Below are 103,282 nucleotides of genomic sequence, written 5' to 3'. Positions count from 1 at the left end.
GATGTCTACGAAAGGCTGGCCGGTCCATGTGTGCACCAGTCATAACCGAACCGATGGATGCTCCCGCCTGCCGCTATCTGGCTGGTACGTCCGAGGGCGTCGTAGCCGTAGGTCGTCACCGTACCGTCATTGCGGGTCATCCGGACACGTTGGCCGCTCGGGTTGTACTCGAACGTGCTGAGTCCGGTATCCGGGCTGCGCTGCGCCCACAACTGTCCCAGGCCGTCATGCACGTAGGTCGTCGCGTTCCGGTTGGGATCCACAATCCTGCTCAAGCGGCCGCCCCCGTCGTACTCGAAGCGCGTCCAGTGACCTGCCGCGTCTCGCACGGAGACAACCCGCCCCAGTACGTCATGCGCCAGCGTGGTGGTCCTCCCCAGCGCGTCGGTCATGGTCCGCAGCTTGCCATTGGCGTCGTAGGCATAACGGACAATCTGCCCGTTGTTGCCCCGACGGGCGCGAATCCGCCCCAGTTCGTCATAGTCCGTATGCTCGCGCGCCAGCAACAGCGTGGAAGGGACGGCGGGCCTCGACGGCAGCAATGGTTCCGGCAGTTCGGGGCCGCAATCCAGCCGTCGGGGCCGACAGACAATCGTGATTGCCCGACCTGTCCCCTGTCTGGGCGCGTTGTATTCAATCCCGACGTCGGTACGGACGATATTGCCGGCGGCGTCGTGGACGTGCAGGCGATACTCCCTGGCGTTTCCGCCCAGCGCCCGGTATTCGGGATTCGCGGTGGGCCGGGAAACCTTGATGAGGCGATCGGACGAATCGTACTGATACGTCGTGTCCGTTCCTTCCGGATCCAGCGTCCGGATGAGACGGCCTCGCTGATCGTAGGTATGTTGGCTGATACGAATGATTCCGCCCGTGGTTTGCCTAACCGCAAGTACCCGCCCACGGGCGTCGTAGGTGTACTCGGTGACCTCTCCATTTACGCCGGTGATGCGGCCCGGCTTCCCCAACCCGTTGTGCGCTGCGTAGGTCGTCCGGTGTCCGAGGCTGTTGGCGATGCCGGTCAGGTTCCCGAATTGGTCGAACGTCCGCGTGATCGCATCACCCGCACCTGCCACGGGCCCGTCCTCCACCACCGTGTGCAACATGCGATTGGGGTGGAACGTATAGCCATATCGCGTGACCAGGGTCTGGCCGGCAATGCCATGCCTGGAGAGATTACGGACCGAGATCGACGCTATCAGGCCGTCCGGACGATACACGTAGTCGGTCTGGGATACTCCACTCATCACTACACGCGTGTTCCGGTTGTTGGCGTCCCAGCTGTAGCGGGTCTCCTGTGCCAGTGGTGTTCCCGCACCGACGATCTTGCGGGTCAGGCGCCCTTTCTCGTCGTGGTCGTAGTCGGTGATTCCATCCGCGGAATCGGTGACCAGATCGCGGTTTCCGTATTTGTCGTAGGTAATCTCGCGGTAGGTGCCGGGACAGTGCGCGGAAGGGTGTCCGGTGGCGGATAACAGCTTGCCGTTCCTGAAGAGGTAAGTCGTCTTCTTGCCCAAGGGATTGGTCACCACCGACTTCAGTTGCCCTGCCCCTGGGAAGCTGTACGAGAACGTGTACTTTTCCGCACCATTGGCGTGCATCGAACTGGTGGCGCGGCTGTAGCTGTCATAGGTGAAGTTCGCAAAGCGCTCGCCATTGACCGATTTTCCGGTAAGGCCCGTTCCCGGTTGTTCATAGTGATAGCCGATCACCGTGGCGGGCGTTCCGGGCAACGTCGCGGTGCTCAGGAGCTGGACCTGGGCGGCCTTTCGCTGATAGCCGTAGCGGTACACGTTCCCTGCCGGATCGATGACACTGGTCAGCAGTCCGTTGGACCAGCCGAATCGAACGACGCGGCCGGAGGTGTGTGCCGCGGTGGTCAGCAACCCGCCCACGTAGCCGAAGGTGATGCCGACACCACGCGAGTTCTTCTGGCTGGTGATCTGGCCGATGCTGTTGTACGTCTCGATGCTGTTGTCCGACGCGTGATAGATGTAGCCGCCGCGGCCGTCAGCGCGGATGTACGCGCTTGTTCCGGCCGCATGCCAACCTGCCATTGGCTTGTCGGCGTATGCAAAGCCAAGCATCGTGGCATCGTTCCTGGACAGCGTGATCCGCTTGCCGTCGGCACTCCTGGACAACCGCAGATCAAAGTTGCTCACCCAGTTGTAGCCAAAAAGCCCCTTGTGGGTCCAATAGCGGTTGTAAGAGCGCTGCAGGTACAGCGGCACTTCTCCCGCCGTGGTGAAGTCATAGGCGAATTCGAGCAGGTTGCCATTGGAATAGTCGATCGGATCCCCCGCCAGGGTGACCGCTCCCTTGGCGGCTTCGTCGCAGGGGCCGGGAGGCGCTTTTGCGTCGGCCTCAACAGGCTCTCCGGGCATCTGGGTTTCCGGGAGATCATCGCGCCTGTGGGGACCGGTTTGCCCACGGAACAGACTGTCGTAGATGTACCGATCGTAGATGGCTTCCCAAGCCGGAGGTCGTACCCCGATTACGGTGGTTGTTTCCAGGGTGTTGGGCGTGGGCGCCTCGGACTGGCAGCCGTTCGGTCCCTGTACGCCATTTGGACACCTGCTCCTGTCCGCCATCATGATGGCGCCCGCACCGGCCGACCACAGCGAGGCAAGCAGCAGCATCGACGCAATCCCCACACTTCGTATTGCACGCATTCCCTATCCCTCCATTGGACCTGCCGGGTGAGGCCGTACGCTTCCATGCGACAGGAGCCGGCTCGCAGGCAGGCACCGGGGGCGGGATACGAAAGGCCGAACAGACTTCGCTCGATCACCAGCAGCCCGACGATGGCGTCGCCAAGGGGCGTGAATGAATAGGATTCGTCTGAATCTGCCGCGTGCGGCGGAACGAGGCCCGGCTGTTCTTTCGCAACTTCCGCCATCCGCGGGTCAACCACGGAAAAGCGCGTACTCCTGTTCCCTTGGAAGCCCCGCCCCTCGACGCGTACTATCCGCATCTACTCGGCATGGAGTGACGGGATGATTCGGCGTGGTCTTTTGGCGGTGGTGTTTCTGGCGACGGCATTGCTGGCCGCGTGCAGCGGCGGTCCGGTTCGGCGCGTATCGGAACCGGCGGCCAGCATCCAGCAGTTGACGGTCAAGGCCAACGGCAGTTGGTCGGTGGACCTGCGCCTGCAGAACTACAGCAGCATCCCGATGCGTTTTGATCGGGTCAGCCTGGCGGTGGAAGTGGACGGTCACAACGCCGGCACCCTGGAATCCAGTCCCGCGTTGTCGGTCGGACCGGAGTCCGCGGACGTGGTCACGGTGCCGTTCACGCCCAGCGCGGAAGCCAAGATGGTGCTGGCCGACGCGCTGGCTGGCCGGCGTTCGCTGCCCTACAGCCTGAAGGGAACGGCCAATGCCACGCCGGAGGAGGCCAAGCCGCGCGATTTCCAGATCACCGGTCGCAGCACCCTCAATCCGGTGCCCGGGCTGGACGGCGTCATGCGCTGATCCTCGCCTTCCGGTTTGCAGCAACGGCCCCGCATGGGGCCGTTGTCGTTTCCGGCCCCGCCCCTGGCAGCGGCATGCTGCGGCGCGCCATCCGCCACCGCCATACGCCGTAGTATGCTGAAGGCTTCCGGCCCCCGGGCCGCCGTCCCGACATCCCCCATGAGTGCCTATCGCGCCCCCCTGAATGACATCCGCTTCGCCCTTTACGACGTGCTGGGCGCCGAAGCCCTGTTCGCCCGGCTCGGCTACGCCGACGCCACCCGCGACGTCCTGGACGCGGTGCTGGAGGAAGCTGCCCGCTTTTCGGAAACCGTCCTGGCGCCGCTGAACAGCGTCGGCGACGAGATCGGTTCGACCTACGACCAGGCCACCCAGGCGGTGACCACGCCGCCTGGCTTCAAGGCTGCGTACGAGCAGTTCATCGAGGGCGGCTGGACCGGCCTGACCGCGTCGCCGGACTTCGGTGGCCAGGGCCTTCCGCACGTGATGGGCGTACCGCTCAACGAAATGGTCAATGCCGCCAACCTGGCCTGGGGCAATTTCCCGTTGCTGTCGCACGGCGCGGTCGAGGCGCTCAAGCAGCATGGCGAATCGTGGCAGCAGGAGGTCTTCCTCAAGCCGCTGGTGGAAGGCCGCTGGACCGGCACCATGTGCCTGACCGAACCCCATTGCGGCACTGATCTGGGTCTGCTGAAGACCCGCGCCGAACCCAACGCCGACGGCAGTTACGCGATCACCGGTACCAAGATCTTCATCACCGCCGGCGAACACGATCTAACTGACAACATCGTGCACCTCGTGCTGGCCAAACTGCCCGACGCACCGGCGGGCGCGAAGGGCATCTCGCTGTTCGTGACGCCGAAGTTCAAGGTCGATCGCGACGGCAAGGTTGGCGAGCGCAATGCGCTGCATTGCGGCTCCATCGAGCACAAGATGGGCATCAAGGGTTCGGTCACCTGCGTGATGAACTTCGACGGTGCGCAGGGTTACCTGGTCGGCCAGCCGCACAAGGGCCTGCAGGCGATGTTCACCATGATGAACACCGCGCGCCTGGGCGTCGGCCTGCAGGGCATCGCACTGAGCGAGCGCGCCTACCAGAACGCGCTGCGCTACTCGCGCGAGCGGTTGCAGACGCGCGCACTGAGCGGCCCGAAGTTTCCCGACAAGCCGGCCGATCCGATCATCGTCCATCCCGATGTGCGCCGCATGCTGCTGACGGTGAAGTCGCTGGTGGAGGGCAGCCGGCTGCTTGCGCTGCACGCCGGCACGCTGATCGACGTCGCCAGCCATTCGCCGGATCCGGCAGAGCGCGAACGCGCCGACACGCTGGTGAGTTTCCTGACCCCGATTTCCAAGGCCTGCCAGACCGAGTGGGGCATCGAGAACACCTACCACGCACTGCAGTGCTTCGGCGGCCACGGCTATATCCACGAACACGGCATGGAACAACTTGCGCGCGATGCGCGCATCACCACGCTGTATGAAGGCACCACCGGCATCCAGGCACTGGATCTGATGGGACGCAAGACCGCGTCCACGCAAGCGGCCGGACTGAAGATTTTCCTGGCCGAGATCGAGGCGTTCCTGCGCGAGCACGAAGGCAACGCGGCCATCGCCGAATTCATCGCGCCGCTTCGCGAAAAGACCAGCGAATGGGCCGTGCTGACCCGCGACATCCTGCAGCGCGCCAGCCAGGATCCGGAAGAGATCGGTGCCGCCAGCCATGACTACCTGTTCTATTCCGGCTACGTCACCCTGGCTTACTGGTGGGCGCGCAGCGTGGCGACCGCGGAAGCCTCGTCCCAGTCCGAGGCGTTCAAGCAATCCAAGCGGGAAACGGCGCGGTTCTACTTCGCCCGCATCCTGCCGCGTACCCTCGCCCACGCCGCCGCGATCGGCTCCGGCGCTTCGCCGCTGATGGCGATGGCCGCGGAACGGTTCGGCGAATGAGACTCGACAGCGGCATTCCCACCCGGACCAAGGGTGGGAATGCCCATGCATTCGCGGTGCCGGCGGCGGTTGCCGGTCGATAGCCACCGGCATTGCCAAAGCGGCGCTATCCAAATTGTCATCAATCAGGTATAACCTGATTCCCCATGGAAGCAGACACAGCTCAGCTTCACCTGGTCGACACCGGCAGCGCATCCGGCCCGGCGGTCATTGCTCCGCAATCCCCCTCCCGCTTCACTCCGCGCCTGCTGTCGCTCGACGCGCATGGCCGCGTGCTGGACTGGATCAACTGGCAGGACGCGACCTGCCTGTACGCGCGCGGCGCGGTGGCCTGGACGCTCGGCGAGCCCTGCCTGCGGGTACATGGCGGCACCAGCCGCATGACCGGCGAACAGAGCGTCATCGAGCTGCACCCCATCGTCGCTTCCCGCGGGCATGCCCGTGCACACGCGCTCTCGCCCACGCCGACGCTGACCAATACCGCGTTGTTCGCGCGCGATGCCTATCTGTGCCTGTACTGCGGCCAGGATTTCAGCCGCCAGCATTTGACCCGCGATCACGTGCTGCCGCTGTCCAAGGGCGGGCGCGACACCTGGGAGAACGTGGTCACCGCGTGCTTCCACTGCAACTCGCGCAAGAGCAACCGCACCCCGCAGCAGGCCCACATGCCGTTGCTGGCGGTGCCCTACCGGCCCAGCTGGATCGAGCACCTGATCCTGTCCAACCGCAACATCCTGGCCGACCAGATGGCCTTCCTGAAGGCCCACCTGCCCAAGAAGTCCAAGCTGTCGGCCTGAGCCCGGCCGTTCCGGCCTGCCCGGCCCCTTATGCCCGAAAGCACCCGAACGCCACGGCCGGCAAATGAACAGGTCGTGAGTTTCGCCCGCCCGGGCCGCGTCGCTTCGCCCCGGCTTCACCCGTTCGCTTGCCCCGCCTCACACAAGGGGGGGAAAATAGCGGGCCAGATGAAATCAAGCCCATGATCGATCCCGCCCGCTACCCCCGCCTTTCCCGCATCGAGACCCCCGCCGACCTGCGTCGGTTCGAGGAGTCCGAACTGCCGGCCATCGCCGAGGAGCTGCGCGGCTACCTGATCGAATCGGTTGGCAAGAGCGGCGGCCATTTCGGCGCCGGTCTGGGCGTGATCGAACTCACCGTCGCCCTGCATTATCTGTACGAGACCCCGGTCGACCGCCTGGTCTGGGACGTCGGCCACCAGTGCTATCCGCACAAGATCCTCACCGGCCGCCGCGACCAGATCCACACGGTCAAGCAGAAGGACGGCGTCGCGCCGTTCCCCAAGCGCGAGGAAAGCGAATACGACACGTTCGGGGTCGGCCACTCTTCCACCTCGATCTCCGCCGCCCTGGGCATGGCCGTCGCACTCGCGCAGAAGGGCGACGACCGCAAGGTGGTCGCCGTGATCGGCGACGGCGCGATGACCGCGGGCATGGCCTTCGAAGCGCTCAACCATGCCGGCGGCATGGAACCCGAACCGAACCTGCTGGTCATCCTCAACGACAACCAGATGTCGATTTCGGAGAACGTCGGCGGGCTGACCAAGATGCTGGGACGGCTGAGCAGCAGCCGCACCCTCAACGCACTGCGCGAGGGTGGCAAGAAACTGCTGGGCGACAAGAAGAAGCCGCCGGCGCGCTTCATGCGCCGCTGGGAGGAGCACTGGAAGGGCATGTTCGTGCCATCCACCCTGTTCGAACAGATGGGCTTCCATTACACCGGCCCGATTGACGGCCACGACGTGGAAGCGCTGGTCGGCGCGCTGAAGACGCTCAAGACCCTGAAGGGACCGCAGCTGCTGCACATCCTGACCACCAAGGGCAAGGGCTACGAGTTGGCCGAGGGCGATCAGATCGGATATCACGCGGTCGGCCCGTTCGATCCGGAAAAGGGCCTGGTCAGCAAGAGCGGCGCCAAGAAGCCGACCTATACCGACATCTTCGGCGACTGGCTTTGCGACATGGCCGCGGCCGAACCCAGGCTGCTGGGCATCACGCCCGCGATGCGCGAAGGCTCGGGACTGGTGCGTTTCAGCAAGGAATACCCCGAGCGCTATTTTGACGTCGCCATCGCCGAGCAGCACGCGGTGACGCTCGCCGCCGGCATGGCCTGCGAAGGCGGCAAGCCGGTGGTGGCGATCTACTCCACCTTCCTGCAGCGCGGCTACGACCAGCTGGTGCATGACGTGGCGATCCAGGATCTCGATGTCCTGTTCGCCATCGATCGCGGCGGCGTGGTCGGCCCGGACGGCGCCACCCATGCCGGCAACCTGGACCTGAGCTATCTGCGCTGCGTGCCGAACATGGTGGTGATGGCGCCGGCGGACGAGAACGAATGCCGACGCATGCTCAGCACCGGCTATCACCACGCCGGCCCGGCCGCGGTTCGCTATCCGCGGGGCACCGGTCCCGGCGTGGCCGTGCAGACGGATCTGGACACCCTGCCGATCGGCAAGGCCGAACTGCGCACGCGCGGCAATCGCGTGGCGCTGCTGGCGTTCGGATCCACGGTCGCCGCCGCCGAGCAGGTCGGTCGCGAACTGGGCCTGACCGTGGTCAACATGCGCTTCGTCAAACCACTGGATCGCGCATTGGTATTGGAGCTTGCCACCAGCCACCAGGGTTTCGTCACCGTGGAGGACAACGTGGTGATGGGCGGTGCGGGTTCCGGCGTGGCTGAACTGCTCAATGCCGAGGGCATCGCCCTGCCCGTGCTGCATCTCGGTCTGCCCGACGAATTCCAGCATCACGCCAGCCGCGAGGATCTGCTGGCCGAAGCGGGCATCGACGCGGCAGGCATCCGCGCCTCCGTGCTGCGCCGCTGGCCGCAACTGGCGGCCAGCGCGCCCCTCAGCGCGGCAGGCTGATCCCGGCCAGAAATCGAAACCCCGCGCCTAGGAACACGGTTCACGGCTACCGGGCCACCAACCGGGTCGTGGTTACCCCTGATAACGCATGCTTGCCGGGCTTCCCGGATTAGTGGTCATCCCACCCCCAATAAAGCGGGTAGTGCTCGATACGGCCAAGCCGGGCAACCACGGCCTGTACATCGGCTCGCGCAACCAGCGCTTTCCACTGCGCATGGGACTCGACGTCACCAGGCATGGGGTCATGCTCTTTCAGTTCCTGTATCGACAGCAGGGTTTCGGCGCGGGTATCGAGCGCCTCCAGCTGCGCGATGAGTTCGACAGCCGCCTCGTCCAGCCGCCCCGTGCTCACGAGGCCGTCCAGCAGGAGGTCTTCTCCGTCCGCGCGATGCTTGCGCAGATAGCCGAGTGTCCGCTCGATTCCACGCGTGTCCCGCTTGAGCGTCGCGGCACACAGTTGCACGGACGCCTGCACCATCTTTCCGTAGCCACTCATCTCCCCCACCGGGGCAATCGCGGCAAGCGCGTCATCCGGCCTGCCCAGCGAGCAGTACAGTCCCCCCAGGTTGAGAACCTGGTTGACGTTGGTCTGCCCGCGGTCCGGCGTACGCGCGGCCTCGGCCAATTCGGCGACGGCCTCGTCCCAGCGTCCGAGCGCGCGCAACGCGGTACTGCGTCGGTTCTGCACCCACAGGTACTGGTCGACATCGTCGAATGGCGGCGCATCGACGGGCGCCTCCTTCAGGCGCGCCTTGACCTCACCGCTGAGACGGACCACTTCGTCCCATTGGCCGACGACCAGCAACGCCCCCATCAACTCGCTGAGCGGCTCCAGCCGGCGAGGCTGTTCGGTTGCCAGGCGCCGGAGCCGTTCAACGCGCCGTTGCGCGGCCTGCTCCGGAGACGGCAGACCTTCCAGTTCCGACATCACGCCATCGAAGCGGCGGTCGATGCGCAGCTTGATCAGCGCCATCGCGCCATCGATGCGTTCAATCGGCCCACGTGCCTGCGTTGGTTCTCCGCGCCGCAGGTATTCCTCGGCCAGCTTGAACCAGGTATCACTGGCCCCCAACCCGCGCTGATCCCAGCCAGCCTCGTAAAGAGCCTGCAATAGTCCGAACTTCGCATCGGATCCCGCCGTCGAGGCACGAAGGATCTCGGGCACTATTTCCTCGGGGAAATCGGCCAGTTCGCCGGGACTTTCCACCAATGCCCGGCTCAGATAGAGCGCTGCCTGATCATTCTGTCCATCCTCGATTTCCAGCATCGACAGCATGTACCACGCATAGCCGGTGGGCTTGATCTGGATGCTGCGCAGGAACAATGAGCGCGAGCGCTCGCCTTCGTCCTCGAACGCGGCAGCGGCCGCGGCCATGATCAGCAGGCCGTGGCGCTGCGCGTCGGGCAACGCGTCAAAACGCCTGTCGGCAAGAATGGGCTTGAGTTCCCGGTTCAGGCGGCGGGATTCTGAAAGCTGGAACCGCCCTGCAACGTCCTGGATGCGTTGTTGATAGGGATCATTGACCGTGTGTTGGGCCGGCGAAGCCTTTCGCGTGCTTTCCCAAGCACCGACGGCACCCGTCATCGACAGGCACAGGATCGTGGTGAGTGCCATTCCGGCAAGGCGCATGCGGTCATCCCCAGGACCGTGGACGGACGTCCATTAAACGGGAACCAGATGCGGGTAGCCAGTGCCGAAGCACCGGGTGGCCATTTCGATGGCTATTCCGGTGCCTCGACCTGGTATCCCTGCGCCCGCAACTTCGCCAGTGGCCCATCGCTTCTGAGCAACTCGGCGATCGGCAAGGTCGCGAAAGTGGAAGCGTTGGTCCGCAGCGCATTTTCCGCAGCCTCCAGCCATTGGTCCTGCAGTGCAGCGGCGACATTGGCGACGCCGCGCTTGCGGGCGAACTCGGTTTCGGTCAGAACCTGCGCGCAAGTGCGGTTCTGATCGCCATAGGGCAAGGCGCGAAGCGCGGGAATGTCACCGACCGCCCAGGCATTGGCGCGGGCAGTCATCAAGGGCAGATCGTTTTCCACGCGATCCAGGGTCGCCCTGAAGCAGGCGCTGTCGTCCAGTTGGGTACCCGCAAACTCCTTCAATGCCTGCCTGGGCTGTTCGACCTTGAAGCTGAGCAATGGCGTGGTGACTTTCAGGCCGTGTCGCTTGATGGCCTTGTCCACCACCGGACTGACGATGCCGGACTCGGCCAGTCCCGCCCGCTTGAGCGCGGCTTCGTAGAGCTCCCGTGCCGCAAAGATCGGGCGCCATTTCTCCACGCCCTTGTCCCGCCCCAGGTAGCGCGCCTTCTGGATCAACCAGCGCGCGTGGAGGTCCGGGGGCAATACATCCCGCAAGGTCCGATCGTCGGGATTGCGCCGGGCCTTGAGCATGGAAGGAATGAGCAGTGCACCGCGAATGATGCCGATGTCGGCATCCACCTTGACCCGTGGTGGCTTGATGGCTTCCTGCGACGAGGCAATGACCTGTTCCACATCGCGCGACTGCCAGATCATCTGCTTGGGCAACGGGGATTGCGTACCCAGGATGTACAGCACGTGTCCGTCACGGCTGACCCGCCACAGGCCCGGGCCCGGCTGCGCGCCGCTGACCACGACGGTGTCCATGTCGATGACCGGCCCCGCGGCCGGGGTTTCGGTATCCTTGATGACCGGCCTTTGCGGTTGCTGGGCCAAGGCACCCCACGACCAGCAGGAAACCAGAATCAAGCCTGTGCAAATCGACAATCGCATTCCCTGCACTCACGGAAAGGCGCCAGGTGCGCCGGGCGGCGATTCAGACCACGCGACCAACCGCCGGTTCCCGTGACTCAGGCGACCTTGCCGCCGGCCTCGCGCAGGTGCCGTGCGGTTTCGCTGTCGTGCTCCAGCAGCTGGAAACCCTTCCAGACGAAGCCCGGCGACACCGAGCAATCCATCAGGCTGTAGTCGCCCAGGCTGCGCGCGCTCTGCCAGATGCCGGCCTTCACCACCTGGACCTGCTGTCCGCCGCGCGCGGACGTGTCGAGCTGGGCACGGCTGAGGGTGCGGTTTTCCGGATCGAACATCGACAGCTCCAGCGGGCTGCCTTCGGACCAGTCCCAGATCTCGGTGGCGTCCACCCGGTGCCAGCGGCTGGTGACGCCGGCGACCAGCAGGTACTTGATGGCGGTGAGCGTCGGCCGCTCGATGCCATTGACCTCGGTGCGCTTGGTCGATTCGAAGATGCGACGGTAGTACCCGCCCTCCGGGTGGGGAGCCAGGTCCAGCGACTGGATCAACTCTTCGGCGCGCGGGTGCATGAAGGAATACTAAACATGAGCATGGGGTTCCCCGCAAGGTGGCCCGCAACAGGCCGGCACGAAAAAGCCCGCGCTCGGCGGGCTTTTTCGTCTCTTGCGAGTTGGTCGGGGTAGCCGGATTCGAACCGACGACCACCAGTCCCCCAGACTGGTGCGCTACCAGGCTGCGCTATACCCCGAATCCTGGAAAACGTCCGCCTTGCGGGCGGCCGCTGATTATAGCGGCAACGCGCCCGGCTTTCCTAGGCGCGTCCGCGGAAGGGCTCAGCGGCGAAGCAGCTGCAGGATTTCTTCCAGCTCCATCCGCACCTGGCGGACGATCTGGTTGCTGAGCGCCGATTCCTGCTTGGCGCCTTCGCCTTCCAGCCGCAGGCGCGCGCCGCCGATGGTATAGCCCTGTTCGTACAGCAGGCTGCGGATCTGGCGCACCATCAGCACGTCGTGGCGCTGGTAGTAGCGACGGTTGCCTCGGCGCTTGGCGGGTTCGAGACTGGGGAATTCCGTTTCCCAGTAGCGCAGCACGTGCGGTTTGACGTCGCACAGTTCACTGACCTCACCGATGGTGAAGTAGCGCTTCGCCGGAATCGGCGGTAGCTCGCGATTACTGCCCGGATCCAGCATAGGCTTCCACACGCTCCTTGAGTTTCTGCCCCGGCCGGAACGTCACCACGGTCCGCGCCGAAATGGGAATCTCTTCCCCGGTCTTGGGGTTGCGGCCCGGCCGCTGGTTCTTGCGGCGCAGGTCGAAGTTGCCGAAACCGGACAACTTGACCTGCCGCCCCTGCTCCAGCGCATCGCGCAGCACGTCGAAATAGGCGTCCACGAACTCCTTGGCCTCGCGCTTGTTGAGACCCACTTCGTCGAACAGCCGTTCGGCCATCTCGGCCTTGGTCAGCGCCATTTCTGCCTGTCCCCTATTTCTATTCCCAGTCCTGCCATTGCCTTCACGCCGTTCATCCGCGGATCTTCGCTCCATGGGCCGCCTCGATGGCGGCCACGATGCCTGCGACCACGGTTTCCACGTCGCGGTCGGTCAGAGTGCGTGAGTTGTCCTGCAAAATCAAGCCCATAGCGAGACTCTTTTGACCTGATTCGACGCCCTGCCCGACATAGCGGTCGAACAGCTGGACGTCCCGCAACAGCGGGCCCGCGGCCTCTCGCGCGGTCTGGCGCAGGGCATCCCAGGGCACCTGATCCGCGACGACGAACGCGAGATCCCGGCGGACGGACGGGAACCTGGACAGCTCCGATGCGCGCGCGACCGCGCGTTCAGCCAGCGGCGCGAGATCCACTTCGAAGGCCACCACGTCCGCATCCAGGTCCAGCTGTCGCTGCAGGCGCGGATGCAACTGGCCGATCCAGCCCACGGGCCGCCCGTCGCGGTAGATGTCCGCCGAGCGTCCCGGGTGACCGAACGGCCGGGTGGACGGCCGATATTCCAGCACCGCGCCAGCCGTGGCCGCCAGACTTTCCAGATCACCCTTGAGGTCGTGGAAGTCGACCTTGCGCGCGGGCTTTTCGCCCCACTGTTCGGCGCGTGCGTCGCCGCAGGCCGCGGCGGCGATGCGCAGGGTTTCCAACGGCGCCTTGCCTTCGCCGGAGACGCTGAAGACGTTGCCCAGCTCGAACAGGCGCACGCGCCCGGCCTGGCGCGCCACGTTGCGGCCGAGGGCGGCCACCAGGCCCGGCAGCAACTGCGTCCGCATCACGCCCAGTTCGGCGCTGAGGGGATTGGCCAGCGGCACCGCCCCGTCGGAAACCTGCCAATGCGCCAACCACGATGCATCGACGAAGGCATAGTTGATCGTTTCCAGATATTCGCGCGCGGCCAGCTGGCGGCGCACGGTCGACGGTTCGACCCGGGTTTCGGTCTGCACGGCTACGCGCGTGGCGCCGCCGGGCAGCGTGGTCGGGATGCGCTCGTAGCCATGGATGCGCGCCAGTTCCTCGATCAGGTCCTCCTCGATCGCGATATCGAAGCGACGGCTCGGCGGTACCACCCGCCAGCCTTCGCCATCGCGCGAGACCTGCATGCCCAGCGCCTGCAGGATGCGTTCGATCTCGACATCGGCGATTTCGATGCCCAGCACGCGCGCGACGCGCGCGCGGCGCAGGCCGATGGCCTTCGGCGCCGACAGGTGTTCCGGCAGCACGGTCTCGGTCACCGGCCCTGGCACGCCGCCGGCGACGGCCAGGATCAGCCGGGTCGCGTATTCCACGGCGATGCGCGGCAGTTCCGGATCGACGCCCCGCTCGAAACGGTGGCCAGCGTCGGTGTGCATGCCCAGTCGGCGGCTGCGGCCGATGATGGCGGACGGAATCCAGTGCGCCGCCTCCAGGAACACGTTGCGGGTGGCATCGGTGACGCGGGTGTCGTATCCACCCATGATGCCGCCAAGCGCCACGGCCCGCGCGGCCTTGCCGCCCTGGCTGTCGGAAACGACCAGGAACTCTTCGTCCACCGTCACGGTGCGGCCATCGAGCAACTTGATCTGTTCTCCCGCACGCGCCGGCCGCACGACGACCGTGCCGTCCAGCAGATCCTGATCGAAGGCGTGCATGGGCTGGCCCAGCTCCAGCATCACGTACTGGGTGACATCCACCAGCAGGCTGATCGGACGCACACCGGCACGGCGCAGGCGCTCGGCCATCCAGACCGGCGTGGGCGCGGTGGCGTCGACACCGGATATCACCCGGCCAGCGAAACGCGGCACCCGCTCGCCGGCTTCAAGTTCGACCACCCGCGCCGCATCGTCCCGGGCGGGAACGGGATCGGCATCCAGCGGCTTGACCTGGCTGCCGACCGCGGCGGCCACGTCGTAAGCGATGCCGCGAACGCTGAAGCAATCCGCGCGATTGGGCGTCAACTTGATTTCGATGCTGGCGTCCGGCAGGCCCAGATAATCGCCGATGGGCGTACCGACGGGCGCGTCATCCGGCAGTTCCAGCAGGCCGGAAGCATCGGCGTCGATACCCAGTTCCTTGGCCGAGCAGAGCATGCCGTTGGATTCGACGCCACGCAGTTTGGCGGCCTTGATGGCGATGCCGCCGAGGTTGGCGCCGATCATGGCCAGCGGAGCGACCAGTCCCGGGCGCGCATTCGGCGCACCGCACACGATCTGCAGGAGCGCGCCCTGCCCGGCGTCCACCTGGCAGATCTGCAGGCGATCCGCCTCCGGATGCCGCGCGCATTCGACGATGCGAGCCACCACGACGCCGGCCAGGCCGTCGCCCAGCGCCGTCACTTCCTCGACCTCCAGTCCGATCGCGGTCAGCACCGCCGACAGTTCGTCGCGGGTGGCCTGGGTGGGAACATGGCTGCGCAGCCAGTTTTCGCTGAATTTCATCGTGTCACCGTAGGGTGGGCCTTGGCCCACCGTTGCCATCTGTCCATTGTCGTCGACGTGTGCCGAAGCATCGCCGCATCATCGCTTCCACACCGGTGGGCCAAGGCCCACCCTACGCAAACTGCCGCAGGAACCTGACGTCATTGTCGAAGAACGCGCGCAGGTCGTTGACGCCGTATCGCAGCATCGCGAAACGCTCCACGCCCATGCCGAAGGCAAAGCCGGTATAGCGCTCGGGATCGATGCCGCAGTTGCGCAGCACGTTCGGATGCACCATGCCGCAGCCCAGCACTTCCAGCCAGCGGACACTGCCGTCGGGCTGCTGCCAGGCGATGTCGACCTCCGCGCCCGGTTCCACGAACGGGAAGTAGCTCGGACGGAAGCGCATCTGGAAATCGCGCTCGAAGAATGCACGCACGAACTCGGCCAGGGTCCCCTTCAGATCGGCGAAGGTCGAATGCTCGTCCACCAGCAGGCCTTCCACCTGATGGAACATCGGCGAGTGGGTCTGGTCGCTGTCGCTGCGGTAGACCTTGCCGGCGGCGATCATGCGCAGCGGCGGCTGGTGGCCTGCTTTCAGCAGGTTGTCCATGTAGCGGACCTGCACGCCCGAGGTATGGGTGCGCAACAGGCGACCGTCACCGAAATAGAAGGTGTCGTGCATGGCGCGCGCCGGGTGGTGCGGCGGGAAGTTGAGCGCCTCGAAGTTGTGCCAGTCGTCCTCGATCTCCGGACCGTCGGCCAGCTCATAGCCCAGCCGCCCGAAGATCTCGGCGATGCGTTCCAGCGTCCGGCTGATCGGATGCAGGCCACCGCGGAAACCGTTGCGGCCCGGCAGGCTGACGTCGATGGTTTCGCTGGACAGGCGCGCATCCAGTACCGCGTCTTCCAGTACCGTCCTGCGGGCCGCCAGGGCATCGCCGATGGCGTCGCGGACGCGGTTGATGGCTTCACCGGCACTCTTGCGCTGTTCGGCCGGCAGGGTGCCCAGTTGCTTCAGTTGCGCGGTGACGCTGCCGCTCTTGCCCAGCAGCGCGACACGCAGGTGTTCCAGCGCGTCCGGTGTCTGCGCGGCGGCGATGTCGGCCAGCGCCTGGGTGGACAGGGATTCGATGTCGCTCATGGATCATCCAGATGAGGTTCGGCTTGTCCGTGGCCCGGAATCGAATCCGGGGCCACAAAAAACAATGGGGAAGGACTCGCGCCCTTCCCCACGTGTTCGGCGGTGAACTGCCGGTACTGCGTTTACGGTGGAGATCGCAGCTTAGGCTGCGAGTGCGCCCTTCGCCTTTTCAGCCAGGGCCGCAAAACCCGTCGCATCGTGCACGGCGATATCCGCCAGCACCTTGCGGTCCAGGGTGATGCCAGCCTTCTGCAGGCCGTTCATGAAGCGGCTGTAGCTCAGGCCGTTGATGCGGGCCGCCGCGTTGATGCGGGTGATCCACAGCGAACGGAAGTTGCGCTTCTTCTGCTTGCGGCCGATGTAGGCGTACTGCTGCGCCTTGATGACCGCCTGCTTGGCGACGCGGAAAACCTTGCGACGGGCGTTGTAGTAGCCCTTGGCCAGGTGGAGAACTTTCTTGTGCCGGCGACGCGCCGTCACGCCACGCTTAACTCGTGCCATGGTTCAGTCCTCAGAGGTAGGGAAGCATGCGGTCCAGACGGCTGCTGTCCTCGGCGCGAACAATGTTCGTCGCACGCAGGCCGCGCTTACGCTTGGTCGCTTTCTTGGTGAGGATGTGGCTGCGGTTGGCGTGGCCAGCCTTGTACTTGCCGGAGGCGGTCTTGCGGAAACGCTTGGCCGCCGCCCGGTGGGTCTTGATCTTGGGCATTGCGATGTCCTTGATGGGTTTATGTCACTGACCTGGGCGGCGGCACTTCGTGCCACGCTTTCCATCCATGCCCCAGTCGGCTTGTAAGCCATTGATTCCAAATGGAATAAACAGCGGGTCCTGGGCTGCGAGCAGCCAATCCCGGAGAACCGGGCCGCACATTATGCCGGGACTTGGTTTCCCTTGCAAATCAGCGGGTTCGGCCGCGCCTTCGGCCCCGCCCCGGCGTACAGGAACTCGCCGCCCGGCGACCGGTCCAAGCCGGCCTCGTCCCATGGAGCGGCACGCTTGCAGACCGTATCCCGAACGCCGGGGCCGCGCGCCCTGGCCTGGCTGAAGAAGGAAGCCCTGCCCGTGCTGGCCATGCTCGGCCTGCTCCTTGCCGCCCGCGACACCCTGGCCAACCACTACCGCGTACCCAGCGGGTCGATGCAGCCGACCCTGCAACCGGGCGACCGGGTGGTGGTGGACATGCGCGCCTATGGCCTGCGCCTGCCGTTCACCTCGCACGCCCTGCTGGCCGCGGGTACCCCGCAGCGCGGCGACGTGGCCGTGTTCGACTCCCCGGCGGACGGCACGCGCCTGATCAAGCGCGTGGCGGCGGTGGCCGGCGACCGCGTGGACCTGCGGGACGGCCATCTGAGCATCAACGGCCGCCCGCTGCGGCTCGACGGCGCCATGCCCCGCGAGGATTTCGGCACCCGCGCCGCCCGCCTCGATCTCGATCTTGGCGGCGGCCCCGACATCCACGGCATGGTGGTGCCGGCTGGCAAGCTGCTGGTACTTGGCGATCACCGCGGCAACAGTCTCGATGGCCGCTTCTTCGGCTTCGTCGACGCCGACAAGGTCTATGGCCGCGCGGTGGCGGTGTATTACCGCCGCGATGACGGATTCGGCTGGCAGCGGCTGTAAGCAACGCGCCTCCGCCGCACTCCCGTCACGAAAACGAGAAGAGCGCCTCGCGGCGCTCTTTTCCCCTTCTTCCCGGAGGGGAGAAGGAAACAACGACATGGCCTTCGCGCCCATGGCGCGGAAGGTCACTTCTTCTTGGGAGCGATCATCATCACCATCTGCCGGCCTTCCAGGCGCGGACGCGATTCGATGACGATCTCGTCGCCCAGTTCGGCCTCGATGCGTGCGGCCATTTCGCGACCCAGTTCCTGATGGCTCATCTCACGGCCACGGAAGCGGATGTTGACCTTGACCTTGTCGCCTTCTTCCAGGAAGCGGCGGATGTTGCGCATCTTGATCTGGTAGTCGCCTTCGTCGGTGACCGGCCGGAACTTGAGTTCCTTGATCTCGACCTGCTTCTGCTTCTTCTTGGCCTCGTTCGCCTTCTTCTGCTGCTCGAACTTGAACTTGCCGAAGTCCATGATCTTGCAGACCGGCGGTTCGGCGTTGGGCTGGATCTCGACCAGATCCAGGCCTTCGTCCTCGGCCATCGACAATGCCTCGTCGCGCGTGAGCACGCCGATCATTTCGCCATCGGAACCGATCACGCGCACGCGCGGCACGCGGATTTCGTGGTTCTTGCGGTTTTGCTTGTTGTCAGGGGTGCTGATGTTGCGGTCTCCAGAGAGAATCATGCCGGCCCCAACCGGGGCCGGACCCTTTACGCGCCCTCGCTGCGCAGGCGCTCGGCGAAGTCGGCCACGGACATTGTGCCCAAATCCTCACCTGAACGCGTGCGAACGGCAACGGCGCCATTTTCCTTCTCGCGGTCGCCGACCACGAGCAGGTACGGTACCCGCTGCAGCGTGTGCTCGCGGATCTTAAAGCCGATTTTTTCGTTCCGCAAATCGGCCGTCACCCGGAAGCCTTGATTTGCAAGGGTTTTCCGGACCTCGTCCACATAATCGGCCTGGGCGTCGGTAATGTTCATTACGACGGCCTGCTGGGGGGCCAGCCAGGCCGGGAAGGCCCCGGCATGGTGCTCGATCAGGATGCCGATGAAGCGCTCCATGGACCCCACGATGGCGCGGTGCAGCATGACCGGATGGCGGCGCTGGCTGTTCTCGTCCACGTACTCGGCGCCCAGCCGGCCCGGCATCATGAAATCCACCTGCATCGTGCCCAGCTGCCAGGTCCGTCCGATGGCGTCCTTCAGGTGGTACTCGATCTTGGGGCCATAGAAGGCGCCCTCGCCGGGCAGTTCCTTCCACTCCACCCCGCAATTGCGCAGGGCCGCCCGCAAGGCGTCCTCGGCCTTGTCCCAGGTGGCGTCGTCGCCCAGGCGCTTCTCCGGCCGCAGGGCGATCTTGATCTGGATCTCGTCGAAGCCGAAATGCCGGTAGACCGCCAGCGCCTGCTGGTGGAAGGCGGTCACTTCGGACTCGATCTGCTCTTCCGTGCAGAAGACGTGGCCATCGTCCTGGGTGAAGCCGCGCACGCGCAGGATGCCGTGCAGGGCGCCAGATGGCTCGTTGCGGTGGCAGGAGCCGAACTCGCCATAGCGGATCGGCAGGTCGCGGTAGCTGTGCAGGCCCTGGTTGAACACCTGGACATGGCCCGGGCAGTTCATCGGCTTGACCGCGTACGTGCGCTTCTCCGACTCGGTGAAGAACATGTTTTCCTGGTAGTTGTCCCAGTGGCCGGACTTCTGCCACAGCGACACGTCCAGGATCTGCGGGCAGCGCACTTCGCCGTAGCCGCTGTCGCGGTAGACCTTGCGCATGTACTGCTCGACCACCTGCCAGATGGCCCAGCCCTTCGGGTGCCAGAACACCAGGCCGGGCGCCTCTTCCTGCAGGTGGAACAGGTTCTGCTGCTTGCCGATGCGGCGGTGATCGCGCTTCTCGGCTTCCTCCATCCGGGTGATGTAGGCGTCGAGCTGCTTCTTGTCGGCCCAGGCCGTGCCGTAGATGCGCTGCAGCTGCTCGTTCTTGGCGTCGCCGCGCCAGTAGGCGCCGGAGATGCGGGTGAGCTTGAACGCCTTCAGGAAGCGCGTGTTGGGCACGTGCGGGCCGCGGCACATGTCCACGTACTCCTGATGGTAGTACAGGCCCATCGCCTTCTCTTCCGGCATGTCGTCGATCAGGCGCAGCTTGTAGTCCTCGCCGCGGGACTTGAAGACCTGGATGACGTCCTCGCGCGGCGTCATCTTCTTGATGACGTCGTAGTCCTGCGCGATCAGCTCCTGCATGCGCTGCTCGATCGCGGCCATGTCCTCCGGCGTGAACGGGCGCTCGCTGTAGATGTCGTAGTAGAAACCCTCGGCGATGACCGGGCCGATGACCATCTTCACTTCCGGATACAGCTGCTTGACCGCGTGGCCGACCAGGTGCGCGCAGGAGTGGCGGATGATTTCCAGGCCCTCCTCGTCCTTGGGCGTGATGATGCGCAGGCTGGCATCGTGATCGATGACGTCGCTGGCATCGACCAGGCGGCCGTCGACCGCGCCGGCCAGGGTGGCCTTGGCCAGGCCCGCGCCGATGGACTGGGCCACCTGCATGACGGAAACGGGTTGTTCGAACTGGCGGCTGCTGCCGTCGGGAAGCGTGATCGTGATCATTGGAAGGCCGGGATTCGGGAATGGGGAATCGGGATTCGCAGAAGCGAGCGGGAACTGATACAGCGAATCCCCAATCTCGATTCCCGAATCCCGTGGCCGCTTCGCGGCCAACAAAAAAGCGCCACGAGGGCGCCTACGGGATGCAGTGCCTCGGGCAGTACCGGATTCAGGCGGTGGTAGTGCTCATGTCGCACGCTCGGCCAGCGTTTCCGCGGGCCACCTCGTGATATCGGAATGGCGTACAAAGGAGGACTTCGAACCCACGCTCTGGAAGCGTGGTGGGCGGTACAGGGTTCGAACCTGTGACCCCTACCATGTCAAGGTAGTGCTCTACCGCTGAGCTAACCGCCCGGTCTGCCCTTTGCAGGGGCGCGAATTCTAGCCCGGAAACCGGTGCGCCGACAACCATGTCTTCACGGGGCGCGCGAAACGCCCGCCCCGCTTCGGCGCGGCCCGGTGGCGACGGGGGCAGGCCGGCGGCAGTGCGCGGCTCGCGGGCACAAAACCCCGCTCACCCGGCCAGGCTGGCCTCCTTGAGCTTGCGGATCTCGTCGCGCAGGCGGGCGGCATCCTCGAACTCCAGATCACGGGCGTGCTGGTACATCTGCTGCTCCAGCGTCTTGATCCGGGCCACCGCCTGGGCGGGATCCAGGACGGCGTACTCGCTCCTTTCCTCCGCCACCCTGCGCTTGCCGCGTCCCGATCTGGCCTCGGCGACTTCGGTGCGGGCGCCCTCCAGGATGTCGACGATGGGCTTGGCCACCGATTTGGGGGTGATGCCGTGCTCGACGTTGTATTCCAGCTGCTTTTCCCGGCGGCGACTGGTCTCGTCGATCGCCGCCTGCATGGAGCGGGTCATCTTGTCGGCATACAGGATGGCCTTGCCGCGCAGGTTGCGGGCCGCGCGGCCGATGGTCTGGATCAGCGAACCGGTCGAACGCAGGAAGCCCTCCTTGTCGGCATCCAGGATCGCCACCAGCGACACTTCCGGCATGTCCAGGCCTTCGCGCAGCAGGTTGATGCCGACCAGCACGTCGAACTTGCCCAGGCGCAGGTCGCGGATGATTTCCACCCGCTCCACCGTGTCCACGTCCGAGTGCAGGTAGCGCACCTTCACGCCGTGCTCGCCGAGATACTCGGTCAGGTTCTCGGCCATCCGCTTGGTCAGGGTGGTGACCAGCACGCGATCGCCCCAGGACACCCGCAGGTTGATTTCCGACAGCAGGTCGTCGACCTGGGTGCCGACCGGGCGGATTTCCACCTCGGGGTCGACCAGGCCGGTCGGGCGCACCACCAGTTCGACGATTTCGCCGTTGGACTCGCGCAGCTCGTAGGGCCCCGGGGTGGCCGACACGTAGATGCTGCGCGGCGAGCGCTCTTCCCACTCCTCGAACCGCAGCGGCCGGTTGTCCAGTGCCGACGGCAGGCGGAAACCGAACTCGACCAGGGTCTCCTTGCGCGAGCGATCGCCCTTGTACATGGCGCCGATCTGGGGAATGGTCACGTGCGACTCGTCGATGACCAGCAGTGCATCCGCCGGCAGGTAGTCGAACAGGGTCGGCGGCGGCTCGCCGGGCGCCTTGCCGGTCAGGTGGCGGGAGTAGTTTTCGATGCCCGAGCAGTAGCCGACCTCGGCCATCATCTCCAGGTCGAACTGGGTGCGCTGGGCCAGGCGCTGGGCCTCGACCAGCTTGTTCTGCGCGTACAGCAGCTCCAACCGCTCCTTCAGCTCGATCTTGATGGTGTCGATGGCGGTCAGCACGCGGTCGCGGGTGGTCGCGTAGTGGGTCTTCGGATAGACCGTGTAGCGTTGCAGCTTGCGCAGGGTTTCGCCGGTCAGCGGATCGAACAGGGTCAGGTTCTCCACGTCGCCGTCGAACAATTCGATGCGCAGCGCCTCGCTGTCGCTTTCGGCCGGATGCACGTCGATGACCTCGCCCCGCACCCGGAAGGTGCCGCGCTGCAGTTCGTACTCGTTGCGGGTGTATTGCAGCTCTGTCAGGTGCTTGATCAGCTGGCGCTGGTCCATGTGCTCGCCCAGCGACAGGATCAGGCGCAGCGACAGGTAGTCCTCGGGCGCGCCGAGGCCGTAGATCGCCGAGACCGTGGCCACCACCAGCGCGTCGGGACGGGACAGCAACGCCTTGGTCGCCGACAGCCGCATCTGTTCGATGTGCTCGTTGATCGAACTGTCCTTCTCGATGAAGGTATCCGACGACGGCACGTAGGCTTCGGGCTGGTAGTAGTCGTAGTAGCTGACGAAGTATTCCACCGCGTTGTGCGGGAAGAACGACTTGAACTCGCCATACAACTGCGCCGCCAGGGTCTTGTTCGGCGCCATCACCAGGGTCGGTTTCTGTACCGCCTGGACCACGTTGGCGACGGTGTAGGTCTTGCCGGAACCGGTCACGCCCAGCAGGGTCTGCTTGGCGAGGCCGGATTCGAAATTCTCCACGAGTTTCCGGATGGCCTGCGGTTGATCGCCGGCCGGAGAGTAAGGCGAAACGAGTTGGAAGCGGTCGGTCATGGGGGCGTCCCGAAAGCGATCGCTGAGTATAGCCATCCGACGATGACCGACGCCGGGTAGATTTCCTACCCGGCCTCACGGCGCCGTCCGATGGCACGCGATCCGCGCCTGGACAAACCTGAACAACCCTTGCACGGATGTCAGGAGACCCCATGCGCCGGACGCGCGCCGATATCACCTTCCCAACCGACACGGGCCGTTCGCAGCGAGGGGTGACCCTGCTGGAACTGGCGGCCACCATGGCCATCGCCTGCCTGCTCCTTGGCCTGGGCCTGCCCTCGTACCTGCAGATGACCCAGCAATGGCGCGCCGACGCCACGCGCAACCTGCTGCTGTCGCACTTCGCCAGCGCCCGCCTGACCGCCATCAGTCACCGCAGGATCACCGCCGTCTGTCCTTCGAATGGTCCCGACAGTGGCTGCCGCCAGGACGGCGACTGGAGCCACGGCTGGCTGATGTTCTTCGACCCGGATGGCGACCGCCAGCCCAACCTGCCGGAAGACCTGCTGCGTCACGAGGCTGTGTCGCTTCCGGACGCTTTCAGGATCCGCTCCTCTTCCGGGCGGCCGCAGCTGCGCTACCTGCCGAACGGCATGAGCACGGGCAGCAACCTGACCGTCCGGATCTGCCTGCAGGAACGCCTGATGACGGAAGTCATCGTCAACAACGCGGGCCGCGCGCGCAGCCGCCGCAACGGCGGTGGCGAGACCTGCCCGCCCTGAGCCCGCCAGGCCCCGGAGACTTGCCCCGCTCCCGCGGGCCTGATTACAATAGCGGACCCCGCCCGAATAGCTCAGCCGGTTAGAGCACTTGACTGTTAATCAGGGGGTCGTTGGTTCGAGTCCAACTTCGGGCGCCAGATTCGAAAGCCTCGCAGCGATGCGGGGCTTTTTGTTGGGCCGGCATATGCCGCAATGCGGCGCATCCGCGGAGTCGCCGCCCTATTCCGGCCGTGACCGGCAACCACCTGCCTTGACAACGCGTATTTCCGACGGCGGATACCTGTCCAGCAGATGCGCCGGGCGTATGGGACGCGCGCTGAAGTTGCCGCCGCAATTGGGGCATATCCCGTTCAACACCTCGCGGGCGCACTCCATGCAGAATGTGCATTCGAAGGTGCAGATGACCGCTTCCGGCGATTCCGGCGGCAGCGCTTTTCCGCAGCATTCGCAAAAAGGGCGCAGTTCAAGCATGGCTCGTACCGAGGTCGGGCGCTCCGGGAAATCGTATCCCGCCGCGCACGGATGGATGGTCGCATGTCAACTCCTGTCGGCAAAGCGCGGCGACCACGCCGTGCCCGTGCTTCATCTCCTTGACGCGACGGCGGGCCAGCGGCCCGCGGCGCGTGTCACCAGCAATCCGCCACCGTCCCGGTTCCACTCTCGCCCTTCTCTCCTCTGGAGTTCAGTGTGAGCGTGCCGCATTTGGTATCCGGCTGATCTTCCGTGGGCTGCGCTTGGATGGCATAGCTCGTGGCGTCGAACGCGGCTACCTCGCTAATCGTGTAGAACGGCTGCACTTCCGCATCGCATTGCCCCAAGGCGTCTTCACCATCCACATAACTCATGTTGGTGGTGTAGTAACGCTCCAGGTACTGGGCCCGTTCCTGCAGGCAGGCGGCGCCTGCCGCTCGCCGTGACTTGATGACTTGATCCCGATAACTGGCGTAGGCAATCGTCGCCAGGATGGCGGTGATAGCCAGCACGATCAGCAGTTCGAGCAGGGAGAATCCTCGTTGCTTCATTCCGGTTTCCTCAGGTTCGAACTTGGCTAGTCACGGACAATCTCGCGCCACGAGACCCGTCTGGGTGCGCCCATGTCGGGATCGATCGCGGTATCGTTCAGCGTGCCCTTCGAGCCGCCCACCACCATCAACTTGTCGATCACCGTCGGCAGTGTCGGCATGCCGACGCCCGGATCGAACGATCCCACCGGCAAGCGTGTATTGCCATTCGCGATCTGATCGGAGCTGTTGACGGTACCGTCATTGTTGGCATCGAAGAACGTCTTGCTGGTGCTGGTACCGGTGAACGCATCGATCGCGTTCAGGAAGCCGGAACCGCCGGCGGCGCAGGGGTTGTCATCCTGTGGCGGGATGATGCTGCTGAAGATCAGCACCTTGCCCAGGATCGCGGGTCGACTCACCACGCGCTCGCCCGCGGTGGGCGTGCCCAGGTTGAGGTACCAGCCCTTCGCGGTGTCCACCAGGCCACCATGGGTTTCGAAGCCGCGCACCACGGAGCCATTCATCGTGCCGGTCACCACGATGTCCCGGCTGATCAGGTCGTCACGCCCAATCGGCTCGCTCGAACTGTCGATGAGCGCGTACACGGACTGGGTCGTCGTGTTGTCCACGTCGTCTTCGCTGATGAAGCTGCCGGTGCCGACGAATACCCAGCGCCGTCCCGACTGCGGCTCGCGAGCAAGCGCGAGACCCGTCGTGATCGGCTGGCCGGAAGCGGTGGTGAACATCGGTTGGCCGCTGAAGGCGATCGAAGCGGTCGCACCGGTGAAGTCGAATTTCCACAGATTGCCGCGCATGTCGCCGGCATAAATGTAGTCGACCGTGCCGTCGCCATTTTCGTCCCAGCCACGCGGCGCGGCCATGCCGTTGTCGCCGCTCACGCCGGTATCGATGGTCTGGATAACGGCGCCGGTAGCGATGTTGATCACGAACAGGACCGCATTGCCGCTGGTGCTGTTGATGCCGTTGCCGACCACGATGGCCTTGGTGTGGTTGGCGTCATTCAGCGTGACGATGAGCGGCTCGCCCAGGACGTTGCCCATATGGGTACCGCTGGTGAGTTCCCACTTCACGTCGGTGGCGCGGAAGCGCGCGGGGTCGGTGACGTCCAGCCCGAACAGGCCCTTGCCGCCGCGCCCGAGCGCGCCAACCAGGTAGTTGCGGCCGCCGGTCTGCGCGCGGGTGGATACCACGATCGGGCCATCCACGAAGTACTTGTGCTGGTAGTTCGGGTTGCTCAGCGAAGCCAGGTCGGTGAAGTTCACCCCGGCCGGAACGTAGGCGAACAGCTCCCGTCCTCCCGGAATCGCGTTGTTGCCGCTACCCACGCTGATGGCCGAGAATGCGTGCAGCATGCCGTCGTTGGCGCCCACGAAGATCGTCTCGCTGTCCTTCACGTACATCGGCGACGAGTTGACGATGTCGCCCAGCAACACATCCCGGTTGCGCAGGGTGCCATTGGTGTTCTTGCGCTCGCGCGACGCGTCGCCCTTGATGTAGTTGGCATTGTCCGTGCCATTGACCGGAGCGACCAGGCGCGAACTCTGGTTGAGCAGGGTGACCTGACCGCTGGTCGGGAAGGTCGCCCCCTGGGTCCCGGTCCAGGTGAAGATGCTGCGGGAACTCCACACCGGGAACTGCCGCGAGGCCTCCCAGGCCGGGTTTCGCGCCACGCCCGCCGCGGTGGCGTCATAGGCGGACAACTCGCCGGTCCAGCTGCCCGACATGTACTTGGCCTGGTAGACGCGCGTGTCCGAGACGAACGAGGTACTGTTGGCGGTCACGTTGGATGCCGATCCCTGGCGCTTGGCCATGGTGTTGATGGCATCCTGCAGGCCCTGGACGAAGTTCTGGGTATTGTTGGCCACGATGAAATCGCCACGCCCGTTGACCGCCGCGTGCCAGAGATCGTCGATGCGCTGTGCGCCGCTGTTGCTGATGGGGTCCGGCCAGCGCGTGCTGCCGTTGGTGATTGCATCCAGGGTGGCCTGGGTGGGATTCAGGGTGCCCTTCTGTCCGATGGAGACGCCGAAGGTGACCATGTGCTGCCAGAACGCCGGATCGTCGTCCGAATCGGGGACATCGTTTTCCAGGTCGCGCAGGTCGCGCTTCCAGTAGTACATGGCGATATCGGCCAGGGTGTTGCCCCGGCTGCCGGGCGAGGTCGCGAAATTGTCCCGGTAGGGCGAGGCGACCGCGTAGGTATAGCTCTTGTCGTTGGGACCGGTAACGGTAGGGCCCGCCGTGCCATCCGCATCACCGACGGCATCGAAGCCCGAATCGCTGTTCCAGTAACCGTCGGTGGTCAGGATGGTGAAATTCTGGCGGCAGCTCAGCATGGAACCTTCGACCACCGGTCCCATCGGATCGGGCGCCCCCGTGGCCAGGCCCGAAAAATACTGTCCGGCCCGGTGCAATGCGCGCCGCAATGGCGTATTGCCACCGCCCGTCGCCGTTTGCAGGTAGGTGAACCAGGTTGTCTTGTTGACGCCTTCGAACCGGCCGCCACTGGAATCCACGGGAATGTAATACGGCAGGCCGCTGATGTTGCGGTTGAGCGTATCCAGGCCCACGCGGATGTTGCTTTCAAGCTGCGCGAATGCCTCGCTGGCACCGGCCTTGGCGACCTTCATGCGGGTGCGGTGATAGGAATACCAGGTCGCATAATTGATCTTCTCGGCGGCCGCATCACGCCCCGTGGTCGGGGTCGTAACCATGCAGGCTCGCCAATAAACGCGGTTGGTGCTGTCGTAGCCGCCATTCCGGTTGTTGCCGCAACCCGAATCCGCCACGCCGTTCGCATCGTTGCTACTACCCACGGCGCTGCGGATGATGCGCCCGTCCGTCAGGATCTGGAAACGGTAGTAGTCGCCGAGACCGGTGGCCGTTGTCGCCGTAGCGGGATTCTTCGGCACGAAGAAGGTCTGTACCTGCTCCCCCAGGTCGATGGCATCGGTCAGCGCGCTGGGATTCCAGTAGGCCGAACCGTAGGTGGTGCCGCCGGTGTAGCGGGACCGATTGGCGCCCATCCACGCGTGGTACGTCACCGCAGGGTTGTAGTAGATGCTGTTGTTGATATAGGACTTGTCGGCAAGGTTGTCGCGCAGCCCTATCCGCACACCGTAATCGTCGCGCTGCGGGTCCCAGGGGTCCGCCACGTCATGCGGCATGGCGATGAAATTCATCGAACCGGAGTCGTCCAGGATGAACATCATGTTCGGCGGAGGGTACGGCCGGCCGGACTGCAAAGGCACGTCCGGAACCGTGATCGCCCCGCCTGGCAGCGAAACAAGCGTGGCCGCGCAGGCCAGCAGCATCGGCAACAGGCGGCCACCATGGCTCCCCTTCCTGTTTCCACGCGGTTTGTTGTTGGGGATGTTCATAGGAATGTCCGTCACGGCACGGCGTAGGTGGATTGCAGCAGCACTTCGGCACGATCGTTGGCCTGGCTGCGCGCGGTGATGCGGTAGCGGTACTCGGTGCCCGTGCAGCCGCTGGTCAGCGACACGTCGCCGGTGGTGGTGCAGGTGCCCTTGGGAGGCACGTTGGTGGCCAGCAGCTCGATGATGTACTTCGGCTGCGCGGTCTGGTCGCCCAGTTGTGTCTGCGCTACCGGCGCCGCGGCCCAGACGTCCTCGCTGGTCCACACCGGCGCTGCCTGGGGATCCGGGATGCCGCAGCGTCCGTTGGCGCATCCGGCCGCATATATCTGCTTCTGCGCGGCGATGGCCTCACCTTCGCGCAGGGCGGCTTCGACGGCCTGGAAAGACAGGCTGCGATCGCGCTGGTTGGCGCTCATGCGCTCCTCCAGCAGCGTACCGCGCATGCTCGCCAACGCCAGCAACGTCATCACCAGCAACAGGATGAGCACGACGATCAGGGTGGCGCCGCGCTGGCGTCCGGCACCCGGGCCTCGAGTGGAATGTTGTCGATTCATGGCGCGCGGTTCCTCAATGCCACGGTATGCTCGAGCCGGCGGTTGATCGGGTTGCCATCCGTGCCGACGTTCTCGTTGGTTCGCAGGGTCAGGACGATCTTGACCGCGACCACATTGGGCCAGTCGGGACTGGGATCCGCATCGACATATTCATCGTCCCCCCGCACCAGGTATTCCAGTTGCATGTCGGTGACGCCATCGGCGATTTCCTCGGCCTGGGCCTCGGGCGCGGCCCCGTTGAAGCGCAGCGTGCGGCGATACAGCGATCTTCCCCCGCGCGCATTGTTGCCGACGTACCATTGCATGGCGCGATACACGGCGATGACCGCGTTCTGGTCATACAGGTAGGGGCTGTTGCCCGCACCATTGGTGCAGACCACCGGATAACCCAGGTGCTTGGTGCAGTTACCCGGTGTGCCCGCACCGCTGTTGTGCTGGATCTTGAGGCCGGCCGGGGTCTGGGTGACCTGGACGATCGAGGCCTGGTTGAAATCGCAGATCATGATGACGTCGTTGTTCTGCAGGCCCGTGGTCGCGTTGACCTCGATGTCCGCCGAGGGTTCGGGCATCTTGACCACCACCCGGATGCTGCTATCGACGCTGGCCTTGATTTCAATCGCATCCGTGCCCGCGACGCGCTCTGCGGTGCCACCACCGGTATTCAGTCCCTGGGCCGCGGTTCCGCCGTCGTAACCGATCAGCCCGCCGTTCCAGTTGGACCACCACGACGCCGCCGGGTCGTTCAGCACATTGGCTATGGGCAGGTCGTTGGCGCATGGGTTGCCGCCGGCTTCGCGCACGTCGCGTGCCATCAGCTCGAACGAGGTGCGAAGATTCTCCTGGACGCGTCCCAGGTTGTCGGTCGCGCGATAGGTCTCGCGGTTGCTCATGAAGATGGTGATGGCCGCGCCCGCGACCAGCATGCCCAGCAGCATGGAGATCATCAACTCCACCAGCGAAAGTCCGCGGATGGAAAACCGGCGTTGGGGTTGCACGCGCCTCATAGCCGGGTCCTCGTGGTGACCTGCTGGGTGGTCTCTTCCTGTCCGCGGGCACTGCGCGATTCATCCCATTGCACCGTGATCTCGCAGCTCACGCCACCGCAGTTGATCTGCCCGCAGGTGTTGTCACCGATCGTGGCGTGCAGGGACTCGATCCAGTTATGCAGGTCGGTGGCGGCCAGCGACGCGCCCGCATCGGGGGCATTGCAGGTCATCGCGGTGAGGTTGTATCCCCCAATCCGCGCGATGTCGATGTTGGCCCGCATCGCATCCAGGATGGCGTAGGTCTGGATGATCGCCTGACTGCGCTCGAGCGAACTCTGGCTGTTGCGCAGGGCGGTTGCCTGCATCGCGGCGATGCCAAGCAGGCCGACCCCGAGAATCAACACGGCGATCAGCACTTCCAGCAGGCCCGCGCCGATCTGCTGCGTTCTGGCGGGAAAAGCATGACGCAATCGATTCATGGAAATGCCCATGGTTTCAGGGACAAACGCCGTTGCCATTGTTCGACGAGGTGGAAATGCGGCTGCCGCTTCCCATGTTGATGACGCGACGGTTTTCCGCGGGTTGCGTGGTGGGAATGCAGACGGTGACGATGTCGGCGGAAACCAAGGCGCCCCCCGTGCGGGCAAGACCATCGGCACGGAAGGTGATCGTTCCCTGCCCGCCGCTCAGGCGCAGCGGAGCGGTCGCGGTTCCCGAGCGAAGCACCTCGCCGTCGCTGGCCACCACCACCAGCCAGCGTCCCCAATTGCCGGCATCGTTGGCGCAGGTGGCGCCGTCGGTGGTCCGGCAGACCGAGACGCTGCCATTGCGCCGGATGGCCTCCATGCGCGCCTGCTGGAACGCCGCGATGATCTCGTTGGTCCCGCTGGCCAGCCGGTTGTTGTTGACCACGGCCAGCAGGTACGGCGATGCCACCGCCGCCAGGATGGCCAGCACGGCCGCGGTCACGAGCAGTTCAATCAGGCTGAAACCCGCTTGGCCGGCACCCCTGCCAGCCCATCTCCGGGCCTCACGCTTGCATCCAGATGACATAGGTTGCTTCCCCGGTGAGCAGGCGCACCGTAGACCCGGTGCGCCGCGACCGCCAGTCGGGAGCCGATGGGCGGCGGCGTTGAAGGCATCAACGGGCGGACGCTGCCAATCGCCGGTCCTTCGGGCATCATGCGGCCGGGTCTCCCCTTTTTCGCCGGTCCATGAAGGCAGTCCAGCAGAACGCGCCACTCGATGCCCTCTGGCAGGCCCCCGCCATCATCTGGGTCGTGCTCGCGGGCGAAGGCGTCGCAGCGGTACTGACCCTGGCACCGGGCGGAGGCGTCAGTCCCTGGGTCTATTTCGGGCTCACCTCGCTGGTCGTCCAATGGATCTCGCTGACCACCCTGGGTGCCTTGTATCTGCTGCGGCGCCCCTTGGGCAGGCTGCGTCCGCCCTATGTCGCATATACCGCGCTGTGCCTGCTGGTACTGACCACCTGGCTGTTCTGCGCAGCCACCTGGTTGTTGCTGGGCGATCTATGGTCAAGCCTGAAGGACGACTGGAAGGACATGTTCCTGCGCTTCACCGGCGTGGCCATCACCGTCGGCCTGCTCGGTCTGGCCGCCTTCCAGAATCATTGGCGCGCGCGCCAGATGGCGGTGAAGGCCAAGCAGGCGGAACTCGAGGCGCTGCAGGCGCGGATACGGCCGCACTTCCTGTTCAACACGCTCAACACCGCCACCGCGCTGGTCCATCAACGACCGCAGGATGCCGAACGGATGCTGCTGGATCTGTCGGATCTGTTTCGCGCGGCCCTGGCCGGTCCCCGCGAGATCCCGCTGGCCGAGGAGTTGGCGCTGACCCGGCGCTATCTGGAAATCGAGGGCCTGCGCTTCGGCGAACGCCTGCACGCACGCTGGGACCTGCCCGACACCGTGCCGGAGGTGAGGGTTCCTACCCTGTCCATCCAGCCGCTGGTGGAGAACGCCATCCGCCACGGCATCGAACCCAGTCCGTCCGGCGGCACGCTCGACATCGGCGTGGCGGCATCGGTGCGCGACATCGTCATCACCATCCGCAATCCGATCCCGGAACGGGCGATGCCGACCCGCGGGCACCAGGTCGGCCAGAGCTCGGTACGCGCCCGCATCCATGCGCTGACCCAGGGCCTGGGGCAACTGGAAACCCGCCAGGAAGACGGCCATTACCTGGCCGTCATCACCCTACCGCGCGACGACGGGAATGAAGCCGGGAAAGCGGCGCTTTCCGCCTTCCCGGATGGGCCTGATCAGGTCAGCACCCGGTAGCAGGGCTTGTACTCGCCGGCGATCTTCATGCGCCGCTGCTCGACGAAGGCGCGCAGGAGCGCGTCCAGCGCCTGCATCATGTCGGCGTCGCCATGGATCTCGAACGGACCGAACTCCTCGATCCGGCGCATGCCGTCTTCCTTGACGTTGCCGGCGACGATGCCGGAGAACGCGCGGCGCAGGTCCGCCGCCAGCGCGTGCGCGGGGCGACCATGGTGCAGATCCAGCGCGGCCATCGCTTCGTGGCTGGGCACGAACGGCTGCTGGAAATCGCCCGGGATATCCACCGCCCAGTTGAAGAAGAACGAGTCCTTCTGCTGGATGCGGTACTCGCGCACCTTGCGGATGCCGGCGCCCATCTTCTTCGCCACCGCGACCGGGTCACCGATGATGATTTCGTAGCGCCGGGTCGCTTCTTCCCCCAGGGTCAGGCGAATGAACTGATCGATCTGCTCGAAGTACGGCGCGGCGATGGTCGGTCCGGTCAGGATCAGCGGGAACGGCAGTTCGGCGTTTTCCTCGCGCAGCAGGATGCCCAGCAGATAGAGGATTTCCTCCGCCGTACCGACGCCGCCGGGGAACACGATGATGCCGTGGCCGATGCGCACGAACGCCTCCAGGCGCTTCTCGATGTCCGGCATGATCACCAGGTGGTTGACGATCGGATTCGGCGATTCCGCGGCGATGATGCCCGGCTCGGTGATGCCGATGTAGCGCGTGGTGCGGCGGCGCTGCTTGGCGTGGGCGATGGTGGCGCCCTTCATCGGCCCCTTCATCGCGCCCGGACCGCAGCCGGTGCAGATGTCCAGCCCGCGCAGGCCCAGCTCGTAGCCGACCTGCTTGGTGTACAGGTATTCATCGCGCGAGATCGAGTGGCCGCCCCAGCACACCACCAGGTTCGGGTCGGCCGGGCGCAGGATGCGCGCATTGCGCAGCAGTCCGAACACCGCGTTGGTGATGCCCGAGGAGGTGTCCAGGTCGTCCTTGCAATCCGGCCCCAACTCGATGGCGGTGTAGGCCAGGTCGCGAACCACCGCGAACAGCAGTTCGGCCACGCCCCGGATGATCTCGCCGTCGACGAAGGCCATCGCCGGCGCATTGAACAGATCGATGCGGACGCCACGGTCCTGCTGCAGCACCTGGATGTCGAAATCCGGGTACAGGTCGCGGGCGGCGCGCGGGTCGTCCGACGCGCTGCCGCTGGTCAGGACGGCCAGCGCGCAGCGGCGCAGCAGGTCGTGCATGCCGCCCGCCGAAGCGTCGCGCAGGCGGGCCACTTCGGCCCGGGACAGCACATCCAGCGCCCCGCGGGGGTGGATCTGCGCGTTCTGTACCGGCAACGCCCTCGATGGCGCTTCACTCATATGTTTGTTTCCCGTCGTTTTTTCGTGTCATGACCCGATGACTTTAGCGCAGTCCCGCGCTCAAGGCATTCCCATAAAAAAACGGCCGGGTTGCCCCGGCCGTTTCTGGTGTTCCCTGGCCTTGCGGCTTAGAACTTGTACTTCAGGCCCAACATGACCGACCAGCGCGACACGCCGGTGTTGCCCTTGTCGTTGTTGTTTTCCTGGATCTGCGAGCTGTCGGTGCTGCCGCTGAAGTGGTAGACGTACTTGCCGGTGGCCGGATCGATACCGGCGTAGCTGGCCACGCGGCGGGTCGAGTTGAAACCGTAGTCGTCGATCAGGCCCCACTTCTTGTTCAGCAGGTTGCCGATGTTCATGATGTCCAGCGACAGCTCGGTCTTGTGGCCCTTCATGAAGCCCGGCAGTTCCTGGCTGAAGCGCACGTCAAAGCTGTTGACCCACTTGGCGCGGAACGCATTGGCCGGCGCGATCTGGCCGCGATACTTCTGCAGTTCCGGGTTCTTGCCCAGCCAGTCGAAGAACGCCTGCTCCATCTGGGCGCCGCCGGTGAACAGCACGTCGCCCGGGGCCGCCGGCACGTAGAACAGGTCGTTGAACAGACCGGCGTTGCTGGTGCTGGTGGTCGGGTTACTGTCGCCGTTCAAATCGTTGTAGTAGATGTAGCTGTACGGACGACCGGTGCGGCCTTCGTAGAACAGGCCGATGCGGGTGTCGTAGTCACCGAAGAACTGGTGCTTCCACTCCACGGTACCGGTGATGCGGTCGCGGATGGCATAGCGCGAGTCCCACGCGGTATCGCCATTGACCGCACCGATCAGGGTGCTGCCCCAGTTCGAGGTGTTCTGCGAGCTGGTCAGCGGGCTGACTTCGGTGGCCTTGGTGTAGGTGTAGGCCAGCGACCAGGACCAGTCGTTGAGCATCGGCTTGTTCAGGCCGAAGGTGTACTGGCGGCTCTTGCCCTCGTCGGTATTGCGCAGGAGCATCACGTCGCCGATGCCGGCCGGGCGGTTGGCCTTCGGGTTGACGTTGTTGGTGCCGTACACGATGCCGCGGGTGGCATGGGCATTGGCCGGGTTCAGACCGTTGGCGTCCCAGAAAATCGGGCGACCATCCTGACCGTAGGCGGTCGGGCCCTGGCCGGCGGCGTTGTACATGTCCAGGCGGTCCACCACGATACCGTCATTGACCTTGGTGAACAGCAGCTCGGCCGAGGCGACGATGCCGTACCACGGCAGTTCGTGATCCAGGGCGATGTTCGCCTTCCACACCGACGGCAGCTTCAGGCCGGGCTCGACGATGTCGACGTTGGCGCGCGCGTTGCCGGCCAGGCAGTTGTCGGGGATGTTCGGCGCCGGGCTCGGCGAGAACACCGGGGCCTGGGCGCCGGAGCAGCTGTATTCGACGTAGTTCAGGCCGGTGTTCTGGTAGGTGCCGGCCAGCCACACGTTCGGGGCGGCGCCACCGAACAGGCCCACGCCACCGCGCAGCTGGGTCGGACGGTCGCTGTCGAAGGTGTAGTTGAAGCCGAAGCGCGGCTGCACCAGCTTGTCGTCGACGGTCTGGGTGTTGTCGTAGCCGTAGGTCTGCTCGATCAGCGGGTTGTACAGGCGCTGGTCGCTGAAGTCCGGGATGTCGACGCGCAGGCCGAAGGTCAGGGTCAGGTTGTAGTTGACCGCCCAGGTGTCCTGCGCGAACAGGCCGACGTTCTTCAGGGTGTACTCGGCCGGGATGTCGTTGATGCTGCCGCCCGGACGCGGGGCGCGGATCTGGTAGTTGTTCGGCGTGCCGGCACGGAAGGCATCGATATCGGCGAAGGTGTAGACGCCATTCACCGCGCGGCCGTAGAAGTTCAGGATGTCGTTCTTCGAGTAGTCGAAGCCGAACTTCACGGTGTGGTCACCGATGTACCAGTTGGCCGCACCGAAAGCGGTCGTTTCCTTGGTCTCGATGATGTTGACGTGGCTGTTGATCTCGGTGCCCAGGAACACCGACGACTGGCCGTTGGAGCCAAAACCGCGGACTTCGATCTGCGGCAGGTTCGAGAACGTGCTGCGCACCGCCGAGTAGTCCTTGTAACCGACCTTGAACTCGGTGGAGAAATTCTCGTTCCAATCGCTGAACAGTTCACCGACGTAGCTTTCGAAGGTCTTCGGCAACGCGTACCAGAAGCTGCTCAGCGAAACGCTGTTGTTGTCGATTTCCGGGAAGCGCAGGACGCTCTGCTCCAGCTTGCTGTAGCGCAGGGCGGCGCGATGGCTTTCGTTGATGTTCCAGTCCAGCTTCAGCGCGTACTCTTCGATCTCGGTCTTGTTGGTGCCCGGCAGCGAGAAGCCGCCCGCGCTGATGCCGTGGCCGTTAGCCGCCGAAACGATGTCGGCGATGTCGGCGTCGGTGATGTTGCCGGTGCCGTAAGGGGTGTTGGTCAGGCTGGTGCCCGGCGCGCTGCGCTCGTACTTCTCGTAGTTGGCGAAGAAGAACAGCTTGTCCTTGACGATCGGGCCGCCGAAGGTGGCGCCGTAGGTCATTTCGTCGTCGAAGCCGTTGAACTTGACGCCTTCCAGTTCCTCGCGCACCCAACTCTTGTCGCGGTAGGTGCCGTAGACGGTGCCGTGGAATTCATTGGTACCCGACTTGGTGACCGCGTTGATCACCGCGCCGGTGCCGCCGACGATGGTCACGTCGTAGTTGGCCAGATCGATGTTGATTTCCTCGATGGCGTCCATCGAGACCGGCTGGCGCTCGGTCGGCAGGTTGTTGGATTCCAGGCCGAACGGGTCGGCGACACTGACGCCGTCGATGCGGATGGCGTTGTAGCGGGTGTTCTGGCCGCCGGCGGAGATCGCGCCGTCCGCCTTGCTGACCTGCGAGATGCGCGGATCCAGGCGGATGTAGTCCTGGATGTTGCGGTTCGCCGACGGCAGCGCTTCGATGCTCTCGCGGTTGATGTTGGAACCGGTGCCCATCTTGGTGGCGCTGAACACTTCCGAGCCGCCCGCCACGCCGACCGCGGTGACGGTCTCGAGGGTGGTGGTGGCATCGCCGGTCAGCGCGGCATTGACCGTGTTGACCTGGTTGAGGTTCAGGTAGACGTTGTCTTCGGTCTTGGTACCGGAGCCGGACTTGGTCACGGTGATCTGGTACGGGCCGCCCACGCGCAGGCCGCGGGCGCTGTAACGGCCGCTGGCGTCGGTGGTGACGCGGCTGGTCGTGCCGGATTCGACGTGGGTGATGACCACCTCGGCACCGGTGACGGGCTGGCCATCGGCGCCGGTGACCACGCCGCCGACGCCGGCGGAGGTGCTCTGGGCGAAGACCGGGGCGGCCGCGAGCGCGGCGACGAGGCCAAGGGTGAGCTTGGACATCCGGAGACAACGGGATTGATTCATGGGTATGAGCCTCGGTACGGGAATTGGCGTTGCGAAACTGGCTGGCTGAATGCGGACGCGCAGGCGGCCCACCTCTCGGCGGGTCGTGGGGGGCATTTCTAGGGTTCCCTGAGCCTACGCGGAACGGCCGCGTTGGTTAATAACAGGTTAACACGATAGGACCATTTTGTGACCGCCGCGTGACAAAAATTCCGCGCTGCAGCACTTTTTCCCGGCGCCGGCTCAGATGCTCGGCGGCAGCTTGAGGTAGGTCCCGATGCCGTCCAGGAACATCTGCACGGAAAGGGCCACCAGCAGCATGCCCATCAGGCGTTCGACCGCGGTCAGGACGCGCCGGCCAAGCCATTTGTAGAGCAGTGTGGCGGAGAAAAGGATCGCCGAGGTCGCGCCCCAGGCCAGGATGAGGGCCAGGCTCCAGTCCGCCAGCCGGGCCGGCTCGTTGCTGCCCATCAGCATCACCGCCGCCATGCCGGACGGGCCGGCCACCAGCGGGATGGCCAGCGGCACGATGAAGGGCTCGCCGCCGGGGATTTCCCCCATCAGGCCTTCCGGCCGCGGGAAGATCATGCGGATGCCGATCAGGAACAGCACGATGCCGCCGGCGATCGCCACCGACTCCTGCCGCAGGTGCATCATTTCCAGGAAATACTTGCCGCCCCACAGGAACATCATCAGCACGGCCAGCGCGATCAGCAGTTCGCGGGCCAGCACGACCCGCTGGCGCTGCGGCGTCAGTGGTTTGAGCACGCTCAGGAACACCGGGATGTTGCCCAGCGGGTCCAGGATCAGGAACAACAGCAGTGCGGCCGAAAGGATGGTCATGCCCGGACGGTCCAGACGCGGCCCCGGTGTTCGGCGCCCGCGGATGACAGCAATGTGACACAGGCGGCCCCGTACCGGGCCGGATCACAGGCCTGGCCGTCGCTGTCGTCGGCATAGGCGCGCGAGCGCAGGCCGGTGCTCATCGGCCCGGGCTGCAGGCCCGAGACCCTGACCGGTCCACCGGCCAGTTCGGCCGCCAGCATGTCCACCAGGCCGGCCAACCCATGCTGGGCCACGCCGTAACCGCCCCAGTAGGCCTGCCCCACCCGGGACAGGTCGTCCATGGCGAATACCAGCGCGGCGTCATCGGACTGCTTGAGCAACGGCAGGCAGGCCTGCGACAACCACCACGGCGCGGTCAGGTTGACGTGGAGCGCGCGCGCGAACGCCGCCGGATCCGTGTGCTCCAGCGGGGTCAGGCCACGGAACTCGGCGGCGCAATGCAGCACGCCGTCCAACCTCCCCAGTTCCGCGTACAGGCGGTCGACCAGTTCGGCATAGTCGTCGGGCGAAGCGCCTTCCAGATCCAGCGGATACAAGAGGGGCTCCTGTCCCGCCTGCGCCACCGCGTCGTAGATGCGGTTCAACTTGGGCACCTTGCGTCCCAGCAGCACCAGGGTCGCGCCCGCTTCGGCGCATGCCAGCGCGGCGGCGGCGCCAAGGCCACCATGCGCGCCGCTGATCAGCACCACGCGGTTGTCCAGCGCGCGTACCGCGCGGGTAGGCAGATCGATGAGGCTCACGGACCTGGCCTCACGGCGACAGGGCTTCGGCGACGATGCGCCGCAGTTCGCCGGACTCGTGCAGTTCCAGCGTGATGTCGCAGCCACCGATCAGTTCACCCTGTATGAACAGTTGCGGGAACGTCGGCCAGTTGGAGAAGCGCGGGAGGTTGGCGCGGATTTCCGGCTCCTCCAGCACGTTGATGGTGTACAGCTGTTCGGCGCCGGCATCGCGCAACGCCTGCACGGCGCGGCTGGAAAAGCCGCACATGGGAAATTCCGGCGTGCCCTTCATGAAGAGGACGATCGGATGGCTTTCGACTTCGGCCTGGATGCGTTCCATCACCGGCATGCTGTTTTCTCCTGCTTTTACGGTAACCCAACCGGTGTCGGGTACACTTCCGCCCGTCCCGACGGACCGCGTCCGCCGGGAACGCCATTGTAAGCCCCCGTGCGCCGCCCTGCCGACGCCCCCCTTCCACCGCCTAGCGCAAGGATCCCAGCCATGGCCATCGAACTGCCCCCCCTGCCCTACGACCGTACGGCGCTCGAGCCGCACATTTCCGGCGAAACCATCGACTACCACTACGGCAAGCATCACAAGACCTATGTGGACAACCTCAACAAGCTGATCGAAGGCACCGAGTTCGCCGATCTTTCGCTGGAAGAGATCGTGCGCAAGTCCCAGGGCGGCATGTTCAACAACGCGGCCCAGATCTGGAACCACACCTTCTACTGGAACTGCCTGAAGCCCAATGGCGGCGGCGAGCCGACCGGCAAGCTGGCCGAGCTGATCAACAAGGCGTTCGGCGATTTCGCCAAGTTCAAGGAAGAGTTCACCAAGACCGCCATCGGTACCTTCGGTTCCGGCTGGGGCTGGCTGGTGCAGCGTCCGGACGGTTCGCTGGCGCTGGCCAGCACCTCCAACGCCGCCACCCCGCTGACCGGCGAGGACAAGCCGCTGCTGACCATCGACGTGTGGGAACACGCCTACTACATCGACTACCGCAACGCGCGTCCGAAGTACGTGGAATCGTTCTGGGCGCTGGTGAACTGGGACTTCGTGGCCGGCAACCTGCGCTGAGTCCAGAGTTTCACCGCCGCAAACCAGGGAAGGCCGGGGCATGCCCCGGCCTTCTGCTTTTCACGCAACCCGCCCGCGCTCAGCCGCGCAGGCGTTCGATGACCGGCGCCACCTGCGCCTCGCGGCCCAGCGCGCGGCCGGCACGCTCCAGCGCCTGCGCAAGTTCCGCCACGTCGTCGGCGCGCACGGTGGCGTGCCCGACCTTGCGGCCGGCGCGCGGCAGCTTGCCGTAATCGTGCCAATGTCCGCCGGCTTCGCCCAGCAGTGCCAGCGCATCCGGCATCTGGCCGATCCAGTTGAGCATGCACGCGTGCCCGAGCATGCGCGTATCGCCCAGCGGCAGGCCGAGCACCGCGCGCAGGTGGTTCTGGAACTGCGAGGTTTCCGCGCCCTCGATGGTCCAGTGCCCGGAGTTGTGCACGCGCGGCGCCATCTCGTTGGCGAGCAGTTGGCCGTCGCGGTAGAACAGTTCCAGCGCGAACACGCCCACGTAGTCGGTGCGCTCGGCCAGGCGGCGCGCGTAATCGATCGCGGTCCTGGCGACCGCGTCATCGGCCCGCGCCGGCGCCAGGCTCGCCGACAACACGCCGTCGACGTGCCAGTTCTCGGTCAGCGGCCAGGTGCGGAACTCGCCGTCGCGACCACGCACGGCGACCACGGAGAGCTCGCGCTCGAACGGCACGAAGGCTTCCACTATCAGGCCGACCTTGGCCGCCTGCGCGCCCAGCGCGTCCCATGCCGCGTCGGCATCGGCCAGTGCACGGATGCGGAACTGGCCCTTGCCGTCGTAACCCAGGCGGCGGGTCTTGAGGATGCACGGCGCGCCGACGCTGGCCAGCGCCGCGTCCAGTTCCGCGCGGTTGGATACCGGCGCGAAATCGGGTACCGGGATATCCAGTTCGCGAAACAGCGTCTTCTCCGCCAGGCGATCCTGCGCGGTCGCCAGCGCGCGCGGGTTGGGGAACACCGGCACCCGCGCGGACAGCCATTCGGCACTTTCGGCCGGCACGTTCTCGAAATCGAAGGTGGCGACATCGACCTTGCCGGCGAACTCGGCCAGTGCGGTCTCGTCGCGGTAGTCGCCCACCAGCAGCGGCGCGAACTGGCCGGCGCAGGCGTCGGCCTCGGTGTCCATCACCAGGAAACGCAGGCCCAGGGGAGCGCCGGAAAGGGCGAGCATGCGGGCCAGTTGCCCGCCGCCGAGGATGCCGACCGTGGTCATGCCGGCAGGCGCGGATCGTCGTGCGCCATCACGTCGTCGGTCTGGCGCGCGCGGAACGTCGCCAGCGCGGCGCCGATCGCGGGGTATTCGGGAGACAGCAGGGCTGCGGCGAACAGCGCCGCGTTGGCGGCGCCTGCATTGCCGATCGCGAACGTTGCGACCGGGATGCCGGCCGGCATCTGCACGATCGACAGCAATGAATCCATGCCGTTCAGCGCCTTGGACTGCACCGGCACGCCGAGCACCGGCACCGCCGTCTTGGATGCCAGCATGCCCGGCAGGTGGGCGGCGCCGCCGGCTCCGGCGATGATCGCGCGCAGGCCGCGCGGACCGGCGGTCTCGGCATAGGAGAACAGCACGTCCGGGGTCCGGTGCGCGGACACCACCTTCACCTCGTAGGGCACGCCCAGCGCGTCGAGCTTCTGGGCGGCGTTCTGCATGGTTTCCCAATCCGAACGGGAACCCATCACGATGCCCACGACGGGGCTGTCAACGGTGGCGGTCATGGCCGTCCTCTGTCGCAAAGACGTATTCTACCCTCCTTGCCGAACGACGTTGGACCCATGGACCGCAAACTGCTGGACATCCTCTGCTGCCCCACCACCCGCCAGTCCCTGTCGCTGCTCGACGGTCGTGGGCTGGACGCGGCCAACCGCGCGATCGCGGCGGGCGGGGTGACCCGCGCGGACGGTTCGCCCCAGGCCGAGGCGCTGCGTGAAGCGCTGGTCACCCAGGATCGACGGACGCTCTACCGGGTCGACGACGGCATTCCGGTATTGCTGGCCGAGGAGGCCATCGCCACTTCGCAGTTGGCGGATTTCCCCGCGCGATGAGCGGGTTGCAGCCGCCTCCCGCCGAGGTCGTCGAAGGCGACGTTCGCCGCGCGCTGGCCGAGGACATCGGCGATGGCGACGTCACCGCCGCGCTGCTGCCCGACCGTCCCGACAGCGCCTACCTGCTGTGCAAGGAGGATGGCGTCATCGCCGGACGCCCGTGGTTCGACGCGGCTCATCGGATGCTCGACCCGCAGGTGCGGATCGATTGGCGCGTGGCCGAAGGCGATCGCATCACCGCCGGCACCGTGCTCGCCACCCTGCAGGGCCATTCGCGTGCGCTCGTCACCGCGGAGCGGACCTCGCTGAACTTCCTGCAGACCCTGTCCGGCACCGCCACCGCGACCGCGCGCCATGTGGAGGCGGTGGCGGGAACCCGCGCGAAGATCCTGGATACCCGCAAGACCCTGCCCGGCCTGCGCCTGGCGCAGAAGTACGCGGTGCGCTGCGGGGGCGGACACAATCACCGGATCGGCCTGTACGACGCGGTGATGCTGAAGGAGAACCACATCCGTGCCTACGGCTCGCTCGGTGGCGCCATCCGCGCAGCGAGGGAAGCCCGGCCCGGCCTGCCGTTGATCGTGGAAGTGGAAACGCTGGCGCAACTGGAAGAAGCGCTGCGCGAAGGTTGCGATCGCATCCTGATCGACGATTTCGACGCGCCGACGCGACGGGAAGCCGTACGCATCGCCGCCGGCCGCATTCCGCTGGAGGTTTCCGGCGGCGTGGACATGGGCACGCTGCGCGGCATCGCGGAGGACGGCGTCGACTGCATTTCCATCGGCGGGCTGACCAAGCACGTCCACGCCATCGACCTGTCGCTCAAGCTCGGTCCGCCGCCGGGCGAGCGCGGCTAGTTCCCGCCCGGTTCCGCCATCCCATGCCCAGCCTGATCCTGCTGATGATCGCCGGCGCCGCCGCCTTCGCGTACTGGAACGCCGCGCGCGCGGCCGCCGAGCGCGCCGAAGCGCTCGGCCGCAATGCCTGTTCCGCCGCGGGCGTCATCTGGCTGGACCAGACCGTGCACGCCGCCGGCCTGCGCCTGCGGCGCAACGAGGACGGCCGGCTGGGCTGGGAACGCACGTTCCGCTTCGAGTACTCCTACGACGGCATGGACCGGCATACCGGCCGGCTGGTGCTGCGCGGCGAAACGCTGGTCTCGTTCGTCGGTCCGGCGCGGCCCAGCGTGGTGCCGTTCGAGCACTGAGTCCCGGTCGGGCTCCCTTCCTGTAGGAGCGACGTGAGTCGCGACTGCACCAAGCGTCGCGACTCACGTCGCTCCTACAGTCGTTACCGTGGGATGGCCTCGCCTACTTGACCACCCGCAGGTGCGGACGCTTCGGCGGCGCGGGGGTGTCGTCGTCGCCCGGGCTGTCGGGACCGGCACCGTCATCGCCACCGTCATCGTCCGGTCCGGGTGAATGACCATCGTCGGGCAGGGCCATCCCCTGTCCGGTCTCGCGCGCATAGATCGCCAGCACGGCGGAAATCGGCACCATCACCGGGAAACTCACGCCACCGAAACGCGCCGTGAAGCTGACCGAATGATTGTCGATGTGCAGCTGCACGACCGCGCGCTCGGCGATGTTGAGCACCACCTTGCCTTCCTTCACCGCGCTGGCCGGCACCTGCACGCCCGCCTGGGTCGCGTCGACCAGCAGGTGCGGGGTCATGCCGTTGTCGGCGATCCATTCCACCAGTGCCCGCAACAGGTACGGACGGTGGCTGGTCATGCGGGGGGTTTCATCATTCATCGGTACTGCCTGGTGAAGTCGTCCGCTGCACGGACGTCGGAGCCGGCGGCATACGCCACCGACCTAGGATAAGTCACGACCGTCCCGCGGTTCCATGCCAGCGCCGCGGCAGCGACTTCACTCGCGTCGTCCCGGATTCAGTTCGGGATGTCGCGCAGCTTCTTCTCCGCGTCGGTGAGACTGCGGATGAAGCCGGGGTTGCGGAAGATGCGGTTGCCGTAGTCCTCGATGGCCTTGCCATCCTTGGGCAGCGGGATGTCCAGCGACGGCAGCCGCCAGATGATCGGCGCCATGGCGCAATCGGCCAGGCTCATTTCGGGGTTGAGGAAGAACTTGCTCGCCTTGAACAGCGGCACCGACGCGGTCAGCAGTTCCTTCAGGCGCTTGCGGCCGGCCTCGGCCTGCTGCTTGTTGCCCAGCTGGATGGCCTGCACCTGCGGCACCCAGTCGTGCTCGATGCGCAGCATCGCCAGGCGCAAGCGCGCGCGCGAAAGCGGATCCACCGGCATCAGCGGAGGATGCGGATAGCGTTCGTCCAGGTATTCGCTGACCACCGAGGCGGCGTACAGCACCAGATCCCGTTCCACCAGCGTGGGCACGGAATGGTAGGGATTCAGATCGATGAGATCTTCGGGCGGGTTCTGCGGATCCACCGGCACGAAGTCGTAGCTGACGCCCTTGGCGGCCAGCACCAGCCGTACCCGATGGCACAGCACGTCATCGATGGAGGAAAACAAAGTCAGTGTATTGCGCATACGTGGACTCGCAGCCATCAGGCTCTCCGACGATCGGAATCCGCCGATCGCACCGACGCCGCCAGCCCCTTGCCGGCGGTCGCCACGGTCCCCGAGTGTGCAATCCCTTCAGGAAAATGCCAAGCGGCTACCATGCCACCGGGCATTGCCCCGCCGCCCGGCGTATGCGGCCGGACGGCACCAGGGAGCGCCGGACGTGTCAGTGCACGTCCTTCCAGTACTCCTGCTTGAGCAGATAGGCCAGGAACGACAGCGCCGCCAGGAACAGCACGACCCACACGCCCAGGCTCTGGCGCTTGAGGGCCGCCGGCTCGCCGGCGTACTCGAGGAAGTTGGTCACGTCGCGCGCGACCTGATCGAACTCCTGCGGGCTCAGGCGACCCGGCTGGGTCAGCTTCAGCGATTCGACATGGCGTTCACCGGTCGCCGCATCGGGCTTGCCGTACTCGGCGTGCTGCAGGCCCTGCAGTTCCCAGAACGGGTTCGGCATCGAGGCGTTCGGGAACAACTTGTTGTTCCAGCCCAGCGGACGCGACTCGTCCAGGAAGAACGACTTGAGGTAGGTATAGATCCAGTCGCTGCCGCGGACACGCGAGATGGTGCTCAGATCCGGCGGCATCTTGCCGAACCACTTGCCTGCCGGGTCGTGCGGCATCGATACCTGGATCTGCTCGCCGAACTTGGCGCCGGTGAAGTTGAGGTTGTTCATTACCTCTTCTTCGGTCAGGCCCAGATCCTCGGCCATGCGCGAATAGCGCAGGTACTTGAGCGAATGGCAGCCCGAGCAGTAATTCATGTACAGCTGGGCGCCACGCTGAAGCGAGGCGCGGTCGCTCAGGTCGTTGCCGGCCTGGAGCTTGTCGCCGCCCTCGGCGGCCAGCGCGGAGAACGAGATCAGCAACCCGCTGGCGAATACGGCTAGCCGGGAAGTCAAGGTCTTAGTCATGCGTCGTCACCCGTTCCGGCACCGGCTTGGTCTTGTCGAACTTGGTCCACAGCGGCATGGTCAGGAAGAAAAGGAAGTAGTAAACGGTCAGCACGCGGCCGATGTAGGTCTCGACCATGTCGGTACCCGGGCCGGCGCCGATCTTGCCCAGCCACAGGAAGCTGACGGCGAAAGCCAGCAGCAGGGCCCACGACAGCTTGCCGCGATAGCGGTAGGACTTGACCTTGGCGCGGTCCAGCCACGGCACCAGGAACAGGATCGCGATGGCGCCGAACATCACCAGCACGCCGCTCAGCTTGTGCGGGACCACGCGCAGCATCGCGTAGTACGGGGTGTAGTACCACACCGGCTTGATGTGCTCCGGCGTCACCAGGCGGTTGGCCTCGGTGAAGTTGTCATGTTCCAGGAACCAGCCACCGAAGGCCGGCGCGAAGAAGATGATGAACGCGGCGACCATCACCAGCATGCACACGTAGAACAGGTCCTTGCCGACCGTGTAGTACGGGTGGAACGGGATGCCGTCGGCCGGCGCGGTCGGCGACCAGCGGTTGCCCTTCGGGCCCTTCTTGATTTCCACGCCGTCGGGGTTGTTGGAGCCGACTTCGTGCAGGGCGAAGATGTGCAGCACCACCAGCAGCAACAGCACCAGCGGCAGCGCGATCACGTGCAGGGCGAAGAAGCGGTTGAGGGTGGCGTCGCCGGGCAGGTAGTCGCCCATGATCCACTCGGTCAGGCCGTTGCCGATCACCGGGATGGCACCGAACAGCGAGATGATCACCTTGGCGCCCCAGAACGACATCTGGCCCCACGGCAGCACGTAGCCCATGAAGGCTTCGGCCATCAGCACCAGGTAGATCAGCATGCCCAGGATCCACACCATCTCGCGCGGCTTCTGGTAGCTGCCGTACATCAACCCGCGGAACATGTGCAGGTAGACGACGATGAAGAACAGCGAGGCGCCGGTGCTGTGCATGTACCGGATCAGCCAGCCCCACTCCACGTCGCGCATGATGTACTCGACCGAGGCGAACGCTTCCGCGGCGCTCGGCTTGAAGTGCATCGTCAGGAAGATGCCGGTCAGGATCTGGTTGACCAGCACGATCGAGGACAGGACGCCGAAGATGTACCAGATGTTGAAGTTCTTCGGAGCGTAGTACTCCGACATGTGCTTCCGGTAGAACGGCATGAAACTCGGCGCACGCGCAGTGAACCAATCCATCACGCCATCGGCGGTACGGGTAATGATGTTCGACATGGCTTACGCAGCTCCCTTCGGATCGACGCCGATCACGATCGTCGTGTCGTTCTCGTAGTAGTGCGGCGGCACCACCAGGTTGGTCGGGGCGGGAACGCCCTGGAACACGCGGCCGGCCATGTCGAAACGCGACTTGTGGCAGGGGCAGAAGTAGCCGCCCTTCCAGTCCGGGTCGTACGGCTCGGGACGGATTTCCGCGACCATTTCCGGCGAGCAGCCCAGGTGGGTGCACAGGCCGACCAGCACGGAGATTTCCGGCTTCAGGGAGCGGGTCTCGCCCTTGATGTAGGACGGCTGCTGGTCCGTGTTCTTGGACTCCGGATCCCGCAGGCGGCTGTCCAGGGTCGGCAGCGCGTCCAGGATCGCCTTGGAGCGCTTGACGATCCAGATCGGCTGGCCGCGCCATTCCAGGATCAGGCGTTGCCCTTCCTGCAGGCCGGTGAGGTCGGCGGTCACCGGGGCGCCGGCCAGCTTGGCCCTCGCACTCGGGTTCCACGACTTGATAAACGGTACTGCTGCGAAACCGGCTCCGACCGCACCAACCACAGCCGTGGTCGCAGTCAGAAACCGGCGTCGGCCTGTATTCACAGGCCCATTGACCCCATCGTTGGCCATTCCGGCACTCCGCAAAACAATCAGGTAGCTAAAAGGCTGCCAGCACCCGCGCCCGAAGCTCGGGGCGGGCCGCAAAGACAGCAAAGTGTAGCGGAAGCCTTAACCGACCGACAACGTTTTGCCGTGGATCAAGGGTTTGCGACGGTCCGACCCCGCCGCGCGGCGGGATTCCGCGTCAACGCGCGGCGGCGATGTTGCCGCGATAGCGATCCGCCAGGACCGCCACCCGCTCGACGTAGCGCTGGGTTTCCCGGTATGGCGGCACCCCGCCGTGGCGGTCCACCGCGCCCTCGCCGGCGTTGTAGCCGGCCGCGGCCAGGCGCAGGTCGCCGTTGAAGCGCTTGAGCAACCAGGACAGGTACTGCACGCCGCCGCGGATGTTCTGGCCGGCGTTGAAGGCGTCGCTGACCCCGAACCGGCGCGCGGTGGCCGGCATCAACTGCATCAGGCCCTGGGCTCCGGCGTGGGAAAGGGCCATCGGGTTGTACGAGGATTCGGCGTGCATGATCGCGCGGATCACCGCCTCGTCGACCCCGAATTCGCGGGACGCCGCGGCGATCTCGGCCTGGTAGGCCGCGGTGTTCAGGCGCAGGGTCCCGAAGTTGAGTCCCGGGTTGCCGCAGGCGAAGCAGGTTTCGATGAAGCTGTACTTGATGGTGCGCAGGCTGGCGACCGCACCGGCACCGCCGCGCGGACGGGCACTGGTGTAATGGCGCACGCCATCCTTGATGTAGGAGTAGACCTGTCCGCTGACCACCCGGCGGGTTCCGCCCGCGGGATTGGCGGCCGGCAGCGGTGCCGGGGTGATCGCCGTCGGTGTCGCCGATGCCGCGGTCGTGACCGGAGCGGCCGCGCTGGTCGTGCCGCCCATCGCGGTTCCGGGCCGGGTCGGCGGGGCCGCCGGCGCGGACAGGGTGGAAGCATCGGCCGGGCGGGACACGGACGAAACCCGGCGGCCGCCACGCTCGGGCGTGTACTGGCTGATCACCTCGCAGCGGGCACCGCTGACGCGCTTGCTGACATAGGCGGGAACGCCATCGGCGCCGGTGCACTTGTACAGCGTGCCGGCACTCGCGGCCGGCACCGCGCAGGCAAGCGCGGCCAGCATCCCCAATGGCAGTAGCGTCCCCCTCATGCGGGGCAGTGTCCCGGATCCGGGAGTGATTGCCAAGTCCTTGTCCAAGAAAGGAATCCTCGAATCTGTGCAGTGGGTCCGGGATCCGGATATCCACTCCGCATCCCGCCCGCGCGTCCGCCCCGACGGGCGTGTTCCTCACCTTCAACGCCGAATCGGCGCGGAACCGGACCACCCCGCGTAAACTATGCGGTTTCCGCCCGCCCACCCGACTGGAATAAGCGCCATGACCGGGACGCAAGCCCCCGATACCGCCCTGATGGGCGAGCCGCCCGTCACCTCCCCCGCCCGTCCGGCCGTCGCGCCGGCCCGCGGCAAGCTGTTCATCAAGACCCACGGTTGCCAGATGAACGAGTACGACTCGGCGAAGATGGCTGACGTGCTGGCCGCCGCCGAAGGCCTGGAACTGACCGACAACCCCGAAGAAGCCGACGTGGTGCTGGTCAACACCTGTTCCATCCGCGAGAAGGCGCAGGAAAAGGTGTTCAGCCAGCTCGGCCGCTGGAAGTCGCTGAAGAAGGACGGCAAGCCGGTCCTGATCGGCGTCGGCGGCTGCGTGGCCTCGCAGGAGGGCGAAGCCATCGTCAAGCGCGCGCCCTACGTGGATCTGGTGTTTGGTCCGCAGACCCTGCATCGCCTGCCCGAGCTGATCCGCGAGCGCCGCCAGTCAGGCCGGCCGCAGGTGGACATCAGCTTTCCGGAAATCGAGAAGTTCGATCGCCTGCCCGAGCCGCGCGCCGAAGGCCCGAGCGCGTTCGTCTCGATCATGGAAGGCTGCTCCAAGTATTGCTCGTTCTGCGTGGTGCCCTACACCCGCGGCGAGGAAGTCAGCCGGCCGTTCGAGGACGTGCTGGTGGAAGTGGCGCAACTGGCCGCCCAGGGCGTGCGCGAGATCAACCTGCTGGGCCAGAACGTCAACGCCTACCGAGGTCCCTATGGCGACGGCGAAGTGGCCGACCTGGGCCTGCTGATCCGCGCCATCGCCGAGATCGAGGGCGTCGGCCGGATCCGCTTCACCACCTCGCACCCGCTGGAGTTCAGCGATTCACTGGTGGAGGCCTACCGCGACGTTCCGCAACTGGCGAACTACCTGCACCTGCCGGTGCAGGCCGGCAGCGATCGCATCCTGGCGGCGATGAAGCGCGGCTACACCACGCTGGAGTTCAAGCAGAAGATCCGCAAGTTGCGCGCGGTGCGGCCGGACATCTCGATCTCCTCTGACTTCATCGTCGGCTTTCCCGGCGAGACCGATGCGGATTTCGAGAAGACCATGAAGTTGATCGAGGACGTCGGCTTCGACCAGTCGTTCTCCTTCATCTACTCGCGCCGGCCCGGCACCCCTGCCGCGGATCTGGAAGACGACACCGCCGAGTCGACCAAGCACGCCCGCCTGGAGCAGTTGCAGGCGCATATCAACGCCTACGCCGCCGGCATCTCGCAACGGATGGTCGGCAGCGTGCAGTCGGTGCTGGTGGAAGGCCCGTCGCGCAAGAATCCGAACGAACTGACCGGCAAGACCGAGAACATGCGCTCGGTGAACTTCCCCGGCCACGCGCGGATGATCGGCCAGTTCGTCGACGTGGTGATCACCGAGGCGCTGACCAATTCGCTGCGCGGGCGGGTGGCCACGGTGGACGAGAACGCGGCTTGAAAACCTCTCTTGTGGGAGCGACGTAAGTCGCGAATTCGGACTCCGCGAGCGAAGAGCATCGCGACTTACGTCGCTCCCACAGGAGTTGTTCCGAAAAGAAGGGTGTTCAATCCAACCGCTTGCGGAAACGCAGGATGGCGGCGGACATCATGACCGTGGTGAAGGCCAGCAGGGCCAGCACATCGGGCCACAGCTCCCACAGGCTGGCGCCGCGCAGCATGATGCCGCGGATCAGGCGCAGGAAATGGGTCAGCGGCAATGCTTCCGCCAGCCACTGCACCGGCCGCGGCATGCCCGAGAACGGGAACATGAAGCCCGACAGCAGGATCGACGGCAGGAACACGAAGAAGGTCATCTGCATCGCCTGGAACTGCGACTGCGCGCGGGTCGAAATCAGCAGGCCCAGGGTCAGGTTGGCCGCGATCAGCAGGATCGCCGCCACGTAGACATGCCAGACGCTGCCGTTTAGCGGCACGTCGAACAGCCACATGCCCAGTGCCAGCACCACCGTGGTCTGGATCAGGCCGATGGCGATGTAGGGCAGCACCTTTCCGATCATCAGCTCGGCGCTGCTTACCGGCGTGGCGATCAGCAGTTCCATGTTGCCGCGTTCGCGTTCGCGCACGATGGCCACTCCGGTGAACAGCACCATGGTCATGGTCAGGATCACGCCGATCAGGCCCGGCACGATATTCACCGCGGAGCGTCGTTCCGGGTTGTAGAACGCCACCACGCTGATCGGGCGCTCGACCGGAACCACCGCGCGGACGGCGGTATCGGCGGGCATCTGGGCCAGTTGGGCGGCCGCGCTCTGCACCGCGTTGTCGCTGCCGTCGACCAGGATCTGCACCTGTTCGCGGCCCTCGGCGCGACGGCGCTCGAAATCCGACGGCACCACGATGCCCAGGCTGATCTCGCCGCGCCGGATGGCTTCCATCAATTCCTGCGGCGTGCGTGCGGCCAGGGTCGGCTTGATCACCGTGGTCGCGACGATATCCATGACCATCGCACGCGAGGCCGTGGTGTTCGCCTGGTCGGCCACGCCCGCCTTCAGGTCGCGCAGGTTGGTGTTGATGGCGTAGCCGAACAGCAGCAACTGCATGACCGGGATGGCGACGATCATCGCCAGGGTGATGCGATCGCGGCGCATCTGCCGCACTTCCTTCAGCATCACCGCCGACAGCCTGCGCCAGATCATGCCGCACGCTCCTGCCCGTCCTGATCGGGGCGGCCGCGGGTGGCGGCGACGAACACGTCTTCCAGGTTGGCCTGCGAAGGCGTGACCTCCGCCTGCATGCCCGCATGGCGCAGTCCCGCGGCGACCCGCCCGGCGGCATCACCATTGCCCGCCATCAGCACGCGCAGGGTATTGCCGATCTGGGCCACGCTGATCACGCCGGGCAGGCCCAGCAGGACCTTCTGCGCCTGGCGCGGCTGTTCCGCGTCCACCGCCAGCGTGCGTCCGGCCAGTTCGCCGGTCAGATCCGCCGGGGTGCCATCGGCCACCAGCACGCCGCGATCGAGGATGGCGATGCGGTGGCAGCGCTCGGCCTCGTCCATGTAGTGGGTGGACACGAGGATCGTGGTGCCGGCATCGGCCAGTTCGAACAGCTTCTCCCAGAAATCGCGGCGCGATTCCGGATCCACCGCGCTGGTGGGCTCGTCCAGGAACAGCAGTTCCGGCTGGTGGATCACCGCGCCGGCCAGCGCCAGGCGCTGCTTCTGGCCGCCACTCATGGTGCCGGCCAGTTGCTTCTGCCGATCCTGGAAGTGGTACTGCTCGACCAACTCGTCGATGCGCTTGCGTGCCTCGGCTTTCGACAGGTTCTGCACGGCCGCGAGGAATTCCAGGTTCTCGCGCACGCTCAGGTCCTCGAACAGCGAGAACTTCTGGGTCATGTAGCCGATGCGGGTGCGCAGCTGCTCGGCCTGTTCGGGAATCCGCAGGCCCAGCACCTCGATGTCGCCCGCGCTGGGCGTCAGCAGGCCGCACAGCATGCGGATGGTGGTCGATTTGCCGGAACCGTTGGGCCCGAGGAATCCATACACGTGGCGTCGCGGCACGCTCAGGTCCACCGCGTTCACCGCGACCAGTGGGCCGAAACGCTTGGTCAGCCCGCGCGCCTGGATCGCCAGGCCGTCGGCGTCACTTGCCGTGGCCATCGCCGAACTCCACCCGCACCGGGAAACCCGCCGGCAGTTCCGCCGCGTCCTTGCCCAGGCTGACTTCCGCCAGGTAACTCAGACGCGCGGCGTCCTTGCCGGTCAGCGCGTAGTACGGGGTGAACACCGGCTCGCTGCGAATCATCCTGACCTTGCCGGCATACACCTGTTCGCGGCCGTCCACGTGCACGCGCACCGCGTCGCCGACCTTGACCCGCGCGCGCAGCGGTTCCGGCACGTAGATGCGCGCATACGGCGCCTCGCCGACCAGCATCACCGCCAGTGGCGCGCCAATCGGCGCCTGATCGCCCAGGCGATACGGCAAGCTGTCCACGCGCCCGGCGCGCGGCGCCACCACGTTGAGCTTGTCCAGGGTGACGGCCTGCACCGCCGCCTGCGCCTCGGCGGCGGCAAGCGCCGCTTCGCCCTGCGCGACCTGCTCGCGGCGGGTGCCGCGCTCCAGTTCCAGCAATGCCGCCTGCGCCGAACGCACCTGCGCGGCGGCGTTGTCGGCGGCGGCGCGGGCGCGATCCACTTCGGAAGCCGCTACCAGTTGCTGCCTGCCCAGCGGTTGCAGCCGATTGAAGTAGGCGCGGGTGTCACTGGCCTGCGCCTGCGCGGCGGCCAGCGCGGCGCGCGCCTGCGCGATGGCTTCCACCCTTGGTCCCGCCTGCAGCTCCGACAGCACGTCGCGACTCTGCCTGGCCTGCGCGCGCGCCGCTTCCAGTTGCGACTGCGTGCGGGTCAGTTCGAGCTGCAGCAGGGGCGCGCCGGCCGCGACCTGCTGGCCTTCGCGCACGTCGATGCGCACGATTCTCTCGGCCACCGGCGCGGGCAGGGTCACCCGGTCCCATTCCAGCGTTCCCAGCGCCTGCGGCGTGGCCGGCTTGCAGGCCGCCAGCGCCAGCAGCGCGCAGGCGGCGATCAGGTTGCGCTCACTTCGCATCATCAAGCTCCAGTCCACGATCCAGCAGCACCAGCGTGTGCCGGCGCAGGTCATCGAAATCGACATCGCCGGCACCGAACAGCGCGCGCCAGATCGGCGCGCTGGCCAGCGGGAAGAAGGTCAGCCCGACCAGCGAGACCATCAGCAGGCGGGGATCGAGATCGGCGTTCAACCGCCCCTGCCGCTGCGCTTCGGCGAAGCGCCCGGACATCATCCGCGGCAGCATCGGACCCACCTGTTCGATCAGCAGGTCGCGCAGCGCGCCGCCCTCGCACAGCACTTCGCGCACCCACAGGGTGGGCAGCCAGGGATGGCGCGCGACCAGCCCGCCAACGCCTTGCACGAACGCGGCGATCAGGGCGGCCACGTCGTCACCCGCCTGGCTGACCGGCTCGCGCAGTTGCGCCACCACCGGCAACAGCCGCTCGGCCACCACCGCCTGCTGCAACTGCGGCTTGTCGCCGAAGTAGTAATGCACCAGCGCCGGGGTCACCCCGGCCTCGCCGGCGATGTCGCGCAGCGAGGTCGCCGCGATGCCCTGGCGGACGAAGCAGGCCAGCGCGGCGTCGAGCAGGCGTTCGCGTTGATCGGCCTGATCGGCGCCGGGCCGGCCGGGGGCGCGCTTGCGGCGTCCGGCGGCGCCGCGCGCGCTTTCGGCGGCGGACGTGCGGGAACGGGAGGGAGTGGATGATTTCGGCATGCGCGCATTATTTAATTCATCATTTAATTAATGCAAGACCGAGCCGACGGACGGTCGCCGTCCGGCCTTCCATGTGGCGCGGACGGGGTCAGCGGTTTAACCTCCCGCTCCAGACACCTCGGTCGAGAACGCCGCCGTGATCCCGCACTTCCGCTGATCTGCCGCTTGCAAATCCGCCGTGCCCGCTCCACATCGAAGCGGCCGTTCCCCATTTCCAATTCCGCCCTGCCCGTCCGGCACCGCCGGCCGTCTTCGGCCCGTCCGCCGCGGCAAGGCCATTTCCTCCGCTTCCCATGACTGCACCCAGCAAACGCGAATTCACCCTGGAACCCGAAATCGCCGAACGCCTGGCCAACCTGACCGGCCCGTTCGACGCCCACCTGCGCCAGATCGAGCTGCGCCTTGGCGTGGAGATTGCCAACCGCGGCGCGATCTTCCGGGTCACCGGCCCGGAAAAGGCGGTCGCCGCCGCCGAGAAACTGCTGCGCTCGCTCTACGAGGAAACCGCCAGCGAAACCTTCGACAGCGAGGCCATCCATCTGCGCCTCAACGACGCCAACGTCGACCACGTCGCCGCCGGCGGCTTCGAACCGCAGGAAGTGGCGATCAAGGTCAAGCGCGGCACCGTGCGCGGGCGTGGCGCCAACCAGGCCAACTACCTGCACGCCATCGCCACCCACGACATCAATTTCGGCATCGGCCCGGCCGGCACCGGCAAGACCTTCCTGGCCGTGGCCAGCGCGGTCGAGGCGCTGAACGAATCGCGGGTGCAGCGGCTGATCCTGGTGCGCCCGGCGGTGGAGGCCGGCGAGAAGCTGGGCTTCCTGCCCGGTGATCTCACCCAGAAGGTCGATCCCTATCTGCGCCCGCTGTACGACGCCCTGTACGAGATGCTGGGCGTGGAGAAGGTGGTCAAGCTGCTCGAGAAGAACGTGATCGAGATCGCACCGCTGGCCTACATGCGCGGACGGACGCTTAACAATGCGTTTGTCATCCTCGACGAGGCGCAGAACACCAGCATCGAGCAGATGAAAATGTTCCTGACCCGCATCGGCTACGGCAGCACCGCGGTGGTCACCGGCGACCTGACCCAGATCGACCTGCCGCGCCACCAGAAGTCCGGGCTGAAGGACGCGCTGGACGTGCTGCGCAACGTGGACGGCATCTCCTTCACCTTCTTCAGCAGCCGCGACGTGGTCCGGCATCCGCTGGTCGCGCGCATCGTCCAGGCTTACGATGCGCGCGAGGGCAAGGATTCGGAGACAGGTCCGGCATGACGCAGGGTCCGACACGGCTGGAGGTTTCGGTCAGCTACGCGCTGCCGCGCGCGGGCCTGCCCGCGGCGGTCAGCTTCCGCAAGTGGGTGGCGGCGGCGCTGCACGGGCGCATCCGCGAGGCCGATCTGGCCATCCGCATCGTCGACAGCAAGGAAGGCCGCGCGCTCAACCGGCACTACCGTGGCCGCGACTACGCCACCAACGTGCTGAGTTTCCCGGCCGACGTCGCCGAGGGCGTCAAGCTGCCCAAGGGCGTGAAGATGCCCTTGCTGGGCGACCTGGTGATCTGTGCGCCAGTGGTGGCGCGCGAGGCGCGCGAGCAGAAGAAACCCCTCGCCGCCCACTACGCCCATCTCACCGTGCATGGCACCCTGCACCTGCTGGGCTGGGATCACGAGGACGACAAGGAAGCCGAGTGCATGGAGCAGTTGGAACGCGAGATCCTGGCCGAACTGGGCATCGACGATCCCTACGCCGAGCAGTAGTCCCGGCCGCGCGCAGCCGCTACGCTTTGCGCTTTCCCGATGTTCCGGATCCGTCACATGCGTCCTGCCCGTTCCGCTCTCGTCCTCCTGCTGCTGGCCGCGGCCGGCGGCGCGCCTGCGCAGGCATCGGAACAGGCGGCGGAGCCGGATCCCGCCAAGGTCGACCTTGCCCGGCTGATCGCCTGCCAGGGCCAGCCGGAGGAATTCATGGCGCTGGCGGTCGCGCAGCAGGATCCGCTGAAGGCGGTCGCGCTGGGCTGGCGGCCGCTGCCCCAGGCCAACATGTTCCTCAGCGAATACGAACTGGCCGCGCCGCTGACGGTGTTCGGCCATCCCACCCGTCGCATCGCCTTCGCCGGTTCCAGCGTGATGGCGGTGCTCGACCTGCCGGACCCGCGCCCGCTGGCCCGGCAACTGGAACTGGAAACGGCGGTCGATACACCCGACAAGGCCATGTTCGGCAAGGAACTGGTCAGCGAGGAGGTCCGCGATCCGGCCACCGGCGCGGCCCTGGTCCGCTCGGCGGTACTCAACGTCTCCAACGTCACCTCCCACCCCGGCAAGACCCTGGTCGGCTGCACCTACAGCATTGATCCGCTTGAGGAAGAGCCGGCCGAGGCGCCCGCCGCCGGCTGAGCGTCCGCCGCGCCTGCTAGACTCTGCCCCGTCGCCCGCACCGCGGGCGCCCCTTTCCGAGAGATGTCAGAAGACGACAGTACCCCCGCGCCGGAGCACCACGAAAAACGGCGCAGCTGGCTGGAACGCCTGAGTTCGGCGTTTTCCGGCGAACCCACCTCCCGCGAAGACCTGGTCGCGATCCTGCGCGATGCGCAGAGCGACGGCCTGATCGGCGGCGACACCCTGCGGATGATGGAAGGCGCGCTGACGGTCGCCGAGCTGACCGTGGGCGACGTGATGGTGCCGCGCGCACAGATGATCTCGCTGCCGGTGGACGGCTGCTTCCTGGACCTGATGAAGCTGGTGGTCGAATCCGGCCATTCGCGCTTCCCGGTGCACGGCGACAACAAGGACGAGATCCTCGGCATCCTGCTGGCCAAGGATCTGCTGCGCGGCGTGGTCGCCGACAACGGCCCGGGCAGCATCCGCGAACTGCTGCGCCCGGCGGTGCTGATCCCCGAGTCCAAGAAGCTCAACCTGCTGCTCAAGGAATTCCGGCTGTCGCGCAACCACATGGCGATCGTGGTGGACGAGTACGGCGGCGTCGCCGGCGTGGTCACCATCGAGGACGTGCTGGAGCAGATCGTCGGCGAGATCGACGACGAGCACGACGAAGCCGAGGACGGCGCCTCGCTGATCGCGGTGCAGGCCGACGGGCAGTACGTGGTGGATGCGCTGACGCCCATCGCCGATTTCAACGAACGCTTTGGCGCGGATTTCCTGGATGACGAATACGACACCATCGGCGGCCTGGTCACCGCCGCCATCGGTCACCTGCCGGAAACCGGCGAGGAACTCACCCTGGGCCGTTTCGCCTTCCGTGTCGCCAAGGCCGACGCGCGCCGCGTGCATGCGTTCCACGTCGGCATCCTGGCCGACGCCTGACATGCTGCGCCGCCTGATCCTCGTCGCCGCGCTCTGGCTGCTGGCGGCGTCGGCCTTCGCCGCGCCGCGCATCGGGGTGGCGACGATGCAGCCGGGCGAGGTGTTCTTCGAACGCTTCGGCCACAACGCCATCGTGGTGGTGGATCCGGCCACCGGCGCGGCCACCTCCTACAACTTCGGTTATTTCGATCCGGGTGAATCCGACTTCGTCGGCAACTTCGCGCGCGGGGTGATGCAGTACTACCTGGTCGACCTGCCGCTCGGCGAGGACCTGGCCCAGTACCGCGACAGCGGCCGCGGGGTGCGCCTGCAATGGCTGGACCTGCCGCCGGAACAGGCGCAGGCGCTGGCCGCGGCGCTGGCCGTACGGGCCAGGCCGGAAAACGCGCGCTACCGCTACGACTACTTCACCGCCAACTGCTCCACCCAGGTGCGCGACGCGCTGGACGCGGCGATGGGCGGCGCGCTGAAGCCGCAGCTGGCCGGCCGCTCGCGCGGCAATACCTACCGCAGCGAAAGCGTGCGGCTGGCCTCGCCGGCGACCTGGATGTGGCTGGGCTTCGACCTCGGCCTGGGGCCTTCGGCGGACCAGCCGATGTCGCGCTGGGAGGAAGCCTTCATTCCGGTGCGCCTGGCCGACAGCCTGCGCGAGGCGAAGAACGCCGCCGGCCGTCCGCTGGTACAGGCCGAGGAAGCCCTGCTGCCGCACCGGATCGCACCGGAACCGGCCGAAGCTCCGCGGCGCTGGTGGCCATGGCTGATCGCCGGCCTGGCCCTCGCGGCCTTGCTGGTGCTGGCAGGTCGCCGCCATCCGCGCGCGGTGGCCGCGGCCGCACTGCCGTTCTGGCTGCTGTGCACGATCGCCGGTGGCCTGCTGGTGTACCTGTGGGGTTTCAGCGAGCACTGGGCCGCCTGGCGCAACCACAACCTGCTGCTGCTCAATCCGCTGTGCCTGTTGCTGCTGCCCGGCGCAATCGCCGTGCTGCGCCGCCGCAATCCGGGCCGGCTGTTCCGTTCCACCCTGCTGATGGTCGCGTTGTGCGCGCTGTTCGCGTGGTTCGTGCAGTGGCTGCCTTTCGCCTTCGGCTACCAGTTCAACCAGCCGTGGATTGCATTGCTGCTGCCCGTCCACCTCGCGCTCGCATACGTATTCAGACGGTCGCCTCACGCCGGCTGACGCAGGATGCGGCCTTTCCCGCCGCATCCGCAGGGTCCGCATGCTGATTCGACTGTTCGCCCTGACCGTCCTGTCGCTTCCGCTCACCGCGCTGGCCGCGCCGCCGGTACGCGTCAGCTCGCCCGATGGCCGCATCGTGGTGGAACTGGATTCCGATCCCGATGGCCGCCCGACCTATGCGGTGCAACGCGACGGCAAGCCGCTGCTGGCGCCATCGCGGCTGGGCTTCCTGCTGGTCGACACGCCGAAGCTGGATCGCGCCATCGCGGTGACCGCGCCGCGCACGCGCAGCTTCGACGAGACCTGGGAACAGCCCTGGGGTGAGCGCCGCCGTATCCGCAACCATTACAACGAACTGCGGGTGACCCTGGCCGAGAACGCCAAACCGCGCCGGCACCTGGATCTGGTGTTCCGCGTGTACGACGATGGCCTCGGCTTCCGTTACGAGTTCCCGCGCCAGGAGGGACTGCCGACGGTGAGGATCCTCGAGGAGCTCACCGAGTTCACCCTCGCCGGCGATGCCACCGCGTGGTGGATTCCGGCCGGCGAATGGAACCGCGAGGAGTACCTGTACCACCGCACGCCGGTGGAAGCCGTCGGCGACGCGCAGACACCCATCACCTTCCGGCTGGCCGACGGCACCCATCTGTCGATCCATGAAGCCGCGCTGGTCGACTATTCCGGCATGAACCTCACCCGCGTCGAAGGCCGGCGATTGAAGGCATCGCTGACACCCGGCATCGACGGCGCCAAGGTCACGCGCGAGGCACCGTTCAACACGCCCTGGCGCACCGTGCAGATCGCCGATGACGCGGGCGGACTGGTGACCTCCAGCCTGATCCTCAACCTCAACGAACCGAACGTGCTGGGCGACGTGTCGTGGGTCAAGCCGATGAAGTACGTCGGCGTTTGGTGGGAAATGCACCTGGACACCAAAACCTGGGCGTCGGGCCCGCGCCACGGCGCCACCAACGAGAACGTGATGAAGCACATCGACTTCGCCGCGAAGAACGGCTTCGGCGGGGTGCTGGTCGAAGGCTGGAATGTCGGTTGGGATGGCGACTGGTTCGGCAATGGCGAGGACTTCAGCTTCACCCGCTCGTATCCCGATTTCGATCTGGAGAAGCTGAGCGCGTACGCGAAGTCCAAGGGCGTGGTCCTGATCGGCCACCACGAGACCTCCGCCAACGCCGCCCACTACGAATCGCAGATGGGCGCGGCGTTCGATCTGTACCAGCGGGTCGGCGTGCCGGCGGTCAAGACCGGCTACGTGTCCGACGCCGGCCAGGCCAAGGTGACCGGTGCCGATGGCAAGGTCCACTACGCCTGGCACGAAGGCCAGGACCTGGCCCGCCATCACCTGAAGGTGGTGACCGAGGCGGCCAGGCGCCACATCGCGATCAACGCCCACGAGCCGATCAAGGACACCGGCCTGCGCCGCACCTATCCCAACTGGATCTCGCGCGAGGGCGCACGCGGCATGGAGTACAACGCCTGGGGCAACCCCGGCAATCCGCCCGAGCATGAAGCCATGCTGGTGTTCACCCGCCTGCTGGCCGGGCCGATGGATTTCACCCCCGGCGTCTTCGGCATGAAGACCCGCGCGCCGGACGGCGTGGCGACCACCTGGGCCAAGCAACTCGCCCTCTACGTGGTCATCTACAGCCCGATCCAGATGGCCGCGGATCTGCTGGAAAACTACGAGGCCAATCCGGGCCCGTTCCAGTTCATCAAGGACGTGCCGGTCGATTGGGAAGAGACCCGCGTGCTCAATGGCGAAGTCGGCGACTACGTGACCCTTGTGCGCAAGGAACGCGGGGGCGACAACTGGTACCTGGGCGCCATCACCGACGAGGAGCCGCGCACGCTGAAGGCGCCGTTGTCGTTCCTGGATCCCGGCCGCCGCTATACCGCGCAGATTTACCGCGATGGTCCAATGGCCGACTGGAAGGACCGGCGCGAGGACATTGTCATCGAGGAGCGCGAAGTCGGCTCGACCGACACACTGGAACTGAAACTGGCACCCGGCGGCGGCCAAGCGATCCGCTTCGTGGCCCGGTAAAGCCAGCCTCCTGTAGGAGCGACGTAAGTCGCGACCGTCATCCCACCGTACAGGGGTTCCCGGCCGCGCTGGCAACGTTTGGCGGTGGGGACCGCGGGTCGCGACTCACGTCGCTCCTACACGGCATGCCGGCGACCGCTTGCCGCTCAAGGTCAACTGGCGCACGATCCGGCACATGAACCAATCGCCTTCGCTGAACCCCGTCCAGAACGCCCTGCCCTCCTGCGTCATCAACTGCGTGGTCTATGACCAGCACGGCAAGCGCCGGGACATCGGCCTGGATGAAATCAGCGATGTGCTGGCGGTGGACGACGGCACGTTCATCTGGGTAGGCCTGTACGAGCCGGCCGATTCGGTGCTGGAGAAGCTGCAGGAGGAATTCTGCCTGCACGACCTGGCGGTCGAGGATGCGCAGAACGCGCACCAGCGGCCCAAGCTGGAAGCCTATGGCAACTCCCTGTTCATCGTCATGCAGACCGCGCAGGTGGTGGACGACCGGATCCGCTACGGCGAAACCCACGCCTTCCTCGGGCCACGCTACCTGGTCACCGTGCGCCATGGCGCCTCGCTGTCGTATGCGCCGGTGCGCGAGCGCGTGCAGCGCGAACCGGACCTGCTGGGACTGGGACCGTCGTACGGTCTGTATGCGGTGCTCGACTTCATCGTCGACAACTACCGCCCGATCGTCGACGAGTTCCGCCAGACACTGGACACGCTGGAAAAGGACATCTTCGCCGACACCTATCGTCGGGTGACCGTGGTCAAGCTGTACGAACTCAAGCGCGAGCTGACCAAGATGCGGCTGGCGGTGGCGCCGCTGCAGGACGTGCTGGCGCAACTGTCGCGCACGCAGAGCGCGCTGATCCCGGAAGAGGTACGGCTGTATTTCCGCGATGTCCACGACCACGTGCTGCGGGTCAACGAATCCACCGACACCCTGCGCGAGATGCTGACCACCGCGTTGAGCGTCAACCTGTCGCTGGTAACCCTGGCCCAGGGCGAGACGGTCAAGCGCCTGGGCGCCTGGGCGGCGCTGCTGGCCGCGCCCACCCTGATCACCAGTTGGTACGGCATGAACTTCGAGCACATGCCCGAACTGGCGGGCCGGTTCTCCTATCCGCTGCTGATGATCGGCGTGGCGGCGGTCTGCATCGGCCTGTATCGCCTGTTCAAGCGCGTGCGCTGGTTGTGACGATCCGGTGACCGCCGGCCGGTTTCGACCAAAGTCGAAGGCGGGAATCCGGCTTACGGATTGACCCTCCCCCGGCATCGGAGGACTCTAGCGGCAGTCTCCGTGGAGGGTGGATTCATGAAAGGTCTGTCGAAACTCGGCTGGGCGGCGCTGGCCGTACTCGGCGCATTCGCGCTGGGCACGGTCGCGCTGCGCCGGGGCGAGCACATCAACGCGATCTGGATCGTCACCGCGGCGGTCTCGATCTATCTGATCGCGTACCGCTTCTACGCGCAGTTCATCGCCAGCCGGGTCATGCAACTGGATCCCACCCGGGCCACGCCGGCGGTGCTGCGCAACGACGGCCTGGATTACGTGCCCACCAACAAGCACGTGCTGTTCGGCCACCATTTCGCCGCCATCGCCGGTGCCGGCCCGCTGGTCGGCCCGGTGCTGGCCGCGCAGATGGGCTACCTGCCCGGCCTGTTGTGGCTGGTGGTCGGCGTGGTGCTGGCCGGCGCGGTGCAGGACTTCATGGTGCTGTTCATTTCCAGCCGCCGCGACGCGCGCTCGCTGGGTGACCTGGTGCGCGAGGAAATGGGGCCGATTCCCGGCACCATCGCGTTGTTCGGCGCCTTCCTGATCATGATCATCATCCTGGCGGTGCTGGCGATGGTGGTGGTCAATGCACTGGCCGAAAGTCCGTGGGGCATGTTCACCGTCGCCGCGACCATGCCGATCGCGATCCTGATGGGCATCTACATGCGCTACATCCGGCCCGGCCGGATCGGCGAGATTTCGGTGGTTGGCCTGCTCCTGCTGCTGGGCGCGATCTGGCTGGGCGGCAAGGTCGCCGCGGATCCCATCTGGGGGCCGGCGTTCACCTTCTCCAAGGAATCCATCACCTGGATGATGGTCGCCTACGGCTTCATCGCCTCGGTGCTGCCGGTGTGGCTGCTGCTGGCACCGCGCGACTATCTGTCCACCTTCCTCAAGATCGGCACCATCGTCGCGCTGGCGATCGGCATCCTGATCGTGATGCCGGATCTGAAGATGCCGGCGGTGACCGAGTACGCCCGCACCGGCATGGGCCCGGTCTGGACCGGCGGCCTGTTCCCGTTCCTGTTCATCACCATCGCCTGCGGCGCGGTGTCCGGCTTCCATGCGCTGATTTCCTCCGGCACCACGCCCAAGCTGCTGGCCAGCGAGCGCCACATGCCCTACATCGGCTACGGCGGCATGCTGATGGAGTCCTTCGTCGCGGTGATGGCGCTGGTCGCGGCCTCGATCATCGAGCCGGGCGTGTACTTCGCGATGAATGCGCCGCCGGCCGCGGTCGGCAAGGACGTGATCGCGGTGGCCGCCAAGGTCAGCGAATGGGGCTTCGCGATCAGCCCGGACGTGCTCACGGCCACGGCCAGGGACATCGGCGAAAGCACCATCCTCAACCGTGCCGGTGGCGCGCCGACACTGGCGGTGGGCATTGCCCAGATCCTGCACAGCGTGCTTCCCGGCGAAGACACGATGGCGTTCTGGTACCACTTCGCGATCCTGTTCGAGGCGTTGTTCATCCTGACCGCGGTCGACGCCGGCACCCGCGCGGGGCGCTTCATGCTGCAGGATCTGCTCGGCAACTTCGTCCCGGCGATGCGCCGCACCGAGTCCTGGACCGCGAACATCATCGCCACCGGCGGCTGCGTGGCGTTGTGGGGCTACCTGCTGTACACCGGCGTCACCGATCCGTTCGGCGGCATCAAGACCCTGTGGCCGCTGTTCGGCATCTCCAACCAGATGCTGGCGGGCATCGCGCTGATGCTGGGCACGGTGGTGCTGTTCAAGATGAAGCGCGATCGCTACGCCTGGGTCACCGCGGTTCCCGCGGTGTGGCTGCTGCTGTGCACGACCACCGCCGGCCTGCTGAAGATCTTCGACAGCAATCCGGCGCAGGGCTTCCTGGCGCAGGCGCACAAGTACCAGGCCGCCATCGCGACCAACACCGTCACCGCGCCGGCGCAGAACATGGGCGAGATGCACAAGATCGTGGTCAACGCCTACGTCAACACCGGCCTGACCGCACTGTTCCTGTTCGTGGTCGCGGCGATCCTGATCTACTCGATCAAGACCATCCTCGCCGCGCGCCGCAGCACGGTCCGCACCGATCGCGAGACGCCCTACGTGCAGGTCGATCCGCAGCAACTGGCGAACCTGTGATGGGTACCGCGCTCGTTCCCGTCAGCCACTACCAGATGCACCGCCGGGTGTGGCGCCGGCTGGTGCAGACGGCGCGGCTGTGCTGTGGCGTGCCGGACTACGACAACTATGTCCGGCACATGCTGGAGAAGCACCCGGATCGCGAGATCATGGATTACCGGACCTTCTTCCGTGAGCGCCAGGAGGCGCGCTACGGCGGCAGGAGCGGCTTCCGCTGCTGCTGAGGCCTTTTCCGTTCCAGGCCGGGGCGGGACCATCAGGTCCCGCCCTTTCTGTTTCCATCGACCGCTCATCGGCTGAACCGACATGCGCTGGCCGTATCGCCGACGGCCCGGCGTTTCCCCAGACACCAACGGAACTGCGCGCCGCGTAGCCGCCGTTTCACTCGACGCCAAAGGGGTTCGCCATGAATGCACCGTCCCGCCGCAAACCGGCGCGCACGCTCACATCCTTCCGCAGGTTCCTGTCCACCGTCACCGCCACCGCCGCGCTCGGCCTGGTGCTGTCAATGCCCGCCCACGCCACCGGTACCATCGGCACGCCGACGCCGGTCGACGTCGGCCTGAGCTGCAAGGACTTCGATACCGCCGGCATCCTCAGCGAACTGGTCATCAATCCGCTGCCGGACGGCGTGCAGGCGCACACCGACGGTGTCCTGACCGTGGATACCATCCATTTCGAATCCACCAGCGGCTGGCTGCTGTACTGGGAGCAGCTGAGCACCGGGCAATCCATCCACAGCGTGTCGATCAGCGACGACAACGGTGGCGTTCTCTACAGCTACGATCCGCCGGTCACCAGCGACGCCGGACTGCACCTGCCCGCCGCGCCGGGATTCACCATCCTCACCAACAATCCGTATCCGCACATCAGCCGCGCCAGCTTCTGCTACTCCACGCCGGATCAGACCGGCTTCGAGGGTTGCACGCTGGGCTACTGGAAGGTCAAGAAGCACCACGATTCCTGGCCGGCACCGTTCACCATCAACACGTCACTGCAGAGCTACTTCGGCAGCAGTGCGCCCGACGTGACCTTCCTGACCGCGCTCAATTTCCAGGGCGGCCCGGGCGTGGATGGCGGCGAGCGCATCCTGCTGAAGCAGGCGGTGGCATCGTTGTTGAACGCGGCATCGTCGGGCGTGGACTTCCCGCTGACCACCGCCCAGGTGATCCAGCAGGTCACCTTCGCGCTGGACAGTGGCGATCGCGACGTGATGATCTCGCTGTCCGCCACCCTGGATGCCTACAACAACCAGGGTTGCCCGCTGAACTGAAACGCGATACCCCTGAAAAAAACACGGCGGCCTGATGGCCGCCGTGTTTTTTCATGGGTCCAGTATCCGCATGGCCGGCGGCCTCCGGCTATCCCTGCCCCGCCATCGCGCGCAGGATGATGCCGACCAGATAGGCCGCGCCGGTACCGGTGGCGTAGCCCAGCGTGCCGAGCAGCACGCCCACGGGCGCCAGCGCCGGATGGAACGCGGTGGCCAGCACCGGTGCCGAAGCCGGACCGCCGATATTGCTCTGCGAGGCGATCGCGAAATAGAAGAACGGCGTGCGCAGCAGCTTGCCAACGCCCCACAGCAGCACGATATGCACTGCGATCCACATCACGCCGAGCAGGAACAGCCACGGACGTTCCAGCAGCGCCAGCAGATCCATCTGCATGCCGATGCAGGCGATCAGGAAATACAGGAACAGCGAGCCCCACTTGGACGCGCCCACGCCTTCCAGCGTGCGCATGCGGGTGAAGCTCAGCAGCAGACCGGCGAAGGTCGCCAGCAGCACCACCCACACGAACGGTTTGTCCAGGCTCACCATCGGTGACCATGCGACGTTGGCAGCGAACCAGTCCGCCAGCGGCGCGGCGACCGCATGTGCCAGGCCCACGGTGCCGAAGGCAACGCCGCCCAGCACCATCAGATCCGTGAGCGTGGGAATGCGTGCATGCTGGGCCTGGTAGCTGGCGATGCGCTCGCGCAGCTCGTCAATGGCCGAAGTGTCTGCTCCGCTATGGCGATCCAGCGCGGGCGCGCGCGCGGCGAAGAAGATCAGCACTGCCATCCACACGTAGCCGACGCCGACATCGACCACGGCGAACTGGCCGAACGTGGTCGCGTTGACCTCGAAGATCTCCTTCATCGCCAGCATGTTCGCACCGCCGCCAATCCAGCTGCCGGCCAGCGCCGCCATGCCGGCCCAAGTGTCGCCGGCGACGGTTTCGGGATGGAACCAGCCCATCAGCTTGAAGGCCACCACCGCGCCCAGCATGATGCTCAGCACCGCGGCGACGTACATCACCAGCATCTTCCAGCCCAGGCCGAGGATGCCCTTCAGGTCGATGCTCAGGGTCAACAGCACCAGCGCGGCCGGCAGGAACACGTCGCGCGCCACCGGGTTGTAGAGCTTGGTGTTCTCGCCATCGATCAGGCCGATGGTGTTGTAGACGCCGGGAATGAAGTAGCACAGCAGCAGCGCCGGCACGAAACCGTAGAACTTGCGCAGGAAGCGGTTCTCGCTGCTCGAGGTCCAGAAGATCGCGCCGAGGGTGGCCGCGATCAGGCCGAACACGATGATGTCGTTGGTGATGAGTGCGCCGCCGGTGCCTGCTGCCGCCATCCGGTATGTCTCCCCTGGTGATGAAAGCGTGCCCCCGGCCCAGCCGTTTCCCTGGCACGAAAAAAGGGCACGCCGCAATCGCGGCGTGCCCTGCGTGCGTCACTGGCCGATGTGCTGCTTCAGCCAGGCGTTGACGGTGTCGTGCCACTGCACGCTGTTCTGCGGCTTCAGCACCCAGTGGTTCTCGTCCGGGAAGTACAGGAACTGCGACTTGATGCCCTGGCGCTGCAGCGCGGTGAACGCCGCCAGGCCCTGCTCGACCGGAATGCGGTAATCGAGCTGGCCGTGCACGACCAGCATCGGCACCTTCCAGTCCTTGACGTGGTTGACCGGATTGAACTTCTCGTAGTTGGCCGGCACCGCGTACGGCGTGCCGCCCTGCTCCCACTCGGTGAACCACAGCTCCTCGGTGGAGTAGCCCATCATGCGCTGGTCGAACACGCCGTCGTGGTTGACCAGGCACTTCCACGGCTGGTTCCAGTTGCCGGCTATCCAATTGACCATGAAGCCGCCGTAGCTGGCGCCCAGCGCGCAGGCCTTGTTGCCGTCGAGGAAGGAATACTTCTGCTGCGCCGCGGCCCAGCCCTTCTGCAGATCTTCCAGCGGGCGATCGCCCCAGTGCTGGCTGATGGCGTCGGTGAAGGCCTGGCCGTAACCGGTGGAGCCGTGGAAGTCGATCATCACCACCGCGTAGCCCTGGCCGGCGTAGGTCTGCGGGTTCCAGCGATAACTCCAGCCGTTGCCGAAACTGCCCTGCGGACCGCCGTGGATCAGGAACGCCACCGGGTACTTCTTGCCTTCCTGGTAGTTGTGCGGCTTGACCACGTAGCCGTGCACGGTTTCGTCGTTCCAGCCCTTGAAGCTGAACTGCTCGAAGTCGCCGAACGACACGTCCTTCAGCATGTCCTGCGCGCTGGGCGTGATCGCGCGTTCCGGCGCACCGGCCAGCGACGTGGTGAACAGCTGGTCGCCGCTCTTGAGCGAATTGCGGGTGAAGGCCAGGGTGTCGCCGGCGATCTCGAACGCGGAGATGCTGCCGTTGCCGATCACCTTCTCCGCCTTGCCGCTGGCGATGTCGACGACGAACAGCGGATGCTCGCCCATGTCCTGCGCGGTGGTGTAGATGCGCTTGCCGTCGGCCGAGAGGGTGATGCCGTCGGCGGAACGATCCCAGTCCGCGGCGATTTCGCGCGCCGCGCCGCCGGCGGCATCCATCGCCATCAGCGCGAAGCGATCGGCCTCGAAGCCGGGGCGCTTCATCGCGCGGTAGTAGAGCGTCTTGCCATCGGCGCTGAATGCCGGGCCGGTATCCCAGGCCGGGTTGGCGGCGGTCAGGTTGGCCGGCGTGCCCTGGCCGTCGGCGGACAGGCGATACAGATCGAAGTTGGTCGACCACGGCTCGCCCTTGGACTGCACGCGCAGGCTGGCGACCAGCGACTTGCCATCTGGCGCCCAGGTGTATTCATCGGCGCCGCCGAACGGTTTGGAAGGCACGTCGCCATCCAGGCTGTCGGTCAGCGAGGTCGCGCTGGCGACCGGCTGGGCGCCGGCGGCCGGCAAGGCGGCCACGAACAGGCGGCTGCGACGGCCATCGGCCCAGGTGTCCCAATGGCGCACGAACATGTTGTCGAACAGCACGCCGGTGTTCTTTTTCGCGGAAGTGGCTTCAAGCTTCTTCTGGGTGCAGGCGAAGTCGGCCTTGCAGTCGGCGAAGGTGTCGGCGCTGAAGGCGATGCGGCTGCCGTCCGGGGAGATCTTGTAGCTGCCCACGTCCAGCGCGAACCCGGTCAGCTGGCGCGGCTCGCCGCCGCTGGTCGGGATGGCGTACAGCTGCTGGCTGCCGGACTTGCCGCTGAGGAAGTAGACCGTCTGGCCATCGGCCGAGAAGGATGGGGAATTGACGTTCCAGCCTTCCGGGGTCAGCCGCTTCGGCGGCGCCAGGTCGCGGGTGAGCAGGTTGCGCACGTACAGCGCGCTGCCGGCCTTGGTCAGTTCCTTGTCGATCTGGCGCTTGGCGAACACCACCGCGCGGCCATCCGGCGACAGCGTCGGCGAGGAGACGCGATCCAGCGCGGCCAGATCGCGGATGTCCAGGCCCCGCTGGGCGGCAAGCGCCGGCAGGGTCGCCAGCAGGCAGAGGGGCAGTACGGCGAGACGCAATTTCATCCGGGGCTCCGGGCAAACAGGAAAACCCCGATGTTAGGCCGATACGGCGGCCCGGCGCAAAGGCATGAGGTCATGCCCCTGCGCCGCTATGGCGCGGCCAGGCGCCGGTTTCAGGCCTTTTCGCCGCGCTGGCCGGTCCGGTACAGCAGCCAGCCGACCACCGCCAGCACGGCCAGGCCGATCCACTGGCTGAAGTGCCAGGCTTCCGGCAGCGCCAGCACGTCGGCGCGGGCCGAGGCGACGATCGGAATCGCGATGGCGATGCCCATCAGCGCTTCGCCGGTGATCAGGCCGGCCGAGAACAGCACGCCCGGGCGATGCACGCGATCGCGCCCTTCCTCGTCGTCGGCGCGGACCTTGTGGAAACGTTCCACCAGGTGAGCCAGCAGGCCACCGAGGAAGATCGGCACCATCAATTCCAGCGGCAGGTAGATGCCGATCGCCGCGGCCAGCACCGGCACGCGGAAGCGGGCCTTGCGCGACTTCAGCCATTCGTCGAACGCAATCACCAGCGCACCGACCACCGCACCGATGCCGATCATCGCCCACGGCAGTTCACCGCCGAACAGGCCGCGCGCCACCGACGCCATCAGGTTGGCCTGCGGCGCGGCCAGCGAATTGGGATGCTCCGGGGTCGGCGCGCCGATGCCGTAGGCCTGCGCCAGCAGGTTCAGCACCGGCGCCATGATCAGCGCGCAGGAGAACGCGCCGATGCCCAGCATCAACTGCTGCTTCCACGGAGTCGCGCCGACCAGGTAGCCGGCCTTGAGATCCTGCAGGTTGTCGCCGCCCACTGCCGCGGCGCAGCACACCACCGCGCCAATCATGATCGCCGCGACCGCGCCCAGCGGGGCGCCGCCGGCTCCGACCGGCGACATGCCGCTCTTGCCCAGCAACAGCACCAGTACCGCCGAGGCGAACAGGATGGTGGAAATCGTGATGCCCGAAACCGGGTTGTTGGAGGAACCGATCAAGCCGGCCAGGTACGCCGAAACACTCACGAACAGGAAGCCGGCCGCGATCATGATCAGGGTCATCGGCACGCTGACGTGCCACTGGCCGACGATGGCCTGGTACAGGCCCAGCAGCGGCAGGGTGAACACCACCAGCGCCACCAGCATCCACTTCATCGGCAGATCGCGCTCGGTCTCCAGCAGCGCCTGGCCACCGGCACCGCTGCTACGCGCCGCGGCAAAGCCGCTCTTGATGCCCTTGAGCAGCGACTTGCGCAGCGAGAACAGCGTCCACACGCCGCCGACCAGCATCGCGCCCACGCCCAGGTAGCGGACCTTGGCGCCCCAGATGGCGAACGCCGCGTCGGCCGAGGCGGCGTTGGCGATCGAGGCCGCCAGATCCGGATCCGAACCGATGAAGAACGCCTGGTACAGCGGGATGGCGATATGCCAGGACAGCACCGCGCCGGACAGCACCACGATACCGACGTTCAAGCCGACGATGTAGCCCACGCCCAGCAGCGCCGGTGACAGGTTGGTGCCGAGGAAGGCGGTGACCTTGGAGCTGCCGACGTAGGCCGACTGGGTCCAGGTATCCGGAATCATCCGCAGGCCGCTGGCCGCGGCCAGCTTGACCACCGCGCCGATCACGCCGGACAGGGCCAGGATCTTCAGGCCCGGGCCGGGGTTGTCACCGGCCTTGAGCACTTCCGCAGCGGCCTTGCCTTCCGGGAACGGCAGCGGGTCCTCGACGATCATCGAACGGCGCAGCGGCACCGAGAACAGCACGCCCAGCAATCCGCCCAGCCCGGCGATGCCCAGCACCCACCAGTACTTGAAGTCCGGCCAGTAGCCCATGATGACCAGCGCCGGGATGGTGAAGATGACGCCGGCGGCGATCGACGAGCCGGCCGAGGCGCCGGTCTGGACGATGTTGTTCTCCAGGATGGAGCCGCCTCCCAGCACCCGCAGCACGCCCATGGACACCACCGCGGCCGGGATGGCGGTGGCGATGGTCAGGCCGGCGAACAGGCCCAGGTAGGCGTTGGCGGCGGACAGGACGACCGCCAGCACGACGGCCAGCAGCACGGCACGAAAGGTAAGTTGAGGCGTCGCAGCCTGGTTCATGACGCGGTTCCGGGGATACAGAAGCCCGACAAACTATCGGCTACGACCCGGCAAGTCCAGCCGGAAAGGTCCGCGTGGCTATACTCGGCCGGTTCCGCATCGCCCGTCCGCCCATGGCCCAAGCCTCCGTTTCCGCCACGCCCCTGCCCGCCCGCGAGGACTTCCTCGGCCATCCCAAGGGCGTCTACATCTGCTTCTTCACCGAGATGTGGGAGCGCTTTTCCTTCTACGGGATGAAGGCGCTGCTGCTGCTCTACCTGACCAAGTACCACCTGTTCGGCGACAAGGCCGGCCTGGATCTCCTGGGTGCCTACGGGGGACTGGTGTACTGCATCCCGGTCATCGGCGGCGTGCTGGCCGATCGCTGGCTGGGCATGCGCAAGGCGGTGGTGTTCGGCGGCCTGCTGCTGGTTGCCGGCCATGTCGGCATGGCGTTCGAGGGCCATGCCGCCACCTACGTGGACGGCGGCGTCGTTCGAGACGAGGGCTCGCTGCGCATCACCTACCTGTCGCTGGCGCTGATCATCATGGGCGTGGGCTTCCTCAAGCCCAACATCTCCACCATCGTCGGTCGGCTCTATGCCGAGAACGACTCGCGCCGCGACGCAGGCTTCAGCCTGTTCTACGCCGGCATCAACCTGGGCGCGCTGTTCGCCTCGCTGGTCTGCGGCTACCTGGGCGAAACCCTGGGCTGGCGCTACGGCTTCGGCGCCGCCGGCATCGGCATGCTGCTGGGCCTGTGCATGTTCCTGTGGGGCCAGAAATACCTGCACGGCCATGCCGAACCAGCCATACCCGAACAACTGCGCGAGCGCGTCGCCGGCATCCCGCGCGAGTGGTTGATCTACCTCGGCGCGCTGCTGGGCGTGCTACCCGTGGCATGGCTGATGTGGGCCGCCGCCAACGGCGCGTTCTCGCTGGGTGGCGAAATCTCGCTGGCGCTGCTGTTGATGCTGGCGGTGCTGGCTTGCGTGCTGGCGTGGTTCGGCTGGTTCCTGTCGACCCAGTGCACGCCGGTGCAGCGGCAACAGATGCTCGCGCTGATGGCGCTGATCTTCATGGCGCTGATCTTCTTCACCCTCTACGAGCAGACCTACGGTTCATGGGTGACCTTCACGGATCGCCTGTTGACCAAGGATGTCGTCCCCGCACTGGTGCAGGCGCCCCTGGCGGTGAACTGGAGCGGACATTGGGGTGCGGATGCGATCACGTTGTTGGCGCGCGCGCCCTGGTCGACCTGGTCGCTGCTGCTGGCGCCGCTGGGTTTCGTGATTGCCGCGCGGCTGTCCGATCGCGATCCCGGTTCCTCCGCGCCGCGTGCCGTGTTCATCGCGGTGGTGGTGTTGATGCTGGTTTTCCTGTTGCGCGATTGCGTGGTGCTGCCGCAGACCGCCGGCTCGCTGACCTATCTCGGCGCGTTGTTCCTGGTGCTGCTGGCGCCGCTGTTCGCCGCGCTGTGGGCCTGGCTGGGCCGGCGTGGCCGGGATCCGTCCAAGCCGTTCAAGTCGTCACTGGGCCTGGTCATCGCCGGCCTGTCCTTCATCCCGCTGGCCTGGGCCGCGCATCTGGTCGGCGAAAGCGGACAGATGGCCAGCGTGTGGTGGCTGGTGCTGGCCTACCTGGTGCTGGAAATCGGCGAGATGTGCCTGTCGCCGGTGGGCCTGTCGGCGGTCACCCAGTTGTCGGTCCCGCGCGTGGTCAGCCTGATGATGGGTACTTGGTTCCTCGCCACCGCCTTCTCCGAAGCGCTGGCGGCGCTGTTCGGCAAGCTCGCCGCCATCGACATTCCCGAGGGTGGCAGCGTGGTCATGGCCGACGCCGCCGGGCGCTATGCCGACCTGTTCTGGCTGATGACCGCGATCGGCGTGGGCTGTGGCCTGATCGCCTTCCTGTTCTCGCCACTGCTCCGGCGGATGATGCACGGGGTTCACTGAAAAAAGAACGACGCCGCGAGGCGCCGTCCTGGTATTGCAGGCGAGTCGAACGACCTTACTGGGTAGCGCCCTTGCCGCCGATGTGCTGGGCGAAGAAGTCCAGCATCTTGCTGTACAGGTTGAGGTTGTTCTCTTCCTTGTAGAAGCCGTGTCCTTCGCCCGACTGGATGATCATGCCCTGCGGCGCATTGCCGGCTGCGGTCAACGCCTTGGCCATCGCCTCGGTATGTTCCGGCGGGCAGCGCGCGTCACGCGCACCGGCGGCCAGGTAGATCGGCAGCTTCAGCTTGTCGACGTGGTTGATCGGCGACATCGCGTCCTGCTCGGCCTTGGTGCTGCCGTAGGCACGGATCAGGTACTTCATGCCGTCCTCGCGCTTGCTGGTGTCGCTGAGCTTCATCTGGATCGCGGCGCTGTAATTGCCCACGTAGCCGAACGCGCACTTGTACAGCCCCGGCTCGCGCGCCGGTGCCATCATCGAGGCATAGCCGCCGAAGCTGCCGCCGTAGATGCAGATGCGATCCTTGTTGGCGTAGCCCTGCTGGATGGCCCAGTGGGTGCCGTCGAGGATGTCGTTCATGATGCCCTCGGCCCACTGCCCGTAGGCCATTTCCTCGAACGCCTTGCCGAAGCCGCCGGAACCGCGGTAGTTCACCTGCAGCACCGCGTAGCCGCGGTTGGCGAACATCTGGTTCTCGAACTGGAAGCCCCAGTTGTCACGCGGGCCCATCGGACCACCGTGGACGTTGACGATCATCGGCAGGTTCTTGCCGTCGGACCCATTGGGGATGGTCAGGTAGCCATGGATGGTCAGGCCATCGCGGGACTTGAAGCTGACCGGTTTGACCGAGGCCATCTTGCTGGCATCGAGCCACTGGCGATTCTTCATCAGGAACCGGGCCTTGCCGGTGTCTCGGTCATACAGGTAGAGCTCGCCCGGGTTGGCGTCGCTGCGCACCGAGACGACGATCTTCTTGCCGTCCTGGGTGGCGCTGGCGAAGTCGACGAACTGGCCCGGGAACGCCGCCGCCAGGGAGGCGTACAGCTCCGCGTCCGGATGGTCCTCGTTGATCAGCTTGACCTGCGGCGCGCCGGCCTCGGTGACCGTCGCGATCACGGTGTCGCCGTCGGCGGCCTGGATCAGCGTGGAGATTTCCGACACCGGATCCTGGTGCAGCACCGTGAAGCTGCCATCGCTGGTGTTGAGGGTGCCGAACGCCGAGGGCTTCTTGCCGTCGCCCTGGGTCGCGTAGACAGTGCCGTCCGCCGCGGTGCCGAGGATTTCGATGCGCTTGCCACTGGCCTTGGAGCTGTTGATCAGCGTCCACTTGCCGCTGGCATCGCGCCGATACAGTTCGTTGTGCGCGTCGGAGAAATTGCCTTCCTCGTCATAGCGGTCGTAGCAGACCGCGAAGCGCGGCTCCTTCTTCTCGTCCAACGCGATACCGCAGTCGTCGCGCGGCGCGCGCGCCAGCGACTTGCGACGTCCGCTCAGCGTGTCCATCAGCACGATTTCGGTTCCGGCGCCGGTGGAGGACCTTGCATACATCGCGGTCATCATGACGTTGTCCGGATCATCCTTCAGCGTGTCCAGCAGGTCGAAGCTTTCGTTGCCGACCTGCTTGCCACGCTGTGTGGCATCGCGGGTGCCGTAGAAAATCAGCGGCCGCGGCTGCGAACCGTCGGCATTGACGGCATACCATTCACCGGTGCCGAACGGCCGCGCATAGCTGCCGATCTTCTTGATCGAGTTGAACAGCAGGCGATCCGGCGAGGTCCAGTAGAAACTGCCGACGCTCTTTTCTTCCGGCAGCTGGTTAATCTTGACGATGCTCAGGTCCTTGGTCCGCAGCACGGTCAGGACATCCTGGTCGCCGCGGTCGACGGTCATCGCCAGGTATTCGCCATTGGGCGAAATCTTCACGCTGCTGTAGGTCGGATGCTTGACGAAATCCTGCACCGGGATCAGCTCGACGGCCTGCGCGGCGCACGACATCCCCACCGCGGCCGCGACGCCAGCCCACTTCCATTTCCCCATTTTCATTGTTCCCCCATGGTTGAAATCCGGCAGAAGCCGGATTACAGGGAGTCTAACGGCAAATCGGGGGAAATGTGATCCAGTACCGCTTCCAATCCGGTTTCCCAGGCGGGCATCGGCCGGCCCAGCAGCGCTTCCAGCTTTCCCGTATCCAGCCGCGAATAGGCCGGGCGCGAAGCCCGTGTGGGATAGGCGGAAGAAGGAATCGGCAGCACCCGCGGCAGGCGCGGAATCAGTCCGCGGCGATGCGCACCGGCCAGGATGGCCTCTGCGAATCCGTGCCAGCTGGTTTCGCCGGCGGCCGTCAGATGCAATATCCCTTGAGCATCCGGATGTGTAGCCACTATCTCGGCGGTCACGTCGGCAACCAGATGGGCCGGGGTCGGCGTTCCCCGTTGATCCGAGACCACTTGTAGCTCGGCGCGCTCACGCGCCTGGCACAACATCGTCTGCAGGAAATTGCTGCCGTAAGCACCGTAGACCCACGACGTGCGGAAAATCACGCCTGAAGCGCCGGATTCGAGAATGGCCACTTCTCCCGCCCGCTTGGATGCACCATACACGCCCAACGGCGAGGCCGGATCCTCTTCGCGATACGGCCGATCACCCGTGCCATCGAACACATAGTCCGTGGAGTAATGAATCAGGGGGATGCCATGCTCAAAACAATAACCGGCGAGCAGGGCCGGGGCTTCCGCGTTGGCGCGGTAGGCGGCATCGACATCTTCTTCGGCGCGATCCACCACCGTAAAGGCGGCCGCGTTCACGACGATTCCCGGCCGATGCCGCTCAAGCAGCGCGGGCAAGGATTCGGGGCGGTCGAAATCGGCGACTTCGCATGGCATGCCGTCGGGCAGCAGCCCCGTGCGGTTCGCCGGAATGATCATGCCTTGCGGAACCAGACTGCGTCTCAGTTCATGGCCGACCTGGCCGTTGGCGCCCAGCAGCAGGATCTTTTTCATGCGACGAACAAGGGCAACCGATCCGGGGCCAGATCATCCAGGAAGGGAGCACCGGCATCCTTGTCCGAGAGCACGGGCTCACGGATGGGCCAGTCGATCCCGATGCGCGCATCATCCCAGCGAATGGCCGCATCGCTGGCCTTGTCATAGCCGGCGGTGCAGAGATAGCTGAACGTGGCTCGTTCGGAGAGGACGGCGAAACCGTGCGCGAAACCTTCAGGAATCCACAATTGCCTCTTGTTGTCCCCGCTCAGCACCGCCGCGGCCCAGCGCCCGAAATGCGGTGAACCATGGCGAATGTCCACCGCCACGTCATACACCTCCCCTTCGAGCACGCTGACCAGCTTGCCCTGCGGATTCGGCCATTGGTAATGCAGACCTCGCAAGACGCCACGGGTGGACGAGGATATGTTGCTCTGCACGAAACGGGTGGGCAGGCCCTGCTCGCCGAACCGCTCGGCGTTCCATGCTTCGTAGAAGAAGCCGCGGTCGTCACTCCAAACCGCTGGCTCGATCACCAGGCAACCGGGCAACGAGGTCTCGACGATCTTCAAGGGACGATTCCCCGGTCCAGCAGCGCCAGCAGGTATTCGCCGTAGCCGTTCCTGGCCAACGGTGCCGCGAGACGCCGCAATTGCTCGCCGTCGATCCAACCATTCCTGTAGGCGATTTCCTCCGGACAGCAGACGCGCAGTCCCTGCCGGGCTTCGATGGTTTCGATGAAAGCCGAGGCATCCAGCAGCGACTGGTGGGTACCCGTATCCAGCCAGGCATATCCGCGGCCCAGCGGCTCCAGGTGCAGGCTGCCATCTTCCAGGTAACGGCGGTTGAGATCCGTGATCTCCAGTTCACCGCGCGAGGACGGCCGCAGTGAGCCGGCATAGTCGCTGGCACGGCCGTCATAGAAGTACAGGCCGGTGATCGCGTAATTCGACCGGGGGTTGGCGGGCTTCTCCTCGATGTCGACGACGGTCCCATCCGCTCCAAACCGGGCCACGCCATAGCGTTCCGGATCCCGTACCCAGTAACCGAACACGGTCGCGCCTTCCGTCCTCGCGTCGGCGCGCTTGAGAATCTGGCTGAAACCGTGTCCGTGGAAAATGTTGTCGCCCAAGACAAGGCAACTGGGCCCGCCGGCGAGAAAATCCCTGCCGATGAGGAATGCCTGCGCCAATCCATCCGGACTGGGCTGCACGGCATACTCGATCCGCATTCCCCACTGTGAGCCATCCCCGAGCAGGTTGCGGAACAGGATCTGTTCGTGCGGCGTGTTGATGATCAGGACTTCGCGGATTCCCGCCAGCATCAGCACGCTGAGCGGGTAGTAGATCATTGGTTTGTCATAGACGGGCAACAACTGCTTGCTGATGGCCTGGGTGATGGGATACAGGCGCGTGCCGGTTCCACCGGCCAGGATGATGCCCTTGCGTGTGCTCATGCGGGTTTCCTGCTCAAGCTGCGGTGCCGATGCGTTCCAGACGATAACTCCCGTCCAGCACGCGATTCACCCAATCCTGGTTCGCCAGGTACCAGTCCACGGTTTCGGCGATGCCCTGTTCGAAGGTGTGCTGCGGTTCCCACCCCAATTCGTCGCGCAATTTGGATGCGTCGATGGCATAGCGGCGATCGTGCCCGGGGCGGTCCGCCACGAATCTGATCTGGCTGCTGCGCGGCTTGCCATCGGCCCGTGGATGACGCTCGTCGAGCAGACGGCAGATGGTTTCCACCACGTCGAGATTCCGGCGCTCCGCGTTCCCGCCAACGTTGTAGGCCTCGCCCGCCCTTCCCCTCAACAGGACATCGCGGATGGCCGAGCAATGGTCGCCGACGAACAGCCAATCCCGGACATGCTGGCCATCACCGTAGACCGGCAGAGGTTCACCCGCCAGTGCACGCTGGATGATCAGGGGGATCAGTTTCTCGGGGAAATGGTAAGGGCCATAGTTGTTGGAGCAGTGGGTGGTGAGGGTTGGCAACCCATAGGTGTGATGGAATGCGCGCACCAGGTGATCCGATGCGGCCTTCGAGGCCGAATAGGGTGAATTCGGCGCATATGGCGTGGTTTCGGTGAATTTTCCCGTTTCACCCAGCGAACCATAGACCTCGTCGGTGGACACATGCAGGAAGCGGAAACGCTCCCGCTCCCCGTCGGGCAGCGAACGCCAATAATCACGCACGGCTTCCAGCAGGCCCAGGGTGCCGACCACGTTGGTCTGGATGAAGGCGCCGGGTCCGTCTATCGAACGATCCACGTGGCTCTCGGCGGCAAAGTTCAGAACGGCTTCGGGCCGATGTTCCGCCAACAGGGACGCAACGAGTCTCGAATCGCCGATGTCGCCCTTTACGAAGACATGGTTGGCATCGCCTGCCAGCGAGGAAAGCGTGTCCAGGTTGCCGGCGTAGGTCAGTGCATCGAGATTGACCACCCGGATGCCATCGGCAACGGCACGAAGCACGAAGTTGCCCCCGATGAAACCGGCCCCGCCGGTTACCAGCCATGTCGTCATCTCTCACCTCGTCCAGTTCTGTTGTTCCGCGGGACATCGGTCGGGCGGCATCTTCTTCGCATGCCTTTCCGACGGCCCTGCCGCAGCAAAAAAGCCTTGCCGGCACGCCATCCTGGCGCACACATGAAGATTGTAGTGAACGGGGCCGCCAAAAGGGCATCACGAGGAAACGTAGCCCGGGAAGCACCGAAAATAGAAAACCCGCCAGCTGGCGGGTTTTCCGAAGCATCGCCTGAACGCCGGGGCCGCCTCAGAACGGAATATCGTCGTCGGCGAAGTCGTCCATCGGCGCGGGCTGCTGGGCCGGGGCCTGCCGGCGCGGGGCCTGCTGGGAATATTCCTGCCGCTGCGGGCGCTGCGGGCGGTCCATGCCGCCACCGCCACCGCCGCCTTCGCCGCGCCCACCCAGCATCTGCATTTCATCGGCGATGATGTCGGTGGAGTACTTCTCCACGCCGTCCTGGCCGGTGTACTTGTCATAGCGGAGCGAGCCTTCCACATACACCTGGCTGCCCTTGCGCAGGTACTCGCCGGCGATTTCGCCCAGCTTGCCGAAGAACACCACGCGGTGCCATTCGGTGCGTTCCTGCTGGTTGCCGTCGCGGTCCTTGCGGACGCTGGTGGTGGCTAGGCTGATCCGGGTGATGGCCATGCCTCCCTGGGTGTACTTGGTTTCGGGGTCGTTGCCGAGATTGCCGACCAGGATGACTTTGTTGATGCCGCGGGCCATAGCGCTGATTTCCGTTAGTGATCGCCCGCCGGACGCGGGCATGGACCAGTGAAGTATACCCATGCCGGCCTGACCATCAGGTGGCTCCGTGACGTCCTGTAGGAATTCCCCGTCCCGCCCGCCTTATAATTCAGGCACTTCCCTGCCCGATTTCCCATGTCCGTCGTCGAATCCCCGCGTTCCGCCCTGGCCCTGCCCCAGATCCAGTCCCTCGCCGAGGCGGACATGGCCGCCATCGACGCCCTGATCCGGCGCCGGCTGGCCTCGGACGTGGTGCTGATCAACCAGATCGCGGACCACATCGTCTCGGCCGGCGGCAAGCGCCTGCGCCCGATGCTGGTGGCGCTGGCCGGGCGGGCCACCGGCGCGATCGGGCCGGATCACCACCAGTTGGCCGCCATCATCGAGTTCATCCATACCTCCACCCTGCTCCACGACGACGTGGTGGACGAGTCGGACCTGCGCCGTGGCCGCAGTACCGCCAACGCGCTGTGGGGCAACGCGCCCAGCGTGCTGGTCGGCGACTTCCTGTATTCGCGCAGCTTCCAGCTGATGGTGGAACTGGACCGCATGGACGTGATGCGGATCCTGGCCGACACCACCAACCGCATCGCCGAAGGCGAAGTGCTGCAGTTGCTGCACGTGCACAACCCCGATACCGACGAAGCCGCCTACCTGCGCGTCATCGAGCGCAAGACGGCGGTGCTGTTCGCCGCCGGCACCCAGTTGGGCGCGCTGGCGTCGCGGGTCGACGCCGCGACCCAGCAGCGTCTCTACGACTACGGCATGAACCTCGGCTATGCCTTCCAGATCGCCGACGACGTGCTGGACTACACCGCCGACGCCACCGACCTGGGCAAAAACCTGGGCGACGATCTGGCCGAAGGCAAGGCGACCCTGCCGCTGATCCACGCCATCCGTCATTCGGATGCCGCGACCACCGCCCGCCTGCGCGTGATCGTGCAGGAAGGCGACGCCACGGCGATGCCGGAAGTGCTGGCGGCCATCCACGCGACCGGCGGGCTGGAATACAGCCAGCGGCGCGCACGCGAATACGCCGACGCCGCCGAGCGCTGCCTGGACGGCCTGGCCGAAAACGAAGCCGTCGCCGCATTGCGCGGACTGGCCCGCTACGCGGTCGAACGCAGCCACTGATGCCGTTCGCCACGCACGAGCGGGAACGGCTGCTGGCCGCGCACGGCGTGGGTCCCACCGTGATCGCGCGACTGGAACAAGTCGGCTACCACACCCTCGCCGATCTGGCCCAGGCCACGCCCACGGACATCAACACGCAGATTGCGGCGATGCTGGGCACCACCTGCTGGCGCAACAGCCCGCAGGCGCGCACCGCGATCGCCAACGCGATCGCGGTGGCACAGGCTCAGTCGCCGAACACTTCCTCGAAGAAGTCATCCATCATCCGGTAGGCGCGCTTGGCCGCGCGTGCGTTGTAGACGCATCCCGGCGGCCGGTTGGCATTCTCCAGCGCGAAGCAGTGCACCGCGCCGCTGAAGTTGACGAACTGCCAGTCGGCGCCCGCCTCGTTCATTTCCTTCTCGAACGCCGCGATGTGCGGTGCGGTGCCACGATCCTCGGCGCCATTCAGGACCAGGATCGGCGACTTCACCATACCCGCCTTTGCCGGCGATTGCGTGTCCAAGCCGCCGTGGAAGCTCACCACGCCGGAGACCGCGGCGCCACCGCGAGCCAGTTCCAGCACCGACGAGCCACCGAAGCAGAAACCGAACGCACCGATTTTCGCGGCATCCACGGGTGCCTTGCCGGCCTGCCCCTTCAGCGCCGCGAGCGCCGCGTCCATGCGCGTGCGCATCGTCGCCGGATCCGCGTACAGCGGCTTGACCTGGGCCAATGCCTGGTCCGGGTTCTGCGGCCGCACACCCTTGCCGTACATGTCGACTACCAGCACCACGTAGTCGTCGCCGGCGACCTGCTTGGCCTTGGCCACCGCATCGTCGGTCACGCCCAGCCAATCCGGCACCATCAGCAGGCCAGGACGCTGTTCCTTGCTGGCGTCGTCGTAGACCAGGAAACCGGAAAAGGTCTGCTTGCCGACTTTCCATTCCAGCGGTTTGGCCTGCGGCGCGGCAAGCAGCGGGAATACCCACAACGCGGCCAGCAGGGCCGCCAGTACGGACAACGGACGCATGACAGTTCCTTGCAAGGAAAGACCGGCGGAGTGTACGCCGGTCCGGGCGCCGCGAGTGTGCAGTGGCGGACCTGTTGTACTCAGGCGATGCCGATGCCGGGAATCGCCGAAATCAGCGCCGGGTCGAACCCCGCCAGCTCGGCGAAATGACGCCCGCGCGCCACGTAGTCGCGATACGGACCGTAGCTGGGGGCGCCCGGCGACAGCAGGATGACGCCGGGCGCGGACAGATGCGCGCGTGCCTGCGCCATCGCATCCGGCAGGCTTTCCGCCGCCAGCAGAACGAAGCGGCCCGCCGCCGCGAGCGGCGCCAGCAACGCGTGGATGCGTGGCCCGTTGGCACCCATGGTGACGATCACCCGTGGCGCGTCGTGCTCCATGCGGGCGGCGAATCCTTCCCACTCCAGGCCGCGATCATGGCCACCGACCAACAGCGCGATCGGCTTGCCGGCGAAGCATTCCAGCGCCGCCAGGCTCGCGTGCGGCGTGGTGCTGATCGAGTCGTTGACATAGGTGTAGCCATCCCGTTCGCCCAGGGTCTGCAGGCGATTGGGCAACGGCCGGAAATTCCGCGCCGCCGCGGCGACCCCGGCGCCATCGATGCCCAACGCTTCCAGCGCGGTCAGCACCGCGCACAGGTTGCTGCGGTTGTGCCGGCCGGGCACCGGCACCGAGGTGGTATCCATCACCCGGTGCTCGCCGCGGTACAGATCGTCGCCGCGCAGGTGCCAGCCCCGCGGCGTGTTGAACCAGTGGATCTCGCTGTGCGGCAGCGACAACGTGGCCAGTTGCGGATCGGTCGCGTTGAGCACGGCCACGCGCGGATGCGCGCGGGTCACCAGGGCCAGCTTGTCCTCGACATAGCGCGCCTGGCTACCATGCCAGTCCAGATGCTCCGGAAACAGGTTCAGCACCACCGCCACGTCCGGGCGCGCGCCGCTGGCGGCGACATCGCCGGTCTGGTAGCTGGACAGTTCGATGGCCCAGTACTCCGGCGCCGGCCGCGGTTCCAGCACTTCCAGCAGCGGCAAGCCGATGTTGCCGGCCAGCGCGGTGCGATGTCCGGCCGCGCGCAACAGGTGGGCCAGCAATGACGTGGTGGTGCTCTTGCCCTTGGTGCCGGTCACACAGAGGGTATGCGCGGCGACACCGTCGGCGCCGGCATGTTCGGCGAACCACAGCGCGGTGCCGCCGATGAAGCGGGTACCTCGCGCGGCGGCGGCGAGTGCCTCGGGCTTGTTGGGGCTGATGCCCGGCGACTTCACCACGATCTCGAAGGCGGACAGCGCGTCCGCATCGATCGTGGTGACGATGCGCAGTTGCCCGTCGCCGAGCGCGGCGGCGTCATCGGCCTCGCCCGTGCCGCAGAACAGCGTCAGTGGCAGCGCGGGCAGTCGCGCGCGAATCGCGTCATGCGCGGCGCGGCCTTCCCGGCCCCAGCCCCACAACGCGACCCGGCGTCCCTCAAGCTGCGAAATTCGCACGCAGTCGCTCCCACAGCGCGGCGGGGATGCGGTGTTCGCCCCCCACTTCCAGCAGCGGCGCGATCGCCAGTTCGGCCGGATCCAGCTGCGGCCGGATTTCGCGGTTGAAACGCGCCACCAGCGCGTCCTCGCGCCATTCCGGGCGTTCGCCCAGCGCGGCCATCGCCGCGCGCGATTCCTGGCCTTCGCCGACGCATTCGAACGGCTTGTGGTCCTGGTATTCCAGCAGCGCGTCGAAGCCGCCGATCTGGCCCGGGTCATCCAGCAGGTTGCGGCCGAAGATGCCGACCAGGCGCGGCTTGGGCATGAACGGTGCCAGCGCCAGGAACACGAAGTGGCACTTCGGGCAGACGCCGCACCATCGGTTCACCGGGCGCTCGCCGAGGATGTGGAAGTTGCGGTTGCAACTGGAGAAATGCGCGTCGTAATGATCGGTGCGGGCGAACTGCCGCGCCACCGCCAGTTCGGACAGCGGCCGCAACAGCGAGTAGTAGTGCAGGTCCGCGGCCACGTGCCGCTGCACGTAGTCGCCCAGCAACTGCTCGCAGCGCCAGCCCTTGGACCACTGGTGGTTCACTTCGCCGGTGCCGGGGATGACGCTGCCGTAGCTGGCCGATCGCTCATTGGAGAACACCACCTGGTCGGCGTCCCGCAGCAGCGCCGCCAGCACCATGATCGCCGAATTGATCGCGGTGACCGGGATATGGCCGTTCCAGGCGCCCTGCCGGTTGTACTCGAACAGTTCCGGCGCCAGCGCGCGCCCCAGGTTGAAGGTCGGCAGACCGGTGCGCGCCGCGCAGGCGGCGATCAGCTGCGAACCACCCACCCAGGTGACGGTCTGCCCGACGCCCGCGCCGCGCAACGCCTCGATGCTGACCAGCGAATCCTTGCCGCCGCCGATCGCGGCCAGCGCGTGCTGGCGCAGGCCCAGCACCGGTGCGGGCGCATCCGGCTCGGTCTTGCCGATCGGAAAGCGCACCCGACCATGCAGGTCCAGGCCGTTGCGGTAGGCGAACTCGCCCAGTCCATTGACGTAGATCTCTTCCATCATCGCCGCGGTATCGGCGTCGATGGCGTAGTCGTCGATGCGGATTTCCGGCGGCACGGCGGCCTTGTAGTAACTCACGCCGGTCAGCAGGTGCAGCAGCCGCAGCGCCTGCTGCGCGGCCTGCGCCCGTTGCGTGTCCAACGTGAAGGGGGCGCCGGGGAAAGTGACGGTCTCGATCAGTTCGGGACCGTCGTCGAAAGCGTAGACCAGGCGCGCGACGCCGGTTTCCGGATCGAGGGAACAGCGGACGAACCGGAAACAGCGGATGGAGGAACGATCGAAATTGCTCATGCGGAACCTGTGGTGACGGCCGCCTGCCGGCGCAGGTAACGGCGGCTGACGAAGTATTCGAGGATGAAAGCCGGCACCGCGCCCAGCACGATGGCGAACACGGTGAACAGCAGCATGGTCAGCGGCAGCCAGGACAGGCTGTCTTCCACCGGTGCCGGGCTGGCCGCCCAGAGCTGGTCGCCGGCGGAGACGGCGGCGACCCACGCACCCAGCAAAAGCGGGAACGCCAGATAGGACAACAGCAGCGTGCGCAGGGTCATGCCCCCAGCCGACCAGCGCCGCTGGCGCGCCAGTGCGCGGCGATGCCAAGCCGTGGTGCCCAACGCCCCCAGCAACGCGGCGAAGAACGCCGCCGGCGCCCATTTCAGCGCCTCCACTGCTCCTGCCGCCCATTGCGAGACATTCCACTGGTGAAGCATCGCCACGAAGGCGATGATCGCCAGCGCCAGCGCGATGACCGCCGTGGTCAGCACGAACTCAGCGCGCGGTTTCATCGCCCACAGCCTCGTCAAGTACTTCCTCCGCCGGCAGATCGCGGAGGTTGTAGGTGTTGGCCATCGAGAAGCCGTAGGCGCCGGCATCGGCGAACACCAGCACGTCGCCCTCGGCGGTCGCCGCCGGCAGGCGCCGGCGCTTGCCGAACACGTCGCTGGATTCGCAGATCGGGCCGACCACGTCGAAGCTGTCCTCCAGCGTGTCGCCCAGCCGGCTCAGATTGGCCACGTCGTGCCAGGCGTCGTACAGCGCCGGGCGGATCAGCGCGTTCATGCCGGCGTCCGCGCCAACCCTGCGGATGCCCTGCTTCTCCACCACCTGGGTGACATGGGTCAGCAGCGCCCCCGATTCGGCCACCAGGTAGCGGCCCGGTTCGATGATCAGCTGATAGGCGGGATACGCGGCCTTGATTTCGGCCAGCCCGGTCGCCCAGGACTCCAGATCGAAGGGCTCGTCCTCGGCCGCGTAAGGAATCGGCAATCCGCCGCCGATGTCGATGCTTTCGATGGTGCCGATCTGATCGGCCAGCCCGCCCAGCTCGTCGCTGACCTGCTTCCAGTGCAACGGCGTCTCCACTCCGCTGCCCAGGTGCGCATGCAGGCCGACGATGCGGATGTCGAGCGCGCGCGCGGCGGCGAGGAACTCGTCCAGGCGCGCCAGCGGCAAGCCGAACTTGGAGGTCTTGCCGCCGGTCTTGACCTTGTCGTGGTGACCGTCGCCTCGCCCCAGATCGATGCGCACCCACAGCCTGTGGCCGCGGAACACCTCGGGCCAGTTCCGCAGCGCCTCGACGTTGTCGAGGGTGACGATAACCCCGCGCGACAACGCGAATTCGTACTCTCCCCGCGGCGCGAAGCTGGGGGTGAACAGTACGTTCTGCGGCGCCAGCGAAGGCACTTCCGCGAACACGCGCTCCAGTTCGCCCTGCGACACGCATTCCAGGCCGAAGCCCTCGCCGGCGATCGCGCGCAGTACGGCCGGATGCGAGTTGGCCTTGATCGCATAGAAGCGGCGATCGATGGCGGCGATGCCGGCCAGCGCGCGGGCGCGCGCCCGCACGGTCGGCAGGTGGTAGACGTAGCGCGGGGTGCCGACGCCGGCGAGCGACAGCAGGCGTTCGCGTTCCTTCGGCGCCTGCCACCACGGCATGCCGCGGCGGCGGATCGCGCCGTTGATCTCGCGCCAGCTCGGACCGAACACACTGGTCTCGTCGGTCGGCATCGCGCCGCTGTCGATCAGCGCCGCGTGCAGCACCGGCAACATGCCGTCGGCGGTGGCCTCGTCGATGACGAAGGTCAGGTTGAGGTCGTTGGACGACTGCGAAATCAGGTGCACGCGTTCGCGACCGAACATCGCCCACACATCCGACAGCTTGTGCAGCAGCGAGCGCATGCCGCGGCCGACCAGGGTGATCGCGGTGCACGGCGCGATCACCTTGACCCGGCACACTTCGGCCAGATCCGCCGACAGTGCCGCCAGCACGTCGGTGCTGACCAGGTTCTCGCTGGGATCCAGCGACACGGTGACGTTGGTTTCCGACGAACCGATCAGGTCCACCGACAGGCCATGCTTCTTGAAGCGCGCGAACACGTCGGCCAGGAAGCCGACCTGCTGCCACATGCCGATGCCTTCCATCGACACCAGCACGATGCCGTTGCGCCGGCTCACCGCCTTCACGCCGGGCACCGTCGCGGCCTTGTCGTCGATGCTGGTACCCGGCAGATCCGGACGCTCGGTGTCCAGGATCGCCATCGGCACGCCGGCGTTGCGGCACGGCTTGATCGAGCGCGGATGCAGGACCTTGGCGCCGGTGGTGGCGATTTCCTGCGCTTCGTAATAGTCCAGCCGGGTCAGCAGGCGCGCATCCGGCACTTCGCGCGGGTTGGCGCTGAACATGCCGGGCACGTCGGTCCAGATTTCCACCCGGCGCGCGCCCAGCAGCGCGCCGAAGTAGGCCGCCGAGGTATCCGAGCCGCCGCGGCCCAGGATCGCGGTGCCGCCATCGCCGTGACGGGCGATGAAGCCCTGGGTCAGCAGCATCGCGCAGTCCTGGGCGGCAAAGGCGCGCCGCCAGTCCTGGTCCGGCGCGGTCGCGCAGGACACCGACAGGCGCTGCGCCCACGCGCTCTGGTTGGGCAGGATGCTGGCCTGCAACCAGTGGCGTGCGTCCATCCAGCCGAAGTCCAGTCCCTGCGATTTCAGGTAGGCCGCGCCCAGCGTGGAGGACAGCAATTCGCCCTGCGCCATCACCTCGGCCTGCCAGTCGAGGCTGCGGGCCGCGACGCGCGAATCGGCCAGCAAATCGCGCAACGCCGCCAGCCGGGTACCGAGCACCGCGTCGGCGTCCAGTCCCAGTTCGACGGCGAATTCGCGGTGGCGCTGCTCCAGTTTCGCGACACGCTCGGCGCTGTCGGCCGCGCCATCGGCAATCGCGGTCAGCTCGTTGGTGACGCCGGACAGCGCCGACACCACCACCAGCACGCGCGCGCCCTGCTCGTCCGCCCGTTTTTTCGCCAGCCGGCCAATCGTGTCCCAACGATGACGACGGGACACCGAAGTGCCACCGAACTTGAGGACGATCCAGGGATCAGGCGCGATAGGGGCGGAGGGCATGGATAGAATGGCGGGGAAATGCCCGAAACATTCGGGCGTGAACCCTCGATTCTAGCCGAACGCCCCACCGAATTTGGCCCGGACCGGCACCGAAGGACAGCGACCCATGCGCCCTCGCCGCTACCTGCAGCTCGACGTCTTCGCCGACCGTCCCGGCGCCGGCAATCCGCTGGGGGTGGTGCTGGACGCGGCCGATCTGGACACCGCGGCCATGCAGGCGTTCGCGGCCTGGACCCGGCTGTCCGAAACCATCTTCTTCCTGCCGCCGACCTCGGCCGAGGCCGACTACCGCATCCGCATCTTCACCCCGCGCCGGGAACTGCCGTTCGCCGGCCATCCCAGCATCGGCGCGCAACCTGCTTGCCGCGGTGCTCGCGCCGCTCCCGCTCGGCCCGCTGCCCGCCGCGCTCTGGAACAACGGTCCGGCATGGTGGCTGGTGGAACTGGAGGATGCCGCCGCGGTCCGCGCGCTGGTGCCCGACCTTTCCGCCATCGACGCACTGAGCCGGGCCAGCGGCGCGATCGGCCTGGCAGTGTTCGGCCAGGCTGCGACGAATCAGGCCCCAATGGATCAGAAGCACGCGCTCGCCGTGCGTGCGTTCTGTCCGGCCGACGACATACCGGAGGATCCGGTGACCGGCAGCGCGAACGCCGCCATCGGCGCGTTGCTGCACGCCGCGGGCCGCTTTCCGGGCCTGCACGGCCGCTACATCGCCAGCCAGGGCCGCGAACTGGGACGCGACGGGCGGGTCACGGTGGAGCTCGACGCCACCGGCGACATCTGGATCGGGGGGCAGGTGCAGGCGGTCATCGCCGGCAGCGCGACTTGGTAAGCTGCGCGCCCCCACCGAGATTCCCCCGATGACCCTTCGCCGCTACGTCCAACTGGACGTTTTCGCCGACCGCCCCGGCGCCGGCAATCCGCTCGCCGTGGTCCTGGACGCCGAGGGCCTGGACGACGACGCCATGCAGGCGATCGCCCGCTGGACCCGCCTGCCGGAAACCACCTTCGTGTTTCCCGCCCCGTCGGCGGAAGCCAGCTACGGCTTGCGCATCTTCAGTCCGCGCCGCGAGGTGCCGTTCGCCGGCCACCCCAGCGTGGGTACCGCACACGTGGTGCTGGAAGCGGGCCTGGCGGAGCCGCGCGAGGGCGTGCTGGTGCAGGAAGGCATCGCTGGCCGCCTGCCGCTGCGGGTGGATGGCGAGGGCCACGGGCGCAGCATCGCCGTGCGCACTCCGCGCGCCAGCGTGCTGAAAACCGGCGAACCGGCCAACGATCCGTTATTGCAGGCGGCGCTCGCCAGTTTGCCCGCCGGTGCCTTGCCTCCCGCGCTGGTCGACGGCGGCCGCCGCTGGTGGCTGGCCGAGGTTCGCGACGAACAGACGCTGCGCACGGCCGCGCCCGACTGGAACGCGATCGCCACGCTGGCCAAGGCCACCGACAGCATGGGCGTGTGCGCCTACGCGCGCGCCGACGCAGGCCAGGACTACGACCTGGTGGTGCGCGCCTTCGTCGGCGCGCCGGCGGTGTTCGAGGACGCCGCGTCCGGCGCCGCCAATGCGACCCTGGCCGCCTGGCTGGCCGAACGTGGCGCGCTGCCCGCCGGACGCACCCGCTATACCGTCAGCCAGGGCCGCGAGGTCGGCCACGATGCCCGCCTGCAGCTGCACGTGGACGAGCATGGCGACGTCTGGTCCGGCGGTCACGTCCGCACGGTGGTCAGCGGCACGCTGGACTGGTGATCGGAGCCGCCGCACCGCATCGTCGTCCCGGCAACCGGGATGAGTCCGGCAGAGTAAAGAACGACTGCACGCGCCACTCGCGTGCAGCCGCCGGTTTCAGCGCGCCTCGTAAACCGGCTTGCCGTCCACCCAGGTGGAACGGATATGCAACTCGTCCAGCTGCGCGGCCGGCACCGCCAGCGGATCCTCGTCGAGGATCACGAAATCCGCGCGCAACCCCGGCGCCAATTGGCCCACTTCCTTCTCGTCGCGTCCCGCCCAGGCGGCATCGGCGGTGAACCCACGCACCGCCTCGGCGGCGCTGAGCCGCTGATCCGGCTGCCATCCACCGGGCGGCTGGCCGTCGCGATCCTGGCGGGTCACCGCCGCATACAGGCCCAGCCGCGGATCCACCGATTCCACCGGGAAATCCGAACCCAGCGCGAGCCGCGCGCCGCTATGCAGGAATCGCTGCCAGGCGTAGGCGCCGAGGATGCGCTGCGGGCCGACGCGGTCCTCCGCCCAGGGCATGTCGGAGGTCGCGTGGGTCGGCTGCACCGAGGCGATCACGCCCAGCCTGGCGAACCGCGGGATGTCCTCCGGCGCGACGATCTGCGAGTGTTCGATGCGCCAGCGGTGATCCGAGCCGGCGCCATCTCCCAGCACCTTCTGGTAGGTGTCCAGCACGATCCGGTTGCCGCGATCGCCGATCGCGTGGGTCGCCACCTGCACGTCGCATCCGCGCGCCTTGCGCACCGCGGTCTCGTAGCTCGCGGGATCGGTGACCAGCAGGCCACGATTGCCGTGATCATCGCTGTATTCCTCCAGCATGGCCGCGCCCCGGCTGCCCAGCGCACCGTCGATGTACAACTTCACTCCACGCATTTCCAGACGTCCGCCGGAGTGGCGGTAGAGTCCGTTGGCGCACAGATCCGCCAGCGCGTTTCCGTCACCGTCGGCATAGGCGTCCACCCTCAGCGGGAGGCGGCCCTGATCGGCGAAGCGCTTGAACAGGGCCAGATCCTCGCGCGACACGCCCATGTCGTGCACGCCGGTCAGGCCATGCCGCACCGCCGCATCGAACGCCTTGGCGGCCGCCTGCTCGCGGGTCGCGTCATCGGCGGGAGGAATCACCGCGTACACCAGTCCCATCGCGCCATCGACGAATACGCCGTTCGGCTTGCCGCCGGCGCGCTCGATGCGGCCGCCATCCGGTTGCCAATCCCCTTCCAGCGACCTGGCGGATTTCGCCGCCACCGCGCGCAATGCCGCCGAATTCGCCCAGCCGGCATGCCCGTCCACGCGTTCCAGCCAAACCGGGCGATCCGGGAACGCGGCATCCAGATCCGCGGCGGTCGGGAACCGCTTCTCGGGCCAGTCGTTCTGATCCCAGCCACCGCCCAGCAACCAGGCGTCCTTCGGCAATTGCGACGCGTAGGCGCGCAGGCGTTCCACGATTTCCTGCTTGCTGCGGGTACCGGTCAGGTCCGCGCGCATGAGCGCGAAGCCCAGCCCCATCAGGTGGCCATGCGCATCGATGAGTCCCGGAATCACCGTCTTGCCGGCGGCCTCGACGCGCTCGGCCTGTGGATACTTCGCGCGCATTTCCGCCGCATCACCCAACGCCAGCAACCGCCCCGCCGAATCCCAGGCCATGGCCTGGACCTCCGGCCGCCGCGGATCGGAGGTATGGATGCGATCGGCGGTCAGCACGGTGACCTCCGCCGCCAGTCCCGCTCCGGACATCGCACCCAACACCATCGCCAGCAAGCATCTGCGCATTCCCCGCTCCCGTGTGTTTGAACCCGGGCGACTATGCGTTCGATGGCCGGTGCGTTCAAGCGCCGGAAAACGGAAAGGGCCCCGCGGGGCCCCTTCGCGTGATGCGCCGGCTTACTCCGGCCGCACGTCCACCCTGACCCGGATCCGATCACCGGGGTGGTAGCTGGTACGGGTGTGATAAGTGCGATTGGCGTATTCGTAAGTCACGTCGTAACCGGTGACCCGGCCATCGCCGCTGTAGCCGTCGTAACCGTTGTGCCCACCATTGACCGGCTCGGGATCGCAGACCCGGACCGTGCCGCGCCGTGCCTGGCGGTTGCGCTGGGTGTTGTCGTAGATCGAACGCCCGGCCATCCCGCCGACCATCGAGCCCACCGCGGTACCCACGTAGCGGCCGCTGCCGTCGCCGATCTTGCTGCCGAGCACGGCACCGGCGATGCCGCCGATCACGGTGGCCACGGTGCGGCCGGTGTCGGTGCCGCGGTAGCGATCGTCGCCATAGCGGTCATCGCGATAACGATCATCGTCGCCGTAGTAACCATCGTTCCGGTAGCCGCCGTCGTCATGGACATACTGGTCGTCCGCGTCGCGGTAATAGCAACGCTGCGAGGTGCTGACGGTGCGGCCGCCGTAGCGATCGCCTTCGATGATCGGATCCACCCGGACGACCTTGGCGTAGTCATACTCGGCGGTGGAATAGCGATCCCCGTAGCCGCCGGAATAGGACTGCGCCGAGGCGGTGCCGGAAGCCAGCAGGCCGAACGCCAGCAGGGATGTGGAAAGGCGGTTCATGTGGAGCTCCCCACGCCGGGATGGCGTGCGCGCATCGTCGATTCGGACGGGTGAAAACAGACTGAACTCAAACGGTCGCGGCGGCGGCGTTTAGCCATTCGACAGCTTGCCGCGCGGCCCGCGGCGCGTCCCGGCCCATCAGCGGCGCCAGATGGTCGCCGGCCAGTTCGACGAACGCGCCGCCGGCCTGCCCGGCCAATCGCCGTACCGCCTGCGCGGGAACGTCCCCGTCCCGCCGCGAGGCCATGAACAGCGCCGGGCAGTCCGGCATAGGAATCTCGATGCCGGACTGGGCCGCGCGCAGCACCGCGCCGGATTCGTCGCGCCAGCGTCGCAGCGCGTACAGGATCGAGGCGGGATCGGATTCGGGCATCGCCCGACGCGTGGAAGCCAGCCGCGCGTGCCGCCGCCAGGCCACCCGCGCGGGCCATTCGCGGGCCGGCAACGCCGTGTGCAACGGTGCCGGCGGCAACGGATTGATCGCGACAAGCGCGTCGGCCTCCGCCGCCGCCTGCAACGCGAGCAGGCCGCCCATGCTCGCCCCGACCAGCACGCGCGGGCGCGGCAATGCCGCCAGCCATGCCGCGGCCTGCCGTCGATAGTCTTCCCATTCCGTCGCCTCGAGTCCGGCATCCGCCGGCTGCAGATCCGGCGCGTTCACGGCGATGCCCTGCGCGCGCCAGATGCCGCTCCAGAGGTTCCATTCCCAGCCACCGCCGCCCGCGCCGTGCAGGAACAACGCGCTCCAGGCCGACGCGCCCCGCTCAGGCAAGCAGGGTCGCTTCCATCGACACCGGCACCGCCAGCGCGCGCGAGATCAGGCAACCCGCCTTGGCCTGGTTCGCGATGTCATCGAACTGGGCGCCGCTGATGCCGGGTACGCGGGCCGACACGATCAGCTTGATGCCGGTGATGGTCGGTCCCGGATCCATGCCCGGCTCCATCGTCGCCTCGGCGCGGGTCTGGATGATCTCCGGGGTGAATCCGGCCTTCCCCAGCACCGCCGACAGCGCCATGCTGAAACAGCCCGCGTGCGCCGCCGCCAGAAGTTCTTCCGGATTGGTGCCCTTCTCGTCGCCGAAGCGGGTCTTGAACGAATAGTTCTGGGCGTCGAAAAGCCCGCTCTGCGGCGTGCTGATGTTGCCCTTGCCGGCCTGCAGGTCGCCCTTCCACACCGCGTCCGCGTAACGTTTCAAAGCCATGGCTGTCGCTCCTCGTCCAGGGGGAGCCCGGAGCTTACACCCGCGCGCGTGTAGCGCCGGTTGCGCGTTGCGACTTGACCCCGCCGCCGGTGCGTCCGATGCTGGCTCCCCGCCATGACCGCCCGCCGAGCGCACGCTCACGGGTCGCGCCGGCCCGGACAGCCATGACGGCCCTTCGACCCAACTCCCGGGAGGAACGGCCTCATGTCGTACAGCACACCCCAAATCCGCAACGTGGCCCTGGCAGGCCACCCTGGCGCCGGCAAAACAACGCTTTTCGAAGCCCTGCTGCATGCCGGCGGCACCCTCCAGACGGCAGGCACCATCGAGCGCGGCACCACCGTGTCCGATCACGATCCCATCGAAAAGGCCCGCGGCCACTCCATCGACACCGCCATCGCCAGCACCGACCATCTCGCGGCCTCCGGCGAACGCATCCATCTCAACCTGATCGACACGCCCGGCTATCCGGAATTCCGCGGCCCGGCGCTGTCGGCGCTGTCGGCGGTGGAAACCGCGCTGATCGTCGTCGATGCCGACACCGGCGTGGCCCACGGCACCCGCCGCCTGATGGAACGCGCCCGCCAGCGCAATCTGTGCCGGGCCATCGTGGTGAACAAGATCGACCACGAAGGCGCCGACTGCGCGCGCGTGCTGGCCGATTTGCGCGAATCCTTCGGCCCGGAAGTACTGCCGCTCAATCTGCCGGCCGACGCCGGCCAAAAGGTGGTGGACTGCTTTGGCCATGCCCAGGGCGACTCCGATCTGGGTCCGGTGGCCGACTGGCACCAGAAGATCATCGACCAAGTGGTGGAGATCAACGAAACCGTGATGGAACACTTCCTGGATGCCGGCGAAGGCGGTCTGTCCGGCGCGGAACTGCACGACGCGTTCGAGCAGTGCCTGCGCGAGGGGCATCTGGTGCCGGTCTGCTTCGTGTCCGCGCGCACCGGGGTCGGCGTGCCCGAACTGCTGGATGTGGCCGAGCGCCTGTTCCCGCATCCGGGCGAGGGCAATCCGCCGCCGTTCCAGCGCACCAACGGCGCCGGCACCGAAGCGGTGCGGGCGCAGCCGGATCCGCAGGCGCATGTCATCGCCGACGTGTTCAAGATCGTCAACGATCCCTTCGTCGGCAAGCTGGGCATCTTCCGGGTCTACCAGGGCACGGTGAAGAAAGAGGGCTCGCTGTTCGTCGACGACGGCAAGAAGGCGTTCAAGGTCGCGCACCTGTTCAAGCTCAAGGGCAAGGACCACGCCGAAATCGACCAGGCCGTTCCCGGCGACATCGCCGCCGTTCCCAAGATCGAGGAACTGCATTTCGACGCCGTGCTCCACGACAGCCACGACGAGGACCACATCCACCTGGCGCCGGTGGATTTCCCCCGGCCGATGTTCGGCCTGGCCATCGAAGCGGCCAGCAAGGGCCAGGAGCAGAAACTGTCCACCGCCCTGCAGAAGCTGGCCGAGGAGGATCCGGCCTTCGTCGTCGAGCATTCGGCCGAGCTCAACGAGACGGTCATCCGCGGCCTGTCGGATCTGCATCTGCGGGTGATGCTGGAGCGGCTCAAGGATCGCCATGGCGTCGAGGTGAAGACCCGGCCGCCGCGCATCGCCTACCGCGAAACCATTTCCGCGAAGGCGGATGGCCACTACCGGCACAAGAAGCAGACCGGTGGCGCCGGCCAGTTCGGCGAGGTGTCTCTGCGGGTTGAACCGCTGGCGCGCGGCCAGGGCTTCGAGTTCGTGGACGAGGTCAAGGGCGGCACCATCCCCGGCCAGTTCATGCCCGCGGTGGAAAAGGGCGTGCGCCAGGTGCTCGCCAGCGGCGCCGTGGCCGGCTATCCCCTGCAGGACCTGCGCGTGGTGATCCTGGATGGCAAGCACCATCCGGTGGACAGCAAGGAGGTCGCGTTCGTCGCCGCCGGCAAGAAGGCCTTCCTGGATGCCATCGGCAAGGCGCGTCCGCAGGTGCTGGAGCCGGTGGTGGACCTGGAGGTCGCCGCGCCGGAAGCCCAGGTCGGCGACATCACCGGCGGGCTTTCCAGCAAGCGCGCGCGGATCAATGGCACCGATACGGTGCGCGGGGAAATCGTCGTCCGGGCGCAGGTGCCGCTCTCCGAACTCGACGGCTACGCAGCGGAACTGAAATCGGTGACCGCCGGCAGGGGTCGCTACAACCTGGATTTCAGCCACTACGAACCGGTGCCGGCCAACGTCCAGCAGAAGCTGGCCGAGGCCTACAAGCCCAAACCCGAGGACGACTGAGTGCCGCAGCGGGGCGGATCGCCAACGACGATCCGCCCGACCGTCCACCCGCATCCGCACCGCAACCGCCACGTTCGTTGGCTGTTTCCAGGGCGGATTCCACGCTTCCCATCGCGCCATCCGCCGGAAACCGCAAAAAAAAGCGGTGAATTTGCACTTTGCTACTTGTGCGACGCGTTTTCTTTGTCCTACATTGCGCCTGCCGACGCGGTCGGCCCGATTACCCACCTACAGACTGTAAAAACAGGACACTTATGGCAAAGAGCACCAAGAAGGCAGCGCCGAAAAAGGCCGCCAAGAAAGCCGCACCGAAGGCCGCTGCCAAGCCGGCAGCCCCGAAGCCGATCAAGGAAGCGCTGAGCAAGTCCGGCCTGGTCGCCCACATCGCTGAAGCCACCGCCGTGGCTGCGAAGGACGTGCGCGCCGTGCTGGCTTCGCTGGAAAGCGCCGTGCACGCCTCCATCAGCAAGAAGGGCGCTGGTTCCTTCACCCTGCCGGGCCTGCTGAAGATCAGCGCCATCAACGTGCCGGCCAAGCCGAAGCGCAAGGGCATCAACCCGTTCACCAAGGAAGAGCAGTGGTTCGCCGCCAAGCCCGCCTCGGTGAAGGTGAAGGTCCGTCCGCTCAAGAAGCTGAAGGACGCCGCGGCCTGATCCAGGCGCGACACCCGCATCGAAAAACGGGACGGCCCAGCCGTCCCGTTTTTTTTTGCCCGGCGGCGTCCCCACTGTCGCCAACCCCATGCGATGGGCTGACGCCGGCTCCGCCCTGCCATCGGTCATGCTTGCGCCGCGCGCCGATCATCCCCATTGCAAGGGAGTCATTCCCTTTCCGCACAACCGAGGATCGTCCCGCATGAAGATTCAAGGCTTCCTGGAACAGCTGCTCAAATCCCAGACCGGCGGCAGCCTGCTCAATGCCGACTTCGGCAAGGGCGCGGTGGCCGGCGGCGCGTTGGGCCTGCTGCTCGGCAAGAACCGCAAGACCCGCAAGCTGGCCACCTATGGCGGACTGGCCGCGATCGGCGTGATGGCCTACCAGGCCTACCGCGACCACCAGCAGCAGACCGCGGCCACCGCCACCGAACCACGCACCGTCGATCGCCTGCCGCCGCCGCAGGCCGAGCAGCACAGCCAGGCCATCCTGCGGGCGCTGATTGCCGCCGCCAAGGCCGACGGCCACGTCGATGATCGCGAGCGCGCCGTGATCGAAGGCGAGTTCCGCCGTATCGGCGACGATGCCGAATTGCAGCGCTGGCTACAGGCGGAACTGCAGAAGCCGCTGGATCCGGCCGAGGTCGCGCAGGCAGGCGAGACCCCGGAAGTGGCGTCGGAGATGTACCTGGCCAGCCTGATGGTGGTCGACGAACAGAACTTCATGGAACGCGCCTACCTGGACGAGCTGGCGCGGCAACTGAAGCTGGATGCCGACCTGAAGACCCGCCTGGAGCGCCAACTGGCGGAACAGGCCGCACGCGCCTGACATGCACGTGCCGCCCTCGCCCCGCCGCCATCGCGCGCGTCGCGTCCTGGTCGTGCTGGCGGTGGCGGCACTGCTGGCCTGGCTGGCGGCGTGGTCATGGCGGCAACCCTTCCTGTTGCCGCTGCGCACCCTGTGGGAACTGTCGCGCCTGCCCGCGTCCACCTCGTTGCCGGTGCCGGTGCATGGCGTGTCCGCGCGCGACATCGCGGCCACGTTTGGCGCTCCGCGCGGCAACGATCGCCAGCATGCCGGCGTGGACATCTTCGCGCGCCGCGGAACGCCGGTGCTCAGCAGCACCCGCGGCGTGATCACTACCATCCGCGACGGCGGCCTGGGCGGTCGCCAGGTCTGGGTGCTGGGGCCGGGAATGGAACGCTACTACTACGCCCACCTGGACGACTGGGCCCCCGGCCTGGCCAGCGGCGACGTGGTGGCGGCCGGGACGCCGCTGGGCACGGTGGGCACCACCGGCAACGCGAAGGGCACGCCACCACACCTGCATTTCGGCATCTATGCCCGCGACGGCGCACGGGATCCGCTGCCCAGGCTGCGCGCCGGCGCGGTATGGGGACGACGCTGAATCCGCGACCCGACGGAACACTCCATCGCGGCGGCGGGCCTCGTGCCGGCACCGGGGCGCGCCTATCTTGCCCCTGTCTCCCCGCGGTGCCCCTTCCATGGCCAATCGTCCCCAACGCTATCGCATCACCGTCACGCCCGTGGAGGCGGACGGGCTGCCCTGCACCAGCCGGTGCACCATTGAATTCGAGCATCACTGCCACGACGACTGGATGCGGGTGCTGGAGAACGTGCAGCGGCTCCGCGGCTTCACCGGCGACGAGCGCACCGCGCTGGTGATCGGCGCCAAGCTGCTCGGTGGCCTGATGGCCGACCACCGCAACGATCAGGACGATCTGTTCGCTTCCCTGCGGCCGCATGTCGAGGTGTTCCTGCAGGACCTGAAGCAGCGCGCGCCCGGTTGACTGAAGATTGCCGCCACCGGTTAGCCGGCGGACAGAATCCCCGCGTTATCGTGCGATGACTCCCTTTTTCATGGATCCCGGCAACGCATGACTCCACGCTTCCGCCCGCTGGCGTCGACCGCCCTGCTCGGCCTGCTGTTGCTGCTGGCCGGCTGCGGCACCATGAACGCCGTCACCGGTTTCTTCGGCGATCAGATCAGCTTCACCGAACCCCAGTTGCAAAAACGGCTCGACCGCAGCTTCCCGCGCGAGTTCGACAAGCTCGGCGGACTGGTGTCGGCCACGCTGAGCCATCCCCGCCTGTCGCTGGCCGGTGGCGACGATCGCCTGCGGCTGGATTTCGACATCGGCGTCAGCGCGATTGGCGCGGGCGACGTCGCCCGCGGGCGCTTCGCCGTCGCCAGCCGCCTGCGTTACGACCCGGCCACCCAGGGCCTGCATCTGGACAACCCGGAACTGCTGAGCGTGGATCTGCCCGGCTCCGGCAGCGTCATGAAGGGTGGCACGCGCGAACTCATCAACGCGGTACTGGCCGAATACGCGCGCCAGGAACCGATATACCGCATCGACAGCGACGTGCTGGATCGCTTGCCGCGCGGCAAGCACATCGGTGCGACCCTCATCGAAAACGGAAAAATCGTGGTGAAACTGGATGGAAACTGATACCCGCACCCTGCGCCGACTGCGGCGCTCCCGTCGCCTGCTGGCCGCCGCGCTCGCCGCCAGCACGGCCGCACTGCCCTTCCCCGCGTGGCTCGCGCATGCCGAACCGGCCGCCGCCATCGCGGCGGACAGCCTGACCCTCACGCCCGCGCAGTTGCAGAGCGCCGCCGAACCGGCGTTTCCGCGCAAGGAGACCTGGCTGGGTGGCCTGGCACGCCTGACCCTCAGCCGGCCGGTGATCGCCATTCCGGCCGGCGGCGATCGCATCCAGATGGATCTCGACTACGACGCTTCGCTGGCCGGCAGCGGCAACCGGCAGGGACGCTTCCGGGTTGCCAGCGGACTGCGCTATGACCCGGCCACCCAGGGCCTGCACCTGGAGCGCCCGGAACTGATGGATCTGCAGGCGGATGGCCAGGGCAAGCCGATGGACGCGCAGACCCGCGAGATGATCAACGGCCTGCTGGAGCAATACGCGCAGGACGAACCGATTTATCGGCTCGACGCCGAGGCGCTGGCGCAAATCCCCGGCACCCTCTCGTCCGATGCCATCCGCATCCAGGACGGGCAGGTCCACCTGCGTCTGGGCCAGTGAACGCGAAGCGGCGGGGCGGCCCGCCGCTTCGGATTCCCGATCGCCTCACCGCGACCGGCCAACAGGTCACAGCTCGAAGCGGTAGCTCAGCTTGACCAGCAGTTGTTCGTCGTCGCGCAACCCGAACGCATCGCCCAGCAACGCGCCTGCGCTATCCCCGAAGCGGTTGTTCTCGCGTCCGCCACGGCCGTAGACGACATACAGGTAGGACAGCGGCGCCAGCTCGTAGCGATAGCGGATCTGGAAACCCAGATTGCTCAGGCTGAAATCGTTGATCTCGTCGTCGCTGCGCAGCGCATCGCCGCCGGCCATCACCCGGTAGGCCTGGCGGGCACGGGCGTCGAGCGCGATCGACTGCAGCTTGACGCGCAGTTCCTGGCGGTCGCTGATGGTCCAGTTGAGGCCGGCATTCACATGCCACTCGCGCCCCTCGAAGCTGCCGATCAGGTTGTCGTACTGCCAGACCAGCCAGTCCGGGGTGCGATCGGCATAGAAGCCGCCGTACAGGCTGAAGGCGTCGTTGATGAAATAGGTGGCCTGGTATTCGAAGGCGTAACCGATCTCGTCGTTGCCGGCGAGGCCCCCGCTGACCAGATCCGCATAGACGTCGTGCGCCCAGTGTCCCTTGCGCGGACGTTCGTACTCGTAGTGCGCATTGAAGCGGGCCGGCACGTTCACCGAACCATGGCCGCGGGTCAGCAGGTCCTCGACGCCCGAGGTATTGATATTGATCTGGGCGTACTCGCTGGCGCCGTTGCGCAGCTGCCCCTGCCGGCTCATCCGGAACTGGTTGTTGAGCCGCTCGCCGTGGTTGTTGTAGACCGAACTGACCCGCCAGCGCCATTCCTTCGATGAGTAACGCGAGCTTTCGGGCTGGTCGGCGAAGCGCCGCTTCACCTCCCAGTGCAGGTAGTTCATGCTGTTGCGCGACAGGTAGCCGGCGTCGTTGATCTGCAGGTCGTTGCCGAAATGCATGGCGATCCACTGCTGGCGCCAGCCATGATCCATCTCGTAGTCGGCCCAGACCGTGGCGCCCAGATCGCGGGTGGTGTCGCCATGCTCGTCGATCTGGCTGCCGAACACGCGGGTGCGCAGGTTCCAGCGCGCGGTCGGACGCCAGTTGTGGTCGATGCCGAACACGGTCGCCTCGCGATCAAGGTACGGACGATCCACGCGGGTCATCATCATGCCCAGGTTCTGGTCCTTGAAATCACGCACCAGCCGCAGCGCGTAGAACGAGCGCCCCACCTCGTCCGCCTCGTCGGCGGCAAACACGCCGTACTTGGTCTGCCCGAACGAGCCGTTGAGCTTGACCGCGGCGGTGATGTCGCCCGCGCCACGGCCATCGTCGGCCGGCCCGCCGACCCGGCGGGTATACAGCAACTGGCTGAAATCCGACGGCGTGGTGTATTCGAACAGCCCCTGGTTCTCGGTGAAGAACGGTCGCTTGTCGCTGATGAAGGTTTCGGTGGCGCTGAAGTTGACCACCAGGTCATCGCTCTCCACCTGGCCGAAATCGGGATTGAGCGTGGCGGTCATCTGGAACTGGCCGTTGGGCTTCCAGAACAGATCCACGCCGCCGTCGAAATCGCTGTCACCGCGAATGTTGTCGTACAGGCCCGACGCGTACGGCGTGACCGCCAGCAGCGACTGGCTGTATCGCGGCACCTCGACAGGCGTGAACTCGGACAGGAACCGCGACCGTTCGAAACTCGCCACCGGCCAGGCCACGCGTTCCCCGGTGGAGCCGACCACGCGATCCAGATAGATCTTCATCCGGCGGACATCGCCCTCGCCACCGCGCATCGGTGCGATGTACCAGGGAATCAGCATTTCCGCCGACCAGCCGTCGGCATCCTCGCTGACCGCGTGCTTCCAGTTGCCGTCCCAGTCGTCGTTGAAATCGGACTCGTTGGTGATCACCGCGTCGGCGACGCCATCGGTCGAGGAAATGGTGAAGTTGTAGCCGGTGCGGCCGTCACCGTCGAAATCGATCATCAGGTTGACCCGGTCCACCTGATCCTCGAAATCCCGCTGCACGCGCTGGCGTGTACGACTGGCGGCCGGCTGGATATTGCGGAAGCCGATGGCAAGCCCATCGGGCGTGGCCAGCACCCACGCCTCGGTCGGGTGGGTCGCCGGCGTGCCGGTCAGCGGCTGCACCTTGCGGAAATCGGTGATGTGCCGCGCGCCCTGCCATTCGGCCGGATCGATGCGGCCGTCCACGTCGATGGCCAGGGCCGGCGCGGACAACGCCATCAGGATGGAGAGACTCAGGATTGCCGCGCGCATGTCGGGAGTTCCGTTGGGCTCGTGCCCGTTGGACGCCACCCTAGCGTTCCGGCAACCGGTCACCGACTGGCGTAGGTCATGTCAACCATTTGGCCGCCGCCTGCATCCCGTCACAGGCGGCACCCGGTGTAGCGGCGATTACGATTTGGGTTGCAGCATCGTGCCCGTGCACTTCTTGCTGCCGCACCGGCAGGCCCAGACCTTCTTCAGGCGGGCGGTGTGCGGCTCGTCCAGGACGATGCCGTAGTTGTAGGTCAGTTCCTCGCCGGGCTTGATGTCGCGGATGGCCTCGATGAACACCTTGTCCTTCTTGCGGTTCTTGCCGTCGTGTTCCTCGATGACCGCTTCGCAGTTGGGATCGCAGCTGTGGTTGATCCAGCGCGCCTTGTTGCCCTTGTGGTTGGCGTCGATGACGTATTCGTCGTTGAGGGTGAACAGGAAGGTGTGGCCGGATTCCACGTCGCCGCTGTCGTCCTCGTCCACTTCCTCGTGGGTGCGCCGCTTGCCCTTGTACTCGACGACGCGTTCGCCCTTCTCGAGGGGCGCGATGGCGAATACGCCATTGCCATGGATGTCGGACTTGCGGGCTTCAATCTTGCGGGGCATGCGGGTTCCGGTGGAGGGCGGGAGGGAGGATTCTCGCTCAGACCGCCGGGGATCCCAAGCATCCGCGATTCCGGCGAATCCCCGCCAACCGCAAACCGGGGCCGGCACGTCCATGGCCGGCGCATGAATCCCGCGCGCACCGCGTGTCCGGTCGCCCCGGAACCGCGCGTTAAACCGCCTGCTTCCCAACCACCCTTCTCCGCAACCACCACGAGCCGCCGCCATGCCCAACCCCGTTTCCTCGCCAGGACTGCGGTCCTGCCTGCTGTCATCGATCGTGCTGCTCGGAGGCTGCCAGGCGCAGGCCGGCAAGCCGGGAACCTCCCCCGCCGCGCTCCCGCCCGTGGCGGACGCGGCCGCTGACGTCATGGCGCGTGGCGAATACCTGGTCCGGATCGGCGGGTGCAACGATTGCCATACGGCGGGCTACGCCGAGCGCCAGGGCGAGGTGCCGGCCGCGCAGTGGCTGACCGGCTCGCCGCTGGGCTACCACGGCCCGTGGGGCACGACCTACGCCAGCAACCTGCGCCTGCGCATGCAGGAGATGAGCGAAGCCCAGTGGCTTGCCTACAGCGGCAACCTGCGTACCCGGCCGATCATGCCGGACTTCACCCTGCGGGCCATGAGCGAAGCCGACCGCCGCGCGATCTACCGGTTCATGCACTCGTTGGGCCCGGCAGGAGAAACCGCGCCGGCCTACCTGCCACCCGGCCAGACCCCGCCCGCCCCCTACTTCTCCCTGGTCCTGCCGGAAGCCCCGGCCCAGGGCGCTCCGGCCGCGCCAGCCACCGCCACGGCCCCGGCGCGAAACTGAACAAGTTCACGCTTGGCGGGGCGCCGGGTTAAAGCGTACAATTTCGGTACGTTTTTAATTCCCCCGTCCCGCCATGCTCCGCGTCACCAAGCTCACCGACTACGCCACCGTGGTGCTGACCGTGCTCGCCGCACGGCCGGGCGAGGTGCTGAGCGCCACCGATCTGGCCGATCACTCCGGGCTGGAATCGCCCACCGTCAGCAAGGTCCTCAAGCCGCTGGCCCAGGCCGGCCTGGTCGAGGGCCTGCGCGGCGTGCATGGCGGCTACCGGCTGAGCCGGGCCGCCGCCGACATCAGCCTGATCGAGATCGTCGAGGCCATGGAAGGGCCGCTGGCGATGACCGAATGCAGTCAGGCCGACAGCCACTGCGGGATCGCGCACCAGTGCGGCGCCCGCGCCAACTGGCGCCTGATCAACGACGTGGTCGCCGACGCCCTGCGCGGCGTGACCCTGGCGCAGATGCTCCACCCTCCCGCTTCCCCCGACGACGTCCGCCGGCGCCCGATCGCCGTGCGCGTCGCCAGCAGTTGAGTACACAGGCAGCCCAATGGCCACCGAGAACGCAGAAATCCTGGAACAGCTGGGACGTCGCTATGACGCCGGCTTCATCACCGACATCGAATCCGATTCGCTGCCGCCCGGCCTCAACGAGGACGTGGTGCGGGCGCTGTCCGCCAAGAAGGATGAACCGGAGTGGATGACCGAATGGCGGCTGGCCGCCTACCGCCACTGGCTGACCATGCCGGTGCCGCACTGGGCCAAGCTGAAGATCGCCCCCATCGACTTCCAGGCCATCAGCTATTACAGCGCGCCCAAGGCCAAGTACAAGTCGCTGGACGAGGTGCCGCAGGAACTGCTCGACACCTATGACAAGCTGGGCGTGCCGCTGCACGAGCGCGCCAAGCTGGCCGGCGTCGCGGTCGACGCGGTGTTCGACTCGGTCTCGGTGGGCACCACCTTCCGCAAGGAACTGGCCGAGAAGGGCATCATCTTCTGCTCGATGAGCGAGGCCATCCGCGAGCACCCCGAACTGGTCCGCCAGTACCTGGGCAGCGTGGTGCCGACCGGCGACAACTACTTCGCCGCGCTGAATTCGGCGGTGTTCTCCGACGGCAGCTTCGTGTTCATCCCCAGGGGCGTGCGCTGCCCGATGGAACTGAGCACCTACTTCCGCATCAACGCCGGCCACACCGGCCAGTTCGAACGCACCCTGATCATCGCCGAGGACAAGAGCTACGTGTCCTACCTGGAAGGCTGCACGGCGCCGATGCGCGACGAGAACCAGCTGCATGCGGCGGTGGTCGAGCTGGTGGCGCTGGAAGACGCCGAGATCAAGTACAGCACGGTGCAGAACTGGTACCCGGGCGACGAGGAAGGCCGCGGCGGCATCTACAACTTCGTGACCAAGCGCGGCGAATGCCGCGGCGCGCGCAGCAAGATTTCCTGGACCCAGGTGGAGACCGGCTCGGCCATCACCTGGAAGTACCCGTCCTGCGTGCTGCTGGGCGACGACTCGGTCGGCGAATTCCACTCGGTGGCGCTGACCCATCACCGCCAACAGGCCGACACCGGCACCAAGATGATCCACATCGGCAGGAACACCAAGTCGAAGATCATCAGCAAGGGCATCAGCGCCGGCCGCGGCCAGAACACCTACCGCGGCCTGGTCAAGGTGGACCGCAACGCCGCCAACGCGCGCAACTACACCCAGTGCGACAGCCTGCTGATCGGCAAGCAGTGCGGCGCCCACACCTTCCCCTACATCGAGGTGAAGAATCCGAGCGCCACCCTGGAGCACGAGGCCACCACCTCCAAGATCTCCGACGACCAGTTGTTCTACTGTCGCGCCCGCGGCAT

93 protein-coding genes, 3 tRNA genes and 1 pseudogene (1 of these 97 running past the window's edge) are annotated in these 103,282 nt (G+C 66.5%); 38 read left to right on the top strand and 59 right to left on the bottom strand.

Translation table 11 applies throughout. The features are described 5' to 3' along the window. Nucleotides 1-5: 5 nt before the first annotated feature. Complete coding sequence (locus tag IQ458_RS09875; protein ID WP_203322666.1) at nucleotides 6-2,636, bottom strand: DUF6531 domain-containing protein; 2,631 nt, start codon at nucleotides 2,634-2,636, stop codon at nucleotides 6-8. Nucleotides 2,637-2,993: 357 nt separating this feature from the next. On the opposite strand from IQ458_RS09875, the gene IQ458_RS09870 reads away from it, so the two are divergent. From IQ458_RS09870 to dxs, 4 genes are all read left to right on the top strand, one after another. Continuing rightward, nucleotides 2,994-3,470: an LEA/WHy family protein gene (locus tag IQ458_RS09870; RefSeq protein ID WP_203322665.1), complete on the top strand. Its 477-nt coding sequence runs from the start codon at nucleotides 2,994-2,996 to the stop codon at nucleotides 3,468-3,470. 159 nt (nucleotides 3,471-3,629) lie between these two features. Next, a complete protein-coding gene (locus IQ458_RS09865; protein WP_203322664.1) occupies nucleotides 3,630-5,420 on the top strand; it encodes an acyl-CoA dehydrogenase C-terminal domain-containing protein in 1,791 nt (596 codons plus the stop codon). Between the two features lie 146 nt (nucleotides 5,421-5,566). Then, nucleotides 5,567-6,217, top strand: a complete 651-nt coding sequence (locus IQ458_RS09860; protein ID WP_141453650.1) for an HNH endonuclease — start codon at nucleotides 5,567-5,569, stop codon at nucleotides 6,215-6,217. Nucleotides 6,218-6,399: 182 nt separating this feature from the next. Next, nucleotides 6,400-8,304: a 1-deoxy-D-xylulose-5-phosphate synthase gene (gene dxs / locus IQ458_RS09855; protein ID WP_203322663.1), complete on the top strand. Its 1,905-nt coding sequence runs from the start codon at nucleotides 6,400-6,402 to the stop codon at nucleotides 8,302-8,304. Nucleotides 8,305-8,413: 109 nt separating this feature from the next. Here dxs and IQ458_RS09850 read toward each other — a convergent pair whose 3' ends face one another. From IQ458_RS09850 to rpmI, 10 genes are all read right to left on the bottom strand, one after another. After that, nucleotides 8,414-9,934 (bottom strand): hypothetical protein, encoded by a 1,521-nt coding sequence (locus IQ458_RS09850; RefSeq protein ID WP_203322662.1) that lies wholly within the window; start codon nucleotides 9,932-9,934, stop codon nucleotides 8,414-8,416. Between the two features lie 92 nt (nucleotides 9,935-10,026). Further along, nucleotides 10,027-11,058 (bottom strand): TraB/GumN family protein, encoded by a 1,032-nt coding sequence (locus IQ458_RS09845; protein WP_183643434.1) that lies wholly within the window; start codon nucleotides 11,056-11,058, stop codon nucleotides 10,027-10,029. Nucleotides 11,059-11,135: 77 nt separating this feature from the next. Next, complete coding sequence (locus tag IQ458_RS09840; RefSeq protein ID WP_141453654.1) at nucleotides 11,136-11,606, bottom strand: cupin domain-containing protein; 471 nt, start codon at nucleotides 11,604-11,606, stop codon at nucleotides 11,136-11,138. Between the two features lie 102 nt (nucleotides 11,607-11,708). Next, nucleotides 11,709-11,785 (bottom strand) — tRNA-Pro (locus IQ458_RS09835). 85 nt (nucleotides 11,786-11,870) lie between these two features. Beyond that, nucleotides 11,871-12,227 (bottom strand): MerR family transcriptional regulator, encoded by a 357-nt coding sequence (locus IQ458_RS09830; RefSeq protein ID WP_079723142.1) that lies wholly within the window; start codon nucleotides 12,225-12,227, stop codon nucleotides 11,871-11,873. Further along, complete coding sequence (locus IQ458_RS09825) at nucleotides 12,208-12,507, bottom strand: integration host factor subunit alpha (protein ID WP_097121753.1); 300 nt, start codon at nucleotides 12,505-12,507, stop codon at nucleotides 12,208-12,210. The genes IQ458_RS09830 and IQ458_RS09825 overlap by 20 nt, the downstream gene beginning before the upstream one ends. Before the next feature lie 52 nt (nucleotides 12,508-12,559). Continuing rightward, nucleotides 12,560-14,953, bottom strand: coding sequence for a phenylalanine--tRNA ligase subunit beta (gene pheT, locus IQ458_RS09820; RefSeq protein ID WP_203322661.1), 2,394 nt, complete (start codon nucleotides 14,951-14,953; stop codon nucleotides 12,560-12,562). A gap of 112 nt (nucleotides 14,954-15,065) precedes the next feature. Further along, on the bottom strand, nucleotides 15,066-16,076 hold the full coding sequence (pheS, locus tag IQ458_RS09815) for a phenylalanine--tRNA ligase subunit alpha (protein WP_192197480.1): 1,011 nt from the start codon (nucleotides 16,074-16,076) through the stop codon (nucleotides 15,066-15,068). A gap of 141 nt (nucleotides 16,077-16,217) precedes the next feature. After that, the gene (gene rplT / locus IQ458_RS09810) at nucleotides 16,218-16,577 is read right to left on the bottom strand and encodes a 50S ribosomal protein L20 (RefSeq protein WP_183643442.1); all 360 of its coding nucleotides are present in this window, start codon (nucleotides 16,575-16,577) and stop codon (nucleotides 16,218-16,220) included. A gap of 10 nt (nucleotides 16,578-16,587) precedes the next feature. Further along, nucleotides 16,588-16,785, bottom strand: a complete 198-nt coding sequence (gene rpmI, locus IQ458_RS09805) for a 50S ribosomal protein L35 (protein WP_141453658.1) — start codon at nucleotides 16,783-16,785, stop codon at nucleotides 16,588-16,590. Between the two features lie 288 nt (nucleotides 16,786-17,073). On the opposite strand from rpmI, the gene lepB reads away from it, so the two are divergent. Beyond that, nucleotides 17,074-17,697 carry a signal peptidase I gene (gene lepB, locus IQ458_RS09800; RefSeq protein WP_235996728.1) on the top strand — a complete coding sequence of 208 codons (624 nt, stop codon included), beginning with the start codon at nucleotides 17,074-17,076 and terminating at the stop codon, nucleotides 17,695-17,697. Between the two features lie 125 nt (nucleotides 17,698-17,822). Here the strand turns inward: lepB and infC are convergent, their stop codons facing one another. The 4 genes from infC to uvrB form a co-directional block, all read right to left on the bottom strand. After that, nucleotides 17,823-18,371 (bottom strand): translation initiation factor IF-3, encoded by a 549-nt coding sequence (gene infC / locus IQ458_RS09795; RefSeq protein ID WP_183643448.1) that lies wholly within the window; start codon nucleotides 18,369-18,371, stop codon nucleotides 17,823-17,825. A gap of 26 nt (nucleotides 18,372-18,397) precedes the next feature. After that, complete coding sequence (gene thrS, locus IQ458_RS09790; RefSeq protein WP_192197479.1) at nucleotides 18,398-20,296, bottom strand: threonine--tRNA ligase; 1,899 nt, start codon at nucleotides 20,294-20,296, stop codon at nucleotides 18,398-18,400. A 276-nt stretch (nucleotides 20,297-20,572) separates the two neighbouring features. After that, nucleotides 20,573-20,647, bottom strand: a tRNA-Val gene (locus tag IQ458_RS09785). A 160-nt stretch (nucleotides 20,648-20,807) separates the two neighbouring features. Further along, nucleotides 20,808-22,823, bottom strand: coding sequence for an excinuclease ABC subunit UvrB (gene uvrB, locus IQ458_RS09780; protein ID WP_203322660.1), 2,016 nt, complete (start codon nucleotides 22,821-22,823; stop codon nucleotides 20,808-20,810). A 152-nt stretch (nucleotides 22,824-22,975) separates the two neighbouring features. On the opposite strand from uvrB, the gene IQ458_RS09775 reads away from it, so the two are divergent. Then, the gene (locus IQ458_RS09775) at nucleotides 22,976-23,545 is read left to right on the top strand and encodes a GspH/FimT family pseudopilin (RefSeq protein WP_203322673.1); all 570 of its coding nucleotides are present in this window, start codon (nucleotides 22,976-22,978) and stop codon (nucleotides 23,543-23,545) included. Between the two features lie 60 nt (nucleotides 23,546-23,605). Next, a tRNA-Asn gene (locus tag IQ458_RS09770) sits at nucleotides 23,606-23,682 on the top strand. Nucleotides 23,683-23,764: 82 nt separating this feature from the next. Here IQ458_RS09770 and IQ458_RS09765 read toward each other — a convergent pair. The 7 genes from IQ458_RS09765 to IQ458_RS09735 form a co-directional block, all read right to left on the bottom strand. Then, complete coding sequence (locus IQ458_RS09765; protein ID WP_203322659.1) at nucleotides 23,765-24,016, bottom strand: DUF1272 domain-containing protein; 252 nt, start codon at nucleotides 24,014-24,016, stop codon at nucleotides 23,765-23,767. A gap of 155 nt (nucleotides 24,017-24,171) precedes the next feature. Further along, a complete protein-coding gene (locus tag IQ458_RS09760) occupies nucleotides 24,172-24,567 on the bottom strand; it encodes a type IV pilin protein (RefSeq protein WP_203322658.1) in 396 nt (131 codons plus the stop codon). 26 nt (nucleotides 24,568-24,593) lie between these two features. Beyond that, nucleotides 24,594-27,950, bottom strand: coding sequence for a pilus assembly protein (locus IQ458_RS09755; protein WP_235996727.1), 3,357 nt, complete (start codon nucleotides 27,948-27,950; stop codon nucleotides 24,594-24,596). Nucleotides 27,951-27,961: 11 nt separating this feature from the next. Beyond that, entirely contained in the window at nucleotides 27,962-28,504 is a 543-nt protein-coding gene (locus IQ458_RS09750; RefSeq protein WP_203322657.1) for a pilus assembly PilX family protein, read from the bottom strand. Next, entirely contained in the window at nucleotides 28,501-29,499 is a 999-nt protein-coding gene (locus IQ458_RS19890; RefSeq protein WP_192197430.1) for a PilW family protein, read from the bottom strand. Before IQ458_RS19890 ends, IQ458_RS09750 begins: the two co-directional genes overlap by 4 nt. A gap of 5 nt (nucleotides 29,500-29,504) precedes the next feature. Next, nucleotides 29,505-29,969 (bottom strand): type IV pilus modification protein PilV, encoded by a 465-nt coding sequence (pilV, locus tag IQ458_RS09740; protein WP_203322656.1) that lies wholly within the window; start codon nucleotides 29,967-29,969, stop codon nucleotides 29,505-29,507. 16 nt (nucleotides 29,970-29,985) lie between these two features. Further along, entirely contained in the window at nucleotides 29,986-30,543 is a 558-nt protein-coding gene (locus IQ458_RS09735; protein ID WP_183643473.1) for a GspH/FimT family pseudopilin, read from the bottom strand. Nucleotides 30,544-30,704: 161 nt separating this feature from the next. On the opposite strand from IQ458_RS09735, the gene IQ458_RS09730 reads away from it, so the two are divergent. After that, the gene (locus IQ458_RS09730) at nucleotides 30,705-31,790 is read left to right on the top strand and encodes a sensor histidine kinase (protein WP_203322655.1); all 1,086 of its coding nucleotides are present in this window, start codon (nucleotides 30,705-30,707) and stop codon (nucleotides 31,788-31,790) included. Here IQ458_RS09730 and ppnN read toward each other — a convergent pair. The 5 genes from ppnN to grxD all read right to left on the bottom strand — a co-directional run bounded on the left by ppnN (nucleotide 31,772) and on the right by grxD (nucleotide 38,439). After that, nucleotides 31,772-33,154, bottom strand: a complete 1,383-nt coding sequence (ppnN, locus tag IQ458_RS09725) for a nucleotide 5'-monophosphate nucleosidase PpnN (protein ID WP_183643480.1) — start codon at nucleotides 33,152-33,154, stop codon at nucleotides 31,772-31,774. The two genes, IQ458_RS09730 and ppnN, sit on opposite strands and share 19 nt — an antisense overlap. A 128-nt stretch (nucleotides 33,155-33,282) precedes the next feature. Beyond that, nucleotides 33,283-36,543, bottom strand: a complete 3,261-nt coding sequence (locus IQ458_RS09720; RefSeq protein WP_484573276.1) for a TonB-dependent receptor — start codon at nucleotides 36,541-36,543, stop codon at nucleotides 33,283-33,285. A 222-nt stretch (nucleotides 36,544-36,765) separates the two neighbouring features. Further along, nucleotides 36,766-37,365: a YhgN family NAAT transporter gene (locus tag IQ458_RS09715; protein WP_183643487.1), complete on the bottom strand. Its 600-nt coding sequence runs from the start codon at nucleotides 37,363-37,365 to the stop codon at nucleotides 36,766-36,768. Next, nucleotides 37,362-38,108 carry an SDR family NAD(P)-dependent oxidoreductase gene (locus tag IQ458_RS09710; protein WP_192197427.1) on the bottom strand — a complete coding sequence of 249 codons (747 nt, stop codon included), beginning with the start codon at nucleotides 38,106-38,108 and terminating at the stop codon, nucleotides 37,362-37,364. The genes IQ458_RS09715 and IQ458_RS09710 overlap by 4 nt, the downstream gene beginning before the upstream one ends. Nucleotides 38,109-38,118: 10 nt before the next feature. Beyond that, nucleotides 38,119-38,439, bottom strand: coding sequence for a Grx4 family monothiol glutaredoxin (grxD, locus tag IQ458_RS09705; RefSeq protein WP_183643493.1), 321 nt, complete (start codon nucleotides 38,437-38,439; stop codon nucleotides 38,119-38,121). A gap of 153 nt (nucleotides 38,440-38,592) precedes the next feature. Between grxD and sodB the strand changes: the two genes are divergently transcribed. Then, nucleotides 38,593-39,171 (top strand): superoxide dismutase [Fe], encoded by a 579-nt coding sequence (sodB, locus tag IQ458_RS09700; RefSeq protein ID WP_141453672.1) that lies wholly within the window; start codon nucleotides 38,593-38,595, stop codon nucleotides 39,169-39,171. A 79-nt stretch (nucleotides 39,172-39,250) separates the two neighbouring features. Here sodB and IQ458_RS09695 read toward each other — a convergent pair whose 3' ends face one another. Together IQ458_RS09695 and purE are read right to left on the bottom strand one after the other, a co-directional pair. Continuing rightward, nucleotides 39,251-40,393: a 5-(carboxyamino)imidazole ribonucleotide synthase gene (locus IQ458_RS09695; protein WP_203322654.1), complete on the bottom strand. Its 1,143-nt coding sequence runs from the start codon at nucleotides 40,391-40,393 to the stop codon at nucleotides 39,251-39,253. Then, entirely contained in the window at nucleotides 40,390-40,899 is a 510-nt protein-coding gene (purE, locus tag IQ458_RS09690) for a 5-(carboxyamino)imidazole ribonucleotide mutase (protein ID WP_183643499.1), read from the bottom strand. Before purE ends, IQ458_RS09695 begins: the two co-directional genes overlap by 4 nt. A 57-nt stretch (nucleotides 40,900-40,956) precedes the next feature. On the opposite strand from purE, the gene IQ458_RS09685 reads away from it, so the two are divergent. From IQ458_RS09685 to IQ458_RS09675, 3 genes are read left to right on the top strand one after another with little or no spacing between them, the layout of a single operon-like run. After that, nucleotides 40,957-41,226, top strand: coding sequence for a Trm112 family protein (locus IQ458_RS09685; RefSeq protein WP_192197426.1), 270 nt, complete (start codon nucleotides 40,957-40,959; stop codon nucleotides 41,224-41,226). Beyond that, a complete protein-coding gene (gene nadC / locus IQ458_RS09680) occupies nucleotides 41,223-42,083 on the top strand; it encodes a carboxylating nicotinate-nucleotide diphosphorylase (RefSeq protein WP_183643505.1) in 861 nt (286 codons plus the stop codon). The genes IQ458_RS09685 and nadC overlap by 4 nt, the downstream gene beginning before the upstream one ends. A 23-nt stretch (nucleotides 42,084-42,106) precedes the next feature. Further along, a complete protein-coding gene (locus tag IQ458_RS09675) occupies nucleotides 42,107-42,433 on the top strand; it encodes a DUF3301 domain-containing protein (RefSeq protein WP_192197425.1) in 327 nt (108 codons plus the stop codon). A gap of 103 nt (nucleotides 42,434-42,536) precedes the next feature. On the opposite strand, the gene IQ458_RS09670 is transcribed toward IQ458_RS09675, so the two are convergent. The 6 genes from IQ458_RS09670 to IQ458_RS09645 all read right to left on the bottom strand — a co-directional run bounded on the left by IQ458_RS09670 (nucleotide 42,537) and on the right by IQ458_RS09645 (nucleotide 47,686). Beyond that, on the bottom strand, nucleotides 42,537-42,980 hold the full coding sequence (locus IQ458_RS09670; protein WP_183643511.1) for a ClpXP protease specificity-enhancing factor: 444 nt from the start codon (nucleotides 42,978-42,980) through the stop codon (nucleotides 42,537-42,539). Nucleotides 42,981-43,117: 137 nt separating this feature from the next. Beyond that, nucleotides 43,118-43,753: a glutathione S-transferase N-terminal domain-containing protein gene (locus IQ458_RS09665; protein WP_141453679.1), complete on the bottom strand. Its 636-nt coding sequence runs from the start codon at nucleotides 43,751-43,753 to the stop codon at nucleotides 43,118-43,120. Between the two features lie 181 nt (nucleotides 43,754-43,934). Continuing rightward, on the bottom strand, nucleotides 43,935-44,681 hold the full coding sequence (locus IQ458_RS09660; RefSeq protein WP_203322653.1) for a cytochrome c1: 747 nt from the start codon (nucleotides 44,679-44,681) through the stop codon (nucleotides 43,935-43,937). Next, entirely contained in the window at nucleotides 44,674-45,936 is a 1,263-nt protein-coding gene (locus IQ458_RS09655) for a cytochrome b (protein ID WP_183643517.1), read from the bottom strand. Before IQ458_RS09655 ends, IQ458_RS09660 begins: the two co-directional genes overlap by 8 nt. Nucleotides 45,937-45,939: 3 nt before the next feature. Continuing rightward, entirely contained in the window at nucleotides 45,940-46,551 is a 612-nt protein-coding gene (gene petA, locus IQ458_RS09650; protein ID WP_203322652.1) for a ubiquinol-cytochrome c reductase iron-sulfur subunit, read from the bottom strand. Between the two features lie 175 nt (nucleotides 46,552-46,726). Next, complete coding sequence (locus IQ458_RS09645; protein WP_183643520.1) at nucleotides 46,727-47,686, bottom strand: lytic transglycosylase domain-containing protein; 960 nt, start codon at nucleotides 47,684-47,686, stop codon at nucleotides 46,727-46,729. A 259-nt stretch (nucleotides 47,687-47,945) separates the two neighbouring features. Between IQ458_RS09645 and miaB the strand changes: the two genes are divergently transcribed. Then, nucleotides 47,946-49,337 carry a tRNA (N6-isopentenyl adenosine(37)-C2)-methylthiotransferase MiaB gene (miaB, locus tag IQ458_RS09640; RefSeq protein ID WP_235996740.1) on the top strand — a complete coding sequence of 464 codons (1,392 nt, stop codon included), beginning with the start codon at nucleotides 47,946-47,948 and terminating at the stop codon, nucleotides 49,335-49,337. A 106-nt stretch (nucleotides 49,338-49,443) separates the two neighbouring features. Here the strand turns inward: miaB and IQ458_RS09635 are convergent, their stop codons facing one another. Genes IQ458_RS09635 through IQ458_RS09620 form a run of 4 tightly spaced genes read right to left on the bottom strand, consistent with a single transcriptional unit; the run spans nucleotide 49,444 to nucleotide 53,146 of the window. Next, nucleotides 49,444-50,535, bottom strand: coding sequence for an ABC transporter permease (locus IQ458_RS09635; protein WP_203322650.1), 1,092 nt, complete (start codon nucleotides 50,533-50,535; stop codon nucleotides 49,444-49,446). Beyond that, entirely contained in the window at nucleotides 50,532-51,467 is a 936-nt protein-coding gene (locus IQ458_RS09630) for an ABC transporter ATP-binding protein (RefSeq protein ID WP_203322670.1), read from the bottom strand. Before IQ458_RS09630 ends, IQ458_RS09635 begins: the two co-directional genes overlap by 4 nt. 16 nt (nucleotides 51,468-51,483) lie before the next feature. Next, complete coding sequence (locus tag IQ458_RS09625; RefSeq protein WP_183644789.1) at nucleotides 51,484-52,446, bottom strand: HlyD family secretion protein; 963 nt, start codon at nucleotides 52,444-52,446, stop codon at nucleotides 51,484-51,486. Then, nucleotides 52,436-53,146 (bottom strand): TetR/AcrR family transcriptional regulator, encoded by a 711-nt coding sequence (locus IQ458_RS09620; RefSeq protein WP_203322649.1) that lies wholly within the window; start codon nucleotides 53,144-53,146, stop codon nucleotides 52,436-52,438. Before IQ458_RS09620 ends, IQ458_RS09625 begins: the two co-directional genes overlap by 11 nt. 293 nt (nucleotides 53,147-53,439) lie before the next feature. On the opposite strand from IQ458_RS09620, the gene IQ458_RS09615 reads away from it, so the two are divergent. The 10 genes from IQ458_RS09615 (at nucleotide 53,440) to IQ458_RS09570 (ending at nucleotide 64,365) form a co-directional block, all read left to right on the top strand. Beyond that, a complete protein-coding gene (locus IQ458_RS09615) occupies nucleotides 53,440-54,423 on the top strand; it encodes a PhoH family protein (protein ID WP_203322648.1) in 984 nt (327 codons plus the stop codon). Continuing rightward, complete coding sequence (gene ybeY / locus IQ458_RS09610; RefSeq protein WP_183643534.1) at nucleotides 54,420-54,908, top strand: rRNA maturation RNase YbeY; 489 nt, start codon at nucleotides 54,420-54,422, stop codon at nucleotides 54,906-54,908. Before IQ458_RS09615 ends, ybeY begins: the two co-directional genes overlap by 4 nt. 57 nt (nucleotides 54,909-54,965) lie before the next feature. Beyond that, the gene (locus IQ458_RS09605; protein WP_183643537.1) at nucleotides 54,966-55,544 is read left to right on the top strand and encodes a hypothetical protein; all 579 of its coding nucleotides are present in this window, start codon (nucleotides 54,966-54,968) and stop codon (nucleotides 55,542-55,544) included. Between the two features lie 63 nt (nucleotides 55,545-55,607). Next, a complete protein-coding gene (locus IQ458_RS09600) occupies nucleotides 55,608-56,471 on the top strand; it encodes a CorC family transporter (RefSeq protein WP_203322647.1) in 864 nt (287 codons plus the stop codon). A 1-nt stretch (nucleotide 56,472) separates the two neighbouring features. Next, nucleotides 56,473-57,648 (top strand): lipoprotein N-acyltransferase Lnb domain-containing protein, encoded by a 1,176-nt coding sequence (locus IQ458_RS09595; protein WP_235996723.1) that lies wholly within the window; start codon nucleotides 56,473-56,475, stop codon nucleotides 57,646-57,648. 40 nt (nucleotides 57,649-57,688) lie between these two features. Then, a complete protein-coding gene (locus IQ458_RS09590; protein WP_203322645.1) occupies nucleotides 57,689-59,710 on the top strand; it encodes a glycoside hydrolase family 97 protein in 2,022 nt (673 codons plus the stop codon). A 175-nt stretch (nucleotides 59,711-59,885) separates the two neighbouring features. Continuing rightward, nucleotides 59,886-60,902, top strand: coding sequence for a magnesium and cobalt transport protein CorA (locus IQ458_RS09585; protein WP_183643549.1), 1,017 nt, complete (start codon nucleotides 59,886-59,888; stop codon nucleotides 60,900-60,902). A 117-nt stretch (nucleotides 60,903-61,019) separates the two neighbouring features. Further along, on the top strand, nucleotides 61,020-63,092 hold the full coding sequence (locus IQ458_RS09580; protein ID WP_203322644.1) for a carbon starvation CstA family protein: 2,073 nt from the start codon (nucleotides 61,020-61,022) through the stop codon (nucleotides 63,090-63,092). Continuing rightward, on the top strand, nucleotides 63,092-63,316 hold the full coding sequence (locus IQ458_RS09575) for a YbdD/YjiX family protein (RefSeq protein ID WP_141453696.1): 225 nt from the start codon (nucleotides 63,092-63,094) through the stop codon (nucleotides 63,314-63,316). Before IQ458_RS09580 ends, IQ458_RS09575 begins: the two co-directional genes overlap by 1 nt. A gap of 182 nt (nucleotides 63,317-63,498) precedes the next feature. Further along, nucleotides 63,499-64,365, top strand: coding sequence for a hypothetical protein (locus IQ458_RS09570; RefSeq protein WP_203322643.1), 867 nt, complete (start codon nucleotides 63,499-63,501; stop codon nucleotides 64,363-64,365). An 88-nt stretch (nucleotides 64,366-64,453) separates the two neighbouring features. Here the strand turns inward: IQ458_RS09570 and IQ458_RS09565 are convergent, their stop codons facing one another. From IQ458_RS09565 to IQ458_RS09555, 3 genes are all read right to left on the bottom strand, one after another. Further along, nucleotides 64,454-65,710, bottom strand: coding sequence for a DUF819 family protein (locus IQ458_RS09565; RefSeq protein WP_203322642.1), 1,257 nt, complete (start codon nucleotides 65,708-65,710; stop codon nucleotides 64,454-64,456). A 99-nt stretch (nucleotides 65,711-65,809) separates the two neighbouring features. Continuing rightward, entirely contained in the window at nucleotides 65,810-67,876 is a 2,067-nt protein-coding gene (locus IQ458_RS09560) for a S9 family peptidase (protein ID WP_203322641.1), read from the bottom strand. 110 nt (nucleotides 67,877-67,986) lie between these two features. Then, on the bottom strand, nucleotides 67,987-69,957 hold the full coding sequence (locus IQ458_RS09555; protein WP_183643565.1) for an OPT family oligopeptide transporter: 1,971 nt from the start codon (nucleotides 69,955-69,957) through the stop codon (nucleotides 67,987-67,989). Between the two features lie 113 nt (nucleotides 69,958-70,070). On the opposite strand from IQ458_RS09555, the gene IQ458_RS09550 reads away from it, so the two are divergent. After that, nucleotides 70,071-71,891, top strand: a complete 1,821-nt coding sequence (locus tag IQ458_RS09550) for a peptide MFS transporter (protein ID WP_203322640.1) — start codon at nucleotides 70,071-70,073, stop codon at nucleotides 71,889-71,891. A gap of 55 nt (nucleotides 71,892-71,946) precedes the next feature. On the opposite strand, the gene IQ458_RS09545 is transcribed toward IQ458_RS09550, so the two are convergent. The 6 genes from IQ458_RS09545 to IQ458_RS09520 form a co-directional block, all read right to left on the bottom strand. Next, nucleotides 71,947-73,929 carry an alpha/beta hydrolase family protein gene (locus IQ458_RS09545; RefSeq protein WP_235996721.1) on the bottom strand — a complete coding sequence of 661 codons (1,983 nt, stop codon included), beginning with the start codon at nucleotides 73,927-73,929 and terminating at the stop codon, nucleotides 71,947-71,949. A gap of 41 nt (nucleotides 73,930-73,970) precedes the next feature. Next, nucleotides 73,971-74,891 carry a dTDP-4-dehydrorhamnose reductase gene (gene rfbD / locus IQ458_RS09540; RefSeq protein ID WP_203322639.1) on the bottom strand — a complete coding sequence of 307 codons (921 nt, stop codon included), beginning with the start codon at nucleotides 74,889-74,891 and terminating at the stop codon, nucleotides 73,971-73,973. Then, nucleotides 74,888-75,445, bottom strand: coding sequence for a dTDP-4-dehydrorhamnose 3,5-epimerase (gene rfbC / locus IQ458_RS09535; protein WP_183643571.1), 558 nt, complete (start codon nucleotides 75,443-75,445; stop codon nucleotides 74,888-74,890). Before rfbC ends, rfbD begins: the two co-directional genes overlap by 4 nt. Continuing rightward, nucleotides 75,442-76,329 carry a glucose-1-phosphate thymidylyltransferase RfbA gene (gene rfbA / locus IQ458_RS09530; RefSeq protein ID WP_183643575.1) on the bottom strand — a complete coding sequence of 296 codons (888 nt, stop codon included), beginning with the start codon at nucleotides 76,327-76,329 and terminating at the stop codon, nucleotides 75,442-75,444. Before rfbA ends, rfbC begins: the two co-directional genes overlap by 4 nt. 13 nt (nucleotides 76,330-76,342) lie before the next feature. Further along, nucleotides 76,343-77,398, bottom strand: a complete 1,056-nt coding sequence (gene rfbB, locus IQ458_RS09525) for a dTDP-glucose 4,6-dehydratase (protein ID WP_192197414.1) — start codon at nucleotides 77,396-77,398, stop codon at nucleotides 76,343-76,345. A 250-nt stretch (nucleotides 77,399-77,648) separates the two neighbouring features. Further along, nucleotides 77,649-78,128, bottom strand: coding sequence for a single-stranded DNA-binding protein (locus IQ458_RS09520; RefSeq protein ID WP_192197413.1), 480 nt, complete (start codon nucleotides 78,126-78,128; stop codon nucleotides 77,649-77,651). Nucleotides 78,129-78,284: 156 nt separating this feature from the next. On the opposite strand from IQ458_RS09520, the gene IQ458_RS09515 reads away from it, so the two are divergent. Both IQ458_RS09515 and IQ458_RS09510 read left to right on the top strand, forming a co-directional pair. Then, nucleotides 78,285-79,283, top strand: coding sequence for a polyprenyl synthetase family protein (locus tag IQ458_RS09515; protein ID WP_203322638.1), 999 nt, complete (start codon nucleotides 78,285-78,287; stop codon nucleotides 79,281-79,283). Beyond that, nucleotides 79,283-79,555, top strand: a complete 273-nt coding sequence (locus IQ458_RS09510; protein ID WP_203322637.1) for a helix-hairpin-helix domain-containing protein — start codon at nucleotides 79,283-79,285, stop codon at nucleotides 79,553-79,555. The genes IQ458_RS09515 and IQ458_RS09510 overlap by 1 nt, the downstream gene beginning before the upstream one ends. On the opposite strand, the gene IQ458_RS09505 is transcribed toward IQ458_RS09510, so the two are convergent. The 5 genes from IQ458_RS09505 to IQ458_RS09485 all read right to left on the bottom strand — a co-directional run bounded on the left by IQ458_RS09505 (nucleotide 79,510) and on the right by IQ458_RS09485 (nucleotide 86,226). After that, complete coding sequence (locus tag IQ458_RS09505; protein WP_203322636.1) at nucleotides 79,510-80,295, bottom strand: dienelactone hydrolase family protein; 786 nt, start codon at nucleotides 80,293-80,295, stop codon at nucleotides 79,510-79,512. The genes IQ458_RS09510 and IQ458_RS09505 overlap by 46 nt on opposite strands. An 80-nt stretch (nucleotides 80,296-80,375) precedes the next feature. After that, complete coding sequence (gene murD / locus IQ458_RS09500; protein WP_203322635.1) at nucleotides 80,376-81,779, bottom strand: UDP-N-acetylmuramoyl-L-alanine--D-glutamate ligase; 1,404 nt, start codon at nucleotides 81,777-81,779, stop codon at nucleotides 80,376-80,378. Beyond that, nucleotides 81,760-83,118 (bottom strand): UDP-N-acetyl-alpha-D-muramoyl-L-alanyl-L-glutamate epimerase, encoded by a 1,359-nt coding sequence (murL, locus tag IQ458_RS09495; protein ID WP_203322634.1) that lies wholly within the window; start codon nucleotides 83,116-83,118, stop codon nucleotides 81,760-81,762. The genes murD and murL overlap by 20 nt, the downstream gene beginning before the upstream one ends. Next, the gene (locus IQ458_RS09490; protein WP_183643602.1) at nucleotides 83,115-83,612 is read right to left on the bottom strand and encodes a hypothetical protein; all 498 of its coding nucleotides are present in this window, start codon (nucleotides 83,610-83,612) and stop codon (nucleotides 83,115-83,117) included. The genes murL and IQ458_RS09490 overlap by 4 nt, the downstream gene beginning before the upstream one ends. Beyond that, the gene (locus IQ458_RS09485; RefSeq protein WP_203322633.1) at nucleotides 83,596-86,226 is read right to left on the bottom strand and encodes a bifunctional aspartate kinase/diaminopimelate decarboxylase; all 2,631 of its coding nucleotides are present in this window, start codon (nucleotides 86,224-86,226) and stop codon (nucleotides 83,596-83,598) included. Before IQ458_RS09485 ends, IQ458_RS09490 begins: the two co-directional genes overlap by 17 nt. A 106-nt stretch (nucleotides 86,227-86,332) precedes the next feature. On the opposite strand from IQ458_RS09485, the pseudogene IQ458_RS19965 reads away from it, so the two are divergent. Next, nucleotides 86,333-87,059: pseudogene (locus IQ458_RS19965) on the top strand (PhzF family phenazine biosynthesis protein). A gap of 28 nt (nucleotides 87,060-87,087) precedes the next feature. Beyond that, nucleotides 87,088-87,969: a PhzF family phenazine biosynthesis protein gene (locus tag IQ458_RS09475; protein WP_203322632.1), complete on the top strand. Its 882-nt coding sequence runs from the start codon at nucleotides 87,088-87,090 to the stop codon at nucleotides 87,967-87,969. A gap of 96 nt (nucleotides 87,970-88,065) precedes the next feature. Here the strand turns inward: IQ458_RS09475 and IQ458_RS09470 are convergent, their stop codons facing one another. From IQ458_RS09470 to IQ458_RS09455, 4 genes are all read right to left on the bottom strand, one after another. Further along, a complete protein-coding gene (locus IQ458_RS09470; RefSeq protein WP_203322631.1) occupies nucleotides 88,066-89,730 on the bottom strand; it encodes an amidohydrolase in 1,665 nt (554 codons plus the stop codon). 111 nt (nucleotides 89,731-89,841) lie between these two features. Further along, complete coding sequence (locus tag IQ458_RS09465; protein ID WP_203322630.1) at nucleotides 89,842-90,522, bottom strand: glycine zipper 2TM domain-containing protein; 681 nt, start codon at nucleotides 90,520-90,522, stop codon at nucleotides 89,842-89,844. A 67-nt stretch (nucleotides 90,523-90,589) separates the two neighbouring features. Next, the gene (locus IQ458_RS09460; RefSeq protein ID WP_203322629.1) at nucleotides 90,590-91,294 is read right to left on the bottom strand and encodes an alpha/beta fold hydrolase; all 705 of its coding nucleotides are present in this window, start codon (nucleotides 91,292-91,294) and stop codon (nucleotides 90,590-90,592) included. Further along, nucleotides 91,287-91,724, bottom strand: coding sequence for an OsmC family protein (locus tag IQ458_RS09455; protein WP_181444101.1), 438 nt, complete (start codon nucleotides 91,722-91,724; stop codon nucleotides 91,287-91,289). Before IQ458_RS09455 ends, IQ458_RS09460 begins: the two co-directional genes overlap by 8 nt. Before the next feature lie 204 nt (nucleotides 91,725-91,928). Between IQ458_RS09455 and fusA the strand changes: the two genes are divergently transcribed. The 7 genes from fusA to IQ458_RS09420 all read left to right on the top strand — a co-directional run bounded on the left by fusA (nucleotide 91,929) and on the right by IQ458_RS09420 (nucleotide 97,712). Next, nucleotides 91,929-93,989, top strand: a complete 2,061-nt coding sequence (fusA, locus tag IQ458_RS09450) for an elongation factor G (protein ID WP_183643623.1) — start codon at nucleotides 91,929-91,931, stop codon at nucleotides 93,987-93,989. 254 nt (nucleotides 93,990-94,243) lie between these two features. Then, a complete protein-coding gene (locus tag IQ458_RS09445; RefSeq protein ID WP_141453719.1) occupies nucleotides 94,244-94,642 on the top strand; it encodes an HU family DNA-binding protein in 399 nt (132 codons plus the stop codon). 202 nt (nucleotides 94,643-94,844) lie between these two features. Further along, nucleotides 94,845-95,471 carry a tellurite resistance TerB family protein gene (locus IQ458_RS09440; protein WP_203322628.1) on the top strand — a complete coding sequence of 209 codons (627 nt, stop codon included), beginning with the start codon at nucleotides 94,845-94,847 and terminating at the stop codon, nucleotides 95,469-95,471. A 1-nt stretch (nucleotide 95,472) separates the two neighbouring features. Then, nucleotides 95,473-96,051 (top strand): M23 family metallopeptidase, encoded by a 579-nt coding sequence (locus IQ458_RS09435; protein ID WP_203322627.1) that lies wholly within the window; start codon nucleotides 95,473-95,475, stop codon nucleotides 96,049-96,051. Between the two features lie 97 nt (nucleotides 96,052-96,148). Continuing rightward, nucleotides 96,149-96,454, top strand: a complete 306-nt coding sequence (locus tag IQ458_RS09430; RefSeq protein WP_183643632.1) for a DUF3861 domain-containing protein — start codon at nucleotides 96,149-96,151, stop codon at nucleotides 96,452-96,454. Between the two features lie 87 nt (nucleotides 96,455-96,541). Continuing rightward, nucleotides 96,542-97,117 (top strand): DUF1439 domain-containing protein, encoded by a 576-nt coding sequence (locus IQ458_RS09425; RefSeq protein WP_203322626.1) that lies wholly within the window; start codon nucleotides 96,542-96,544, stop codon nucleotides 97,115-97,117. Continuing rightward, a complete protein-coding gene (locus tag IQ458_RS09420; protein ID WP_192197397.1) occupies nucleotides 97,107-97,712 on the top strand; it encodes a DUF1439 domain-containing protein in 606 nt (201 codons plus the stop codon). Before IQ458_RS09425 ends, IQ458_RS09420 begins: the two co-directional genes overlap by 11 nt. A 66-nt stretch (nucleotides 97,713-97,778) precedes the next feature. On the opposite strand, the gene IQ458_RS09415 is transcribed toward IQ458_RS09420, so the two are convergent. Continuing rightward, nucleotides 97,779-100,004 carry a DUF5916 domain-containing protein gene (locus IQ458_RS09415; protein WP_203322625.1) on the bottom strand — a complete coding sequence of 742 codons (2,226 nt, stop codon included), beginning with the start codon at nucleotides 100,002-100,004 and terminating at the stop codon, nucleotides 97,779-97,781. A 138-nt stretch (nucleotides 100,005-100,142) separates the two neighbouring features. After that, on the bottom strand, nucleotides 100,143-100,610 hold the full coding sequence (locus IQ458_RS09410) for an SET domain-containing protein (protein WP_183643644.1): 468 nt from the start codon (nucleotides 100,608-100,610) through the stop codon (nucleotides 100,143-100,145). A gap of 223 nt (nucleotides 100,611-100,833) precedes the next feature. Here IQ458_RS09410 and IQ458_RS09405 point away from each other — a divergent pair, with 223 nt between their 5' ends. From IQ458_RS09405 to sufB, 3 genes are all read left to right on the top strand, one after another. Next, a complete protein-coding gene (locus IQ458_RS09405) occupies nucleotides 100,834-101,424 on the top strand; it encodes a cytochrome C (protein WP_203322624.1) in 591 nt (196 codons plus the stop codon). Between the two features lie 73 nt (nucleotides 101,425-101,497). Further along, complete coding sequence (locus IQ458_RS09400) at nucleotides 101,498-101,956, top strand: SUF system Fe-S cluster assembly regulator (RefSeq protein ID WP_183643652.1); 459 nt, start codon at nucleotides 101,498-101,500, stop codon at nucleotides 101,954-101,956. 16 nt (nucleotides 101,957-101,972) lie between these two features. Next, nucleotides 101,973-103,282, top strand: partial view of a Fe-S cluster assembly protein SufB gene (gene sufB, locus IQ458_RS09395; RefSeq protein ID WP_192197395.1) — the 5' portion only. 130 nt of this gene lie beyond the right edge of the window; the window shows 1,310 of its 1,440 coding nt (coding positions 1-1,310); the start codon lies at nucleotides 101,973-101,975; its stop codon lies beyond the right edge, outside the window.

Source organism: Pseudoxanthomonas beigongshangi (assembly GCF_016820515.1).
In the GTDB taxonomy this organism is placed as follows: domain Bacteria; phylum Pseudomonadota; class Gammaproteobacteria; order Xanthomonadales; family Xanthomonadaceae; genus Pseudoxanthomonas_A; species Pseudoxanthomonas_A beigongshangi.
This window is presented reverse-complemented; position numbering and strand designations above follow the sequence as displayed.

Bases quoted from the DNA above. Each gene is read 5' to 3' on its own strand.
- IQ458_RS09475 (WP_203322632.1), top strand. From the start codon at position 87,088: ATGACCCTTCGCCGCTACGTCCAACTGGACGTTTTCGCCGACCGCCCC.
- IQ458_RS09830 (WP_079723142.1), bottom strand. From the start codon at position 12,227: ATGCTGGATCCGGGCAGTAATCGCGAGCTACCGCCGATTCCGGCGAAG.
- IQ458_RS09555 (WP_183643565.1), bottom strand. From the start codon at position 69,957: ATGAACCAGGCTGCGACGCCTCAACTTACCTTTCGTGCCGTGCTGCTG.
- miaB (WP_235996740.1), top strand. From the start codon at position 47,946: ATGGGCGAGCCGCCCGTCACCTCCCCCGCCCGTCCGGCCGTCGCGCCG.
- IQ458_RS09635 (WP_203322650.1), bottom strand. From the start codon at position 50,535: ATGATCTGGCGCAGGCTGTCGGCGGTGATGCTGAAGGAAGTGCGGCAG.
- grxD (WP_183643493.1), bottom strand. From the start codon at position 38,439: ATGCCGGTGATGGAACGCATCCAGGCCGAAGTCGAAAGCCATCCGATC.
- pheT (WP_203322661.1), bottom strand. From the start codon at position 14,953: ATGAAATTCAGCGAAAACTGGCTGCGCAGCCATGTTCCCACCCAGGCC.
- IQ458_RS09715 (WP_183643487.1), bottom strand. From the start codon at position 37,365: ATGACCATCCTTTCGGCCGCACTGCTGTTGTTCCTGATCCTGGACCCG.
- IQ458_RS09665 (WP_141453679.1), bottom strand. From the start codon at position 43,753: ATGGCTGCGAGTCCACGTATGCGCAATACACTGACTTTGTTTTCCTCC.
- IQ458_RS09870 (WP_203322665.1), top strand. From the start codon at position 2,994: ATGATTCGGCGTGGTCTTTTGGCGGTGGTGTTTCTGGCGACGGCATTG.
- murL (WP_203322634.1), bottom strand. From the start codon at position 83,118: ATGAGCAATTTCGATCGTTCCTCCATCCGCTGTTTCCGGTTCGTCCGC.
- IQ458_RS09550 (WP_203322640.1), top strand. From the start codon at position 70,071: ATGGCCCAAGCCTCCGTTTCCGCCACGCCCCTGCCCGCCCGCGAGGAC.
- IQ458_RS09615 (WP_203322648.1), top strand. From the start codon at position 53,440: ATGACTGCACCCAGCAAACGCGAATTCACCCTGGAACCCGAAATCGCC.
- IQ458_RS09515 (WP_203322638.1), top strand. From the start codon at position 78,285: ATGTCCGTCGTCGAATCCCCGCGTTCCGCCCTGGCCCTGCCCCAGATC.
- IQ458_RS09435 (WP_203322627.1), top strand. From the start codon at position 95,473: ATGCACGTGCCGCCCTCGCCCCGCCGCCATCGCGCGCGTCGCGTCCTG.
- petA (WP_203322652.1), bottom strand. From the start codon at position 46,551: ATGGCCAACGATGGGGTCAATGGGCCTGTGAATACAGGCCGACGCCGG.
- IQ458_RS09605 (WP_183643537.1), top strand. From the start codon at position 54,966: ATGCGTCCTGCCCGTTCCGCTCTCGTCCTCCTGCTGCTGGCCGCGGCC.
- IQ458_RS09620 (WP_203322649.1), bottom strand. From the start codon at position 53,146: ATGCCGAAATCATCCACTCCCTCCCGTTCCCGCACGTCCGCCGCCGAA.
- IQ458_RS09595 (WP_235996723.1), top strand. From the start codon at position 56,473: ATGCTGCGCCGCCTGATCCTCGTCGCCGCGCTCTGGCTGCTGGCGGCG.
- ppnN (WP_183643480.1), bottom strand. From the start codon at position 33,154: ATGAGTGAAGCGCCATCGAGGGCGTTGCCGGTACAGAACGCGCAGATC.
- rplT (WP_183643442.1), bottom strand. From the start codon at position 16,577: ATGGCACGAGTTAAGCGTGGCGTGACGGCGCGTCGCCGGCACAAGAAA.
- IQ458_RS09570 (WP_203322643.1), top strand. From the start codon at position 63,499: ATGAATGCACCGTCCCGCCGCAAACCGGCGCGCACGCTCACATCCTTC.
- IQ458_RS09600 (WP_203322647.1), top strand. From the start codon at position 55,608: ATGTCAGAAGACGACAGTACCCCCGCGCCGGAGCACCACGAAAAACGG.
- pheS (WP_192197480.1), bottom strand. From the start codon at position 16,076: ATGAGCGACATCGAATCCCTGTCCACCCAGGCGCTGGCCGACATCGCC.
- IQ458_RS09760 (WP_203322658.1), bottom strand. From the start codon at position 24,567: ATGAAGCAACGAGGATTCTCCCTGCTCGAACTGCTGATCGTGCTGGCT.
- IQ458_RS09445 (WP_141453719.1), top strand. From the start codon at position 94,244: ATGGCAAAGAGCACCAAGAAGGCAGCGCCGAAAAAGGCCGCCAAGAAA.
- infC (WP_183643448.1), bottom strand. From the start codon at position 18,371: ATGATTCTCTCTGGAGACCGCAACATCAGCACCCCTGACAACAAGCAA.
- uvrB (WP_203322660.1), bottom strand. From the start codon at position 22,823: ATGACCGACCGCTTCCAACTCGTTTCGCCTTACTCTCCGGCCGGCGAT.
- IQ458_RS09400 (WP_183643652.1), top strand. From the start codon at position 101,498: ATGCTCCGCGTCACCAAGCTCACCGACTACGCCACCGTGGTGCTGACC.
- thrS (WP_192197479.1), bottom strand. From the start codon at position 20,296: ATGATCACGATCACGCTTCCCGACGGCAGCAGCCGCCAGTTCGAACAA.
- IQ458_RS09425 (WP_203322626.1), top strand. From the start codon at position 96,542: ATGACTCCACGCTTCCGCCCGCTGGCGTCGACCGCCCTGCTCGGCCTG.
- IQ458_RS09490 (WP_183643602.1), bottom strand. From the start codon at position 83,612: ATGAAACCGCGCGCTGAGTTCGTGCTGACCACGGCGGTCATCGCGCTG.
- IQ458_RS09645 (WP_183643520.1), bottom strand. From the start codon at position 47,686: ATGAGGGGGACGCTACTGCCATTGGGGATGCTGGCCGCGCTTGCCTGC.
- rpmI (WP_141453658.1), bottom strand. From the start codon at position 16,785: ATGCCCAAGATCAAGACCCACCGGGCGGCGGCCAAGCGTTTCCGCAAG.
- IQ458_RS09585 (WP_183643549.1), top strand. From the start codon at position 59,886: ATGAACCAATCGCCTTCGCTGAACCCCGTCCAGAACGCCCTGCCCTCC.
- IQ458_RS09695 (WP_203322654.1), bottom strand. From the start codon at position 40,393: ATGACCACGGTCGGCATCCTCGGCGGCGGGCAACTGGCCCGCATGCTC.
- IQ458_RS09575 (WP_141453696.1), top strand. From the start codon at position 63,092: ATGGGTACCGCGCTCGTTCCCGTCAGCCACTACCAGATGCACCGCCGG.
- rfbA (WP_183643575.1), bottom strand. From the start codon at position 76,329: ATGAGCACACGCAAGGGCATCATCCTGGCCGGTGGAACCGGCACGCGC.
- IQ458_RS09825 (WP_097121753.1), bottom strand. From the start codon at position 12,507: ATGGCGCTGACCAAGGCCGAGATGGCCGAACGGCTGTTCGACGAAGTG.
- IQ458_RS09505 (WP_203322636.1), bottom strand. From the start codon at position 80,295: ATGCGTCCGTTGTCCGTACTGGCGGCCCTGCTGGCCGCGTTGTGGGTA.
- ybeY (WP_183643534.1), top strand. From the start codon at position 54,420: ATGACGCAGGGTCCGACACGGCTGGAGGTTTCGGTCAGCTACGCGCTG.
- rfbB (WP_192197414.1), bottom strand. From the start codon at position 77,398: ATGACGACATGGCTGGTAACCGGCGGGGCCGGTTTCATCGGGGGCAAC.
- IQ458_RS09730 (WP_203322655.1), top strand. From the start codon at position 30,705: ATGAAGGCAGTCCAGCAGAACGCGCCACTCGATGCCCTCTGGCAGGCC.
- IQ458_RS09765 (WP_203322659.1), bottom strand. From the start codon at position 24,016: ATGCTTGAACTGCGCCCTTTTTGCGAATGCTGCGGAAAAGCGCTGCCG.
- IQ458_RS09750 (WP_203322657.1), bottom strand. From the start codon at position 28,504: ATGAATCGACAACATTCCACTCGAGGCCCGGGTGCCGGACGCCAGCGC.
- IQ458_RS09660 (WP_203322653.1), bottom strand. From the start codon at position 44,681: ATGACTAAGACCTTGACTTCCCGGCTAGCCGTATTCGCCAGCGGGTTG.
- IQ458_RS09685 (WP_192197426.1), top strand. From the start codon at position 40,957: ATGGACCGCAAACTGCTGGACATCCTCTGCTGCCCCACCACCCGCCAG.
- IQ458_RS09415 (WP_203322625.1), bottom strand. From the start codon at position 100,004: ATGCGCGCGGCAATCCTGAGTCTCTCCATCCTGATGGCGTTGTCCGCG.
- IQ458_RS09405 (WP_203322624.1), top strand. From the start codon at position 100,834: ATGCCCAACCCCGTTTCCTCGCCAGGACTGCGGTCCTGCCTGCTGTCA.
- IQ458_RS09655 (WP_183643517.1), bottom strand. From the start codon at position 45,936: ATGTCGAACATCATTACCCGTACCGCCGATGGCGTGATGGATTGGTTC.
- IQ458_RS09875 (WP_203322666.1), bottom strand. From the start codon at position 2,636: ATGCTGCTGCTTGCCTCGCTGTGGTCGGCCGGTGCGGGCGCCATCATG.
- IQ458_RS09735 (WP_183643473.1), bottom strand. From the start codon at position 30,543: ATGTCATCTGGATGCAAGCGTGAGGCCCGGAGATGGGCTGGCAGGGGT.
- IQ458_RS09420 (WP_192197397.1), top strand. From the start codon at position 97,107: ATGGAAACTGATACCCGCACCCTGCGCCGACTGCGGCGCTCCCGTCGC.
- IQ458_RS09560 (WP_203322641.1), bottom strand. From the start codon at position 67,876: ATGAAATTGCGTCTCGCCGTACTGCCCCTCTGCCTGCTGGCGACCCTG.
- pilV (WP_203322656.1), bottom strand. From the start codon at position 29,969: ATGAATCGATTGCGTCATGCTTTTCCCGCCAGAACGCAGCAGATCGGC.
- IQ458_RS09625 (WP_183644789.1), bottom strand. From the start codon at position 52,446: ATGCGAAGTGAGCGCAACCTGATCGCCGCCTGCGCGCTGCTGGCGCTG.
- IQ458_RS09850 (WP_203322662.1), bottom strand. From the start codon at position 9,934: ATGCGCCTTGCCGGAATGGCACTCACCACGATCCTGTGCCTGTCGATG.
- IQ458_RS09430 (WP_183643632.1), top strand. From the start codon at position 96,149: ATGGCCAATCGTCCCCAACGCTATCGCATCACCGTCACGCCCGTGGAG.
- IQ458_RS09485 (WP_203322633.1), bottom strand. From the start codon at position 86,226: ATGCCCTCCGCCCCTATCGCGCCTGATCCCTGGATCGTCCTCAAGTTC.
- IQ458_RS09470 (WP_203322631.1), bottom strand. From the start codon at position 89,730: ATGCGCAGATGCTTGCTGGCGATGGTGTTGGGTGCGATGTCCGGAGCG.
- purE (WP_183643499.1), bottom strand. From the start codon at position 40,899: ATGACCGCCACCGTTGACAGCCCCGTCGTGGGCATCGTGATGGGTTCC.
- IQ458_RS09775 (WP_203322673.1), top strand. From the start codon at position 22,976: ATGCGCCGGACGCGCGCCGATATCACCTTCCCAACCGACACGGGCCGT.
- IQ458_RS09410 (WP_183643644.1), bottom strand. From the start codon at position 100,610: ATGCCCCGCAAGATTGAAGCCCGCAAGTCCGACATCCATGGCAATGGC.
- IQ458_RS09440 (WP_203322628.1), top strand. From the start codon at position 94,845: ATGAAGATTCAAGGCTTCCTGGAACAGCTGCTCAAATCCCAGACCGGC.
- sodB (WP_141453672.1), top strand. From the start codon at position 38,593: ATGGCCATCGAACTGCCCCCCCTGCCCTACGACCGTACGGCGCTCGAG.
- IQ458_RS09590 (WP_203322645.1), top strand. From the start codon at position 57,689: ATGCTGATTCGACTGTTCGCCCTGACCGTCCTGTCGCTTCCGCTCACC.
- IQ458_RS09860 (WP_141453650.1), top strand. From the start codon at position 5,567: ATGGAAGCAGACACAGCTCAGCTTCACCTGGTCGACACCGGCAGCGCA.
- IQ458_RS09845 (WP_183643434.1), bottom strand. From the start codon at position 11,058: ATGCGATTGTCGATTTGCACAGGCTTGATTCTGGTTTCCTGCTGGTCG.
- IQ458_RS09520 (WP_192197413.1), bottom strand. From the start codon at position 78,128: ATGGCCCGCGGCATCAACAAAGTCATCCTGGTCGGCAATCTCGGCAAC.
- rfbD (WP_203322639.1), bottom strand. From the start codon at position 74,891: ATGAAAAAGATCCTGCTGCTGGGCGCCAACGGCCAGGTCGGCCATGAA.
- IQ458_RS09720 (WP_484573276.1), bottom strand. From the start codon at position 36,543: ATGAATCAATCCCGTTGTCTCCGGATGTCCAAGCTCACCCTTGGCCTC.
- IQ458_RS09545 (WP_235996721.1), bottom strand. From the start codon at position 73,929: ATGGGGAAATGGAAGTGGGCTGGCGTCGCGGCCGCGGTGGGGATGTCG.
- IQ458_RS09510 (WP_203322637.1), top strand. From the start codon at position 79,283: ATGCCGTTCGCCACGCACGAGCGGGAACGGCTGCTGGCCGCGCACGGC.
- dxs (WP_203322663.1), top strand. From the start codon at position 6,400: ATGATCGATCCCGCCCGCTACCCCCGCCTTTCCCGCATCGAGACCCCC.
- fusA (WP_183643623.1), top strand. From the start codon at position 91,929: ATGTCGTACAGCACACCCCAAATCCGCAACGTGGCCCTGGCAGGCCAC.
- nadC (WP_183643505.1), top strand. From the start codon at position 41,223: ATGAGCGGGTTGCAGCCGCCTCCCGCCGAGGTCGTCGAAGGCGACGTT.
- IQ458_RS09675 (WP_192197425.1), top strand. From the start codon at position 42,107: ATGCCCAGCCTGATCCTGCTGATGATCGCCGGCGCCGCCGCCTTCGCG.
- IQ458_RS09580 (WP_203322644.1), top strand. From the start codon at position 61,020: ATGAAAGGTCTGTCGAAACTCGGCTGGGCGGCGCTGGCCGTACTCGGC.
- IQ458_RS09465 (WP_203322630.1), bottom strand. From the start codon at position 90,522: ATGAACCGCCTTTCCACATCCCTGCTGGCGTTCGGCCTGCTGGCTTCC.
- IQ458_RS09840 (WP_141453654.1), bottom strand. From the start codon at position 11,606: ATGCACCCGCGCGCCGAAGAGTTGATCCAGTCGCTGGACCTGGCTCCC.
- IQ458_RS09670 (WP_183643511.1), bottom strand. From the start codon at position 42,980: ATGAATGATGAAACCCCCCGCATGACCAGCCACCGTCCGTACCTGTTG.
- IQ458_RS09755 (WP_235996727.1), bottom strand. From the start codon at position 27,950: ATGAACATCCCCAACAACAAACCGCGTGGAAACAGGAAGGGGAGCCAT.
- IQ458_RS09455 (WP_181444101.1), bottom strand. From the start codon at position 91,724: ATGGCTTTGAAACGTTACGCGGACGCGGTGTGGAAGGGCGACCTGCAG.
- IQ458_RS09565 (WP_203322642.1), bottom strand. From the start codon at position 65,710: ATGGCGGCAGCAGGCACCGGCGGCGCACTCATCACCAACGACATCATC.
- IQ458_RS09865 (WP_203322664.1), top strand. From the start codon at position 3,630: ATGAGTGCCTATCGCGCCCCCCTGAATGACATCCGCTTCGCCCTTTAC.